Annotated in this window: 93 protein-coding genes and 4 pseudogenes (1 of these 97 running past the window's edge); 40 read left to right on the top strand and 57 right to left on the bottom strand. The window is 62.5% G+C overall.

Going from position 1 to position 115343, the window contains the following annotated elements; genetic code table 11:
* The 6 genes in view from J6497_RS06010 to J6497_RS05985 are tightly spaced (at most 23 nt apart) and all read left to right on the top strand, a layout consistent with a single transcriptional unit that may run on beyond the window.
* A protein-coding gene (locus J6497_RS06010; protein ID WP_225703326.1) for a BMP family ABC transporter substrate-binding protein crosses the window boundary here: on the top strand, window positions 1–213 show its 3' end. 897 nt of this gene lie to the left of the window's left edge; only the last 213 of its 1110 coding nucleotides appear in the window; its start codon lies beyond the left edge, outside the window; its stop codon occupies window positions 211–213.
* Window positions 210–1328 carry an ABC transporter permease gene (locus J6497_RS06005; protein ID WP_225703325.1) on the top strand — a complete coding sequence of 373 codons (1119 nt, stop codon included), beginning with the start codon at window positions 210–212 and terminating at the stop codon, window positions 1326–1328. Before J6497_RS06010 ends, J6497_RS06005 begins: the two co-directional genes overlap by 4 nt.
* Before the next feature lies 1 nt (window position 1329).
* Window positions 1330–2256 carry an ABC transporter permease gene (locus J6497_RS06000; protein WP_225703324.1) on the top strand — a complete coding sequence of 309 codons (927 nt, stop codon included), beginning with the start codon at window positions 1330–1332 and terminating at the stop codon, window positions 2254–2256.
* A gap of 23 nt (window positions 2257–2279) precedes the next feature.
* Complete coding sequence (gene biuH / locus J6497_RS05995; RefSeq protein WP_225703323.1) at window positions 2280–2963, top strand: biuret amidohydrolase; 684 nt, start codon at window positions 2280–2282, stop codon at window positions 2961–2963.
* Window positions 2960–4492 carry an ABC transporter ATP-binding protein gene (locus tag J6497_RS05990; RefSeq protein ID WP_225703322.1) on the top strand — a complete coding sequence of 511 codons (1533 nt, stop codon included), beginning with the start codon at window positions 2960–2962 and terminating at the stop codon, window positions 4490–4492. Before biuH ends, J6497_RS05990 begins: the two co-directional genes overlap by 4 nt.
* Window positions 4492–4992 carry a nucleoside deaminase gene (locus tag J6497_RS05985; RefSeq protein WP_225703321.1) on the top strand — a complete coding sequence of 167 codons (501 nt, stop codon included), beginning with the start codon at window positions 4492–4494 and terminating at the stop codon, window positions 4990–4992. Before J6497_RS05990 ends, J6497_RS05985 begins: the two co-directional genes overlap by 1 nt.
* Window positions 4993–5084: 92 nt before the next feature.
* Here J6497_RS05985 and J6497_RS05980 read toward each other — a convergent pair.
* Together J6497_RS05980 and J6497_RS05975 are read right to left on the bottom strand one after the other, a co-directional pair.
* Window positions 5085–5845, bottom strand: a pseudogene (locus tag J6497_RS05980) (hypothetical protein).
* A gap of 342 nt (window positions 5846–6187) precedes the next feature.
* Window positions 6188–7537, bottom strand: a complete 1350-nt coding sequence (locus J6497_RS05975; RefSeq protein WP_225703320.1) for an 8-oxoguanine deaminase — start codon at window positions 7535–7537, stop codon at window positions 6188–6190.
* Window positions 7538–7674: 137 nt separating this feature from the next.
* On the opposite strand from J6497_RS05975, the gene J6497_RS05970 reads away from it, so the two are divergent.
* Together J6497_RS05970 and J6497_RS05965 are read left to right on the top strand one after the other, a co-directional pair.
* On the top strand, window positions 7675–8496 hold the full coding sequence (locus J6497_RS05970) for an FAD binding domain-containing protein (RefSeq protein ID WP_225703319.1): 822 nt from the start codon (window positions 7675–7677) through the stop codon (window positions 8494–8496).
* Complete coding sequence (locus J6497_RS05965; RefSeq protein WP_225703318.1) at window positions 8493–11219, top strand: molybdopterin-dependent oxidoreductase; 2727 nt, start codon at window positions 8493–8495, stop codon at window positions 11217–11219. Before J6497_RS05970 ends, J6497_RS05965 begins: the two co-directional genes overlap by 4 nt.
* Window positions 11220–11528: 309 nt before the next feature.
* Here the strand turns inward: J6497_RS05965 and pucL are convergent, their stop codons facing one another.
* The 5 genes from pucL to J6497_RS05940 all read right to left on the bottom strand — a co-directional run bounded on the left by pucL (window position 11529) and on the right by J6497_RS05940 (window position 15348).
* A complete protein-coding gene (gene pucL, locus J6497_RS05960; RefSeq protein ID WP_225703317.1) occupies window positions 11529–12371 on the bottom strand; it encodes a factor-independent urate hydroxylase in 843 nt (280 codons plus the stop codon).
* 326 nt (window positions 12372–12697) lie between these two features.
* On the bottom strand, window positions 12698–13582 hold the full coding sequence (uraD, locus tag J6497_RS05955) for a 2-oxo-4-hydroxy-4-carboxy-5-ureidoimidazoline decarboxylase (protein WP_225703316.1): 885 nt from the start codon (window positions 13580–13582) through the stop codon (window positions 12698–12700).
* Window positions 13583–13586: 4 nt separating this feature from the next.
* Window positions 13587–14525, bottom strand: a complete 939-nt coding sequence (gene puuE / locus J6497_RS05950; protein WP_225703315.1) for an allantoinase PuuE — start codon at window positions 14523–14525, stop codon at window positions 13587–13589.
* Window positions 14522–14938, bottom strand: a complete 417-nt coding sequence (locus tag J6497_RS05945; RefSeq protein ID WP_225703314.1) for a DUF3830 family protein — start codon at window positions 14936–14938, stop codon at window positions 14522–14524. Before J6497_RS05945 ends, puuE begins: the two co-directional genes overlap by 4 nt.
* Before the next feature lie 107 nt (window positions 14939–15045).
* Window positions 15046–15348 (bottom strand): hypothetical protein, encoded by a 303-nt coding sequence (locus tag J6497_RS05940; RefSeq protein ID WP_225703313.1) that lies wholly within the window; start codon window positions 15346–15348, stop codon window positions 15046–15048.
* 234 nt (window positions 15349–15582) lie between these two features.
* Between J6497_RS05940 and J6497_RS05935 the strand changes: the two genes are divergently transcribed.
* Together J6497_RS05935 and J6497_RS05930 are read left to right on the top strand one after the other, a co-directional pair.
* Window positions 15583–15816 carry a hypothetical protein gene (locus J6497_RS05935; RefSeq protein WP_225703312.1) on the top strand — a complete coding sequence of 78 codons (234 nt, stop codon included), beginning with the start codon at window positions 15583–15585 and terminating at the stop codon, window positions 15814–15816.
* Between the two features lie 95 nt (window positions 15817–15911).
* Window positions 15912–16646, top strand: a complete 735-nt coding sequence (locus tag J6497_RS05930) for an SDR family NAD(P)-dependent oxidoreductase (protein ID WP_225703311.1) — start codon at window positions 15912–15914, stop codon at window positions 16644–16646.
* On the opposite strand, the gene J6497_RS05925 is transcribed toward J6497_RS05930, so the two are convergent.
* On the bottom strand, window positions 16639–17514 hold the full coding sequence (locus J6497_RS05925) for an aldose 1-epimerase family protein (RefSeq protein ID WP_225703310.1): 876 nt from the start codon (window positions 17512–17514) through the stop codon (window positions 16639–16641). The two genes, J6497_RS05930 and J6497_RS05925, sit on opposite strands and share 8 nt — an antisense overlap.
* A 160-nt stretch (window positions 17515–17674) precedes the next feature.
* Between J6497_RS05925 and J6497_RS05920 the strand changes: the two genes are divergently transcribed.
* The 4 genes and pseudogenes from J6497_RS05920 (at window position 17675) to J6497_RS05905 (ending at window position 22763) form a co-directional block, all read left to right on the top strand.
* A complete protein-coding gene (locus J6497_RS05920) occupies window positions 17675–19228 on the top strand; it encodes an ABC transporter substrate-binding protein (protein ID WP_225703309.1) in 1554 nt (517 codons plus the stop codon).
* A 323-nt stretch (window positions 19229–19551) separates the two neighbouring features.
* Window positions 19552–20373 (top strand): CHAD domain-containing protein, encoded by an 822-nt coding sequence (locus J6497_RS05915; RefSeq protein ID WP_225703308.1) that lies wholly within the window; start codon window positions 19552–19554, stop codon window positions 20371–20373.
* A 123-nt stretch (window positions 20374–20496) separates the two neighbouring features.
* Window positions 20497–21738, top strand: a pseudogene (locus J6497_RS05910) (SulP family inorganic anion transporter); the annotation flags it as partial.
* A gap of 263 nt (window positions 21739–22001) precedes the next feature.
* On the top strand, window positions 22002–22763 hold the full coding sequence (locus J6497_RS05905) for an SDR family NAD(P)-dependent oxidoreductase (protein ID WP_225703307.1): 762 nt from the start codon (window positions 22002–22004) through the stop codon (window positions 22761–22763).
* Window positions 22764–22896: 133 nt separating this feature from the next.
* Here the strand turns inward: J6497_RS05905 and J6497_RS05900 are convergent, their stop codons facing one another.
* Both J6497_RS05900 and J6497_RS05895 read right to left on the bottom strand, forming a co-directional pair.
* On the bottom strand, window positions 22897–23256 hold the full coding sequence (locus J6497_RS05900; RefSeq protein ID WP_376708167.1) for a hypothetical protein: 360 nt from the start codon (window positions 23254–23256) through the stop codon (window positions 22897–22899).
* Window positions 23257–23354: 98 nt separating this feature from the next.
* Window positions 23355–23939 carry a TetR/AcrR family transcriptional regulator gene (locus J6497_RS05895; RefSeq protein WP_225703305.1) on the bottom strand — a complete coding sequence of 195 codons (585 nt, stop codon included), beginning with the start codon at window positions 23937–23939 and terminating at the stop codon, window positions 23355–23357.
* A 261-nt stretch (window positions 23940–24200) separates the two neighbouring features.
* On the opposite strand from J6497_RS05895, the gene J6497_RS05890 reads away from it, so the two are divergent.
* Both J6497_RS05890 and J6497_RS05885 read left to right on the top strand, forming a co-directional pair.
* Window positions 24201–25403 (top strand): HlyD family secretion protein, encoded by a 1203-nt coding sequence (locus tag J6497_RS05890; protein WP_225703304.1) that lies wholly within the window; start codon window positions 24201–24203, stop codon window positions 25401–25403.
* Between the two features lie 4 nt (window positions 25404–25407).
* Window positions 25408–27012 (top strand): DHA2 family efflux MFS transporter permease subunit, encoded by a 1605-nt coding sequence (locus J6497_RS05885; protein WP_225703303.1) that lies wholly within the window; start codon window positions 25408–25410, stop codon window positions 27010–27012.
* Window positions 27013–27066: 54 nt separating this feature from the next.
* Here the strand turns inward: J6497_RS05885 and J6497_RS05880 are convergent, their stop codons facing one another.
* Both J6497_RS05880 and J6497_RS05875 read right to left on the bottom strand, forming a co-directional pair.
* Window positions 27067–27750, bottom strand: coding sequence for an endonuclease/exonuclease/phosphatase family protein (locus J6497_RS05880; RefSeq protein WP_225703302.1), 684 nt, complete (start codon window positions 27748–27750; stop codon window positions 27067–27069).
* Window positions 27747–29882 carry a VTT domain-containing protein gene (locus J6497_RS05875; RefSeq protein ID WP_225703301.1) on the bottom strand — a complete coding sequence of 712 codons (2136 nt, stop codon included), beginning with the start codon at window positions 29880–29882 and terminating at the stop codon, window positions 27747–27749. The genes J6497_RS05880 and J6497_RS05875 overlap by 4 nt, the downstream gene beginning before the upstream one ends.
* Window positions 29883–30155: 273 nt before the next feature.
* Here J6497_RS05875 and J6497_RS05870 point away from each other — a divergent pair, with 273 nt between their 5' ends.
* On the top strand, window positions 30156–31187 hold the full coding sequence (locus J6497_RS05870) for an LLM class flavin-dependent oxidoreductase (RefSeq protein WP_225703300.1): 1032 nt from the start codon (window positions 30156–30158) through the stop codon (window positions 31185–31187).
* On the opposite strand, the gene J6497_RS05865 is transcribed toward J6497_RS05870, so the two are convergent.
* From J6497_RS05865 to J6497_RS05850, 4 genes are all read right to left on the bottom strand, one after another.
* Window positions 31184–33757 (bottom strand): two-component system VirA-like sensor kinase, encoded by a 2574-nt coding sequence (locus tag J6497_RS05865; RefSeq protein WP_225703299.1) that lies wholly within the window; start codon window positions 33755–33757, stop codon window positions 31184–31186. The two genes, J6497_RS05870 and J6497_RS05865, sit on opposite strands and share 4 nt — an antisense overlap.
* Window positions 33754–34578 carry a cytochrome-c peroxidase gene (locus J6497_RS05860; RefSeq protein ID WP_225703516.1) on the bottom strand — a complete coding sequence of 275 codons (825 nt, stop codon included), beginning with the start codon at window positions 34576–34578 and terminating at the stop codon, window positions 33754–33756. The genes J6497_RS05865 and J6497_RS05860 overlap by 4 nt, the downstream gene beginning before the upstream one ends.
* A 215-nt stretch (window positions 34579–34793) precedes the next feature.
* Window positions 34794–35048 (bottom strand): hypothetical protein, encoded by a 255-nt coding sequence (locus tag J6497_RS05855; RefSeq protein WP_225703298.1) that lies wholly within the window; start codon window positions 35046–35048, stop codon window positions 34794–34796.
* Between the two features lie 350 nt (window positions 35049–35398).
* Window positions 35399–36241: a response regulator gene (locus J6497_RS05850; RefSeq protein WP_376708168.1), complete on the bottom strand. Its 843-nt coding sequence runs from the start codon at window positions 36239–36241 to the stop codon at window positions 35399–35401.
* Between the two features lie 673 nt (window positions 36242–36914).
* On the opposite strand from J6497_RS05850, the gene J6497_RS05845 reads away from it, so the two are divergent.
* Window positions 36915–37763, top strand: coding sequence for a helix-turn-helix domain-containing protein (locus tag J6497_RS05845; RefSeq protein WP_225703297.1), 849 nt, complete (start codon window positions 36915–36917; stop codon window positions 37761–37763).
* A 559-nt stretch (window positions 37764–38322) separates the two neighbouring features.
* On the opposite strand, the gene J6497_RS05840 is transcribed toward J6497_RS05845, so the two are convergent.
* From J6497_RS05840 to J6497_RS05830, 3 genes are all read right to left on the bottom strand, one after another.
* A complete protein-coding gene (locus J6497_RS05840) occupies window positions 38323–38988 on the bottom strand; it encodes a response regulator transcription factor (RefSeq protein WP_225703514.1) in 666 nt (221 codons plus the stop codon).
* A 16-nt stretch (window positions 38989–39004) separates the two neighbouring features.
* Entirely contained in the window at window positions 39005–39406 is a 402-nt protein-coding gene (locus J6497_RS05835) for a response regulator transcription factor (protein ID WP_225703296.1), read from the bottom strand.
* Window positions 39407–39475: 69 nt separating this feature from the next.
* Entirely contained in the window at window positions 39476–41428 is a 1953-nt protein-coding gene (locus tag J6497_RS05830; protein WP_225703295.1) for a PAS domain-containing sensor histidine kinase, read from the bottom strand.
* A gap of 191 nt (window positions 41429–41619) precedes the next feature.
* On the opposite strand from J6497_RS05830, the pseudogene J6497_RS05825 reads away from it, so the two are divergent.
* From J6497_RS05825 to J6497_RS05815, 3 genes and pseudogenes are all read left to right on the top strand, one after another.
* Window positions 41620–42032: pseudogene (locus tag J6497_RS05825) on the top strand (MMPL family transporter); the annotation flags it as partial.
* Between the two features lie 417 nt (window positions 42033–42449).
* Complete coding sequence (locus tag J6497_RS05820) at window positions 42450–43469, top strand: patatin-like phospholipase family protein (protein ID WP_225703294.1); 1020 nt, start codon at window positions 42450–42452, stop codon at window positions 43467–43469.
* Between the two features lie 4 nt (window positions 43470–43473).
* The gene (locus tag J6497_RS05815; RefSeq protein WP_225703293.1) at window positions 43474–44928 is read left to right on the top strand and encodes a GntP family permease; all 1455 of its coding nucleotides are present in this window, start codon (window positions 43474–43476) and stop codon (window positions 44926–44928) included.
* A 39-nt stretch (window positions 44929–44967) separates the two neighbouring features.
* On the opposite strand, the gene J6497_RS05810 is transcribed toward J6497_RS05815, so the two are convergent.
* The gene (locus J6497_RS05810; protein ID WP_225703292.1) at window positions 44968–45903 is read right to left on the bottom strand and encodes an AEC family transporter; all 936 of its coding nucleotides are present in this window, start codon (window positions 45901–45903) and stop codon (window positions 44968–44970) included.
* A gap of 97 nt (window positions 45904–46000) precedes the next feature.
* Here J6497_RS05810 and J6497_RS05805 point away from each other — a divergent pair, with 97 nt between their 5' ends.
* The 5 genes from J6497_RS05805 (at window position 46001) to blaBJP (ending at window position 51636) form a co-directional block, all read left to right on the top strand.
* Window positions 46001–46882: a LysR family transcriptional regulator gene (locus tag J6497_RS05805; protein WP_225703291.1), complete on the top strand. Its 882-nt coding sequence runs from the start codon at window positions 46001–46003 to the stop codon at window positions 46880–46882.
* Window positions 46883–47094: 212 nt separating this feature from the next.
* Window positions 47095–48246, top strand: coding sequence for a M15 family metallopeptidase domain-containing protein (locus tag J6497_RS05800; RefSeq protein ID WP_225703290.1), 1152 nt, complete (start codon window positions 47095–47097; stop codon window positions 48244–48246).
* A 126-nt stretch (window positions 48247–48372) separates the two neighbouring features.
* Window positions 48373–49881 carry a L,D-transpeptidase family protein gene (locus J6497_RS05795; protein WP_225703289.1) on the top strand — a complete coding sequence of 503 codons (1509 nt, stop codon included), beginning with the start codon at window positions 48373–48375 and terminating at the stop codon, window positions 49879–49881.
* A gap of 226 nt (window positions 49882–50107) precedes the next feature.
* On the top strand, window positions 50108–50635 hold the full coding sequence (locus tag J6497_RS05790; protein ID WP_312010228.1) for a hypothetical protein: 528 nt from the start codon (window positions 50108–50110) through the stop codon (window positions 50633–50635).
* A 113-nt stretch (window positions 50636–50748) separates the two neighbouring features.
* Complete coding sequence (blaBJP, locus tag J6497_RS05785) at window positions 50749–51636, top strand: BJP family subclass B3 metallo-beta-lactamase (RefSeq protein WP_225703287.1); 888 nt, start codon at window positions 50749–50751, stop codon at window positions 51634–51636.
* Window positions 51637–51658: 22 nt separating this feature from the next.
* Here blaBJP and J6497_RS05780 read toward each other — a convergent pair whose 3' ends face one another.
* The gene (locus J6497_RS05780; RefSeq protein WP_225703286.1) at window positions 51659–51880 is read right to left on the bottom strand and encodes a hypothetical protein; all 222 of its coding nucleotides are present in this window, start codon (window positions 51878–51880) and stop codon (window positions 51659–51661) included.
* A 155-nt stretch (window positions 51881–52035) separates the two neighbouring features.
* Window positions 52036–52524: a CDP-archaeol synthase gene (locus J6497_RS05775; protein WP_225703285.1), complete on the bottom strand. Its 489-nt coding sequence runs from the start codon at window positions 52522–52524 to the stop codon at window positions 52036–52038.
* A 449-nt stretch (window positions 52525–52973) separates the two neighbouring features.
* On the opposite strand from J6497_RS05775, the gene J6497_RS41880 reads away from it, so the two are divergent.
* Entirely contained in the window at window positions 52974–53186 is a 213-nt protein-coding gene (locus tag J6497_RS41880) for a DUF3775 domain-containing protein (protein ID WP_376708166.1), read from the top strand.
* A gap of 50 nt (window positions 53187–53236) precedes the next feature.
* Here the strand turns inward: J6497_RS41880 and J6497_RS05765 are convergent, their stop codons facing one another.
* From J6497_RS05765 to J6497_RS05750, 4 genes are all read right to left on the bottom strand, one after another.
* Window positions 53237–53458, bottom strand: a complete 222-nt coding sequence (locus tag J6497_RS05765) for a hypothetical protein (RefSeq protein WP_225703284.1) — start codon at window positions 53456–53458, stop codon at window positions 53237–53239.
* 294 nt (window positions 53459–53752) lie between these two features.
* Window positions 53753–55792, bottom strand: a complete 2040-nt coding sequence (locus tag J6497_RS05760) for an NAD(+) synthase (protein ID WP_225703283.1) — start codon at window positions 55790–55792, stop codon at window positions 53753–53755.
* A gap of 149 nt (window positions 55793–55941) precedes the next feature.
* Window positions 55942–57597, bottom strand: coding sequence for a CopD family protein (locus tag J6497_RS05755; protein ID WP_225703282.1), 1656 nt, complete (start codon window positions 57595–57597; stop codon window positions 55942–55944).
* A 2-nt stretch (window positions 57598–57599) separates the two neighbouring features.
* The gene (locus tag J6497_RS05750; RefSeq protein ID WP_225703281.1) at window positions 57600–57959 is read right to left on the bottom strand and encodes a copper resistance CopC family protein; all 360 of its coding nucleotides are present in this window, start codon (window positions 57957–57959) and stop codon (window positions 57600–57602) included.
* 340 nt (window positions 57960–58299) lie between these two features.
* Here J6497_RS05750 and J6497_RS05745 point away from each other — a divergent pair, with 340 nt between their 5' ends.
* On the top strand, window positions 58300–58608 hold the full coding sequence (locus J6497_RS05745) for a PQ-loop domain-containing transporter (protein WP_225703280.1): 309 nt from the start codon (window positions 58300–58302) through the stop codon (window positions 58606–58608).
* A gap of 69 nt (window positions 58609–58677) precedes the next feature.
* On the opposite strand, the gene J6497_RS05740 is transcribed toward J6497_RS05745, so the two are convergent.
* From J6497_RS05740 to J6497_RS05710, 7 genes are all read right to left on the bottom strand, one after another.
* Entirely contained in the window at window positions 58678–59154 is a 477-nt protein-coding gene (locus J6497_RS05740; RefSeq protein ID WP_225703279.1) for a metallophosphoesterase family protein, read from the bottom strand.
* Between the two features lie 35 nt (window positions 59155–59189).
* Window positions 59190–59699, bottom strand: coding sequence for a hypothetical protein (locus tag J6497_RS05735; RefSeq protein ID WP_225703278.1), 510 nt, complete (start codon window positions 59697–59699; stop codon window positions 59190–59192).
* Between the two features lie 593 nt (window positions 59700–60292).
* Complete coding sequence (locus J6497_RS05730; protein WP_225703277.1) at window positions 60293–61438, bottom strand: acyl-CoA dehydrogenase family protein; 1146 nt, start codon at window positions 61436–61438, stop codon at window positions 60293–60295.
* Window positions 61439–61451: 13 nt separating this feature from the next.
* Window positions 61452–62279: an SDR family NAD(P)-dependent oxidoreductase gene (locus J6497_RS05725; protein ID WP_225703276.1), complete on the bottom strand. Its 828-nt coding sequence runs from the start codon at window positions 62277–62279 to the stop codon at window positions 61452–61454.
* 14 nt (window positions 62280–62293) lie between these two features.
* Entirely contained in the window at window positions 62294–62704 is a 411-nt protein-coding gene (locus tag J6497_RS05720; RefSeq protein WP_225703275.1) for a MaoC family dehydratase, read from the bottom strand.
* On the bottom strand, window positions 62701–63156 hold the full coding sequence (locus J6497_RS05715; protein WP_225703274.1) for a MaoC family dehydratase N-terminal domain-containing protein: 456 nt from the start codon (window positions 63154–63156) through the stop codon (window positions 62701–62703). Before J6497_RS05715 ends, J6497_RS05720 begins: the two co-directional genes overlap by 4 nt.
* A 7-nt stretch (window positions 63157–63163) precedes the next feature.
* Entirely contained in the window at window positions 63164–64348 is a 1185-nt protein-coding gene (locus tag J6497_RS05710; RefSeq protein WP_225703273.1) for a lipid-transfer protein, read from the bottom strand.
* A gap of 87 nt (window positions 64349–64435) precedes the next feature.
* Here J6497_RS05710 and J6497_RS05705 point away from each other — a divergent pair, with 87 nt between their 5' ends.
* Both J6497_RS05705 and J6497_RS05700 read left to right on the top strand, forming a co-directional pair.
* A complete protein-coding gene (locus tag J6497_RS05705; protein WP_225703272.1) occupies window positions 64436–65173 on the top strand; it encodes a TetR/AcrR family transcriptional regulator in 738 nt (245 codons plus the stop codon).
* Complete coding sequence (locus tag J6497_RS05700; RefSeq protein ID WP_225703271.1) at window positions 65170–66726, top strand: acyl-CoA synthetase; 1557 nt, start codon at window positions 65170–65172, stop codon at window positions 66724–66726. The genes J6497_RS05705 and J6497_RS05700 overlap by 4 nt, the downstream gene beginning before the upstream one ends.
* A gap of 166 nt (window positions 66727–66892) precedes the next feature.
* Here the strand turns inward: J6497_RS05700 and J6497_RS05695 are convergent, their stop codons facing one another.
* The gene (locus J6497_RS05695; RefSeq protein ID WP_225703270.1) at window positions 66893–68143 is read right to left on the bottom strand and encodes an MFS transporter; all 1251 of its coding nucleotides are present in this window, start codon (window positions 68141–68143) and stop codon (window positions 66893–66895) included.
* Between the two features lie 6 nt (window positions 68144–68149).
* Window positions 68150–69469, bottom strand: coding sequence for a tetratricopeptide repeat protein (locus tag J6497_RS05690; protein ID WP_225703269.1), 1320 nt, complete (start codon window positions 69467–69469; stop codon window positions 68150–68152).
* Between the two features lie 148 nt (window positions 69470–69617).
* Here J6497_RS05690 and J6497_RS05685 point away from each other — a divergent pair, with 148 nt between their 5' ends.
* Window positions 69618–70454, top strand: coding sequence for an AraC family transcriptional regulator (locus J6497_RS05685; protein ID WP_225703268.1), 837 nt, complete (start codon window positions 69618–69620; stop codon window positions 70452–70454).
* 61 nt (window positions 70455–70515) lie between these two features.
* On the opposite strand, the gene J6497_RS05680 is transcribed toward J6497_RS05685, so the two are convergent.
* The 7 genes from J6497_RS05680 to J6497_RS05650 all read right to left on the bottom strand — a co-directional run bounded on the left by J6497_RS05680 (window position 70516) and on the right by J6497_RS05650 (window position 87749).
* Entirely contained in the window at window positions 70516–82014 is an 11499-nt protein-coding gene (locus tag J6497_RS05680; RefSeq protein ID WP_225703267.1) for a filamentous hemagglutinin family protein, read from the bottom strand.
* Between the two features lie 169 nt (window positions 82015–82183).
* A complete protein-coding gene (locus J6497_RS05675; protein ID WP_225703266.1) occupies window positions 82184–83254 on the bottom strand; it encodes a FecR family protein in 1071 nt (356 codons plus the stop codon).
* A gap of 9 nt (window positions 83255–83263) precedes the next feature.
* Window positions 83264–83818 (bottom strand): RNA polymerase sigma factor, encoded by a 555-nt coding sequence (locus tag J6497_RS05670; protein ID WP_225703265.1) that lies wholly within the window; start codon window positions 83816–83818, stop codon window positions 83264–83266.
* A gap of 224 nt (window positions 83819–84042) precedes the next feature.
* Window positions 84043–84699 carry an STN domain-containing protein gene (locus tag J6497_RS05665; protein WP_225703264.1) on the bottom strand — a complete coding sequence of 219 codons (657 nt, stop codon included), beginning with the start codon at window positions 84697–84699 and terminating at the stop codon, window positions 84043–84045.
* 374 nt (window positions 84700–85073) lie between these two features.
* Window positions 85074–86168 carry an ABC transporter substrate-binding protein gene (locus J6497_RS05660; RefSeq protein ID WP_225703263.1) on the bottom strand — a complete coding sequence of 365 codons (1095 nt, stop codon included), beginning with the start codon at window positions 86166–86168 and terminating at the stop codon, window positions 85074–85076.
* 19 nt (window positions 86169–86187) lie between these two features.
* Window positions 86188–86979 (bottom strand): ABC transporter permease, encoded by a 792-nt coding sequence (locus J6497_RS05655; protein ID WP_225703262.1) that lies wholly within the window; start codon window positions 86977–86979, stop codon window positions 86188–86190.
* Window positions 86976–87749: an ABC transporter ATP-binding protein gene (locus J6497_RS05650; protein ID WP_225703261.1), complete on the bottom strand. Its 774-nt coding sequence runs from the start codon at window positions 87747–87749 to the stop codon at window positions 86976–86978. The genes J6497_RS05655 and J6497_RS05650 overlap by 4 nt, the downstream gene beginning before the upstream one ends.
* Before the next feature lie 502 nt (window positions 87750–88251).
* On the opposite strand from J6497_RS05650, the gene J6497_RS05645 reads away from it, so the two are divergent.
* Window positions 88252–89664, top strand: coding sequence for an MFS transporter (locus tag J6497_RS05645; protein WP_225703260.1), 1413 nt, complete (start codon window positions 88252–88254; stop codon window positions 89662–89664).
* Between the two features lies 1 nt (window position 89665).
* Here the strand turns inward: J6497_RS05645 and J6497_RS05640 are convergent, their stop codons facing one another.
* The 4 genes from J6497_RS05640 to J6497_RS05625 form a co-directional block, all read right to left on the bottom strand.
* Window positions 89666–90346, bottom strand: a complete 681-nt coding sequence (locus tag J6497_RS05640; protein WP_225703259.1) for a TetR/AcrR family transcriptional regulator — start codon at window positions 90344–90346, stop codon at window positions 89666–89668.
* 278 nt (window positions 90347–90624) lie between these two features.
* A complete protein-coding gene (locus J6497_RS05635) occupies window positions 90625–92916 on the bottom strand; it encodes a xanthine dehydrogenase family protein molybdopterin-binding subunit (RefSeq protein WP_225703258.1) in 2292 nt (763 codons plus the stop codon).
* Window positions 92916–93389, bottom strand: a complete 474-nt coding sequence (locus J6497_RS05630; RefSeq protein ID WP_225703257.1) for a (2Fe-2S)-binding protein — start codon at window positions 93387–93389, stop codon at window positions 92916–92918. Before J6497_RS05630 ends, J6497_RS05635 begins: the two co-directional genes overlap by 1 nt.
* Window positions 93390–93398: 9 nt before the next feature.
* Complete coding sequence (locus J6497_RS05625; RefSeq protein WP_225703256.1) at window positions 93399–94256, bottom strand: FAD binding domain-containing protein; 858 nt, start codon at window positions 94254–94256, stop codon at window positions 93399–93401.
* 251 nt (window positions 94257–94507) lie between these two features.
* Between J6497_RS05625 and J6497_RS05620 the strand changes: the two genes are divergently transcribed.
* Together J6497_RS05620 and J6497_RS05615 are read left to right on the top strand one after the other, a co-directional pair.
* Window positions 94508–95461 (top strand): amidohydrolase family protein, encoded by a 954-nt coding sequence (locus J6497_RS05620; protein ID WP_225703255.1) that lies wholly within the window; start codon window positions 94508–94510, stop codon window positions 95459–95461.
* 48 nt (window positions 95462–95509) lie between these two features.
* Window positions 95510–96427 carry an alpha/beta hydrolase gene (locus tag J6497_RS05615; protein WP_225703254.1) on the top strand — a complete coding sequence of 306 codons (918 nt, stop codon included), beginning with the start codon at window positions 95510–95512 and terminating at the stop codon, window positions 96425–96427.
* A 23-nt stretch (window positions 96428–96450) separates the two neighbouring features.
* On the opposite strand, the gene J6497_RS05610 is transcribed toward J6497_RS05615, so the two are convergent.
* Window positions 96451–97875 carry an aldehyde dehydrogenase family protein gene (locus J6497_RS05610; protein WP_225703253.1) on the bottom strand — a complete coding sequence of 475 codons (1425 nt, stop codon included), beginning with the start codon at window positions 97873–97875 and terminating at the stop codon, window positions 96451–96453.
* Window positions 97876–97983: 108 nt separating this feature from the next.
* Between J6497_RS05610 and J6497_RS05605 the strand changes: the two genes are divergently transcribed.
* Window positions 97984–98757, top strand: coding sequence for an aspartate dehydrogenase (locus J6497_RS05605; RefSeq protein WP_225703252.1), 774 nt, complete (start codon window positions 97984–97986; stop codon window positions 98755–98757).
* A gap of 116 nt (window positions 98758–98873) precedes the next feature.
* Here the strand turns inward: J6497_RS05605 and J6497_RS05600 are convergent, their stop codons facing one another.
* Window positions 98874–99401 (bottom strand): cupin domain-containing protein, encoded by a 528-nt coding sequence (locus tag J6497_RS05600; protein WP_225703251.1) that lies wholly within the window; start codon window positions 99399–99401, stop codon window positions 98874–98876.
* Window positions 99402–100011: 610 nt separating this feature from the next.
* On the opposite strand from J6497_RS05600, the gene J6497_RS05595 reads away from it, so the two are divergent.
* On the top strand, window positions 100012–100203 hold the full coding sequence (locus tag J6497_RS05595; RefSeq protein WP_225703250.1) for a hypothetical protein: 192 nt from the start codon (window positions 100012–100014) through the stop codon (window positions 100201–100203).
* Window positions 100204–100866: 663 nt separating this feature from the next.
* Here the strand turns inward: J6497_RS05595 and J6497_RS05590 are convergent.
* The 8 genes and pseudogenes from J6497_RS05590 to J6497_RS05555 all read right to left on the bottom strand — a co-directional run bounded on the left by J6497_RS05590 (window position 100867) and on the right by J6497_RS05555 (window position 108355).
* Window positions 100867–101478, bottom strand: coding sequence for a sulfatase/phosphatase domain-containing protein (locus J6497_RS05590; RefSeq protein ID WP_225703249.1), 612 nt, complete (start codon window positions 101476–101478; stop codon window positions 100867–100869).
* Window positions 101429–101839, bottom strand: a pseudogene (locus J6497_RS05585) (sulfatase-like hydrolase/transferase); the annotation flags it as partial. The gene J6497_RS05590 and the pseudogene J6497_RS05585, both read right to left, overlap by 50 nt.
* Before the next feature lie 24 nt (window positions 101840–101863).
* The gene (locus J6497_RS05580) at window positions 101864–102880 is read right to left on the bottom strand and encodes an integrase core domain-containing protein (protein ID WP_225703248.1); all 1017 of its coding nucleotides are present in this window, start codon (window positions 102878–102880) and stop codon (window positions 101864–101866) included.
* Between the two features lie 131 nt (window positions 102881–103011).
* Entirely contained in the window at window positions 103012–103236 is a 225-nt protein-coding gene (locus J6497_RS05575) for a hypothetical protein (RefSeq protein WP_225703247.1), read from the bottom strand.
* Between the two features lie 55 nt (window positions 103237–103291).
* Complete coding sequence (locus J6497_RS05570; RefSeq protein WP_225703246.1) at window positions 103292–104986, bottom strand: methyl-accepting chemotaxis protein; 1695 nt, start codon at window positions 104984–104986, stop codon at window positions 103292–103294.
* 444 nt (window positions 104987–105430) lie between these two features.
* Entirely contained in the window at window positions 105431–105814 is a 384-nt protein-coding gene (locus J6497_RS05565) for a cupin domain-containing protein (protein ID WP_225703245.1), read from the bottom strand.
* A gap of 17 nt (window positions 105815–105831) precedes the next feature.
* Complete coding sequence (locus J6497_RS05560) at window positions 105832–106536, bottom strand: SDR family oxidoreductase (RefSeq protein ID WP_225703244.1); 705 nt, start codon at window positions 106534–106536, stop codon at window positions 105832–105834.
* Window positions 106537–106555: 19 nt separating this feature from the next.
* On the bottom strand, window positions 106556–108355 hold the full coding sequence (locus J6497_RS05555; protein WP_225703243.1) for a thiamine pyrophosphate-binding protein: 1800 nt from the start codon (window positions 108353–108355) through the stop codon (window positions 106556–106558).
* A 208-nt stretch (window positions 108356–108563) separates the two neighbouring features.
* Between J6497_RS05555 and J6497_RS05550 the strand changes: the two genes are divergently transcribed.
* The 4 genes from J6497_RS05550 (at window position 108564) to J6497_RS05535 (ending at window position 114392) form a co-directional block, all read left to right on the top strand.
* Entirely contained in the window at window positions 108564–109472 is a 909-nt protein-coding gene (locus J6497_RS05550; protein WP_225703242.1) for an IclR family transcriptional regulator, read from the top strand.
* A 177-nt stretch (window positions 109473–109649) separates the two neighbouring features.
* On the top strand, window positions 109650–110894 hold the full coding sequence (locus J6497_RS05545; RefSeq protein ID WP_225703241.1) for an ABC transporter substrate-binding protein: 1245 nt from the start codon (window positions 109650–109652) through the stop codon (window positions 110892–110894).
* 88 nt (window positions 110895–110982) lie between these two features.
* The gene (locus J6497_RS05540) at window positions 110983–111858 is read left to right on the top strand and encodes a branched-chain amino acid ABC transporter permease (protein WP_225703240.1); all 876 of its coding nucleotides are present in this window, start codon (window positions 110983–110985) and stop codon (window positions 111856–111858) included.
* Complete coding sequence (locus J6497_RS05535; protein WP_225703239.1) at window positions 111855–114392, top strand: branched-chain amino acid ABC transporter ATP-binding protein/permease; 2538 nt, start codon at window positions 111855–111857, stop codon at window positions 114390–114392. Before J6497_RS05540 ends, J6497_RS05535 begins: the two co-directional genes overlap by 4 nt.
* 701 nt (window positions 114393–115093) lie before the next feature.
* Here the strand turns inward: J6497_RS05535 and J6497_RS05530 are convergent.
* Window positions 115094–115342, bottom strand: coding sequence for a LexA family protein (locus J6497_RS05530; protein WP_225703238.1), 249 nt, complete (start codon window positions 115340–115342; stop codon window positions 115094–115096).
* Window position 115343 lies beyond the last annotated feature (1 nt).

The following is a 115343-nucleotide window of genomic DNA, read 5'->3' as shown; positions in this document are numbered from 1 at the left end:
CCCTACGGCGGAGCGGTCTCGGCCGAAGCGCGCAAGCATGCGGACGACATGAAGGCGAAGCTCGTTGCCGGCGAATACACCATCTTCAAGGGGCCGATCCTCGACAACAAGGGCAAGACTGTGATCGCATCCGGCGTCGAGCGCGGCCAGAAGGATCCCGAGCTGGAGAAGATGGACTATCTGATCGAAGGCGTGCTCGGAGCGACTTCGTGACGACTGACACGGCTGACTCGGCCGAGGCCATCGAGGCGGTCGGGATCGCCCCGGCCGCCGATCCCGGTTTCCTCCAGCGCTACGGCGCCACTGTTGAATACGTCCTGATCCCGGGCGCAGCGCTGGTCGGCGCACTCGCGACCTTTGGCGTGTTCGTCACGCTGTATGGCAAAAATCCGCTCGATCTTTATTTCTACATGTACCAGGGCGCGTTCGGCACTTGGTTCTCCTGGCAGAACACGCTGACCCGTGCAGCTCCCTTGATCCTGACCGCGCTGTGCACGGCGCTACCCGCGCAGCTCGGCATGGTCATCATCGGCGGCGAAGGCGCGCTCCTGATCGGCGCGCTCACGGCGACCAGCGCCGCGCTTGCGATGCAATGGGCGCCGCCGCTGGTGGTGCAGATCGCGATGGTGATTGCCGGCGTGATCGGCGGCGGATTGTGGATCACACTGTCCGGCGCGCTGCGGCAATATCGCGGCGTCAACGAGACGATCTCAAGCCTGCTGCTGGTCTATATCGCGCTTGCGATCCTCAACCATCTCGTCGAAGGCGTGATGCGCGATCCCGCCAGCCTCAACAAGCCCTCGACGCGGGAGATCGGCGCCGCCAACATGATCGGCACCATCCCCGGCACCGACGTGCATTGGGGCCTAGTGTTCGGACTCGTCGCCGCAATCGCCTCCTACATCCTGATCTATCACACCACCTTCGGCTTCGCCGCGCGGATGGCCGGCGGCAATATCCGCGCGGCGAAGATCGTGGGCTTAAGCGTCGGCAAATTGATCATGACGATCTGCTTTCTCGCCGGCGCCTGCGCAGGCCTTGCCGGCATGATCGAGGTCGCGGCCGTCCAAGGCCGCACCAACGCCAATCTTGCCGCGGGCTACGGCTTCACCGGCATCCTGGTCGCGTTCCTGTCGCGGCAGAATCCGCTCGCGGTCATTCCGGTCGCGATCCTGCTCGGCGGCATCAGCGCGAGCGGCGGCCTCCTGCAGCGCCGGCTCGGATTGCCCGATGCTTCCGTGCTGGTGCTACAGGGCATCATCTTCGTGTTCGTGCTGGCGAGCGACGCGCTCTACGGACGCATCGGCTTCCTGAAAGGAAAATCTTGACATGGCAGACGCATCGATCGGACTGTGGACCGTCCCGCTTGCTGTGCTCGGCGGCGCCATCCGCGTCTCGACGCCGTTCCTGTTCGTCAGCTTGGGCGAATGCATCACCGAGCGCAGCGGCCGCATCAATCTCGGCCTCGAGGGCACGCTGGTGATGGGTGCGATGAGCGCCTACGGCATCTCCTATCTCACCGGTTCGCCCTGGCTCGGCGTGCTCGCCGCCGGCGTCACCGGGTCGCTGCTCGGCGCCCTGCACGCTGGCATCTGCTCATTGCCGCGGGTCAACGACATCGCGGTCGGCATCGCGCTGATGCTGTTCGGCATCGGGCTCGCCTTCTTCCTCGGCAAGCCCCTGATCGAGCCGACCGCGCCGCGGCTGCCCGCAATCGATTTCGGCTGGTGGAGCGACATTCCGCAGGTCCGCGCCGCGCTCCGCATCAATGTTCTGTTCCTGATCGGGGTTGCGATCGCGCCGATTCTCTATTGGGCCTTCAAGACCACGCGCTGGGGCCTTTTGATCCGCACCGCCGGCGAGAGCTCGGACGCGGCGCGTGCGATGGGCCATTCGGTGCTCTTGATCCGGCTGCGCGCCACCATGGTCGGCGGCTTCCTCGCCGGGATCGGCGGCTCGTTCCTCTCGCTGTTCTATCCCGGAAGCTGGAACGAAGGCCTCTCCTCTGGACAGGGCATCACCGCAGTCGCGCTCGTGATCTTCGCACGCTGGGATCCCCTGCTCTGCCTGTGGGCCTCGCTTGCCTTCGGCGGCGCTGCCGCTCTGGGACCGGCGCTGCAATCGGTCGGCGTCACCTCAGGCTATCACCTGTTCAATGCTGCGCCGTACATCCTGACGCTCGCGATCATGATCATCACCTGCTCGCCGAAGCGCACGCTGACCGGCGCGCCGGCCGAACTTTCCATCACCCGATAACACGCGCAGGAACGAGGTCGTCGATGCCCGAGCGCTATATCAAGTCCGAGCCTTACGCCTGGCCCTATAACGGCGATCTGCGCCCGGAAAACACGGCACTGATCGTCATCGACATGCAGACCGATTTCTGCGGCATCGGCGGCTATGTCGACAAGATGGGCTACGACCTCTCACTGACGCGGGCGCCGATCGAGCCGATCAAGCGCCTGCTCGCGGTGATGCGGAGCCAAGGCTATCACATCATCCACACGCGCGAGGGCCACCGCCCCGATCTCGCCGATCTGCCGGCTAACAAGCGCTGGCGCTCGCGCCAGATCGGCGCTGGCATCGGCGATCCCGGTCCCTGCGGCCGCATCCTGGTGCGCGGCGAGCCCGGGTGGGAGATCGTCCCGGATCTTAGCCCCCTGCCGGGCGAGCCGATCATCGACAAGCCCGGCAAGGGCTCGTTCTGTGCGACCGACCTGGAGTTGATGCTGCGCCTGCGCGGTATCGAGAACATCGTGCTGACCGGCATCACCACCGATGTCTGCGTCCACACCACCATGCGCGAAGCCAACGACCGCGGCTTCGAATGCGTGTTGATTGAGGATTGCTGCGGCGCGATCGACAAGAGCAATCACGATCATGCGCTGAAGATGATCAAGATGCAGGGCGGCGTGTTTGGCGCGGTGGCGAAATCCGCCGACCTGATTGGAGCGATCTCGTGATTATCGGCGAGACGCCAACCCCGACCGGCGCCTTCGGCGCCGACGCCATCGCCATGACCATGCGCTTCGGCGATTTCCTGGCGCTCGACAATGTTGAATTAAAGGTACGTCCCGGCTCCTTCCATGCGCTGCTCGGCGAGAATGGCGCGGGCAAGAGCACGCTGGTGAAATGCATCATGGGCTATTACCACGCGACCGAAGGCGACATCCTGATCGGCGGGCGCGAGCAGAAGATCAGCAACCCGAAGGACGCGCACGCGCTTGGGCTTGGCATGGTCTACCAACATTTTACCCTGGTGCCGGCGATGACGGTTGCGGAGAACCTGGTGCTGGCGCGCGATGACGTGCCGGCGGTGGTGGACTGGGGGAAAGAGAAGAAGGAACTCGAAGCGTTTCTGGCGCAAATGCCGTTCAAGGTGTCGCTGGATGCCAAGGTCTCCGACATCTCCGCCGGCGAGCGGCAGAAGTGCGAGATCCTCAAGCAGCTCTATCTCAAGCGTCGTTTCCTGATCCTGGACGAGCCGACTTCGGTGCTGACGCCGGGGGAAGCCGACGAAGTCCTGGGCATGCTGCGCGCAATGGTCGTATCAGGCGAATTGACCATCCTAATGATCACCCACAAGTTCCGCGAGGTGATGGCCTTTGCCGATGAGGTCACCATCCTGCGCCGCGGAAAGCTCGCCGGCCAAGGCCGCGTCGCCGACCTCACGCCGGATGACATGGCGCGCACCATGATCGGCGCCGAGCAATTGACCGTGCAGCCGCCGCGCGCCGGAGAGGTTGGCGAGGCGCGCCTCGAACTCGACAAGCTCACCGCGCTCGACGATGCAGGCGCGGTCGCCGTCCGCAACGTCTCGCTCACGGTCCGCGGCGGCGAAATCGTGGGGATCGCCGGCGTTTCCGGCAATGGCCAGCGGCAGCTCGTGGAGGTCCTCGCCGGCCAGCGCGAAGCCGAAGGCGGCGAAATCCGCATCCGCGGCGAGCGCTATTCGGCGACGCGCGAGGAGATGCGGCGGCATAAGATGTCACTCTTGCCCGAAGAGCCGCTGAGGAACGCCTGCGTCGGCGGCATGAGCGTCGCCGATAACATCGCCTTCCGCGACTTCGACCGCGCGCCTTTCGCCAAGGGCGGCTGGTGGCTCAACGGTGCCGCCTTTCGCAAGAACGCCGAACGGAAGATCAGCCGCTACAAGATCAAGACCCGTACGCCCGACACGCCGATTGCATCGCTCTCGGGCGGCAACGTGCAGCGCGTGGTGCTGGCGCGCGAGCTCGGCGGCGAGGTCGAGCTCCTGATCGCGGCCAATCCGTGTTTCGGGCTCGATTTCGCGGCAGTGGCGCAAATCCACGCCGAAATCATGGCGGCACGAAACCGCGGCGCGGCGGTGCTTCTCGTCAGCGAAGACCTTGACGAGCTGCTCGAACTCTCAGACCGTCTGGTCGTGATGTTCCACGGTGAGTTCGTCCACGAGGCCCGCGCCAGTGAGGCCGATCTCACCGAGATCGGGCGGCATATGGCGGGACATTGATGACGGATGTTTCTGCACTCACCCAGGAAGAGGCGGACCTGCATTTCCTGCGGCGGTCCTTCGAGGTCGCCCGCCGATCCGTCACCCACAGCAACCATCCATTTGGCTCGGTTCTGGTCGACCGGAGCCGCAACGTGCTGATGGAGATGGAGAACGGCTACATGCCGTCGCGCGACGGCACCGCGCATGCCGAGCGCCTGCTCGCGAGCAAGGCCTGCACGATGCTGGCGCCTGACGTCCTCAAGCACGCAACGCTCTATTCGTCCGCCGAGCCCTGCGCGATGTGCTCGGGCGCGATCTACTGGGCCGGCATCGGGCGCCTGGTCTACGCGTTAAGCGAGCATCGCCTGCGCGAGATCACCGGCAATCATCCGGAAAATCCGACGCTCGACCTGCCCTGCCGTGAGGTGTTCCGGACCGGACGGCGACCGACGGAGGTCGTCGGTCCGCTGATCGAGGACGAAGCGGCGGAGCTTCACGCCGGCCTCTGGCAGGAATAGCGCCTGAAGATTGTCACGGCGACTTGCCGCAAAAAAAGTGGCGCCACGAGGTTCACCGAGGCGCCTAGTTCACCTGGAGAACGGATAGGTGCTTAGAACTTCACGGTGATACCGCTGTAGACCGTCGACTCGATGCAGCTATTGGTGCTGACCGTCACGCCGGCCGCATTGGTGAGGGTGCAGACGCCAGGCGCTGCGTTGTGGTCGAGGCCGAACTTGTTCTGCCAATAGCGATAGGCGACCCAGAGATCGACGAAGTGCGTGTACTTCGGTCCCCAGACCGCCTTGCTGGCATCGACTGCAAACCGGCGACGACCTGTCGCTTGGCCGACGCCAGAAAGTTGTCCTCGCTGTTGGCGTCCATACCGACCTCCAAGGAGACGTTGGTGAGCGGTCCGACGCTGAAGGCCTTGGTGTTGAAGATCTGGTTGAAGCCAAAGGTCGAGCGGAACAGGCCGTAGATTTCGGTGGCGCCGGCGCAGTCGGCGGGTGCGCCGAAGATTGTGCCGGCGTTGGTGCAGGGCGAGGCCGGATCGTTGTGATCCGACTTGAACATCGAGATCGTGAAAAAGTTGGTGCCGTAGGTCCAGATGTCAAAGTGAGTGAACGAGTAGACCTGCTTCGCCGTCTTGCCATTGATCGAGCCGTCTGGCCGAACGGAGAATACGCCGGGATCGGTGCCATCAGGCATCCAGGAGAAAGTCACGCGGTTATCGACCAGCAGGAAGAACGGCAAATCGGCGACAGGCTTCGGCGCTTTGACCGGCAGGTCGGCCGCGCTGGCGAAGCCGGCGGGCGCAAGAGTGGCAAGTGACAGTGCCGCGGCTGCCAGCTTTCGGCGAAGACTGAACATATTGGTATGTACCCCCAAGTTGACGTGCGAAAGTTCGAGGCCCTTCGCAACGAGCCTTGCGCCGTTCCCCTGAAGTGAGAAGCCTCAAGTTTTTCCGTGGCGTGCTGCAAGTTTCGGCACGTAAGCATTGCAGCGTCAGCGTCTTGGTGAGTGACCGGCGGCGCGGCGCAAACGCATAAGCAAACTCCGCGCGCAGCGCGCACTTTCCGCTTTTGCCTATTCCTATTGGTCTTCCGCGGTGCGCTTAGGGCAGAGCCTTGCGACGCAGTGCGATTACCACGCGTGAGCGTATACGATCGAAACTTGGCTGCTCAACTTTTTGTCAGCGCTGCTTGCACAGTCTCAGCCCGCCTGCATCGCGCGCGCGGCGGCGGCGTGGCGGCGGATGAGGTCGGCGGCATCGAGCCCAGGGATGGCGCCGTCGATCACGGCCCAGTTGCCGCTGACCATCACGCGGTCGGCGCGGTGGGCGCCGCACAGCACCAGCGCGGCGAGCGGGTCGCCATGGCCGGAGAAGCGCAGCTCGTCAAGCTTGAAGAGCGCGAGATCGGCGGCCTTTCCGACCGCGATCTCACCGAGCTCGGGGCGGCCGACGCAGGCGGCGGAGCCCTTGGTGGCCCAGCGCAGCGCATCCTTGTGGCTGACGCGGCCAACGCCGTAGCGCGCCCGTTGTACCAGGAAGGCGGCGCGCACCTCCTGCATCAAGTTGGATTCGTCGTTGGACGCCGAGCCGTCGACGCCAAGGCCGATGCCGACGCCGGCCTCCTCCATCTCGCACACCGGGCAGCAGCCCGACGCCAACACCTGGTTGCTGCAGGCGCAGTGGCTGATGCTGAGCCCGGCCTTGCCGAGCCGCTTCATTTCATCGGCGTTGAAGTGGATGCCGTGTGCGAGCCAGGTGCGCCTATTGAGCCAGCCGCATTGCTCGAGATAATCCAGCGGCCGGCAGCGGTACATCTCCTCACAAAACCTGTTTTCGTCCTCGGTCTCGGCGAGATGGGTGTGCAGGCGAACATCTAGCTTGCCGGCAAGCTCGGCGGTCTTTTGCATCAGCGAGGTCGTCACCGAGAACGGCGAGCATGGCGCGAGCCCGATCTGCACCATCGCATCCTCGCCGCACTGGTGATGTTTGGCGACGACGCGCGCGCTGTCGGCCAGAATCGTATCCTCATCCTGCACGACGCTATCCGGCGGCAGTCCGCCGTCGCGCACGGACAGATTCATCGAGCCGCGCGTGAGCAGCACCCGCAAACCGAGGCGTTTTGCGATGGCCACCTCGATATCGACGGCTTCCTCGAGCCCGGCGGGAAACACATAGTGGTGATCGGTCGTCGTAGTGCAGCCCGACAGCAGCAATTCCGACATGGCAACTGTAACGCCGAGTTCAAGCGATTCCGGCGTCAGCCGCGCCCATACCGGATAGAGTGCCTTCAGCCACGGGAACAGCTCGCGATCGAGGGCGGCCGGGAGTGCCCGCGTGAGCGTCTGATAGAAGTGATGATGGGTGTTGATCAATCCTGGCAGTACAACGTGTTCGCCTGCGTGGAACACCACCGCCGAGGCGGCCGTTGGCTCCTTGCCGCGGCCAACCAATTCGACGATCCTGCCGCCCTGCACCACGACGCCGCGTTCGGCGTCTTCGGCCAGAATGGAGAGCGGATCTTTGATCCAGATCGGTTGCGTTTGGTCCATGATCCCCACCATCTATCGAGAGGCACCGGTGTTTGGTTTCCAATGCAAGGACCGTCCCAATTATGGCCAACAATTGGCGCCGGTCTTGCAAGACTTCTTAAGTGAGGATGCATCCTGTTGAAAGCGATAGCCTATCGATGGACTTGAACACGATTACAGAGGTCGCCCATCCGAAATCCCGGGCGCATCTGCCTGCTTGGACGGCAGGCGATGCTTGGCTCGCGGGAGGCACATGGCTGTTCTCGGAGCCGCAGGCGCACTTGAGGCGGCTGATCGATCTCACCGATCTGAAATGGCCGGCGCTGACGATCGGCGACGACAACCTCACGATCGCCGCTACCTGCACCGTGGCGCAGCTCGACGGCTTCGCCTGCCCGCCCGACTGGATCGCCTCGCCGCTGATCAACCAGTGTTGCCGCTCGTTCCTCGCCTCCTTCAAGATCTGGAAGACCGCAACCGTCGGTGGCAACATCTGCATGTCACTGCCGGCGGGGCCGATGATCTCTCTCACCTCGGCACTCGACGGCATCGGCACGATCTGGCAGGCCGATGGCGGCGAGCGCAAGATCCCCATCATCGAGTTCGTCACCGGCAATCAGCAGAACGTGCTTAAGCCCGGCGATCTGCTGCGGCAGATCGATGTCCCGCTCGCGGCGTTGAAGCGTCGTTCTGCGTTTCGCCAGATCTCGCTGACGCCGGTCGGCCGCTCGGCGGCGCTCCTGATCGGAACCGTCGACAACGACGGTGACTTTGCGTTGACCGTGACGGCCTCGACGACACGGCCACTCAAGCTCTTCTTTGCCACGATTCCCGAGCAGGAGGAATTGCGCGAGACGATCATGCGGCGCATCCCGGACAATCTCTATCACACCGACATCCACGGCAAACCCACCTGGCGCAAGCACATGACGCTGCGGCTCGCGGAGGAGATCCGCGCTGAACTCAGGGCGCAGCCATGACGTTCGACATCAACGGCAGGACATTCTCGGAAACGCCGCGGGCCGGACAATGCCTGCGCACCTTCCTGCGCGAGCTCGGGCATTTCGGCGTCAAGAAAGGCTGCGACGCCGGCGATTGCGGCGCCTGCACCGTGCTGCTCGATGGCGAGCCGGTGCATAGCTGCCTGATTCCGGCGTTCCGCGCCGAAGGGCATTCGGTCACCACCATCGAAGGCTTTGCACCTGACGGCGGCACCCATCCGCTGCAGCAGGCCTTCCTCGACGCGCAGGGATTCCAGTGCGGGTTCTGCACCGCCGGAATGATCCTGACCTGTGCATCGCTGAACCAGGCGCAGCAGCAGGATCTCGGCGTCGCGCTGAAAGGCAATATCTGCCGTTGCACCGGCTATCGCTCGATCAAGGACGCGCTCGACGGCAAGAGCAATATCGAGGACGCTGACGCAGGCACCGCCTTCGGCCGCAGCCTGCCAGCGCCTGCGGGACCGCTCGTGGTGCGCGGAGCAGCGCGCTACACGTTCGACACCGAGTTGGAAGGCCTGCTGCACATCAAGCTGCTGCGCTCGCCGCATCCGCACGCGAAGATCGTCTCGATCGACAAGAGCGCGGCGCTCGCGGTGCCCGGCGTGCACGCTGTGCTGACCCATGAAGACGCGCCAAGACTCCTGTTCTCGACCGCGCGGCATGAGAAGGACTGGATGGACCCGGACGACAGCCGCGTCCTCGACGACGTCGTCCGCTTCATCGGGCAGAAGGTCGCCGCCGTCGTGGCGGAGACCGAGGCCGCCGCGGAAGAAGGCTGCCGCCGCCTCAAGGTCGACTATCAGATATCGCCCGCGGTGTTCGACCCGGCGGAGGCGATCGCGCCGGGCGCGCCGGCTCTTCACGGCGACAAGACGGTCGAACATCGCATCACCAACCCCGCGCGCAACCTCGTCGCGGAGACCCATGGCGAATATGGCGACGTCGCGAAAGGTCTCGCCGAGGCCGCCGTCACCTACGAGGGGACGTTCACGACGCAGCGGGTCCAGCATGCAGCGCTGGAGACCCATGGCGGGCTTGCCTGGATCGACGGCGATGGCATCCTCAACGTCCGCTCCAGCACGCAGGTGCCGTTCCTGACCCGGCGCGGGCTGTCGCAGATCTTCGATCTGCCACCCGACAAGGTCAGGGTGTTCTGCGAGCGGGTCGGCGGCGGCTTCGGCGGCAAGCAGGAGATGTTCGTCGAGGATATTCTTGCATTGGCCGCGCTCAAGACCGGACGCCCGGTCAAGCTCGAATTCACCCGCGAGGAGCAGTTCATCGGAACGTCGACGCGGCATCCGATGCATGTTACGGTCAAGGCCGGTGCCGACAAGGACGGCAAACTCACCGCGCTACAGCTCAACGTGCTCTCCAACACCGGCGCCTACGGCAACCATGCCGGCCCGGTGCTGTTCCACGCGGTGGCGGAGTCGCTCAGCGTCTACAACTGCCTGAACAAGAAGGTCGACGCCGCTGTCGCCTACACCAACACACTGCCAGCCGGCGCCTTCCGCGGCTACGGCCTGCCGCAAGGCCTGTTCGCCGTGGAAGCGGCGATCGACGAACTGGCAAAGCAGCTTGGTATCAATCCGTTCGACTTCCGCCGCCGCAATGTCGTCAAGCCCGGCGATCCCATGCTGTCGCCGCCGCCTTCGCCATATCACGACGTGCTCTATGGCTCTTACGGGCTCGACCAGTGTCTCGATCTGGTCGAGCGTGCGCTGGCCGAGGAAACGCCGCGCCACGAACTGTCGCCGGAGTGGCTGGTCGGCGACGGCATGGCGCTGACGATGATCGACACCGTCCCGCCGGCCGGACATCTCTCCGATTCCAAAATCGCGCTGCGCGAGGATGGCGGCTTCGAGCTGACGATCGGCACCGCCGAATTCGGCAATGGCACCAGCACGGTGCACCGCCAGATCGCGGCGAGCGCGCTCGCGACGACGGTCGATCGCATCGTGCTGAAGCAATCCGACATCGCGCATGGCGGCCACGATACCGGCGCCTATGGCAGCGCCGGCATTTTTGTGGCCGGGCGCGCGACGCAGCATGCAGCGGAGAATCTTGCTGCCGCGATCAAGGCATTTGTAGCAGAATTAACCAAGAGCGATGCCGGCTCATGCCTGCTGGACAATGAAACCGCCATCTGCGGCAAGCAGCGACTGTCCTTCGCCGAGCTGGCGAAAGCGGCGAAAGCGCGCGGCAGCGCACTGGAGGCCAGCGGCGGCGCGGGCGGCACACCGCGCTCAGTTGCTTTCAACGTGCAGGGCTTCCGCGTCGCCGTGAACAAAGGCACCGGCGAAATCAGGATCTTGAAAAGCGTGCAGGCAGCCGACGCCGGCCGCGTCGCCAACCCAATGCAATGCCGCGGCCAGATCGAAGGCGGCGTCGCGCAAGCGCTCGGGGCCGCGCTTTACGAGGAACTCGTCATCGACGATGGCGGACGGGTGCTCAATCCGAGGTTCCGCGACTACCACCTGCCCTCTTATGCCGACGTGCCGCGCACGGACGTGTTCTTCGCGGAGACGTCGGATGCGGTTGGACCCATGGGCGCGAAGTCGATGAGCGAAAGTCCGTACAACCCGGTCGCCGCCGCGCTCGGCAACGCGATAGCCAACGCCACCGGCCTCCGCTTCACCAGCATGCCGTTCAAGCCGGACCGGCTATTCCCGGCGCTGCATGAGAAGTATGGGATTGCGTAAGGTGGGCAAAGCGAAGCGTGCCCACCATCAAGCGTACCGCTCGCAATGGTGGGCACGCTTACGCCGTCGCCTGTGGACAGGTCACGGCGAGTGAGTCGCTTTGCCCACCCTCCTGAATCGGCGGCGGTTCACTTCACCTCCCCCGTTTGCGGGAAAGGTCGCTGCGCCCTTGGCGCAGCGGGTGAGCGGGCTCTCTCCACACGATGACTCGTGGAGAGAGCCCCCACCCCAGCCCTCCCCCGCAAGCGGGAGAGGGAGCGCAGCGTCCATCGCGGATACGTCTTCGCTCGCAATGACGGAAGTGAGACCTCACCCCCGTCCCACCGTGCACTCGATCTGGCCGTGCGGCTCGTCGGTCGGCAGGAACACCTGGTTGTTGTTGTCGAGCCCGAAGGCGGAGAGATTCATCGGGATGAAATGCATGTTCGGGCAGGCCATGCTGATCTCGGAAATCTCTGGCACCGCGGCAAGCGCGGCCTCGCCCATCCGGTAGAGGCTGTCCTGCACGCTCGAGCTATAGGTGGTCGAGAACACTTCGAGCACGGTGTCGAGGATCTTCGCGTTCGTCGCCGGATAGCTCGCAGGCTTGCCCGACCATTTCCATGACGCCACCATGCTGGTCGCGCAGATGCGGTCGTGGGTCTCGGGAAGCGTGGTGTAGCGGTCCTTGACGTAATTCTCCCAGCCCGACTGCGTCGACTTCATGAAGGCGAAGCCGTCAACGCCCGAGGCGAGCGCCATCGGTCCGCCGCGCGTCGCGGTGAGTTCGACGGTCGGCTTGCCGTTGCCGTCGAGCACGAAACTGTGCGGGTGCGGCTTGCCACCAAAGCTCAACCTGTTCCACCTGGTCTCGTGCGACGTAATCGACACCGACGACACCTGCGGATAGGTGTCGAAATATTTCCGGGCCAAGACCCGACAGAACTCTTCCGCAGAGAGCCCGGTATTCTCGCGGGCGACGACGTTGACGACATTCTTGATGGTGTCGGTCGACACCGTGTTGGAATTGTCCGCATGCGTATAAGTGCGGGCGAAATCGCCTTCAAGCATTGCCTTGATGTTGAGCTGGCTGACCTCGTGCCGATCGCCGTCGCGATGAATGCGCATCACGCGGACGCGGCCCTTGCCGTAGCGGTTCTTGATCAGCGGCACGTGAAAGCCTCCCGTTGAGCCGGTAAAATCCGGACCGAGCGTTGCGCCCCATCCATCAATAATGAGCAACGTTTGTGCCACCGGGCAAGCTTCCGGCACGGCAAAGTGAATTGGCGTGATCCGACGCTGCCGCAATCTTCGCCATTCTTGCCGCGGGTTTCATCAACCGCGTCGCCAGGACCATGGACCGTCGCGCAATTCGTAAGGTGGGCAAAGGCGCAACTGCGCCGTGCCCACCGTCCGCTCTCAGCAAGGAATGGTGGGCACGCGGAGCCTGTCATCGGGCGCGCGTTCGCGCGACCCGTTGGCTTTGCCCACCCTACGACCTAGCTTCCGCGATAAGTCGCATAACTCCAGGGCGTGACGAGCAATGGCACGTGGAGATGGCCTTCGGGCTCGCTCACGGCAAAGCGCAACGGGATGCGGTCGAGGAACGGTGGGTCGGAGAGCGGCACCTGCCGGCCGGCAAAATAGTCGCCAACGCTGAACAGGAGCTCGTACTTTCCAATCGGCACCGGGCGGCCACCGATCAACGGCTGGTTGGTGCGGCCATCGGCATTGGTTACGGCACGCGCTACTACGCGGCTCAAGCCGAGATCGGACAGCTCGATCAATTCGACCGCGATCCCGGCGGCCGGTTTGCCACTATGCGTGTCCAGCACATGCGTGGAAAGGCGGCCCTGCACGGAAAGACGATCCTCCGCCGTCACGAGCTGATCGAGCCGGAGCGCGGCGATGCGGCAGATCTCCTCGATCGATCGCTGCATCTCGGCCGCCACGTCGTTCGGCAGCCGCCGCTCGAAATCGCGCAGGATCGAATCCCTGGTGTGGCGACGCACGCAGACGATATAGGGGAAGCCGAATTTCGAACGATAGGCATTGTTGACGCGCTCGAACGCGTCGTACTCGGCATCCGACAGGCGGTCGAGGCCAGCGGTGTTCTGCTCGGCATTGGAGTCCGCGGTGAGGCTTGCGGCGCGCTGCGTCCTGTCGGCGAGATCGGGATGCGCCTTGATCAGACCCAGCCGTAGCTCGACCGGCGCGCGATCGACCGCAGCTTTCATCGTCGTGAACAACACGTTGATGCCGGCGAACGGCCGCTGCGGCGCCGCCTGCTCAGCGATCCACGGCGAATGCTCGAAGACGTTGGCGAGCGCTGTGACGAATTCGTCACGGCTCTTGCTGTTGAGATCGGCGATTGTGATCGACATCGGCCTATCCGATGCTGAAGGCCTGTTCGGCGAGCTGTTTGTGGTTGGCGTGCCAATGCTCGGCGATCTGCAGCCGCGTCGGCACCCAGACGCGGTCGTGCTTTCCGATGTAGTCGAGGAAGCGCATCAACGCCGCGGTCCGCCCGGGACGGCCGACCAGCCGGCAATGCAGTCCAATCGACATCATCTTCGGCGAAGTTTCGCCTTCTGCATAGAGAACATCGAAGCTGTCCTTCAGATAGGTGAAGAACTGATCGCCGCCGCCAAATCCCTGCGGGTTGACGAAGCGCATGTCGTTGGCATCGAGCGTGTAGGGGATGACGAGATGCGGCTCCACGCCAGGGGCCTTGATCCAGTAAGGGAGATCGTCGGCATAGGCATCGCAGAGATACGAAAGGCCGCCCGCCTCCATCAAAAGCCTGAGCGTATTGATCGAGGACCGGCCGGTGTACCAGCCGAGCGGCCGCGCGCCGGTCGCCTCGGTGTGCACGCGGATTGCTTCCGCGATCTCGGCGCGCTCCTCGGTCTCCGACATGTCCTTGTGCTCGACCCATCTGAGACTGTGGCTCGCGATATCCCAGCCCGCCTCCTTCATCGCGGCGACGATCTCGGGGTTGCGCTTCAAGGCCATCGCAACGCCGAACACGGTGGTCGGCAATTTGCGCTCGCCGAATATGCGCCACAACCGCCAGAAACCGGCGCGCGAGCCATATTCGAACATCGATTCGATATTGGCATGGCGCTGGCCCGGCCAGGGCTGCGCCCCGAGCACATCCGACAGGAACGCCTCGGAAGCGTCATCGCCATGCAGGATGTTGTTCTCGCCGCCCTCTTCGAAATTCACCACGAACTGCACGGCGATGCGGGCATTGCCCGGCCATTTCGGATCGGGCGGGTGGCGGCCATAGCCGCGGAGATCGCGCGGATATCCTGCTTCAGTCACGATACTTCCTCGAAACGAATCTTCTGCGCGCCCTTCCAGAGCACGGTCTTGCCGAAGGCGGTGAGGTTCTCGAGCCCTGACGTCAGCGTAATGAAATGGTTGCCGGCGAGCTGGCCGACTTTGCTCGAGAAGTGCACGCCGCCATAGGCGAGCAGGATCTCGGTCTCGCTGATGCCGCCGGGATAGAGGATGATCTGGCCAGGCGCGGGATAGCTGGTGTGGTTCTCATAGGAGACGCCGAAGTCGAGATCGCCGAGCGGCATCCAGACCCCCTCGCCGCTCCAGCGGACATGGATCGCCTGGCTCTCGAACGGCATCGCCTTGCGAAACGCCGCAACCGTCTTCGGCGCCAGCGCCTCCTCAAAGCGTGCGTCGAACTTGAAGTCGCCGGCATGGACTATCAGTTTGCTCATCGATCTCTTCTCTCGAATCTCTGCTCTTGCATGGCTGAGAACGGCTCCTTGCTACCGCATTGCAGCGCGCCTCGAAAGCAAGGACCATTCCAGCGGGGAATGTCCGCTTAGTTCCTGCGATCATACGACCAGCCGAACAGGCCGCTGCGCTGCACCTCGGCCTCGGGCGGCGGCGCCTCCTTAACCTCGGCCTGCGGCGACGGTGAAGGCGGCGCCGGCAGGTTCTCGCATTTCAAGGAGTAGACCAGTTCACCTTTCGCAGTGCGGCCGATAGGTGCGCAATCGTCTGCCCGCGCGACCGAGCCTTTTGTCGCACCCTTGATCTCCTTCGGGACCAGTTGGGTCTGGGCCAGGGCCAGCGAAGAGACCGGTGATGCGACCAACAGCAGAACTGGTAAGAACTTCTTCATCGGCCTCACTCGTTGGTAATGATTTGCCTTATTGAACCGGAGGCGCACCGGCAGTCCCATGATAGCCCGAACCGCCTGTAAAGCCTGCTGAATATTTAGCCGTGACCAAGAAACGTGCTCGCCGCTTCGTGATGGGCACAACCGTTATAACCGTCAGCGCACATCGCTATCTCCCCAATTGCGCTGAGCCGCGCAGCCTCGCCGACAAGGCGTGATAAAGTCGGGAGAACCACAATGAAGACATTCCTCACCATCCTTGGGTCAGCTTTGATCATTGCATCATCGGTGCAGTTCTCTGCGGCAGCGCAGCGGCATCACCACAACAAGTCGGACCGCGTCGTGGTGCGCCAGCAGCCGCGACCCTTCAATGCCTATGCGGCCTGGCCGTCACCCGCTCCGGCACCCGAGTACTACGGCTATGCGCCGACCTACTTCACTGGTGGCTGGTCGGCGCCCGCCGGCCGCTGAGCCGATCGAGGTCGAACGTAACGAAGGCCGGCCGCGCATTGCGGCCGGCTTTTTTCGTGTAACGTTGCCCTGCAACCTTCCGAACGGAGAGAATGATGACGACAGCAACATTGCGCGGCCATGTAGCGCTCGTGACCGGAGGTTCGCGCGGCATTGGCGCGGCGATCGTGTACGCGCTGGCGGACCAAGGCGCGGCCGTGGCGATCAACTATCGCGAGCGTGCGGGCGATGCGGATGCGCTGGCGAAGGAGATCACGGCCGCGGGCGGAAAGGCGATCGCGATCGGCGCGGATGTTTCGCAGAGCACCGAGGTTGCGCGCTTGGTGCAACGCGCGACCGCCGGGCTCGGCCCGATCGACATCCTCGTCAACAATGCTGGCATCGCGATCACGCGTGGCGTCGACGATCTCATCGAAGCCGATTTCGATCAGACTATCGCCGTGAACCTGAAATCGGCGTTCCTCTGCACGCAGGCGGTGCTGACGGCGATGCGGACAAAGCAATGGGGCCGTATCGTCAACATTTCTTCGGGCGCAGCAAGAGGCGCCGGCGCGATCGGGCCGCATTATAATGCATCGAAAGCCGGCATCGAGGGATTGACGCGCGGCTATGCCGCCCGTCTCGTCAAGGAAGGCATCACGGTCAACGCGGTCGCGCCCTCCCTGATCGAGACCGACATGATGAAGGGCCAGCCTAGTCTGGTCAGCCGGATTCCGCTCGGCCGTTTCGGCACGGCCGATGAGGTCGCGCAGGCTGTCATGATGCTGATCGGCAACGCCTACATGACCGGCCAGACGGTCGCGATGAGCGGCGGCATGGCGTTCAACTAGCCACACGAATGCGATAGCTGAGCGAGCGGCTCGCGCCGGGCGCGATCTGCATCAGGCCGGGCTTGTCTGTGAACTCGCCGTCGAAATCCACCGGGCTGGCAAAGCCGTGCCACGGCTCGATGCACAGGAACGACGCGCCGCCGGGCTTTGACCAGATGCCAAGTTCGCGGAAGCCGTCCCAGGAAAATTCGATCGACGGCCCGCGATCGGCGGCATAGCGCACCGAAGTGCTCGCGAGCTGGTCAATGATCACAGCGTCATCTTCGAACAGCCGCTCCGAAAGCGCGAGCGTCCTGTCCTTGATGGGAGATGGCTGCGCATCCGGCCGCGTCAGGCCGCCCTCGGGCCGCCGGATCGGCGCGGGCTCGTCATGCGAGAAGCTCAGCTTATAGGCTTCCTTCGCGAGCCCCGGCAGGAGCGGCCACCCGAAGGCGGGATGTCCGCCGAGCGAGGCCGGCAGCGTCTCGGTGCCAGGGTTGGCGATCTCGAACGTCACTTCCAGATCGGCGCCTTGCACGGCATAGGTCACCTCCAGGCGGAAGGCGAAGGGATAGCGGGCGCGGGTCGCCTCGCTATCCACCAGCACCAGCTTGCAGGAAGCGGCCTCGCGCGAGACCCATTCAAACCGCTGATCGCGCGCGAAGCCGTGTTGCGTCATCGGATAGGTCTTCCCCTTGTGGCGAAGCTCATCATTCTTCAGCCGCCCGACGATCGGAAACAACAGCGGCGCATGCCGCGGCCATTCCGGCCCGGCCTGCCACAACAGTTCGAGCCCCTCTGCATTCTTCAGGGAACAGAGTTCGGCGCCGGCGACCTTGATCCTCGCAGTGATATCGCGGCTCGCGATGATGTGGGTGTCCGTGCTCATGTCTGGCCTCGCGGGAAAGGGCGCCTCACCCTGTATATTTTTTGGGCTGACGGTGTCGAGACTTTCATCTTGCCGCGGCAATCGCGGTTATGTGAGCCTCCCCGGAGAGCCGCTGTTCGGGGGCGAATTTGCGGCTGTTCCGATACGAGAAAGACAGGTCATGTTCAAACGGCTATTGGTTGCGTTCCTCCTCACCACCGCCAGCGTCGGTACCGCGCTGGCGCAGGAATCGCCAAGAATGGGAGGCGTGATCAACACCGTGATCCAGCCTGAACCGCCTGGCCTGATGCTGGCAATGATCCAGAACGGCCCGACGCAGATGGTGGCCGGCAACATCTTCGAGGGGCTGCTCCGCTACAGTCCGAAACTGGAGCCGCTGCCCGGCCTCGCCGAAAGCTGGACCGTCAGCCCGGACGCCAAGGTCTACACCTTCAAGCTCAAGCCGGGCGTGACCTGGCATGACGGCAAGCCGTTCACCTCCGCCGACGTGCTGTTCTCGATCGACATGTTGAAACAGACCCATGCGCGCGCTCGCAACAATTTGTTGCATGTCGAGAAGGTCGAGGCGCCCGACGACCTCACTGTCGTGTTCACGCTCAAGGAGCCGTTCGGTCCGTTCCTCGGCATTTTCGAGGTCGGCTCGATGCCGATGGTTCCGAAGCACCTCTATGCGGGCACCGACTTCAAGACCAACGCTTACAACAATGCACCGGTCGGCACCGGCCCCTTCATGTTCAAGGAGTGGAAGAAGGGCTCGTACATTCGCCTCGTCAAGAATCCGAACTACCACGAGAAGGGCAAGCCCTATCTCGATGAGATCTACTGGCAGATCATTCCCGACGCCGCGGCGCGTTCTGTGGCGTATGAGACCGGCAAAGTCGACGTGCTGCCCGGCGGCTCCGTGGAGAATTTCGACGTGCCGCGCCTGTCGAAGCTCAAGGATACCTGCGTGACCGGAGCCGGCTGGGAATTCTTCAGCCCGCTCGCCTGGCTGTGGCTCAACAACCGCCAGGGTCCGACGGCGAACAAGAAGGTGCGTCAGGCGATCATGGACGCGATCGACCGCAACTTCGCCAAGGATGTGATCTGGAACGGGCTCGGTAAGGTTGCAACCGGCCCGTCGTCCTCGGCCATCAAGTTCTATACTGACGACGTGCCGAAATATGACTTCAACCCGGCCAGGGCCAAGGCCTTGTTGAAAGAGGCCGGCTACAATGGCGAGAAGGTCCGCTTGCTGCCGCTTGCCTATGGCGAGACCTGGCAGCGCTGGGGCGAAGCGGTGAAGCAGAACCTGCAGGACGTCGGCATGAACATCGAGATGATCGCGACCGACGTGCCCGGCGGCAACCAGAAGATCAGCGATTGGGACTACGACATCGCCTTCACCTATCTCTATCAGTATGGCGATCCGGCGCTCGGCGTCGGCCGCAACTACGTCTCCACCGCCATCGCCAAAGGCCAGATGTTCAACAATGTCGAGGGATATTCCAACCCCGAAATCGACAAACTGTTCGCTGAAGGCGCGGTCGCCACGCCCGACTCCAAGCGCAAGGAGATCTACGAGAAGGCGCAGAAGATCCTGGTCGAGGACGTGCCGGTCGCCTGGATGCTGGAATTGCAGTTTCCGACCATCACGCGCTGCAAGGTGAAAAACCTCATCACCACAGCGATCGGCGTCAATGACGGCTTCCGCGACGCCTGGATTGAAAAATAACGGCTCAGTTCTACTTGCCTCACTGAGTATGACGACTTTATTCAAGCCGTCATACTCCTGTCGTCTCGCGCCCATGTGATTAGATCCGCGCCCGGCTAACGCGCCGCACGACGATCTTCGCGGGTGCGACGCGTGCTGCTTGATCTGGCGCAATGCCTGTTTGACAGCCTGCCGCCAAAAACCATTTGATCGAGGCAGGAACCGGCGGACAAGGATTCGCGGATCCCAATCGGGGACGTGAGCCACTTATGAAGCGATCGAAAAGGTCCGCGAAGGAGCGCATATTTCGCCCCAAGCGGGCTCGCCCGCAGTTGAGCGGCGAAATGCCCTGCGCGACCGTATTTCGTCTCGTTGCTTCCGCCTGTCTCGAAGACGTCAAGGCTCACCATCGCGGCGTCCGTAACGGCGATACCGTTGCGGTGCATCAAACGCGCGTGGCGCTGACCCGCCTGCGCGCGGCGATCGCCTTCTTCGAGCCGATGGTGGAGGATTCCGAATGGACGCGCCTGAAGTCCGAGCTGAAATGGCTGAACGGATATCTTGGCGCGACGCGCGACCTCGACGTGGCGATCGAGAACGCCCCGCGCGAACGGCTGTTCAGGACGGCCCGGGTCGAGAGCCAGCGACAACTACGGCGGGTACTGATGTCAGATCGCTATCGCCTCTGGTTCGAGGACATGGTCAACTGGGTCAATCATGGCCCATGGTCCGATATGAGCGGCCATCGCCTGGTGAGACTCCGGGCATCGCCAGCCTTCAAGTACCACGCACGCCGGCTCGCCGGCTGGCATGAAAAGCTCGTCAACAAGAGTCGCGGCCTGCAGGGAATGGGCAAGCGCAAACAGCACCGGGTCCGCTTGGCCAGCAAATGGCTGCGCTATGCAATCGAGTTCTCTGAAGACGTGCTGCCGAAAAACGATTTTGCGCGGTGGCGGGCAATCCTGAAGCAACTGCGCAAGGCGCAGCAGATCCTCGGCGAACTTCACGATGCCGAGGCTGCGCGGGCGCTCGTGGCAGAGCTGCAACAACGCGCCGGGACGAGCCGCGCGGGCCGCCAGCGCAAACCGCTCGAGCTGCTCGATCGCAAGGAAAAAAGCCGGCTGCTCCGGCGCGCAACGGCGGCATATCGAAAGATTGCATCCTAGGCGGGAGAAATGCGGTCAACCCCGTATTTGTCCGGGCAGGTTTGTTGATCGTGCGCATTTTCTTGCACTGCACGATTCGGCTAGTTTCCAATCAAGAAACTTCCACTCCTCCTGGTTGACAGCATGCCTGACGGTACTTCGACGGCCCACCTCTATCGCCCAAAACTCGTTACCACCCTGGGCGAAGGCTACAATCTCGATAAGCTCCGCCAGGATGCCGTTGCGGGCCTCACCGTGGCCGTGGTCGCGCTGCCGCTCTCGATGGCGATCGCGGTGGCCTCCGGGGTGACGCCGGAACGAGGGCTTTTCACCGCCATCATCGGCGGTTTCCTGGTATCCGCGCTCGGTGGAAGCCGGTTTCAGATCGGCGGACCGGCCGGCGCCTTCATCGTGCTGGTGGCGGCAACCGTCGCCCAGCTCGGCCTGAATGGTCTGTTGCTGACGGTGCTGGTGTCCGGCGTGATGCTGACCGTGGTCGGCGCGACGGGTCTCGGATCGCTGATCCGCTACATGCCGCATCCTGTGACCGTCGGCTTCACTTGCGGCATCGCGGTGACCATCTTTGCGAGCCAGATCACGGATTTGTTTGGCCTGACGCTCGCCGGTCCCGAACCGGGGCCCCTGCTTGCCAAGCTGATCGTACTCGGCCAGGCGCTTCCAACCCTGAACTGGTCCGCACTTGGCATTGGCGCAGGCACCGCCGCGGTGATCTTCGTGTTGCGGCAGTGGCGGCCGACCTGGCCGGGCATGCTGATTGCCATTGCGATCGCCTCGGTCGTAGCGCTGGTGCTGCAACTGCCGATCGAGACCATCGGCACCCGTTTCGGTGAAATCCCCCAGAGCCTGTCGGCGCCGCATGTGCCGGAGTTCTCATACGATCTCCTGCTGCAGGTCTTGCCAGCGGCGTTCTCGTTCACGCTGCTCGGCGGCGTCGAAAGCCTGCTGTCGGCAAAAGTCGCCGACAGCATGACCGGTCGTAAACACCGCTCGAACATGGAGCTGGTCGCACAAGGCATTGCCAACATTGCCTCCGCTTTGTTCGGCGGCGTCAGCGTCACCGGCACCATCGCGCGCACGGCGACCAATATCCGCGCCGGCGGCCGCAGCCCGCTGTCCGGCATGCTGCATTCCGTCTATCTCCTCCTGTTCATGCTCGTCGCAGCGCCCTTGGCGCGCTACATCCCGCTCGGGGCGCTCGCCGGCGTCCTGGTCGTGGTTTGCTGGTACATGGCGGAGAAGGAGGAGTTCGTCCGCCTGGTGAAGGACTGGCGCAGCGGCGTGGTGCTGGTGCCGACCTTCGCACTGACGATCTTCAAGGATCTCACTTTCGGCATCGTCGCAGGCTGTGTCCTCGCCGTGCTGTTCGCGAAGCTTGGGAACCCGCAAAAGGCGGAAGACGCCTAAAGCGCAATGAGATGAGGATGAATCATCATCGCGCTTTAGGTTATTGTTTGAGCATGATCTTTTCGGAAAACCGGTTTCCACTTTTCCGGATCATGCTCTAGAGGGGCCCTGAGGACCTAATCCAGACTTCAAGAGCACGTCAGTGTGTCTCGCATTGACGTGAGGTCACGTCTATATCCTCCCGCTAGTATTATCTCCGTCATTCAAAGCCAGGAGGATGAATCATGGCCAGCCCATCCGTTCTCGAACCGAGGGCCCCGCAAGGCAGCGTGTTGATCGCGGGCGTCGGCGCGTCGCAGGGGGTGGGCGCTGCGATCGCTCGCCGGTTCGCCGCGGGCGGATATCCAGTCGCAATCGCCGGCCGCAATGCCGAGAAGCTTACGGCGACCGCCGCGGAGCTTGCGGCCGCCGGCGCCAAGGTCGCCCATGTCGTCGGCGACGTCTCCAAGCCCGCCGATGTCGCGCGCTTCGTCGAGGCGGCGCAACAACAGCTCGCGCCGCTTGCGATGGCGGTGCACAATGCCGGCTCGAACCGGTGGGCGCCTTTCCTGAAGGTGACCGAGGAGCAGTTCGAGTCACATTGGCGCGAGCACGCGCTCGGCGGCTTTCACCTGGCACAGGCCGCAATCCCCGCGCTGCTTTCGCGTGGCGGCGGCACGCTGGTGTTCACAGGCGCAAGCGGCTCGCTGCGCGGCAAGGCCCATTTCGCGCCGTTTGCCGCCGCCAAGGCTGCACTGCGTGCGATGGCACAGAGCATCGCACGGGAATTCGGCCCCCAAGGCATCCATGTCGGCCATGTCGTGATCGACGGCGGCATCGAAGGTGATCGCCTCCTGACTTTTCGCCCACAATTGAAGGAGGAGCGCGGACCCGACGGCCTCCTCAACATCGCCGCGATCGCCGAGGCCTACTGGGTGCTGCATCATCAGCACCGCAGCGCCTGGACCCTTGAGCTCGACCTGCGCCCCTGGGCGGAGTCGTTTTAGCGGCCATTCGCGCTTGCAATGATCGAGGGCCGTAGCCCGGGTGAAGCGCCAGCGCAACCCCGGGCCTGGCGACGGCGCATGCAGGCGTCCCGGGTTACGCGTTCGCTCCACCCGGGCTACGCGCACAAAACCTCTACGTCATGCTGCCCGGGAGGAAGCAGCGGATCGTGATTCCCGTGCTGCCTTTCATCGGCCACACCATGGTCCGGCCGGCGCGGTTCGGCTCGGTGATCACGGCGTCGTCGGGCACCATGATCCATTGTCCCTCCAGCCGGACCCGGTAGTGCCCATCCTTCGAGTCCCAATCCGGATCAGCCACCGCGACGCCGTCGGCATCCGAGCAGCAAGGCCCGAGCCTGCTCTTCAGGCTGTCGAACCAGGGTTTGAGTGGCGAATTGGAATAACGTCCATCGTCACGGGCCATCAGGGTTCCCGTTGGAACGACGAGGAGAATTGTCAGGACCGAGATCCGAACCAGATTTATGCGCGCCATGTCTGTGCCGTGACGAGACGCCCGAGCCCGACTTTGACAAGCCGGGAACCCCGGATGAAGTTCCACCCATGGACCCAATTGAGACAGGTCTCCACAGGTCAGCCACGGACGGCGCATCCCTCGAGGAACAGAGATGCACAGGCCTCGGCGCGACGCTCGAGTTGGGCGCGATCAGGCGACGCCTGACGACCGAACACCACCGCGCGTTGTGGCTCGAAGACGAGCATGCCAAGCAGCATACCAGCTGCCGTCTCCGGATCGATCTGCCGAAGCGTGATCAGACCGCGCTCGTGTTGCGTCCGCAGCCAATTTGCCAGCGTGGACACCGTTCGCCGCATCGCAATCTTGTAAAAAGTCTCGGCGATATCGGGAAATCTATCGCTGTCGGCGAGGATGAGACGCTGCAGTGCAATCACCTCGCTATCCAGGATTAGCTCGGCGCAGGCAACGCAAGCCTCACGTAGCGCGCCTTTGATGTTGCTGCCGTCGCAGGCGCGCAGCCGCACGCCCGAAACGAACCGGTCCATCCGGTCCGCGACCATTCCCTCGAACAGGGCCTGCTTGCCGGGAACGAGCCGGTAGAGCGTTTTCGTGGAGATGCCGGCGCGGCGCGCCACGTCGTCCATGTTGGTCGCGGCGAAACCGCTGGCGGCAAATTCGCGCCGCGCCGCCTCGTAGATCATGGTACGCGTCTCGTCATCGGAGCGTAACGGCGGCCTGCCCCGGCTGCGCCGTTCGGGTGCCGCACCGCTTTTGTCCGCTCTGCCCTGCTTTGTCGTAACCATCATGCCGCTGAGCCATGCTTTAATATGACGACTGTCATTCCATTGACAGACCCAATATGGCGCCTATTTTGGAAAACATCAAGTTTCCTAATTATCCCACGCCCGTCTGACGGAAATTGTCCAGTCTTGGCAGGGGGATAAAAAATCTGGAGGGCCGTCATGAACCAGCATTCCCCGATTCTGGAGATCGAGCGCCCGATATCGGCTGCCGAGGTGCAGCGGCTGGCACCGACGCCCGAGCCAGTCATCCCCGCCCCGAGTGCGTCGGCCTCGATCAAGGGCAAGCTGCGGCTGGTCGCTTTTGCCGGCCTCGCCATCGCCGCGCTATCGGGCGCCGCCTGGTATGGCTGGGATTACTGGACTGTCGGCCGTTTCCTCGTCTCCACCGACGACGCGTATGTCAAAGCCGATAACACCACGATCGCGCCGAAGGTCTCGGGCTATCTCAGCGCGGTGCTGGTCGGCGACAATGAGCGCGTGAAGGCCGGCCAGGTGCTGGCGCGGATCGACGAGCGCGATTTCAAAGTGGCGCTGAACCAGGCCAAGGCCGACGTCGAAGCAGCCCGTGCTGCGGTTGCCGGCAAGCGCGCGCAGCTCGATGTTCAGCAGGCGGTGATCGAGGCTGCGAAGGCGACGCTCGACGTCGACACTGCAACGCAGACCTTCGCTGCGCAGGAGAACAAGCGCTACACCGACCTCGCCACCACGGGCTATGGCAGCGTGCAGAACGCGCAACAGGCGCAATCGCGCCACACCAGCGCGCAAGCCGCGGTGCAGCGCGACATCGCCAACCTCGCTTCTTCGCGAAAACAGGTCGAACTACTGAAAGCGGAGATCGCGCAAGCCGTGGCGGCGACCGCACGTGCCGAGGCGATCGAACAACAGGCCGAGCTGAACCTCGGCTACACCACGATTACAGCGCCGATCGACGGCGTGGTCGGCAACCGCACGCTGCGCGTCGGGCAATTCGTGCAGGCCGGCACGCAATTGATGTCGCTGGTGCCCGCGACCGGCGCCTATGTGGTGGCGAATTTCAAGGAGACCCAGCTGACCTTCGTCCGCAAGGGGCAGAAGGCCGATATCTCCGTCGACATGTTCCCCGGCCAAATCGTGCACGGCCACGTCGATTCACTCGCGCCGGCCAGCGGCCAGGAATTCGCCTTGCTGCCGCCCGATAACGCCACCGGCAATTTCACCAAGGTGGTGCAGCGCATCCCCGTGAAGATCGTCCTCGACCAGACCACCGTCGCACTGCGCCCGGGCATGTCGGTGATCCCGACGATCGACACGCAGTCGCGCGGCGACGCCGTCCAGCAGCCGGTCGCAACACCGAAGCCCGCGACTTCGATTGCCCGGAGGTGACGCCATGTCGGACCTTACACTATCGGCTACAGCACCCCTGCCGCGTGCGGCCCCTGTCAATGCGGATCGCGCCAGCGCCACCGTCTGGGTCTCCGTGTTCGCCGCCATGATCGGTGCCTTCATGGCGATCCTCAACATCCAGATCACCAACGCCTCGCTGCTCAACATCGAGGGCGGCATCGGCACCGGGGTCGACAACGGCTCCTGGATCTCGACGTCGTACCTGATCGGCGAGATCGTGGTGATTCCGCTCACCGACTATCTCAGCCGCGTGTTCTCGTTCCGCAACATCATGATCGGCCATGCGACGCTGTTTGCGATCTTCTCGATCGCCTGCGCCTTCACCCATGACCTGCCGTCGATGATCGCGATGCGCGCGTTGCAGGGCTTTTTCGGCGGCGTCCTGATCCCGATGGCGTTCACGCTGGTGTTCACCAAGCTGCCCAAGGTGCAACAGCCGATCGGGCTCGCGATGTTCTCGATCGCCGTCACCTTTGCGCCGGCGATCGGACCGACCATCGGCGGCTATCTCACCGAGAACTACGGCTGGCAGACCATCTTTTTCGTCAATGTGGTGCCGACCGCAATCATGGTGACCATGCTCTATTTCACGCTGGAGCGGCAGCCGATGCAGCTCGGGCTGCTGCGCGAGGGCGACTGGCTCGGGATCGCGACCATGGCGATCGGCCTCTCGGCACTGCAGACGGTGCTGGAGGAAGGCAACAAGGACGACTGGTTCGGCTCGCCCTGCATCGTGAAGCTTGCTATTGTCGCCGCCATCAGCCTGTCGCTGTTCGTGATCATCGAACTCGTGGTGGAGAAGCCGCTGATCCGGCTGCGGCTGCTCGCCCAGCGCAGCTTCGGCTTCGGCACGATATCAGCGGTATTCGTCGGCTTTGCGCTGTTCGGCTCCGTCTATCTGCTGCCGGCCTATCTCGGCCAGGTCCAACTCTACAACGCCGAGCAGATCGGCCAGGTGCTGGCGTGGACCGGCCTGCCGCAGCTGATCCTGATCCCGCTGGTGCCGAAACTGATGCAGCGCTTCGACGCCCGTTATATCGCCTTCGTCGGGATGGCGCTGTTCGCGGCAAGCTGCTTCATGAACACCCAGATGTCGCTCAACTATGCCGGCGACCAGCTCTTCGTTCCCAACATCGTGCGCGCCATCGGCCAGGCTTTGATGCTGGCGCCGCTCAGCGCTGTAAGCCTCGGCAGCGTGGCGCCGCAGGATGCCGCGGCGGCCTCCGGCATCTCCAACATGATGCGCAATCTCGGCGGCGCGATCGGCACCGCGCTGCTTGCGACCATCGCCACCAAGCGCGAGCAGTTCCACTCCAACATCATCGGCCAGTCGGTTGATCTCGGCCGCGACGTGGTGCGCGAGCGCATCGCCGAGATGACGAACTACTTCATGGCCCATGGCATGGCCGATCCAGCCGCCGCGCGACACCAGGCCATCATCGCGCTCGGCAACATCGTCAAGCGCCAGGCGCTGGTGTTGGGATATAGCGATACATTCGCCGTGCTGGGCTTCATTCTCGTGCTCGCCGGCATCGCGATCCTCTTGACCGGCAAGCCAAAGGGCGCCACCGCCGGCGGCGCTCACTGACAGTGCATTCTCGCCCACAAGCGGGAGCGGTAAAGGGAACCCGGAATCACGCGCCTACCCACCGAATACGATGTCCGCCACGACGGGAAGATGATCCGAGTAAAGCCTCGCTTCGCGATCGGTCCAGGATTTGAGGATATCGCCGCCACGATCGACATAGATGCGATCGAGACGAAGGATCGGCAGGCGCGACGGAAAGGTTCGCAGCCGTGTCCGCACCGGACAGCATCGGACCAGCACGCGCCGCACCGACTTCACCCAGAACCAGTCATTGAAATCGCCGAGCACGATGGTTCGCGGGCCCCTGGCGAGATCAGCCAGTGCCAGCGCCTGGGCATGCCTCTCATGAATGCTCAGTCCAAGATGCGTCGCAACGACCGACACGTGACCGAGAGGCGTGTCGACCATCGCAGAGATCGCACGCCGCGGCTCGCGCTCCTGGTAGGATACGTCGGTGATGATGGGGGCGCCGATGAAGGGATAGCGGCTCAGCAGGACCTGGCCATAGTCGCCATCCTCGGTGACGATCGAACGCGCTTCCACGCGATGCGCGCCGATGACGCCGACGAGCCGCTGAAAGGGATCCTCGGTCGCACCGCGCGAATCGATCTCCTGCAGGGCCACGATATCGGGCGACCATTTTCGCAAGATCGAGCAGACGCCATCCAGATCGAACCTGCTGTTCAGGTTGAACGTGCCATGCACGTTCCACGTCATCACCCGGATCACGTCAGTCATCTGCGTCGTCCGGCGAACCAAGTGACGACGAACTGCGCCCCCAGGCAGAGCGGAATCCAGATCGCGATGATCAATCCAAGCTGCAGCGCGCTCCACCAGGAGGCATGCCTCGCAAAGTCGGCAATCTGTGCACCGAGCGCGGCCATCGCGATGATTCCCGGCGCCATCCCGAGCGCGGTTCCGATCAGGAAATCGGTCAACCTGAGACGGCTGGCGCCCGCCAGCATATTAACCACGGAGAATGGCGCCACCGGCACCATGCGGATCATCGCGATCGCGAGCACGCCCTTGCCGATGATGCGTTCCTGGACGCGCAGGGCGCGGCGTCCCAGCATCGATTGCAGGCGGTCTTGACCGAGAAAGCGCCCGATGAAGAACAGCAACGTGGCGCTCGACAGCACGCCGACGGAAGCCGCGATAAATCCCTTTATGGGCCCAAACGCGGCGGCGGTCGCGGCGATCAAGACGACGACGGGAAAGATCACGAGACCACCGACGACAAACGCAAGAACGGCCGCCGGAGGGCCGAGCGGCGACTGCGCGTATTTTCCGATCAAGCCCGCTACGTAGCCAACATCCGTATAGCTGCTGAGGAACGTGTAACGCCAGGCCAGCGTCAGCAGCGCAAGCGACGCGATGATCCCCAGGACGACTGCCATGGTCCTTGCCGTCCACGTTCGGTCCGCCGCGCGCCGCAGATCGAGTGGCTCCTTCGGATCGGCGATCGGCTGCAGGATTTCGGTGAAGGGACCGAACCGGGCATCCTCCAGATCCACTGGAAGCAGCACCTTCTCGGCGCGAGATGCCGCATGCGCATCGAGGAATTCAAGCAGGCATTCTTCGGTAACTTCGATCGTGCCTTCGCTTAACCCGCAGTGATGTGCCAACAGGCGATGACGGACACCGCGAATGAACCGGCGATGCTCGTCATTGGCGGCCTCGAAGCACACGTCGCATTCGGTATCCGCTCCCATCGAGCGATTGTTGATGTTGGACGAGCCGATCCGCAGCAATTCGTCATCGATCGTCATGAGCTTGCTGTGAACCATGACGGGAACAGCATCGTCGCCGTCTCGTGTCAGCGGGTAGAGCATGCGAAGGCGCGAGGCGACTTCGGCGCGATGAAACGGACCGACAAAGTCTCCGCGACCGCTTTGCATGGTCCGCGACTCCAGCCATGATGCGTGTCGCTTGGGAGTGACGACCAAGACGCGCAGGTCCGGTACCTCGCGCATGCGGCTCGCGAGCGCCTCGGCGATCTCGGCGGAGCTGGTGAACTGGTTCTCGATGTAGATCAGCTTCCTTGCCGCGGCGATCGACGCGTAAAACAGCCGCTCGACCTCGTGCACGGGAGGCGCAAATCTTGTTCCGAGCTCTGTCCGCGCGATGCCGAGCGGAATATTTTTGGCTTGCGGCGCGACCGAGCCCGGCCATCGCTCCGCATCGCTGACCGTGATCGGCATCGCGTGGCGGCCCGCCGCCTCCCAGCGCCTGATCGCAAGCTCGCCAAGCGCTCTTGCCGCGTCGCCATCGACCATGCACTGCACGTCGTGAAAGGGGGGATAGGCAACACCGGCGGGATCCTTGCGAAAGGAATGATGCAGCGCATGTTCGGATGTGTCCCAGCGCCTGATCGTGAGGTCGAGCCCACCGACGAAAGCAACCGAATTGTCGATCACGACGAATTTCTGGTGCTGCGCCGAGCCGAGCGGCAGGCTGGAATCCAGGCAGACGCGGATGCGGTCGGTGGGGCTGGCCAATTTCCTGGCCGAATGGCGCTCCCGCTCGCGCGCATAAAGCGCCGCAAAATCCCAGACCAGGACGTTGATATCGAGGGTGTCCCTCCGCTCGACCAGAGCCTTGAGGAATGGACCAAGCGCATCGGGCAAGCCATCGTCGGCCATGCCGGATGGCCCGACAAGCGGGGTCTCGGAGTGAATGTCCCATCCGACGATGAAGACCTGTCGCTCAGCGAGCACCAGCGCCTCGCGCAGGGCGCCAAAATACTCCGCTGCGTCGTTCAAGACGGCGACACGACCGGCGTTGCATTTTCTCCAGATGGTGTCGCCTGGAACGAGCACGGCTGGGCTGCGGAGCAGCAATATCGTTTCGGCCGATTGCACCTTTTCCATCCGAACGTTCGTCGACTCCCACCGGTCGGTTGAAACGCTCCGGCGCAAATCGGGTTCCTGCCCAGGGGAGCCTTCGGACGGTGAGCGCTGAAATTAAATTGGGCAAAATGCAGGAAACCAATCGTTTCGTGACCTGACCTTGCCAGACACTGACTAGTCATTATGTCGCGGTGTATCCAGCCGATGCCTGCCTGTCCGGGCCGGCCCTCCCCCCGCTAAAGCTTGGAAGCTCTCAAGGCGCTGCGCTAAGCCGTGCCAGACCGGAAATGACAAATGACTACATCGCTGGAATTTGGGCTCGATACCTTTGGCGACGTCACCCGTGACGCCGCCGGCGCACCGCTGCCGCATGCTCAGGTGATTCGCAACGTCATTGATGAAGCGGTCCTGGCCGACGAAATCGGGATCGATTTCATCGGCCTCGGCGAGCACCATCGCGCCGATTTCGCGATCTCCGCGCCCGAAGTGGTGCTGGCGGCGATCGCGGCGCGCACCAGGCAAATCCGGCTTGGCTCCTCCGTGACGGTGTTGAGCTCGGACGATCCGATCCGCGTCTTCCAGCGCTTCGCCACCGTCGATGCGGCCTCGAACGGCCGGGCCGAGGTGATCCTCGGCCGCGGCTCGTTCACCGAATCCTTTCCCCTGTTCGGCTTCGACCTCAACCAGTACGAAGCACTGTTCGAGGAGAAGCTCGGCCTGTTCGCCGAACTGTTGAAGCAGGAGCCGGTGACCTGGCAGGGCAAGCTGCGCGCGCCGCTGAACAGCCAGCCGGTGTTTCCGCCGATCGAGCACGGCCGGCTCAAAACCTGGATCGGCGTCGGCGGCAGCCCCGAGTCCGTGGTGCGCGCCGCGCGTTATGACCTGCCGCTGATGCTCGCGATCATCGGCGGCGATCCGAAGCGGTTCGCGCCCTCTGTCGAACTTTACCATCGCGCCTTCAAGCAGCTCGGCCGCCCGGTCAAGGCGATCGGCGTGCATTCGCCAGGCTATGTCGCTGATAGCGATGAGCAGGCGCGCGAGGAACTGTTCGCCGACTACAAGGCCATGCGCGACCGCATTGGCAGGGAGCGCGGCTGGCCACCGATGGGCCGCGACGAGTTCGTGCGCGAGGCCGAGCATGGGTCGCTCTATGTCGGTTCGCCGGAGACGGTCGCACGAAAGATCGCCGCGACCGTCAAGGCACTGGGCATCGCGCGCTTCCAGCTCAAATACTCGGCCGGCCCATTGCCGCACGAAAGGCTGATGCGCAGCATCGAGCTCTACGGCCGCAAGGTGGTGCCGCTGGTCCGCGATATGCTGGTCTAAGGCTTGGCATGAGGCTGCTGCCGCCGCGGGCCGATTGGACGCCGTAGCCGCGAGGACAGAGATGGCGGATCCGTTGGTTCGGCACGCAACGAGCGGACCTGCGGTTTTGCTTCCGGCTCCTTGCGTGCTGAGCAGTTGCTGAGCGCAGCCGCGACTTCCGAGGTGACAAGCGGCCAATGCACGACGTCGCTGATGCCGGCGGTCACCAGAGTGTCGGCTCCGATTTCTTCGGTCGATCTCGCCGCCAATACGATCGGAAGATGTGGCGCCGCCGCGTGCAGCGCCGCCGCCGCTTCCACCGATGCCGCCGCCGATCCGAAATAGCCGACGATCGCCGCATCGAACCTGTCGGGCTTGGCGCTGCATGCGGCGCAGGCTGCGGCGGCGGTACCGAATCCAACCGGTTCGTAGCCAATCGCCGCCAGCATTTCCTCGTCTCGCAGCAATCGCGCCTGATCGCTGGTGACCATCAGCACGGTCTCGCCCTTTCCCACCGGCAGCATCGCTGGCTTGACGTCCGAGATCGGCGCGGCCATCGCCACGCAGGGCAGCCAGACCTCGAAGCGGCTGCCCTTGCTGGGCACACTCTGCACGTTCATCACCCCGCCATGCTCATGCACGATCTCGCGCACAGTCGCCAGCCCCAAGCCGTTTCCGGAGGAACGCGTGGTGAAGAACGGCTCGAAGATCCGCGCCAGCGTCGCCTCGTCCATGCCGCGGCCGGTATCCGTGACCACGATGCAAACATAGCGACCAGGCGGAAGCGTGTCGTGGCTGAGGGAACGGACTTCGGTGACTTCGCGGGTATCCATCGCTATTTCAATACGGCCGTGATCGCCGATCGCCTGGGCGGCATTGTTGCAGAGGTTGAGGATCACCTGCTGCAACTGCGCGGGCTCGCCGGACACGATGGCGGTTGCGAGCGGCTCGCGGATCGCAAGATCGACGTTGGCAGGCAGCGAGACGTTCAAAAGCGAAACCGCCTCCGTCACGAGGCTATGCGCGCTGAGCGGCCGGCGGCGCGCGTCGCGGTGGCGTCCGAACAGCAGGATCTGCTCGACCAGATCGCGCGCCCGCTCAGCGCCGCGGCGAATCGCTCGGAGGTTTTGCGCGAAGCGGTTGTTTTGGCCGAGATGCTCCTCGATCACCTCGGAGTGGCCGAGGATCCCGCCCAGGATGTTGTTGAAGTTATGGGCGATGCCGCTGGTGAACGTACCGATCCGCTCCATGCGGCGCGCCTGCTGCAGGCGCTCCTCAAGACGCCAGCGTTCGCGTTCCATCGCGTGCCGCCCGACGGCGTACATGATGATATCGAGCGCCATGCGCAGGAGACTGAGTTCGACGGCATCCGTGACCCGGCTCGAGCGACCGATGGTATCGAAACCGAGCCCAACGGTGGTGCCCTCCTGGTCGACGCCCGTCACGCAGGCCCATGCCCCGAGGCCCACATCCGCCAATGCTTTTTTGTCTTGGCCGATCGGCAACGAATTGACGTTTGGGATGTGCACCACGCCGTCCACGACGGGTGTGAACCGAGCCGCAAGTGCCGGCGCGGCTTCCGGCCAGCCGGGTGGAAAGTCCTTGCCCGCCCTCGACCAGCCATACAGCCGCGAGGCAGCTCCGGACCACACCACATAGGTACGGTCGCACCCGGTGCACAGCATCAAGTCGGCGAGCGCCCGTTCGATCTCGCCATCAAGATTTTCCGGCAGCACGTCGATGAAGCGCATCGAAATGCCCGCGATCACATGCTCAAACGTGGCGCGGCGCTCAAGCGCCTTGGCATGCGAACGTACGCGAAGACCGAGGTGGACCAGGAACGCGACAAGGACCAGCGACGTCACGTAGAGCAGCCAGCGAAACTCACGCGCCATCGTTCTGGACTCGTTTTGCCGCACAAGGAGCAGGCTGCGGAGCTGCTCCTGCTCCAGCCGCGGCTGGATCGCCCGCATCTCCTTCAGCACGCCATCGACCGCCGGCAACAGGCCCTGGAGCAACCGTCCATGCGCCAGCAATGGTCCGATGACATCGCCGTCGAACGGGCGCGCCTGGTCGGCGAGGCTGTCCAGTCGTTCCTTGACCTCGCGCACCGCGCTGTCCGACGTGTCGAGGGTCAACTGCAGCATCGCCGCCGCGGCAGCGCTGATCGAAGGCCCGAGATCGGCCGCCGTCGCGTGAAGGCTGAAGCGCTCGAAGAACGTCAGCGAATTGTGCAGGAGCGCATTGTCGCTCTTGAATCGTTCGACGAGTTCCTCCTGCCGCGCAAGCGATGCCTCGAGGCGGCCTACCGCCTCGCTCGTGTCGGCGGCGATCACCGCCGACTGTCGCAAGCGGTCCAGCGATTTGTGCAGGGCGTTGACCTCGCGGACCAGCGGATCATAGTTGCGCAACGCGCCGGTGCGCGCAGTGAAGACATCGCGATAGAGCGCGCTATCCAGCATCGCAAAACGATCAAGCTCGGCAAGCGCGCGATCGAACCTCTCGGCCTCCGGATTAATGGCGCGCAGCGACAGCCAGGTCAGCAGCAGGACAAGCGCGAATACGATCGTCAGGGCGCGAATCGGCGTCATGGCGGCGCTGCCTTGACGGGTATGCCGCGGTAGTTTCCGGTCAGCGTCTGCAGGAACGCGACAAGCGCGGAGACCTGGTCATCCGTCAAACTGCGGTCGAGCTGCGCTGCCGCCATCTTGCGCACCGTCTCCTGGAGCGTGGCGGCGCTGCCGTCATGGAAATAGGGCGCCGTCGTCGCCACATTGCGCAGGCTCGGCACGCGGACGACATCAGGCTTCGCGTGGACGAGCGGACGGAATATCCCCTGGCGCTGGAACAGATTGCCGCCGACATTGACTCCCTGGTGGCAGGAGACGCAGCCAAACGACTTGAATATTTCGTAACCGTGAAGCTCCGCGGCCGACAATGCGGACGTCTCTCCCGCAAGCCAGCGATCAAAGCGGCTTCCCGGCGTGATCAGTGATTTTTCAAAGGTCGCCAGTGCATCGAGGAGGCTCGACCGGTCCGGCGCGCGGCCGTAGGCGGCGCGAAACTGTCGCACGATCTCGGGATCGGCGTTCAGCCTGCCGACGACGTCCTCCACGCTGGTGGCCATATTGGCCGGATTTTCCAGGGACGATTCGGCCTGCGCCTCGAGCGTGCGGAAATTGCCTTCCCAGTTCAGGCGGAAGCTGAGCGGCGCGTTGAAGATCGTCAGCGTATCAAATGGAGCTTTTGAACCGTCATGTCTCGCCATCGCGTACTCGCGGCCGGTGCCATTGGTATTAATGTCATGACAAGAGGAGCACGCCAGCTTCCCGTCATTTGACAGGCGGGTGTCCGCAAACAGCCGCTCTCCGAGGGCAAGCTTGAGCGGATCGGCCGCGGGGGGCTCCGGGATGGGCGTGATCGGTTCTTGATCTGCGATGGGAATTGGGCGCGAAGCTGGAGCAGTCGGAATAGTTTGTGTGGCTGCGCCGGTGGCAATCAGCAGGAGCGCTGCGCAAGCCCATGGCGGCCAGCGGCGAGCGCGCAACGTTCCCGCCACGGCAGGCCCATGCGCAGCCGCAAGATTCACTCGGCTTCGCCGAAATCCGGCCAACGACCATAACCGCATCATCCCGGACGACTCCCGCGTCTTTCCAGATATGCGATGTTGCTATTATCGGCATCGCCTCGGCCTTCGAGGCTTCGCAACTCGATGGCGGAAGATGAATCGTGGCCACGCGGCTCGTCGGGCTCCAGCAGGTAAGGATACATGCCTTGCGCATAGGCGGCGCAACCCTCCAACACCTGGGCTACCGTCCAGGACAGCACCGAGAGAATGACGCTGTGGAATGCGACGTCGCTGCAGACGGCGAAGGTTCCCACGACTCTCAACATCAGCCTCGAGGGCCACCACAATGCATCATTCACGGACGGCCGCTCGCTGACCGGACTCGCGTGCGTCGTCACTGGACGCATCGGGTATCGGCGGGCCGTGCTCGCGCGGCGTTCGGTCGGCCACCGGCTGGCCGGCAATTTTTTCCTGTCCAACTTCATTGACATCTCCCGAGGATTTTTCACCCTCGAGAGATTGCCGCTTGCATGTTGCGACAGCATTCCAGCCCCGGAATTAAGGGCTACCGTTGTAATGGAACCCGCCGTCCCTCCGGGCCCGGATCTCAGGGGTGTCGAGGCAACGCTTGCGGCTATCCGCCGCATGGCGCGGCTCTCCATCGTCAGAGCCGTTCGACCGACAGCGCGAAGACATAGCCGACGCCGCGCTCGGTCAGGATGACCTTCGGCGTGCTCGGATCGCCCTCCAGCTTGCGGCGCAGACGCAAGACCTGCACGTCGATGCTGCGGTCGAAGACATCCTCGTGCACGCGGGTGGCCTGCAGAAGCTGCTCGCGCGAGAGCGGCCGTTGCGGCGCGTCGAGGAAAGCGACCAGCAGAGCATATTCGCCCTTCGTCAACGCGACCTGCGTGCCGTTCGGATCGGAAAGACGCCGGCTGCGCCGATCGAGTTGCCAGCCGCCGAACCGATAACGGCCTTTCTCTGGATCGCGCGGCGCGGTCTGACCGGTTTCGCGCCGCCGCAGCACCGCGCGGATCCGCGCCAATAGCTCTCTCAGGCCGAACGGCTTGGTGATGTAATCGTCGGCGCCGAGTTCCAGGCCGACCACGCGATCGATCTCGTCGCGGCGGTGGCCGGTGGTGATGATCACCGGCACGTCCGAGTGGGAACGGATTTCGCGCAGCAGATCGAGACCATCTTCCTGGCCAAGCCGCAGATCGAGGATGACGAGATTCGGTTCGCGCGTGACCAGCAGGCCGTTCACCTCGTCCCGCCCCGACGCGGACAGCGCACGAATGTCGTGCTCCTCGAGATAGTTCATCACGAGGTGCCGCATGGTACGGTCGTCCTCGACCACAAGGCAGGTCGGTTGGCCGCGCTCCGCACTCAGGTTTTGATCGGACCGTGTGTGTTGGTCGGACCCGTTTCCGCTGGCTCCGCCTCCTTCACTACGTTCAGGCCGACCGTTGCGGTTAGCCGCGGCAATTGCGGCATTCAAACTCATTGCGTCTCTCCCGACGCCCCCTGGCCGCGCGGTATAGAGCACAGTATTGCACGCTACAGCACACATTTCAGCGAGCGCATCCAGCATCAAATATCGTTGAACGTGCCTGGGATAAGCACGGTTCATCACAAGGTAGTGGCCGCGTTGAACCAAGGCACGATTCGCGCGGAAGACACGCACTCCTTTCGGCGAGCTCAGGCGCCTATGGCGTCTTCGGCCGCTGTACCCTACGATCTTAGAATCGTTCAAAGCGGAAATCCCTAACCTGGTTTGGTTTCATTCCCGTTGAGCAAAGCTATGTCTCTCTGAGCCAAGCTCTCTGAAGCCCAGCTCTCTCCGCTGTCCGATAAGTCCAATGATGCGCGGGTGATTGCGGCATCGGTCGATGAGCGTTTTGCTAAAATGCTTCTATACGACATCACCGCTCAATTTTTTTTCAATGACTGTATTGCGCTTGATCGCCGCGACACCATCGTTATCAGGTCTTCGTGAACATCTCGCCAACGACCTGTTCGTTACTTCTCGCGATCCATACCAATGTATGACACCACCGTGAGGCAAAGCGGTCCATATTGTTAGCCATCCGATAGTCGACGCCAGTCGAGCTTGAGATTTCAGGAGGCCAGATATGTCGTGCCATCCCGCGCAATTCCTCAGAGAGCGATCCGTATCGATGTCTGCAGCCGAGCTTTTGGACAAGCGCTTAGCGACCGCAGTCCAGCAATCATCAGAGCAGGCAGCGCGGCCGGATAGCACGGTCATTGGCGTCGATCTCAAGCATCTTGGCGTTTCTGTGCGCGTTGTGCCGGCCAACGGAAGACATACGGCGAACGCCGGAGCACCTGAGACCGAGCGCGCTCTTCATATCGCAGAAGTAGGAAGGGATGTGGAGGTATCGCTGAGCTTTGACGGCCTCGTGAGCAGGGCAATCCGGGACATGTCGAAAGCGCGGATGGAGCAGGATCCGGTGGTGCGGCGGCTGTCCGAAGCGCTCGCCGCAGCGGAGAGAGATCAGTCGGAGTTTGGAGGAATCTACGCGGATGCCATCAGGCTGGTCACGGTAGCGAGGATGATCAGCGCCGACACGACGCCGGCGTCGCCTGTGCAGGCCAGTCGGGACGGCGGGCTGTCAAAGTGGCGTCTCAAGCGCGTCGTGGAGTACGTGGCCGAGCATCTCGACGAGAAGGTGACGTTGGCAGACATGGCCGCTGCTGCCCGCCTGAGTCGGATGCATTTTGCCGCGCTGTTTTTCCGCGCAACCGGGCTGACGCCGCATCAGTATCTGCTGAAGCAGCGCGTCTCGACGGCGCAGGAAATGCTGCGGACGACCGACAAATCGATCGTCGACATCGCGCTGAGTGTTGGGTTCAGCACCCAGGCGCACTTCACCACCGTCTTCAAGCGTATCGTCGGACAGACGCCATTGAAGTGGAGGGAAGGCAGGTCGGCAGAGCCGCGGCTGCCGTCATACAGGCGATTTGGCGCTGACGAACGAACCGCTGAGGGACCTCAGCTGGTCTGACGGATCCATGGCGATGGTGCCTGCCTGTAGCCCACCCTACGCATTTTCGGTGCCGGCTCCTCGATTGCATGACCCCACGCCAAGCAGCCACACCTTACATCTGGACATTAAACCTTGGTGTTAGCCGCGAATACCGCGACAACTGCGCGACCTAACCAACCAGTATAATCGACGATACCTCGCGCCCTTCGTAAAACACCGCATCAAAACATCGCAGTGACCCGGCGATCGGGAGCGTGGAAATCATGAACCGTCGATTGAAAAACTTCATTATCAGACGCCTCGCGGTTCTCCTGGTCTCGTGGCTGCCGACGTCGTCTCATTCGTTTGGAGTCGAGAGCACGAACGACGCTGCGCTACGCCACGTGCGCCAACCTTCCCTGAATTCGCAGGTAAGCCGAAGCAGCTTGGTTTCCCTGGATTCGGGATGCTGCTCGAAGGTGGTCCTGCAGCGGCGATATGATCGCGTTGTCAGCAGAGGACTGGACGCAACTCAGGTTCGCATCGACCTTTAGCGCAGTGAAGGAGCCTTGCTGATCGAAGACCGCTGACGCCGAGGTCAGCTATCCCGGGCTGGCTGCTGATCCGCCGACGCCTGCCGAACACCAAGCGAATCGGCCATTCGCACGAGGTCGGCGAGAGATTTGGCCCGCATCTTGCGCATCATGTTGCCACGATGAATTTTCACCGTGATCTCGCTCAGTGACAGGCGCCAGGCGACCTGCTTGTTCATCAGACCTGCCGTGACAAGACCCATGACTTCCCGTTCCCGGGGCGTAAGCGAATCGTAGCGCAGCCGGATGCTTTCGTCGCGCCGGGCCTCCGCGCGTCGCCGCTGATCGCGGGAAACGGCCTCTTCGACGGCCGCGAGAAGCGCTTCCTCCTCGAACGGCTTTGGAAGGAAATTGATCGCGCCCGCCTTCATGGCGCGGACGGTCATTGGTATGTCGCCGTATCCGCTGATCAGGATTACCGGAAGGGAGGCATCGCTCTCGACCAGTTCCTGCTGAAATTCGAGCCCGTCGGCCTCTCCCAGGCGAATATCCAGAATCAGGCATGACGCGGAGTTGATGGCCTCGGATGCCAGGAACTCGCCGGGCCCTGCGAAGGTGTCGACCGAGTAGCCGACCGCACGCAGCAGGCTGCTGAGCGAATTGCGCACGTCGGTGTCGTCGTCGACGACGCAGATGAGAGCAGTACCGATCGAACTCTGTGACGCACTCATGCTGTGTAGGACCGGGTCATTGGAATGTCGGGGGAGGTCCTGATTGCGAAGGGTCGCCCAGGATTGCTTCCACGTCGTGGAGCAGAATCTCGGGATCGACGGGTTTGTCAACAAAAGCCGCGGCTCCAAGGCTTTTTGCCTCGGCGCGCGCCTCTGGCGTCGAATAGGCCGTCATGACGATCACGGGGACGCCGACCCCCCGGCGTCGTAATTCTCTGTGTAGGCCGAGGCCATCCATGCCCGGCATGTGCAAATCGGTGATGACGCAGTCGACATTCGCGACGGAGGACGACTCCAGGAAGTTCTCGGCCGCGCCAAAACTCTCCACACGCAGACCTACCGAGCGAAAGAAGCTCGATATGCTTTCTCGCACGTCATCGTCATCGTCAACGATGCAGATCGTGGATCCCTGTGGCACTAGACAGCTCCTTCCGAGCAGATCGCCCGGTATTTCCGTCGGTATGACCGGATTCTGTCCATTTTCCCATCATATCAAGATATTAGGTTTCGACCAGCGCGCCTCCGTCGGGATGTTTAACGGGAGCGTGAACCCCACGGTTGCTCCCCATCCATCATTGTTGGACGCCGAAACACGCCCTCCCTGCCCTTCTATGATTGTCCTGCAAATGGATAGTCCAAGACCCATGCCATCGGACTTGGTAGTAAAGAATGGTTCAAAGATACGTTCGGGGTTGCCCTCGATCCCGGTGCCGCTGTCCTCGACCGCCACTTTGATGAAATTCTCGGCATTGCCATCAATCTTCACGCGGATCTCGTGCGGGCGGTCGGTGACTTCCCGCGTCGCATGGAGCGCGTTCATCAAGAGGTTCACGATGACCTGCTGCACCTGCACGCGGTCGCATACAATGGGGCCCCGGATGTTGGCCTCCTCGATGCGGATGGTCGCCGCCGCAGCGCGCGCTTCCCGCGCCAGCAGGGAAACGGCGTCCTGTACCAAGGCGCCCATGTCGACGGAGCTTGCCTGCGGCGCGGTTTTCTTGGCGAGCGCGCGCACCCTTCCGACCACCTCCGCGGCCCGGTTGCCGTTTGAGACGATCTTGTCCAGACAGTCGGCCACTTCCGTGAGGTCGGGATCCGGCCGAGTAAGCCAGCGCTTGCCCGACTTTCCATAGTTGATGATGGCCGCAAGCGGCTGATTGACCTCATGCACGATCGAACCCGCAAGCTGACCCAGGAGAGCCACGCGCCCGGCGTGAGCGAGTTCGACCGAGGTCTGCTCGATCTTCGCCCGAGCTTCATTTCGCTCGGTGACATCGAAGGCCATGAGGAGCACCCTGGACCAGTCCTCTCCGTCTGGCAGAACGGATACACGCAGCACGGCATCGATGATGCGCCCATGCAGCGTGGCACACCGCGTCTCGATCTCTGCGAGCGAAGAACCGGCGGCTAGCGAAGCAAAGACATGCGCGATGGCCGGTTCGGAATCCGGCAATTGTCCGAGAACCACGTTGCCGTCGGTCAGATCGGCGACCGTATCGGCTTCAAACATCGCGAGCGCGGCGCTGTTGGCGTTGTAAATCCCAATCCCGTTTGCCGCCGCGCGCAAAATCCGCGGATTCGACAATAGCCACGATCTCCACTCTTGGCGTTGCCCGTTGCTATCCAGAATTAGCCGCATGGCCTTGCTCAGGTCGCATTCCAAGGCGGCAAAACCCGCCGAATTGAAGATAGTGCTGTAACGTTGCTCAGAGCTCCGTCTCTCCGCCAGGGCGCGACGGCTCTCGGTCAGATCGGCGCTGGTTTCGATGATGCCGACAGCCTGACCGTCCGGATCTCGTCGCTCGAGCCAGCGGCTGGCAAGAATGAGCCGTGTGCCATCTCGTCGCGTTCGGATGATTTCTCCCGACCAGGTTCCATTTTTTGCAAGAGACGCGCTTATTTCCTCTGTCGGGACGACCGACGCGAGGAGGTCGCCACAGCGCTTGCCCAGCGCCTCGCCACGTGTCCAGCCATAGAGCCTCTCTGCCCCTTCATTCCAGTACCGGATAATGTCCGATCGATCTCGAACGACGACGGTGTCGTGCGAGAGTTCGAGGATCCTTGCCTGCTCGGCCAAGGTAGTTCTCGCGGACCTGTCCCTGAGCGACAGCAGCACCGTGATCGCGACCGCGACGAGACTTACGATATAGCGCAGCAGGGCCCCGCCCAAGGGATCGCTACCGTGACCCGCGAGGAATGCAATCGTCGTGAGCACGGCCGCGACACAGCCGCTGGCAATCACGAACCTGCGGCCGAGCGGCGCAAGCGTCAGCACCACGCCCGTGTACAGCACCGCGACAGCGCCATCGATCGGGCTCAGCGCATCCACCATAAAGATCAGCGCCGACGCAACGACCGCCACAAGGAGCACGAATTGCCCTCTCCGGGTGCTGATCGTCTTGAGACTACCTTGCTTTGGACCACCGCTGTTGGCCGCCATGTCAATCCTCATCAAGCCCGTGCGGGGGCCGACTTTTATCGTTTCCGGTCGAGAGAATGATCATACCTAGGTTTGAATTCTCGTTCCCCTGTTTTGTCTGTACCTGGGAGCCTGAACCACATCCGCGAGTACCGTGCGAATTTGAAACGCTCATGCGAACCTCGGAAGACAGGATTTCAGTGCGTCGCGCAACCTTCGGTCCATTGTTGCTGGCCGGCGCGGTCACGCTGGAGATATGCACGCTGACCGGCACGGCGATGAACTTTGCAAACATCATCGCCTTGCCGCTGCTGCTTGGGGTCGGCGTCGCCTTCAAGATCTACTACATCATGGCCTGGCGCGAAGGGCAGACAGGGCTGCTGCAGTCCAGCCTCACACGCGCCGTGATCTTCAGCGCCATGACCACCGGGGTGGCGTTCGGAAGCATGTGGTCATCGAACTACCGGGCATGTCGAGCATGGGCAGGATGATGGCGCTTGCACTGGTGCGCACAATGGCCGCCGCCGTGCTGTTCCAACCGGTCTTGATGGGACCACCGCGCCAGGTCAGAGCGGCGGCTCCAGCTCAGCGGTCGGCCGCCCCATTGCCGCGCGCGGCCGAATAAACATTGAGTCGAATGTCGGCCAGCCCTGGTCGCTTGCGAGGATCATGGAACCCGGCGACGATCTTCCTGAAGGCCTCGCAGCCCCGGTTTGGTTGCATTCATGCGAGCCGGTTCACATTCGACGCCGGCCCTTTCGTGCTATCTTTGTCCATCGCAGCCGGACGGAGGACCGACCATGCGTTCCGTTTCAGCCGAGTGGCAATCTGCTTCGATAGCTCCCTCTGACGAAGATCTCGAAATCTGCGCACTGAACTATGATGGCATCGTCCATGCGCTTCCTTTCCCTTGCCGCAGGGACGGATTCAACTGGGTCGATCGCTCGGGCGGAGCGCACGTTGATATTCATCCAACCCATTGGCGCAAATGGACTGAACCGAACTAACCCATCGTCAGGGTCGAGGCGGTCAGCATGAACGCATGAACCGAAGCCCGGTGCTCATAGACCTGGCGCTCCAGGGCGGAGGCTCGCATGGTGCGTTCACCTGGGGCGTCCTCGAGCGGCTGCTTGAAGAGCCGTGGCTTCAGATTGCGGGGATATCCGGCACATCGGCCGGGGCGATGAATGCCGCTGTGCTGGCGGATGGCTGGACCGAGGGCGGCGCCGCCGGAGCACACGAGGCCATGGACAAATATTGGCGTAGCGTCTCGCGCGCTGCTGAATTCAGCCCGCTGCAACGGTCGCCGCTCGACCACCTCATGGGACGATGGTCGCTCGACACCTCTCCCGCCTATGTCTTCACCGACTTGATGTCGCGTGTGCTGTCGCCCTACGATCTCAATCCGCTCGGCTTCAATCCGCTGCGAGAGATACTGGCCCGGGCGATCGATTTCGAACGTCTCCCCGGCTCGCCGATCAAGCTCTTCATCACCGCCACGCGGGTGCGGACGGGTCGCGGACGGATCTTCCGCAACGCGGAGATAAATGCGGATGTCTTGCTGGCGTCGGCTTGCCTGCCAACCATGTTCCGCGCCATCGAGATCGATGGCGAGCCCTATTGGGACGGCGGTTACGCGGGCAATCCGACGATCACGCCGCTTGTTCGCGAGACAGATGCGCACGATACCATCATCGTGCAGATCAACCCGACCGAGCGGGCGGAGCAACCACGCACCGCCGCGGAAATCCTCAACCGCCTCAACGAGATTTCATTCAATTCGCCGCTCGCGAAGGAGCTGCGGATGATCGCGCTGCTTCGTCAGGTTGCCGACCCCGGCACCGGCGAAGGCGCGCGTTGGGCACGAATGAAGACGCACCGGATCAAGAGCGACATGCTTGCGACGTTCGGCGCGTCATCCAAGCTCAACGCCGAATGGGCGTTCGTATCCAAGCTGCGCGAGGAAGGACGGCGGGCTGCCAATGAATTCCTCGATACGCACGGCGCCGATCTCGGCGTGCGCTCGACCGCCGATCTCGACATCCTGCTGGCGGAGTGTTGAAGCCATGGGACTTCTCGGCATTCTTGTCGGGCTTGGCCTGTTGATCTGGCTTGCTTTCCGCGGCTGGAGCGTCCTGTTGCTCGCGCCGGTCGCCGCACTGATGGCCGCAGCCTTCGGTCGTCAGCCGCTGCTCGCCAACTGGACGCAGACGTTCATGAGCAGTGCGGCGGAGTTTCTCGCCCAATTCTTTCCCATCTTTCTGCTTGGCGCCATCTTCGGGAAGCTGATGGATGACAGCGGAGCGGTCGTCGCAGTCGCGAACTTCATCACCCGCAGTCTGGGCGAGCGCCGGGTCATCCTGGCCGTCGTGTTCGCGGGTGCACTGGTCACCTACGGCGGCGTCAGCCTCTTCGTCGCATTCTTCGTGATCGTTCCGATGGCCGAGTCGCTTTTTCGCAAAGCGGCGATTCCGCATCGCCTCGTGCCTGCGTCGGTCATTCTCGGCACCTCGACTTTCACCATGTCGGCCATGCCCGGCACGCCGTCGATTCAGAACGCCATACCCATGCCCTTCTTCGGTACGACGTCCTTCGCGGCGCCGGGCCTTGGCCTTATCGCGTCGATTATCATGCTGGGCATCGGGCTATGGTGGCTTCATCGCGCCGAGCAAGCGGCGCGACGCGCAAATGAGGGCTACGGCGACACGCCACCGCCAACTCCCGAATATGTAGCCGATGATGAACGATTGCGCGGGCGGGCTGCAACCGCGCGGGAATTCGATCCGGCGGAGATCCGCCACGGGCACCACAGCGAAGTGGCAGCGCCGGCCTTCAACGCCATCCTTCCCTTGGTCGTGGTTGTCGCCGTCAATCTCGTGATGTCGCTCGTTGTCCTGCCGCGGCTCGACTTCTCATTCCTGGCCGAACAACGTTGGGGGAGCACGTCGCTATCAGCCGTTGCCGGTGTCTGGTCGGTCATCGTCGCATTATCGGTAGCGATCACGACAGTCATCCTCTGCAACTGGACGCGACTGCCTGCACTGCGGCAAACCATGGATGCCGGGGCCAATGCGTCCGTGCTGCCCGCCTTGAGCGTCGCGAGCCTCGTCGGTTTCGGCGCCGTTGTTGCCTCCCTCCCCGCCTTCGACGTGGTGCGGGACTGGGTGTTAGGCATTGAGGGCGGTCCGCTGGTGTCGCTTGCCGTCGCCACAAACATTCTTGCGGCGTTGACAGGGTCCGCCTCGGGCGGCTTGACGATTGCGCTCGATGCGCTGGGTCAGACCTACATGAGCATTGCCGCGCAGGCGGGGATTGATCCCGCGATTTTGCATCGCGTCGCAGTGATCGGCTCGGGGACGCTGGACATTCTGCCCCACAACGGCGCCGTCGTGAGCTTGCTCGCGATCTGCGGCCTGACACATCGTGAAAGCTACCTCGAGATTGTGATGGTCGGAATCGTGAGTTCCATGATCGCTCTTGCTGCTGTGATCGCAATCGGCACCGTGTTCGGCTCGTTCTGAAGCCGCAACGCGGCGACCAGCTACATCGACCACAAGAAGCTATCCGGCCAAAGCGAGATACCCGCTTACGGTCAGAATGGATGCAGCAGTGGAAGCAAGGATAACGTTGGAAGTAATATCAGCCTCACGCTGATAGAACTCCGCCAGCATGAAGGGACCTGTCCCGGTCGGGAGAGCAGCCAGCAGAACGGCAACGTGAGTGAGCAACGGTGAGAGGCCGAACACCGCGGTCGCCATGACCCAGGTGACGGCCGGCTGCAGGACAAGCTTGAAGCTGACGAGGAGAGCTGCCGATCCGATGTCCTGCTCGGTGGTCTCCCGCTTCGCTGCGAGGAACAGTCCGAGCGCGACGAGCGCGCAGGGCGAGGCCGCACCGCCCAATAGTTTCAGGAAGCTCTCTGCTGGGCCGGGAACACTGAGCCCGGCGAGCGGAATGATCGCGCCCAGAACAGGCGCGACAAGCAAGGGATTGCGAAGCAGCGAACCGCCTACCTTGATAAAAAGGTGTCTGCGTCGCTTTTCAGTCTGCAGGCCAGTTTCGATCAGCACGATGGCAATCGCAAAGAGGATGCAGACCGTGATGATCGTCGCAATGAGGGTCGGCGCCAATGCCTCGCGGCCAAGCGCCACGAGCGCCAGCGGGAAGCCGACAAAGCCTGTATTCGCGTAGCCCGCATTCAGGCCGTCGATCGCGGCATCGGCCAGGTGCCGCGGGCGACGCAGGCGAACGGCGATCGTCAGGCCGAAGACAAGCGCCACGCCGATGCCGAACGCCGCGATAAAGCCCGGCTGCCAGACATCGCTCCATTGTGCGTGGGCGATGACGTCGAAAAGCAGGGCCGGAAGCGCAAGGTACACCACGAAGCGATTCAGCTCCGTCGTCGCGTGGGGGCCAAGGACGCCGATCCGGCGGGCGAGCCAGCCCGCGAAGATCAGCGCGAAAATGGGCAGCACGGTGGTGAGGGTCGAGAGCATCGGAAAGCCTGGCTTTGAAATTGCCGGTTAGCTCTATCCGGCAGCTCTGATATCATCCAATACCGATTGACACCCCTATCCATACCTTATCGGTATCATGATCGACATCAGGCAGATGCGCTATTTCGTGGCCTTGGCCGAGACGCTCCACTTCGGGCGCGCGGCCGAGCGCCTCCACATTAGCCAGCCGCCGCTGAGCCGACAGATCGCAGCGCTGGAAAAAGAGCTTGGCGTCCGTCTGTTCGAACGTCACTCACGGCGGGCGACGCTCACCCACGCCGGTCGGCGCTTTCTGGAAGACGCACGAGCGGTGCTGATCGGCTTCGACCAGGCCTGTCGCAACGCGCGCCTGGCCGAGCGCGGCGAGTTGGGCGAGCTTTCCGTCGGCTTCATGATGCACGCGGCCTACACCGTTCTGCCGGGCCTGGCGCGGCGTTACATGGCCAAGCACCCCAAGGTGCGCGTCGAATTGCGGGAGATCATCCCCGCCACCCTGGCCGATGCTGTGCTGGCCGGGCAATTCGATGCAGCCATCATGTTCAACCCTGGCCCCATTCGCGGACTGGAGACGCACACGATTTATCGCGAGCGGTTGTGCCTGGCAGTGCACTCAAGCCACCCTCTCGCCCACCATACGGTGATCCGCGCCAAGCAGCTCAATGGCGAGCCTCTGATCGCTACCCCCACCGAGGTGGCACCGATGCTGCGCGAGGCGATTGTCGGGTACTGTCGCTCCGGCGGGTTCGAGCCGACGTTCAGGCTCGAAGTCGCACTTCAGCAGACAATCGTGAACCTCGTCGCGGAGAACCTTGGCATTGCCCTGGTGCCGCAATCCATGGGGCAGCTCGGCATTGCGAATCTGGTGCACCATAAGCTCGAAAAAGCTCCGACCATCGAGCACGTGATCGCCTGGCGGCCGGGCAACCTTAATCCAGCGCTCCAGCCATTCCTTGCAGAAGCGCGGACCATAGCCTCGTAACAGGTGAGTGCGTTGCCGTTTCTCGTGCGCTTATGACTAAAATCTAATTTGCATTTGTCTGAAAGACAGCGTTGCGCTCGGGCAACAGTTCCCGGAAAAAATCACAACCTGCGATTTCTGCCATTGTACATCCACATCTTGATCCAAAAGATCAGCACTGTCGCTTGGCTGGGCAGCTTGGCTCAAGTGGAGCCCTTTGGAGGCTACGGGACATGACCCCGCGGCAATTTGCGACGGTGGCGCCGGCGCTATGCGGAACGATCGTTCTCGCAGGTTGGGTTGTCGCATCGCTTGGTGGCTTAGGTTCTGCCAGTATCGAGAGCGCTGGCGCAGTGCCGATCGAGGACCACCGCGCACCATCTCTCACCGCCAACGCCGAACCGGCCGACGCACCGCCGGCAACCGCAATGGGCAACGTCGCTGCCGCCGACGTGGCGGCGGCCGTGGAGTCGGTGAAGGGGATCGTCACCGATGCGACGCCGGCGTCGGACGAACCGGAACCCATCGTCGAAGCCGCGCTGCCCGATGCGTCGCAGACGCTGGCGCCGGATGCCGGGCCCATGCAGGCCGCGACAGCGAACACGCCTGACTCGGTGCCAAACGACGCGGGGGCGGCTGTGAGCCGCATCGAAATTCTCGACGAGTGCCTGGTCGTCGACATCTGCGTCGACCGGTACCTGTGGGCACTGTACCAACGGACGCCCAAGGAAGACACCAACAAGGTGTATGAGAAGAGGAAAGTGACGGTCAGGAAGAAGGGCAAGACGGTGACTGTCACCAGAACCTTTACCAGGCTAGTCGATGCGGACTTCACATGGAAGGATCCGAAGGCGGCGGAAAGAGCCGGCATGCCGATGATGGACTACGTGATCGGAGGCATGGATCGAAAATTCAAGCTGAAGCTCTTTCATACGCTTCACGCGGCGGAGCAAGCCGGGCTTTCACCGGGCATCACCAGTGCGTTCCGCGATGACTATCGTCAAGCGATCGCAAGCGGGCTGAAGGCGGCGAGTAACAGGTCGTACCATGGCGGAAGCTTGCGCGGCGGCTATGGCCACGGGCTTGCGGCCGATATCGTGAGCGTCAAAGGTACGACACGGGCGCAGCGATGGATTGCCAGTGAGACCCTCTGGAAATGGGTCGATGCGCACGGGAAGGAGTTTGGCATCGGGCGACCGTATCTCGATAGAGATCCGCCGCATGTGGCTCCCATCGACGGCAAGGAATATATTGCTCGCCGCGGAACGAACGTTCGCCACGCGGAAGCGGACGTGAAAAAGCGCGCCAAACCGGTGATGCGCGCCGATCGCAGCGTGACGAAACGCACAAAAAACGCAAAAGCGTCGAAGGGGAGAACGATCTAACCCCATTCAAGCATGCGCTCTAACGACGCGGGCAGGCTCTGCCGAATTCCTCAATTGTGCCGCTCGAATGTTCCAAGGACCATACGAGTTCGGACCGAGCCGATTGGCGCCGCAGATGGGACGCGCATGATTTCTCGCTTCGTGAAACGTAAGCGCAACCAGCCGTTGCGGCCGGCGTATCTCCTCATCGCCGCTCTGGCCGCGCTGATCGCGGCTGGAGACCATGCAGGGGCCAGGGGCGGCCGGAGTGAACGCCGGGTCGAATCCGTCGAGTCGCGCATCGCCGGCGACCCGCTCATGGCCATCGTTTCGCTCCAGGACCAGCGGATCACCGTTTACGATTCCAATGGTTGGATACTGCGTGCACCGGTGTCGAGCGGTCAGAAGGGACGCGAAACGCCCGCCGGGATCTTCAGCATCATCCAAAAGGAAGCGGAGCACTATTCGAACCTCTATGACGATGCCTACATGCCGCACATGCAACGCATCACCTGGTCGGGGATCGCGCTCCATGGCGGTCCCCTGCCCGGCTATGCCGCCTCCCATGGTTGCGTGCGGATGCCCTTCGATTTCGCCGAGCGTCTGTTCGAGAACACCCGGCTCGGCTTGCGGGTGATCGTGGCGCCAACCGATGTGGCGCCGGTTGAGATCGCCCATCCGGCTCTGCTCAAGCCGAAGCCTGATGTCGTCGCTTTGGCCGCAGCCCGTCGCGCAGAGGCCGATGAGGCGGCCGTAAAGGCGGATCAGGCGAGGCTCGCCTCCGCAAAGGCTTACCGGGAATCCACGCAGGCCATGATGCCGGTGCGCGTTGCAGAAAATCTGAAGCGCAGAGCCGAGACGCAATTGGCCGCAGCCGAGGCTGCGCTTGGCTCCGCCACCTCGCCCGAGTCAAAAGAACAGGCTGAGCGCGCCAAGGCGCAGGCGGCCACCAGGATCGCCGAGCTGCAGGAGCAATGGGCCGCGGCAAAGGCGGAGCTGCAACCGAAGCTCGATGCCGTCACGACTGCGCGTGAAGCCGCCCTCGCCGCGGAGAATGCACGGATTGCGGCGGCCGAGGCAGCACGCCAGGCGGCACGCGAGCTCGAGCCGGTATCGGTGCTGATCAGCCGCAAAACCCAACGGCTTTATGTCCGGCGGGCATTTGAACCGATCCTCGAGAGTCCTGTCACCATCCAGGATCCCGATCGTCCGATTGGCACGCATGTGTTCACCGCCACGGAGCAAACCGACGGCGGCACCGGAATTCGATGGAGTGTTGTTTCATTCGAAAGCAGCCGACCGAACGTCGGCATCGCTGAAGCTCACGATCCGGCGCGCGGGCACAGACGTCACGAGGTTGAGCCAAAGAAGACGGAACCCAGCGCAATAGCCGCACTCGACCGTGTCGCCATTCCGCAGGACGTATTGGATCGCATAGCCGGCGCAACGCCACGCTCGTCCTTGGTCATCACCGACGAGGCGTTGAGCTCCGAAACGGGGAAAGGAACGGACTTCGTGGTCGTCATGAGCGGCGAACCGCAAGGAGGAATCAAGATGCGACGGCGCGCGCCACCGAGCGAATTTCCCTATGCGCGCGCACGCGATCGCCGCCCATTTTGGAGCCCGCCATTCGCCGGTCCGTTCTCCACGTGGTGAGGCCGTGCTTTTCACACCGGTAACGGTACAACGCGACGCGTATCGCAAAAACGTGGTGATGCGACGGCAAGTAGCGCCGCGCTGGCATTCTTGATATCCGGAGCGTATAACTTACGGACACTTGGCGGTAGTGCGGATGTCGGCTTTCTCAGGCGGGCGAGGTCTCGCGGTCATTTTGGCGACGCTCTGTCTGGGCGGGCGAGCGGCGCACGCCCAAGTTGCCCCCATGACATATTGGACTCCTGGCTGGCCCCTCGGCTTTGACAATGTGACGGTCGACCAGAGTGCGAGCACTTATGGCAACTTTCCGAGCTTCGACGCTCGCCGCAGCGGCTTTTCCTATACGCGCTATAATTTCCCCAACGGCTGGTTTGTAGGCAGCGAACGCGGCGGCACGGGTTTCAGCGGCCTCAACCAGAACGCAATCTTTGGCAATTTCGGCTCGCTCTATACTGAAGGCGTGCAGTTCGGCTACAGCTTCAAGAATGCGGGCGGATTGCCGCTCACGGTCTATGCCGGTTTTGACACCTTGAAATACCATACTGGCATCGGCAGCCCCTTCGCTCCCTTCGACTCCGTGTCCGGCACGTTGCCCGGCTATAGCGCGCATGCGGGCATCGAAATCCAGCCGGCGTCAAATCTCAGCCTGTCATTGGGCGTCGGCTACACCCAGCAGTCGGGGCGCATCGACAGCGACATCAATTCGTCCTTGTTGCCCGGCGCTTCTCCGTTTGCGCTCGGCGGTCGCCGCTAACGCACGCGGGCTTCAGGGAACCCAGCTCCAGCGAGATCATGCTTGAGCCGGCCGCTCAAATCGCGCATCAATGTCCCTTGCCGCGCAACAAGAGAAACAAAAGGGAGGCAATCATGAGGACGCTCACAGCCGCGCTGTGCGCCCTGGCGCTGTTCGCATCCGGCGCGCAGGCGCAAACCGTCAAGGATTTTATGGCGCAGGTCACCAAGAAATGGACCACGCCGTTCGAGCCGTTTCAACTGATCGGCAACATCTACTATGTCGGCACCGACGGCATCGCCGTCTACATTATCAAGACGTCGCAGGGCCTGATCCTCATGGACACGGCACTTCCGCAGTCCACCGGCATGATCAAGGACAACATCGCCAAGCTCGGCTTCAAGCTCGGCGACATCAAGTACATCCTGAACACGCACGCACATTTCGATCACACCGGCGGCTTTGCCGACATCAAGAAGGAGACCGGCGCGCAGCTCGTTGCGGGAGAACGCGACAGGCCCCTGCTCGAAGGCGGATACTATCCCGGCGATGAGAAGAACGCCGACCTCGGCTTCCCGCCCGTGAAAGTCGACCGCGCGGTCAAGGAAGGCGACAAGGTCACGCTCGGCGATACAACGCTGATGGCGCACGCCACCCCTGGCCACTCACCCGGCTGCACGAGCTGGGAAATGACCGTCAAGGACGGCAACCAGGACCGGGAGGTACTGTTTTTCTGCAGCGGAACAGTCGCGCTCAACAGGCTAGTCGGCAATCCAACCTATGCCGGTATTGCCGATGACTACCGATCGACGTTCACCAAGGCCAAGGCGATGAAGATCGACGTGCTGCTCGGCCCGCATCCGGAAGTATACGGCATGCAGGCGAAGCGCGCGCAAATGAAGGACAGCGCGCCGAACCCGTTCGTCAAGCCTGGCGAGCTTGCAACCTATGTGGCAGGCCTCGAACAGGATTTCGACAAGCAGTTCGCGAAGCAGACGGCTGCACTCCGGAAGAGCAACTAGACGCGTCGACCTGCCGGACTATTTACAGAGCCGTGCCGCCGCCAAATTTGGACGGATCGTTGTAGCTCGGGGTGTCGTCATAGTGGACCGGCGGCCGAGGCGCTGCGAACTCCCACCCCGGAGCGGCGTAGAACGGAGCGGGCCGAACGATGACATGTCGCGGTTCGTGGTGATGATGCACCGTCTTCGCATTGGCAGATGCAGACAGCGCGATCAACAGGCCGAAGGCCAAGAAAGTACGCATTAGGTTTACTCCAATGAACCCGTCGCCGCTCTCATCCGACGAAGTGCGTTCGGGCCGCGTTCGTCCCAAGGGATCGCGGCATCACGATCGCTCACATCGACGGCATCGTCGGGGATCACGTCCAGCCGCTGGTCTCTCGCCGGTCGGCGGCGGCCTCAATAAGGCTGATCGCGGATGTGCAGCACGTACAACACGCGGGAGATCAGCAGCTCCCCTACCAGAAAAATGCCGACACCGAGGATGATGTCGACCCATGTCAGCGCTAGCGCGTTCTGACAGGCCACCAGGGGCAACAGCGATTCCGGAATCTGGTCCAGCCCAATCGCCTGGGCGCTGGAGGGCAGTTTGAGACGACGCTTGATGAAGCTCGAGATGATATCCCCGAGCATGGCAAGGCATGCCACCAGAGCGCCCGTGGCGACGCTCACTCCAAATGCCGGCGCGGCCGCTGCGGTGACAGCCACGGCAAGGACCACACCTCTGATCGTCTTCGATGGCCCCAGGAGCGGGCGGCCATCAACGAAATCCACTCCGGCATCCAGAGGGAACGCCAAATGGGACCCAAACAGTCTCTTCGCGATGACCGGCGTACCGTTCGCGAAAGTCAAGAGCACGAGCGATTGCAGGATTGGCCAAAGGTCCATCTCAGTATCTTGCGCCACCACACGGCAGGTCGGGTACGGAGGATAGACGCGCTGCAACCGGCAATTCAACCTTCGCCGCTGCCACGATCGACTTGCGAACGGGGCCGGGTGTCGGAGCAGCTGACGACACTCTGATAGCCTCTCGCGAAACTTGCGCCCACGGCTCGCCGCCGGGTTTGACGCGCATCAATGGCATACCATCACAGAGTGGCTAGTCATTGACGGTCCCAGCGAGGAGTCTGCCATGAGCCCAATACCGCAACTTACCATTTCCTCCGCGAAGGTGGCAGCGATCCTCGCGAAGGCACGGCAGTTCGACGTCAAGGATGCGGTGACCGACCCGGCGCCCGCCTCCAACCCGAGCGACGACGCCATGCTCTCGGTCCCTCGAGGATCATCGCGACGATCCCGTCCGCGGCGAACTGACCGCAATCATCCGCGGCCTGAACGTGGACGAGCAGATCGACCTCGTGGCCCTCGCGTGGCTCGGTCGCGGCGATGGCGAACTCGACGAGTGGGACGACCTTCGCGCCGAGGCGACTCACGCGCACAACAAGCGTACGGCGGAATATCTCCTGGGAATGCCGTTGCTCGGCGACTATCTGGAAGAAGCCCTGTCGCAGTTCGGGCATTCCGTGGCGGAATTTGAACAGCCGCTCTAGACCGACGCCTCAGACCGGCAACCGCGCAATGGCAATGGAGGCGCCACCCGTCAGTGGTGGCGTCCAGTCGCGACGGCCTTGCGCGGCGTTGGCGCATTACCCTGTCCGTTGTGATTGGGGCCATGCTGGGGATTGGCGGCCGTCGGCAGCTCGACAAGCGTGTGACGCTGCGCCTTGGCGTCGAACACGGTCACATAAAGCTTCGGATGTCGCTTCTTGATCGCGATCGCGGCCTTCTCGGCGGCCTCGTAGCTCTCGTGCTCGGACTTCAATTGCCGATCGACGGCAACATGAAAAGGCTTGGTGAGCTGTGGCTTGATCGATTTTCGGGCCGAACTTGCGACGTCATTGGTGATCGGCGTTCTTACCGGCCCGACTCGAGTCGAAAAACCTGTTTTCCGTGAGGAACCGCGTTGCTTGCTCCTGGGCATTGGTTGACCTTCTCAAAAACGTGCCGGCATCTACGATGCGGAAACCTTCGTACAGCGCATTTCCGCTATCAGGATGTTGAGCTCGGCCAATAACAACGCAGATCAGCCCCGGCGGTGCCTATCGATCTACCGTCATCAGGCGGGCGGAACGTTTCGTTCCAGATCCTCCAGCCATGCCGCGGCGCTGGCATCGGAGGGCGCGCGCCAATCGCCGCGAGGCGACAGGGAGCCCCCCGCCGAGACCTTGGGACCGTTTGGCATCGCGGAGCGCTTGAACTGGCTGAAAGCGAAAAATCGTCGCAGGAACACCTCGAGCCAGCGCCTGATCTCGGCAAGCTGATAGGCTTTGCGCCTGTCGGCTGGAAACGCGGCTGGCCATTCGCCCTTGGTGACATCGTTCCAGGCATGCCAGGCGAGGAACGCGATCTTCGACGGCCGGAAACCGAATCGCAGCGTATAGAAGAGATTGAAGTCCTGCAGTTCGTAAGGTCCCACGGCCGCTTCCGTGCTCTGCGGAGTTTCGCCGGCCTGGACAGGCACCAGCTCGGGCGAGATCTCTGAGGCGAGGATGGCGCTCAGCGTGTTAGCGACTTCATCGTCGAATTGTCCTGTCGCGATCACCCAGCGGATCAGATGCTGGATCAACGTCTTCGGCACGCCGGCGTTGACGTTATAATGCGCCATCTGGTCGCCGACACCATAGGTGCACCATCCGAGCGCCAGCTCGGAGAGATCGCCGGTGCCGATCACGATTCCTCCGCGATAATTGGCAAGGCGGAAGAGATAGTCGGTCCGCAACCCCGCCTGCACATTCTCGAAGGTGATGTCATAGACCGGTTCGCCCCGCCCTGCGGGATGATCGATGTCGCGGAGCATCTGTGTAGCCGCCGGGCGAATATCGAGCTCGCCGGCGCTCACCTGCAGCGCCTGCATCAAGGCCATTGCATTGGCCTTGCTCGCGCTCCCGGTCGCAAAGCCAGGCAGCGTGTATGCAAGAATGTTCGATCGCGGCAGTCCGAGAAGATCGATTGCCTTGGCGGCAACAATCAGGGCATGCGTGGAATCGAGTCCACCCGAGACGCCGATCACCACCCGCTTCGAGCCGATGGCCCGCAGCCGCTGCACCAGGCCGGCGACCTGAATGTTGTAGGCCTCGTAGCAATCCTGGTTCAGGCGGCCCTGGTCGCTGGGCACGAACGGAAAACGCTCCACCTTCCTCGCAAATCCGATGTCCGTCATCGGAGGCCGCAGCGAGTAAGTTATCTTGCGATACGCGCCGGCGCTCTTCTGCCTTCGATTGTCGTCGAAGGTGCTCATCAGGGAGCGTTCCTGACGCAGCAGGTCAAGATCGATGTCGGCGATCGTGATCTGCCCGTGCTGCCGAAAGCGCTCACCCTCCGCCAGCAGCACGCCATTCTCGAAAATGGAGGTCTGGCCATCCCAAGCCAGATCAGTGGTCGATTCCCCGATTCCCGCTGCAGCGTAGACATAGGCGGCAAGACAGCGCGCCGAGCAGGATCGCGACAAAAGATCACGCGAAAGCGCCCGACCGATCGTGATCGGACTGCCGGAGAGATTTGCGAGCACGGTCGCCCCGGCCAATGCGAGTTCCGCCCCCGGCGTCACGGGAATCCACATGTCCTCGCAGATCTCGATTCCGATGGTCAGTCCCGGAACGTCATCCGCCTCGAAGAGCAGATCGACGCCGAAGGGAACGCGAACGTCGCCAATCGTGATCTCCAGCCCGGTCAATCCAGCGCCGGAGGCAAAGTGACGGGTTTCGTAGAACTCCCGGTAGGTCGGCAGGTACGTCTTGGGAACGACGCCGAGAATGCGGCCACGATGAATGACGACCGCGCAGTTGTAGATCCGTGCCCCATGGCGCAGTGGCGCGCCGACGATCAGGACGGTCATCAGTTCGGCCGACGCTGCCCGAACATTCGCCAGCCCCCGCTCCGCCGCATCGAGCAGCGGATCCTGCATGACCAGATCTTCGATCGCATAGCCGGACAGACACAGTTCGGGAAATACCGCGGCTGCCACCGACTGCCTGTGACAGGCGTTCGCAGCCTCGATGATCGCGGCTGCATTGGCCGTCGGATCTGCCACGCGGGACACCGTGACGCAGGCGGCGACCCGGGCGAAGCCGTGGCGGTAGATCGAATGGAAACTCATGTGGCTTGGCTCCGTCTCGCGAGATCCAATTGCAAGACAACTTCCTGGTCGATGCGGCGAGGTCAAGTCATCTCAATTAGTCCAGTCTATTCAAACCCAGCGCCGTGCCAAGCAACCGATCGCCGCGAACGTTGAATTGCCGTTTTAGGTCAAGCCTCCCGATAATCGAGCAGGATCAGCCCGACGAGGACGAATGCCACTGGCCAGATCCAGGAGGCGATCCGGCTTGCCTTGCCATCGAGACGCAGCTCCAGCCAGCGTGCCCATCCGGCGAGGATGCCGCATAGCGCTAGCGGCGTGTGGCTCATCTCGATCAAGAGCTGGTCCTTGATGTTGGCGATGGCGTGGGAATGGGTGAGCAGCAATGCCCCGCCGATCGCGGTGGTCAGCGGAAACACCAGGGCCGCCCTGCTGTTCTTGAGCCCGCCGACCTGCACCCGCCACTCGAACAGACCAAATATGACGATCAGCATCACGAAGATGCGATGCTGCGCGATCTCCGGATCGCGCAGCGATTCGAAAAAGCCGAACTGCCCCAGCGGCCACGCCGCTTCGTCGGCACGGAAAAACAGGAACATTGCCATGGCAAGGAAGAGCAGCGGCCAGTGCCTCGCCCATCGGGCCCAACGAAAATGGGCGATCAGAGCGAGAAGGCCGATGAGGGCCACGAAGATCCCCGCCCAATGGTGATTGAATTCCGACCAGGCAACATCCGCTGCGTTGCGAGGCAGGATCGTGCCCTCGCCCGGGACATAGGCCAGCGGCGCCGTCGTCCGCTCTGCATCAGCCGCAGCGATTTTCGCCTGCAATTCTGCGACGGTGAGCTTGTCGTAGCTCGGGCTTGATAGGCGGATCGGAAATTGCGGCGTGAACCGCTCGACGATCTCGGACCAGCTCACCCGGTCCTGCGCGAGATCAACGCCCGGCGGCAGCGACGTCAGCGAAGCCGCGGCAAAGATCACAGCCGCGCCGATCCCGATCTCCACCTCGGCGAACCGCTTCAACCGTATGATCGGAGTTGAAGCATCGCGGCGCAACCGGTCGACGGTAAAGAAGTTGAAGGCGCCGAGCCCGAGCAGCATCAGCAGTAGGCAGACCTTCGCGCTCACCATGACCCCGTAGGCGGTGCCGTAGATCGCCTGGAAGGAGCCGACATAGCCGATCGACATCACGATGCCGCCGACAAGGATGGCGGCCACCGAAGCCATCGACATCGCGGAATAGCGCCGTGCGATCAGCTTCCAGTGAGCCGGATCGTGACAGCGGTTAAGCGCTATCAGGAAGCAGGGCAGACCCCCGATCCAGACTGCGGCACCGAGCATATGGAGCCCGCCACAGACGAGGTAGGGCCATCGCAGTTCGAGACGGCTCGCTGCGTGAGTGACCGAAAGCTGTGCGATCAAGATCAAGGCCGCGAGGCCAACAAGAAGGAGAAGACGTGATGTTTTCCACGACGTTCTTGCGAGAAGGCCGATGAGGAAGGCACAGGCGGCGATCACCAGGTCCGCTCGCACGAAACCAGCTCCGGCGGCCTCCGCCCACGAGAGCTCGAGCGTGCCGACAAGTGCGAAGGCATTGAGTACGAGAGAGCAAAGCGTGAAGATCCCCAAGAGGAAGGAGCTGATGAGGAGAAATGTCCGACAAAGGTTGCCAATCTCGGCGCTCTCGGGGGACAGCCAGGTGTCGAGCGGTCGCAGCAGCACAAGCAGGAACGCAAGCGTGCCGAGCGCGAAAGTCTGGCTCATGAGAATCAGACCGCGCAGAACGACGGACAGGAAGCCGAAAATATCGACAAACAGCGACAAGGCTACCGCACGGTGAACGGAATATCGCCGCGTGTGATGTGCCCGTCGACGCTCAGCACCTGCCAGCGCAGACGCCAGACGCCGGGACTGAGACCTTCCGCCTTCGCATCCAGGACATCGGCCGCCGAGTCGGCTGCCGGTGTGAGCCGCTGCTGTATCCCGCTCGGGCCGACCAGCATCACTTTTGAACGATCGTGGTCAATCCGGCTATTGAACTGCAGATGGATCGGCACATTGCCCGCAGGCATGACCGCATCGGCCGCGGGCGACGACTTGATCACGATGGCGTGTGCGGTGGCTTCTTGGAAGGAAAGCAAGAGCAGGATCAGTGCCGAAAACGGTAGTGGAATTCTGTGTCTCATGCGCCGCGATTGTCCGTGAGGAGAAGGCATGTATTCATTCGACGATTCTCACGAGTTGGCTGGTAACGGTGTGTGCGAACCGGCTCACAATATCGCGACTGTTTCGTTGTCAAGCGCATTCCACCGGTGCGTCTGCGGTGCACTCCGCTGGTGAGCCGTCGCCGGCGGCAAGCCGCACTTCATTACGGATGTAGTCGCTCAGTCCGCGCACGTCATGATCCGGTAGCAGCGCTAGCCAACATTTCCGAAAGCACAGGGATCGACAAGCGGCGCACCGCAAAGCCGACGGAGCGCCTTATGAAGAGCTCTATTTGAGATCGGACAACAGCTAGGTGCACGAATGACGCCTTCGGACATAGCGTACTACCTGTTCACGATCTTCAACGCTCTGCGGCTCATTTCCTATCTGCCGCAGATCTACAAGATCGCGCATGATACCAATGGCGCCTCAGCCATTTCCTATTCGACCTGGTTTCTCTGGATTGCTGCGAACGGATCAACAGCCGTCTACTCCTTCTCCAATCTCGGTGACATCACCATGGGTTTGACCAACGGCTTCAACGCACTGTGCTGTGTGATCGTAGTCGCGCTGACGGCGTTCAAGCACCGCCAGTCTCATTCGCAGGTCAGGCCGAACTGCAAGAGTTGACCGCATGCGCGGCACGCCTGGCGTCCGCGCGTCCCAAGCGCGCCTCAATGCCGCAGGCCGTGTCGGCTGTCACTCCGTGCGACCAAGGTGGTGAATGAATGGCCGAAGGCGGCTTGCCGTCAGCTCTAAAGTCGCCAGAGTGATAGGCAGCCTGAAACGCCGCGGCCCAGCACTTCCAGGATTGAGATAAAGCACCCCATCAACCGTCTCGATGCGGGGTTGATGCGAGTGGCCCGAAATGACCACCTCAATTCCGCGCGAACCGGGATCGAGCCGCAGTTCGTGCACATCGTGCAGGATGTAGATGGACCGCCCGCCGAGCCTTACCGTCCGGGTGCCCGGATAGTGCTCCGCCCAGTCGCCGGTATCGACGTTTCCTCGGATCGCAGTCACAGGCGCAATCCGACGAAGGCCGGCAATCACGTCTGGGCTACCGATATCGCCGGCGTGGATGATATGCGCGACACCGTCGAGTTGCGCGTCAATCTCGGGACGCAGCAGGCCGTGGGTATCCGAGATGACCCCAATCTTGACCACTGCGTCCATCTCTCTCGGTGGGATGCCGGCCATTCAAGTGGGGCTCACTGATGAGGAGAGCTGTCCTCAGACTTGGAGATGAGAGCCGGTTCATCCAGAAGAGCCGGCTGTGGCTCCGGCCGCATAGATTTGAGCAGTGCCCTTCTCTGCTCGCTCGCATCCGGATTCTCGCGCAGAGCGGCCACGGCGACGTCGATACGGCGGCCCAGGTCGACCTCCGCGGTCTGCGGACGGAATGCGCTGCCAGCCCTCTCGCGCTGCGCATGGGCAATCTCGTTCCGAACCGTCCATGGCAGCGCCAAGAGACAGGCAAACGATGTGCCGAGCAGGAGCGTGCCGACCAGGGTGGCGGCAAACGCGATGAACAGGCGCCGTCGGCTTGGCGCCAGCGAGATGGCATCGTCATCGAAACGCGGCGGCAGTGGCGGTACATCCTCGTCGTCCCAATCGATTGGAGGCTGCTGCCACAATGGGCGTGGAATCTCGGCGACCGGGATCGGAGGGTAGGACTGAGGATACCCGCGAAATCGCTTGATCGATTTTTCGACGGACATTGTCTTTGACCTGCGGTCGATAGCCGGAATCCAGCCCTGGGAAATCGCCGGCCACTCTTAGAACCCGGCAGAGAACCCATCATAACGTGGACGCCCCATTCTTGTTCCTAATTGAATCCGGGAAGGCCAGCCGTTCGCCTTTAGCACCATCCGACACACCGTCCGTCGCATGCGCGCGAAGCTGGATCTTCCGAAGACCTTCACATTCGACGCCCGCCCTCATGATGGAAAGCGGAGCTTGAGGAGGCCGAGCGGGCGGCCAGGGGCGCGCATTATCGGCTGACCGAACACGGCGGAGCTACGCCGGCTGCGCGAAACGCACCGAGAAGCACATCGCCGACACCACCGATTTAGGTGAGCAATATCAACTGGCTGGGCCAGGAGGGATCGAACCTCCGAATGGCGGACCCAAGATCAGCTTGACTACTCAACGACCTCAGCCGCTCGAACTTCCGAACCGTGTCTTGAGCCGCGCGTCAGGTGCGCCGGACACGCGCTCGCGCTGGACCATGAAAGGACGACCTTCCATCCCGTTCTCCGGACAGACTACGCCCTCGTCATAACACGTGCCGTTTGCACCGGTGATCTAGCTACTACAGTGACCGCGCAATCAAGAGCTTCATGATCTCGTTGGTGCCGCCGTAGATCTTCTGGATGCGGGAATCGATAAAGATGCGCGAGATCGGGTATTCCTCCATGTAGCCGTAGCCGCCGTGGAGCTGCAGGCATTCGTCCGCCGTCTCGACCTGTTTCTGCGAGCACCACCATTTCGCCATCGACGCGGTGACGGTGTCGAGGTCCTTGGCAATCAGGCGTTCGACGCACCAGTCGACGAACACGCGCGCGATCATCGCTTCCGTCTTGCGCTCGGCGAGCTTGAAGGCGGTGTTCTGGAATTCGAGCAGCGGCTTGCCGAACGCGCTGCGCTCCTTGGTGTATTGCGAGGTCAGCTTGATCGCGCGTTCCATCGAGGCGACCGCGCCGATCGCCAGCGCCAGCCGCTCCTGCGGCAATTGCTGCATCAATTGCACAAAGCCTTGACCTTCCTCACTGCCGAGCAGGTTCTCCGGCGGCACAACAACGTTGTCGAAGAAGAGCTCCGAGGTGTCGGAGGCATGCAGGCCGATCTTGTCGAGGTTGCGCCCGCGCCGGTAGCCTTCGGCGCCCGCAGTCTCGACCGCGATCAGCGAAATTCCCTTGGCGCCAACCTCTCCGGAGCGCGCGACCACGATGACGAGGTCCGCTGCCTGGCCGTTGGTGATGAAGGTCTTCTGGCCATTGATGACGTAAGAATTGCCCTGCTTTTTCGCTGTGGTCTTGACGCTCTGCAGGTCGGATCCGGTGCCGGGCTCGGTCATGGCGATCGCACCCACCATCTCGCCGCTCGCCATCTTCGGCAGCCAGCGCTTCTTCTGCTCCTCCGAGCCGTAGTTGAGGACGTAGTGGGCGACAATGGCACTGTGCACGGAGATGCCCGTCGTGACCTCCGGTACCGTGCTCTCGATGTCATCGAGCACCGCGGCATCATAGGCGAAGGTAGTCCCTAACCCGCCGTAAGCCTCCGGCACACTGGGCAAGAGCGCGCCCATCTCACCGAGCGCACGCCAGGCGAAGCGGTCGACCATTTTCTGCTCGCGCCACTTCTCGGCGTGCGGTGCCAGGTCCTTGGTCAGGAATTTCCGGAACTGGTCGCGGAACGTATCCAGTTCCTCGGTCATCCAGGACGATCGGTATTTCATGAAGCCCCCGCTGTCAGACGATGAGGCCGCCGCCGGCAACGACGACCTGGCCGCTGATATAATTGGATTCCGGACTGCAGAACAGATAGACGGCATCGGCTGCCTCTTCCGGCGTGCCGCCGCGGCCGAGCGGGATCATCCTTGCCATCATCTCGAGCATCTGCGGCTGCACGCCGACCTTGATGTCGCGTCCCGCGACGTCGATCGTCTTCTGCTGCGCCTCGATCGGCTGCGTCAGGCGGGTGTTGATCAGGCCGAAGGCAACGCAATTGACATTGACCTTGTAGCGGCCCCATTCCTTGCACAGCGTTCGAGTCAGGCCGGCCAGCGAGGCCTTGGCCGAGGAGTAGCTCGCCTGTCCGGCATTGCCGTAGAGGCCAGCGATGGAGGAGATGTTCACGACCTTGCGGAACACCTCGCGCCCCTGTTCCGCTTCCTTCTTGGCAAACACCCGGATCGGTTCGGCAGCGGCACGCAGGATGCGGAACGGTGCCACGAGGTGCACGTCCAGCATCGCCTGGAACTGCTCGTCCGTCATCTTCTGGATCGTGGAGTCCCAAGTGTAGCCGGCATTGTTGACGATGATGTCGAGCCCGCCGAATCTTTCCAGCGCAGCGCCAATGAAGCGGTCGGCAAAGCCCGCCTCCGAAACGCTGCCGTTCACCGCGACCGCGTCGCTGCCAAGCCCCTTGATCTCGGTGGCCACGGCATCGCCCGGCTCGGCATCGAGATCGTTGACGACGACTTTCGCGCCCTCGCGCGCGAGCTTGAGCGCAATCGAACGCCCGATGCCGCGGCCGGAGCCGGTGACGAGCGCGACCTTGCCTTGCAGCCTTGCCATGTGCATGTCCTTCATTAGAGCGCGACGACGGCGCTGCCTTCGAGTTTGACCTCGCCGCGCTCGTCTTTGGTGGTCAATGCGAGCTTCGCGCGGCGCTCGCCGTTCTCCTCGAACAACTCGGCCACAGTGCCCTCGCAGGTGAGCCGCGCACCGAGCTGGGTGATGGCCACGAACCGCGTCGCGAACGCGCGCAGCCGCGCCGGCGGCACCGCATCCGTCAGCGCCTGGCCGAGACAGGCCATCACCAGCATGCCGTGGGCGAACACGTCAGGGAATCCGGCGTTCCTGGCGAAGTCGATATCGACATGGATCGGATTGTGATCGCCTGAGGCGCCACAATAGAGCGCAAGCGTATGGCGGGTGATCGGCGGGAACGTCTTGTCGACGAGGCGGTCGCCGACCTTGATCGCACTGATTTCCGTCATGACGCCACCTGATTGCGCACCACGACCGTGCGCGAGGTGTCGGCGACATGCACGCCGTTCTGGTTGGTCACCTCGCATTCGATGACCATCACTGTCAGCGCGCCACCCTTCTTCTCCGTGACGGCGGCAACCCGCGGGCGGAAGGTCAGGACGTCACCGACCGCGACCGGCGCGCGATAGACGAAGCTCTGTTCGCCATGCAGCACGCGGGCGAGATCAATGCCGAGCGCCGTCAGCATTTCGAACGGCTCCTCGGCATCCATCATTTCCAGGCAGAACAGGTAAGTCGGCGGCACCGGCGTTGCTGCGAACCCGGCCGCGCGCGCGGCCGCCTCATCGCGGTAGACCGGGTTGGTCTCGCCAAGCGTGTTGAGGAAGTAGCGCAGCCGACCCGGCTCCACACGCGCAGTGACGGGCGTGAAGCGATGGCCTACGGCGGATTGATCGACCATGGCCGGATCAATGACGCTGGTAGAGCGTGACGACGCAGGCGCCGCCGAGGCCGAGATTGTGCTGCAGCGCGAGCTCCGCGCCCTCGACCTGCGTCGGGCCGGCCGTGCCGCGCAGCTGCCGCGTCAGCTCGTAGCACTGCGCAAGACCCGTAGCGCCGAGTGGATGGCCCTTGGACAACAGCCCGCCGGAGGGATTGGTCACGATCCGGCCGCCATAGGTGTTGTCGCCGTCGTCGATGAACTTCGCCGCCTCGCCTTCGCCGCAGAGCCCCAGCGCCTCATAGGTGATGAGCTCATTATGGGCAAAGCAGTCGTGCAGTTCGACCACGTCGAGATCTTCAGGCCCGATGCCTGCGCTTTCGTAGACGCGCTTTGCCCCGGCCCGCGCCATGTCATAGCCGACCAGGCGCATCATGTCGCCGGCTCCGAAGGTCGAGGGCGTATCGGTGGTCATGGCCTGCGCCGCGATCCGCACCGTCTTGGCAATGCCGTGCTTGTCGGCGAAACGGTCCGACACCAGCACCGCCGCGGCGCCACCGCAGGTCGGGGGACAGGCCATCAGGCGCGTCATCACCCCGGGCCAGATCACCTGATCGTTCATCACGGCATCAGCGGTGACTTCCTTGCGGAAGATCGCCAGCGGGTTGTTTGCGGCATGGCGGCTCGCTTTCGCGCGCACCTTGGCGAAAGCGTCGAGCGGCGTGCCGTATTTCTGCATGTGGGCGAGGCCCGCCCCGCCGAAATAGCGCAGCGCAAGCGGAATGCCGGGCGCGTCGATCAGCCGGTCCGCCGCCGCGTCGAATTCCTCGAACGCGCTCGGGCGGTCGGTGTAGACGCTGCCGAGCGCGCCGGGCTTCATCTGCTCGAAACCAACCGCCAGCACGCAATCCGCCGCGCCGCTTTCGATCATCTGCCGCGCCATGAACAGAGCGGTCGAGCCAGTCGAGCAGTTATTGTTGACGTTGAAGATCGGAATGCCGGTCATTCCGACCTGGTAGAGCGCGCGCTGCCCGCAGGTCGAATCGCCATAGACGTAGCCGACATAGGCCTGCTGGATCACGTTGTAGTCGAGCCCCGCATCGGCCAACGCCAGTTTCGTCGCTTCGGCACCCATCGCGTGGTAGGGCGCGCTGGCGCCCGGCTTGGCGAAGGGGATCATGCCGACGCCGGCCACGATTACCTCGGACATCACTTCCTCCGAATAAATTACCCATTGGACTTTTTGTTACCCATGGGTAACATTACAGTCCATCGTCACTTCGAGTCAACGCGCCCGAGCATGGATTCAGGATCCCCCGCCCTGCCGTCTTCTCCCTGGCTGCCGTTCGAAAGCCGGCGCCGCGCCCGCGACGAGAAGCGCGAGGCGGTGCTGCGCACGGCGGTGCAGCTTTTCCTGGAACAGGGCTACCACCGCGCGACGTTGAATGACGTCGCCGAGCGGCTGAACATCACCAAGCCCGCGCTGTACAATTACTTCCGCGGCAAGCACGAGATCCTGTTTGAATGCTGGTCGATGGGCGCAGAGCTCGTCGACAGCGTCATCACCGAGATCAATGCCGGCGGCGGTTCAGGCCTCACCAAGCTACGCAAGCTGGTGCATGCCTATGCGGAATTGATGGCGACCGATTTCGGCGCGAGCCTGGTCCGCTTTGACCTGCGCGACCTTGCCGAGAAGGACGCCGGCATCGCGCGGGCTGCCAAGAAACGGATTGACGCGACGTTCCGCAAGTATATTTCGAGCGGCATCGTCGACGGCTCGATCAAGCCCTGCGATCCGAAGCTTGCCGCTTTCGCGATCGCAGGCGCGCTGAACTGGATCGGGCACTGGTACCGGCGCGACGGCGCGTCGTCGCCGACCGAGATCGCCGACGAATTCACGGCCCGGCTGACGGAGGGCCTGGCCGCGGCCGCAGTCCCCAATCGCATTCCAAGAGAGAAGACGCCGAGCGCGCCCTTATCGCGCGAAACAAGGCGCAAGGCCCCAGGGAAGAAACGCACAGGAGGAGCATCCCGATGAACATTACCCACGGATTACGGCGGGCGCTGCAGATCAGCCCGAATGGACTGGCCACCGTGTGCGGCGAGCGGCGCCGCACCTGGCGCGACGTGGGAGAACGGGTCGCACGGCTCGCCGGCGGCTTGCGGGCGCGCGGCGTCGCCGATGGCGACCGCGTCGCGGTGCTGTCGCTCAATTCCGACCGCTATCTCGAGCTCTATCTCGCGGTTGGCTGGGCCGGCGCGGTGATCGTGCCCCTCAACATCCGCTGGAGCGTGCTGGAGAACGAGGATGCGCTCCGCGACTGCCGCGCCGGTGTCCTGTTCGTCGACAAGGCGTTTGCTCCAACGGGCGCGCAGCTCGCGAAGGCGATCCCGGGACTAAAGCTGATCTTCGCCGATGACGGCGAGACGCCATCAGGCACTGAGAGCTATGAGGCCCTCATCGCGAGATGCGAGCCGGTCGCCGACGCCATGCGCACGAGCAAGGATCTCGCCGGCATCTTCTACACCGGCGGCACCACGGGGCGTTCCAAGGGAGTGATGCTCAGCCACCACAATCTGATGGCGAATGCCCTTAATGCGGTCGGCGAAGGGCTGTTTCCGTCAAGCTCGATCTATCTGCATGCCGCGCCGATGTTCCACCTCGCCAACGGGGCGGCGATGTATTCGCTGCTGCTCTCCGGCGGCTCCAATGTGATCATCCAGGGCTTTACGCCTGACGCCGTTGCGGCCGCGATCCAGAACCATCGGGTTACCGATGTGCTGCTGGTGCCGACCATGATCCAGATGCTGGTCGATCACCCGGCGATCGGAAGCTATGACCTGTCCTCGCTGAAGAACATCATCTATGGCGCATCGCCGATCAGCGAGGCCGTGCTCGACCGCGCTGCGCAGACGCTGCCGGGCGTCCAGTTTACCCAGGCATATGGCATGACCGAATTGTCGCCGATCGCGACGCTTCTGCACTGGAAGGAGCACATCGGCGGGGGACGCAACAAGGGCCGCCATCGCGGCGCTGGTCGCGCCACGCTCGGCTGCGAGGTGCGCATCGTCGACGAGAACGACCAGCCGGTGCCCTTTGGCAAGGTCGGCGAGATCGTCGCGCGCGGCGACAACGTGATGATCGGCTATTGGGAACGGCCCGAGGAGACCGCGCGCGCCATCGTCGACGGCTGGATGCATACCGGCGATGGCGGCTATATGGACCAGGACGGGTTCATCTATGTCGTCGACCGGGTCAAGGACATGATCATCTCCGGCGGCGAGAACGTCTATTCGGTCGAGGTCGAGAACGCGCTGGCGCAGCATCCCTCGGTGCTGCAATGCGCGGTCATCGGCATCCCCAGCGAGCAGTGGGGTGAGCAGGTCCATGCCGTCGTGGTCAAGCGCAGCGGCGTCGAAGTCTCCGCCGACGAGCTTATCGAGTTCAGCAAGACACTGATCGCAGGCTACAAATGCCCCCGAAGCATCGAGATCACCGAGGCGCCTCTGCCGCTTTCCGGCGCCGGCAAGGTGCTGAAGCGCGAGCTGCGCAGGCCGTTCTGGGAGAATCGCGAGCGTCGCGTAAACTGATTCTCGGTTCATCGGGATCTGCTTGGCCACTTCCCACGGGAGAGATGCTGCGAATTGCGGGACGTCTCGGCGAGTTCGGTCCTGATCTGCTCTCACGTCCATAGTCGCGTTGGTGCGCTGCGCCCGGCGAGCGATACGCAGCCGCCGGGTATCCTTTTCAACGCCACTATTTTCTTTCCCGCCTGTCCGCGTTGACGTCGTCGACATCGCGACGCGGTCGGGGAGACGCCACCACCAGCGCGGCGACAGCGAAGACGAGAGGCAGGAACGAGAGCCACAAGACCGCGTTCCAGCCATATGCGGAGAGGAGACCTCCCGACAGGAACGAGCCGAAGGTCATCGTGCCGAACACGACGAAGTCGTTCAGCGACTGAACGCGCGCCTTCTCTTCCGGCCGGTGGCATTCGAGGACCATCGCGGAAGCTCCGACGAAGCCGAAATTCCAACCGACGCCCAGCAGGATCAGCGTCGCCCAGAAGTGCGCCACTTCGATGCCGAGGAGACCTACCGCCGAAGAGGCGGCCGTGAGCAGCAGACCCGTGGCTACCACCTTCGATGCGCCGAACCGAGTGATCAGCCCGCCTGTCCAGAAACTCGGTCCGTACATGGCAATCACGTGCCATTGCAGACCGAGGTTGGCGGACTGCTGCGAAAGGTTGCAGAACTTCATCGCGAGCGGCGCCGCCGTCATGAGGAAATTCATCAGCAGATAGGAGACGACGCCGCAGACAACCGCGCCAATGAAACGCGGCTGGCGCACGATAACGGAGAGCGGACGGCCGCCGTCGGTCTCGGCCCTGGTGGGCAACGGCAGACGGATTCCGACGAGGACCAGCAACGAGAGCGCAGCGACCGCCGCCTGTGCGAGATAGGTGGCGGCAAAGAGATACGGTTGCCACAGATCCATCGTGTACGTGACGAGCTGCGGCCCGATTATGCCTGCGAAGACCCCGCCGGCCATCACCGCCGACAGCGCGCGTGGGCGCCGCTCCGGTGCGGCACAATCGGCGGCAGCAAAGCGAAAGGACAGCACCACCGCGGCGTAGACGCCGCCGAAGAACGACGCCGCGCAGAACAGCAAGAACGAGGCTTGCAGAACCGCCAAGGATCCGATCAGGCCGGCGAGGACGCCGCAGCCCGTCCCGATCATAAAAGTCGCGCGTCGGCCGTAACGTTGCGCGACCGCGCCGGCGGGCAAGGTGCAAGCGGCCATTCCGACCACGAAGATGGAGATCGGAAGCCTCGCCAGCGCTGTGGTAGGCGCCAGCATATCCCCGATCACAGCGCCGGTGGCGTAGATGACAGTCGAATTCGCGCCGGCCAACGCCTGCGCGATAGCGAGCCTCACAACGTTGCTGCGCTCGAAACGAAACGCCGGCGCGGTGTCCACCGCCCCCTGCACGACGACTTGTGACATGGCTATTCAGATCTCGATGTGGCGACGCCAGCGCGCATCGCGCTGTGACGGACGGCGGTGAAGGCGGCGATCGAGCAGGTCTCGGGCCTTGGTGGATTCACCGCTTCGCATCAAGGCAAGCAGCAGCATGTCTTCGATGATTTGCCTCTGCGCGCCGCTACCGCCAATGCGAGGAACGTCTGCAGCCGCTGGCTCCAGAACCCGGACGCATTCCGCATAATCGGCCGTCGCGAATGCGATCGCTGCGCGGCAGATCGACGGTGCGACGGGACCGGCCGGGAGCGTGCCATCCGCGACGCGTCGCATATTCGCTGCGATGCGATCGCTGGCTGCAGCGCCGCTTCCGGTCGCCGCGGCCAGCAGGCCCATATGGACTTCTATGAAGGCGAGTCCAGGTTTCGGAAACCGGGACTCAGCGTACCTTTCGACGTCCTCCCATAAGCCGGACGGCACTGCGTGGCCCGCAGCCTGAAGTCTCCAGAGCAGCGAGACGGTATCGCTCACGACGTTGATCGGTAGACCGAGGGAGACCGAAGGCTGGACGTGTTCGGAATAGACCGCCAAGGCGCGCTGCGGATCGTCGCGCTCCAGTGCGGAGAGAGCCGCGTGCCACGCGAGGTGGCCGTGAAGCATCCCTGCCCGATCGTAACCCGGCAGCCAGTCGTCGACCAGCGCTTCGGCTTCCCGCGTCGCTCCCTGTTCGAACATGGCGTGCGCGACCGCGTGCGCAGCGTTCGCGTTGGCGCAGCGCAGTTCGAGGCCGCGCAGCGCGAGGTCGCGACCTCGGTTTACCGAGCCGTTCTCGGCGTGGGACCAGCCGCGGTAGGTCAAAAACCACCAATCGTCCGCATCGTATCGATCAGCCACGCGTTCGCAGAGGTCGACGCGTGCCCGATCATGGTCGGCCATTCCCGAAAAGGCGAACAGGCCGAAGGCTCCCAACGGCAGAGAGAGGATCAGGACGTCGCGTGGCCACTCGTCCAGATGGGCGAGAGCGCTCTCCAACGCTTTGGCTGAGTGGCCGTTCACCGCGAGCGAGAGGATCGACACATGACTGACCTCCCGTGGCAAGCCGTTTCGCGCGACGATGTCCTGCGCAGTCGCGATCCTCACGCGAGCTTCTGCCGGTTCGGCCCTGATCGCGTGCAAACGCGCGAGCGCGGCGTGGGCGAGCGCGAATTGATGATCGTGATCGATGGCCTGCCGCAGCGTGTCCTCTGCCCCCGGCCAAGCCGAGAGAAGGAGGTCGATCCCCGCGCGGTAGCTGGACGCCGCTTGTGGCGAGTCTGTCGAAATCGCGAGGCCGCGGCTGTCGAACTCGGCCATGCTCCGCTCCTGACACGGGGGTGAGGCGAACCGGCCGGCGAAGTCTTGCTTGCCGCCGGCCCTGGATTTCGACCGCTATCAGAGCGACATTAGGCTGTCTTTCGACGTTTTGCCAATTTATATAGAGTAATGGCCAATTAGAGATAACATGACCTGGACCCCCATATCGGCTCCGCCGGGCGTTTTGCCCCCGCGCCCGATCACGATGCGCGCTCAATCGATCCCGGCACGGCATGAATTTCCGGAGCACGCGCATGATTGGCACCAGGTGGTCTACGCCATCGATGGCGTACTGATGGTGACCGCGGACAATCGTTCGTTCGTCATCTCGCCCGACCAAGCGGTCTGGCTTCCGAGCCGAGTTCCTCATCGGGTGGGCTCGCTGCTGGGTGCCGAGTTTCGCAGCCTTTGGATCGCCGTCAATGCCGGGCGGAATCTGCCGGCGGTCCCGACGGTGCTGTCCGTCTCTCCTCTGCTCAAGGAGTTGATCGTGGAGGCCGCTGCGATCGAAGGCAGCCAAGACGGCGACGGTTACCCCGACCGCGTCGCGACGCTCATCCTCGATCAACTCCGCAGGGCTCGAACGCTAACGGCGGGACTGCCTTGGCCGCGCGGTGAGCGCCTGCTGCGTCTTTGCGAAGCGCTGTACGTCGATCCTGCCGATACTCGCAGTTCGGACGATTGGGCCAAGGCGCTGGGCATGTCTTCGCGCACGCTCACGCGCCAGTTCGAAGCGGAAATGGGTTCGAGCCTCCGATCGTGGCGCCGAAGGCTTCGGCTGCTACGTGCAATCGAACTCTTGAGCAGCGGTACGGGAGTGACCGAGACGGCGATGCAACTGGGCTACGGCTCCGCGTCGGCGTTCGTCTTCGCGTTCCGGACGGAGATGGGATCCAGTCCTCACGCCTACATGCGAAAAGCGACAGCCGGACACCGCGCCTCATCCCCGATGCCGCCGAGACCACGCCAACGTTCGCAACACTGACGTTGCGATCGCCACATGGTTTGCCGCACGGCTGCGCGTCAGCAGATCCCGGTTCGGCCTATCATGGTCGCGTCAACTTCTGCCGTTCTTCCGGTGTGAGAAGCTGCGCTCCAGCCTCGGTCAGCGCGCCATAACCTGCGATCTGGACCGCGCTCCTGTCGTTGTAGTCCTGCTCGCGGCGGTCGTTGAACCCCCGTCGGTCTTCATCCCGGCGCCGCTTGTCATTATCCGAGCCCGGTTCGGAGTCGCCACCGCCAAAGCCGAGGAATTCGACGATGATGATCGAGGGTTGTTCATTGCCGCTCTGTTTCGGCGCAACCGTCTGCTGTGACGCTCCCGCAGTATTGCTGGCAGACGTCAATGCGCCGACATTTGGCGTGTTCGTGGGTATGCCGAGCGACGCACCGCTGACCTGAATATTGTCGGCGTTGCGGATGAATTGTGCCGCGATGACGATGTTGCCTGAGACGCGGATACCTGCGTCGCCCGCGTCCACGGTGCCGTGCGGCGCCATCAGAACGACGTCACCGTCCGGCACACCGGGCAGGCCGATCAGCGTACCGATGCCGCTACCGGTCGCCACGCCCGACAGCTCGGTGGTGAAGCTGCCGGTGGCCGAGTTGTAGACGATCTGCGGCGGCGGGGCACTGAGGGCTGTCTTTGCACCTTTGCCAGCATCAAGGTCGCCATCCGACGACCACATGACAATGTCGCCGCCGCCGAGGGTGAACACGCGGCTCTGGTTCACCAGCACCGAGCCGGAACTGAATGTGTTGATGGTCCCGCCCTTCAGCGTCAGCAGGCCGAGGTCGCCGGGCTTTCTCGCCTTGTTCGGTTGGTCGGGCGTGCCGGCCATATCGGCCGTGACGAAGGTGGGCCCGACCTTGATGTCGCCGCCAGGGACCAGCAGGTTGATGCCGCCGCCGTCGATCGTCTTGATCTGGCTGTACAGCATATTGAGGCTGCCGGAATAGGCCTTGCCGGGAAACAGGGTGGCGACCGCATCGTAGCCGGCATTATAGTTGTCGAGGGTCGAGCTTCCAGGCGTCTTCGCCGCTATGCCGGTGGTCTTGAGCTCCTTGAAGAAGATGTCCCTGACGAACTTCTCGCGTTGACTCGCGGGCAGCGCCTGGAACAGCGCCCAAGCGTCATCGACCGTGAGATTGCCCTTCCCGGTGAACCCACTGACGAAGGTCACGAGGTCGGCACCATAATTGCTCGGAACGCTGCCAGCATTGGCCGGATTCAGATACTTGTTCGCGAAGGCATCGTAGGCGACGCCGCCGGCAAGCCCGGTCATGACCGTGATCGCGGCGCCCTGGCCGTCCGGCAGATAGACGTTCTTCTGGTTGCCGATGGAATAGATGCCGTCGCTGATCGAAAGGTCGATGCTGTTGCCGGCCAGTACGACCAACTCGCCCGGCCCGGCGATCTGGATCGAGTTGCCCATGTTGCTGTTGAGCCTGTAGGTGCCGAACACGATGTTGTGGCCGGCCTCGATGATCGTTACGTCGTCGGGCTTGAGATTCTGGCCGAGGAACAGGATGTTCTCGATGTCGTAGCCGGCCTTGATGATGGTCGGCTTCGGCGTGACGATCTGGACGCTGCTGTCGGTGTTCTTGGCGATCGAGTCGCCGCCGAGGATGCTGCCTTCGAGTGCATAGATGCGCACCGGCTCGGTGTCGTCCTTGTGATAGAGCGAAGCAGCGTGGATCTTGGCCGAATCCTTGGCCGGTTCGCTCCTCAGAGAGTTGTCCGAAACAGAGAAGACACCGTCCCCCAAATAGTCGAGGACGTCGTCGAAGAGCTTGTTGCCCGGATTGAAGACGCCGGGCAACAGCGCCGGATCGGCATCGGACACGACGATGTGGTTGCCGGCCGCCGTGTTTTGCTGGCCGGAGCCCGGGTTGGCGCTGAGGTCGATCGACTGGCCGGCCAGCAGCGTCAGGTTGCCGTTAGCCGCGGGATAAAGGATCAACCGACCGGTGTCTGCCTTCTTGGGCACGCCGACGGTGATATCGGCCTGCAGCGACGTGGCCTTCACCTGCGGCGGATAGTAGGTCGGCAATAGCTGCAGATATGAACCGTTACTGCCATTGCCCTGCGCATTGAGCTCCGGCATCACGTTCCCAAGGTCCATCGGCGTCATTGACGACAGCACCACATCCCCGCTGGTCGAGAGCACGTTGAGGAAGCTATCTGCGGCATAGGTTGAGAAGAAGGCGCCGTTGACCGTGCCGGGTTCGGCGAAGTAGCCGGCGCTGTTGTTAACGCCCTGCTTGCCCTGCACACCGACCAACGTTGGGTTGTACATGGCGCCGATGTCGATGTCGCCGGCCGCGGTGATGGTGAAGCCGCCGGCCCCCAATGCCAGGATGGTGGATAGATTGAATGTCGAGCCGCTGACGGTCGCCTGGACAGTCCCGAGCGAGCCGCCGACATCGATCCTGCCCCGGCCGTCGGCGACGTAGAAGAAGTTTCCATTGGCGTCGCCGCCGGCGTGCACCGCGAGGTCGCCGCCGCCGTAGGCGTTCAGCGTGGTGCCGTTCACCACCTTGCCGCTGTTAGCGACGACGACACTGAGCTGGCTGATTTTGCCGCCGGCGTCGATCGCGACATCGCCGCCGCCGATCGTGCCGATGCCCCAGGTGAACTTGTTGACGTCCGGTCCCCATGCAGTCAGCGGCTGGCCGTTGGCGTCGTAGCCGCCCTGGCGCAGCATCCAGTCGTAGAGCGAGTGCGCGCCGACCGGCGCGCCAACAATGTCGCCGCCAACAGCGATGGTGAGGTCACCGCCGTTCTGCGCGAAGTTGATCGTGCCCGTGCCAGCCGTCGCATTTGCGACCGCGGGCGTGACCTTCAGCGTATCCGTGGGCAAAGCGAGCTGACCGGCCGTGTAGATCTGCCCATCAAAGGTTCCCTGGAAAGAGCCGCCGCTATAGGTGAGCGTCGCCCTGGCGTTGCCATAGGTCCAATAGGCGAAAAGGGTGCTCCCTGTGTTTGATATCCATTTGCCGGTCGCTTGGTCGACCAGCGTATAGATGTTCACAGTACCGAAGGTTGGCTGGCTGGCAGGCTTCAGGACCTGGTAAACCATATCAGTCGTTCCCGGGGCGACGGCAAAGCCGAGCACCTTCAGATCGAGTGTGAGCGTGCTGTCTGGGTGGACGATAAACGCATCCATGAGATCGGTGTAAGCTGGCATCACGATCGATCTCGCGTCCTGATTGTAGTTCGCGTTGGTCGTCGGAATGAGGCTGAATGATCCCGCCTTGAAGCTCTGCGAGAACATGCCGCCGTCGGCGAACTTCCAGCCGGCATAGAGCGGGTCAAGCGTGCCGTCGGCCTTGAACGCGTCGAGGAAGTGCACCGGAGTGTCCGACGGATTATTGGGATTGTAGATAATGTCCATGCCGGTGGCGCTTATCCAGCCGGCGTAGGTAGTATTCAGTTTGCCATCGAGCCGGAACACGCCGGCACCATTGACGGTCGACGCGGCATAGATATTTTGGGTCGTCTGGGAGGGATTGTTCGGGTTGTAGAGCAGCGCTGCGGCAGCCGAGGTGAGTTGCGTCCAGCCAGTCGTGTTAGCGAGCTCGAAGGCGTACTTCATCAACGCCGGGTTGGCGTTATTGTAGTAGATTACACCGGATTTATTGCCGAAGCTGAGATCGCCACCGACGCCGAGTTGAATGTCGCCGGTCCCGGTGCGCACGAGTGCGGCACCCTCAACTGTAAGGTTACCCTTGCCCGCAGGCTTCAGCACCGATGCCGGCTGCACTGCCATCACGTCGGCGGCGGCGAGGTCGGCGCCGGCGACGAGATTATACGACCACGACTGGCCCGTGAGCAGGCTCCCGCCCAGGCCGACATCGTTGAAGCCGTCGCTCAGCGTCTCCTTGAGCGTGAGATTGCCGGCCGCACGCATGGTCAGGTAACCGGGGTTGCCGCCCGGGCGCAGCAGGTGCAGGTCCCAATCGGTAGCGAGCGTCATGTCGCCTGTCGAGGTGAGCTCGATGCCGGCTACGAGGTCGAAATTGCCGACCTTTGATGGGGCTTGCGCCATGAAGCTGTTCGCCGCGTTCGACACCTGCGTGATGATGGTCTGGTCGATGGTCGAGATGCCGTTATAGACCCAGAAAGCTTCGGCATCGGCAACTTGGGCCCCGATGATCGTGCTGTTGAGCTGGACGGCCTTGATGGTGCCCGTGGTCTCATCAGTCCGGCCGGCGCGCACATGCACCTTGCCGCCGTAGGTCGTGCCGCTGACATTCATGATCGATCCCGCGGCGAGGTCGAGATAGCCGGCCGAGGTCTCAAGATCGATATGGCCACCCTTGCCATTGCTGCCTTGCGCGGAGAGCGTCGCGCCTGCTGCGACGACGAGGTCGCCAGACGACACAAGCCGAATGTTGCCCCCTTTTTCACCGTCGGCATTCAATACCGTACCCGATGCGACCGTGATCTTGCCGGTATCGGCAACGACCTCGAGATCATCGACCTGGGTCATGCCGGCGAGCACAACATCGCCGCTGCCGAGATGGAAATGGCGTTTGGTGAAGAAGCTGCCGGCGTTGAGCTTCGCCGACAGCGCAGCGAAATCGGCAATGCTTCCGGCATCGAGCTCGAACGAGCCTTGCACGGCGCCCGCCGTCGCGGCAGCGTAGACCTGCCCGTCAAGCGTGAACGCGCCATGCGGCACTTCGACCGACAGCGTTCCGGCATTCCCGCCCAGCGGCGCCGAGAGATCGACCACCGCGCCCTGCGCGATCACCGCGCCGCCGGCGGCCGCGACGAGCTCGACCGTTCCGGCGTTCGCATATTCGGCAACGTCGAAGAATTGTTTGTTCTGCGCCTTGACGTCGATCAGCGAGCCGCCGGCCAGCACGACGCCGTCCGACGCCGACGGTCCGGTGGCTTCGACCCGCACGGTGCCGGCCGGCATGACGATGACACCGCCATGGACAACCTGCGCGCCGGTGAGGACGAGCTTGCCGCCGAACGTGGTAATAGGAGCGAGATCCGCCGGCGCGCTAACGTACATCGTGGTCAGCTGGCCGGTCGCGGTCGCGGCCTGCTGGGCGCCACCGGTCGCCGTGATGCGCGGTGCCGAGAGCGTGAGGTTGGCGACGTTCGCCGTGGTGCCGGCGGTGAAGCCGCCCGTCCCGGTGAACACGATGTCGTGGCTGGCCGCGAAATTCACTTGGCCGAAGCCACGGCTCGCACTCTGTCCCGCTCCGACCGTGAGCGTACCGGCTGCGAGCGTCAGCGTGCCGGCATTGGCGACATCGTCGCCCGGCGCGAGAACGCCGCTCGTGTTGCTCAGACTGAGATTCTGGGCGGTGATGCTGACATCGCCGGAGCTCTTCTGCACCAGCGAGGCTGCGTCGAGGGTGAGCTGGTCAAGCCCCAACCCGCCGACCGCGACCGGCCCCCAGAAATCGACCGTGCTGTAGCTCTTCAGCGTCAGGTCCTTAACGCTGGCGAGATTGGCAAGGGTCTCGGGCGAGAGAACAAGGCCACCCGTGCCGGCAGGCGTCGCCCCGAAACTGACTTTGCTCGATGCGGCCTGCAGCGCCTTCGCCTTCAGGACTGCCTTGGAAGAGACAAGCGTATCGCCTGTCGAATCCAGGACGATCAGGCTGTCAGATTCGAGATGCGCTCCGTCCTTGACATCAAGCGTTCCCTTGGCTGGGCCGCTCTTGGCTGCGATATCGTAGCGCGTCACGCTGGTATGATCGGCGGTGGTGGCGATGAAGAGCGCGCCCATTCCGGTGCCGCCTGGCGTGGCCGCATTGGCGGTGCCGATGAACAAGGCGTCACTGCCCGCGACGGCTCCAGTCGCCTTGATCACGCTGCCGCTGTCGAGCGTGACCACGCCGGTGCCATCGACCGCCGCGCCAGCGCTCGTGAACGTGGACTTGGCGACCAACATGATTTCCGGGCCGACCAGTGCGGTCTCCTCGTCATTGGAGACGAGCACCTTGCTGGACACGGGGTTGATCTGCATGCCCGTGCTGGTTTGGGTGCGCGTGCCGCCGATCAGCAAGCTCTCGGCGCCAAGGCTCGACAGGACGTCGCCCTGCAAGGTCAGGGTGTAGCCGCTGACGGCTCCCTCGCTTTTGCCGACCACCGCGATCGACTCCGAAGCGATGTCGAGCAGCCCGCCCCTTCCGTCCTTTCCGGCCGCGAAATTCATGACGCCGCTCAGAACGAGCTGCTGCGCCGCGTTCAGCACCACCTGCCCGGCATCGACTGCGAGCCGCGGCACGGCAAGATCGTTGTCGGCGGCATACTGCTTGAAGAAGCTGCTCGCCGTATATTGATCATACTCGGAATAGGTTTTGGCGACATCGCCCGACATGACTTGAAAGAGCGACGTCTGGGAATCGGCGATGTTCGTGCCGGCCACGCCGTACTTGCCGGCCACCAGATAGGATCCATCCGGCTGCTTGACCGACAGATTCGAGGCGACATTGGCATCGGCAGTAGCCAAGGTGACGCGGTAGGCTCCCGGCATTAACGCGTATTGGCCCGGCAGCAGGGTGTACCAGCCGGCCGGCAGGCCGGGAACGCCTGCGAGGTAGACGCTGTCGCCCACCTGCAGATTGGTGTTCTTCTCCGCGTAGACATCGTGCGGTGCAGGACCGGTGAAACCGGGGACCACGGCATAGACCGGCGCGCCGGATTTCGAGGCGAGCACGTCGCGCGAGCCGCCAGTGCCGGGTGTCCATTCGAAGGCGGTGGCGTCGCCCCCGCCCGACACGTCGATTTGCGAGCCCTTCTGCAGATCGACGTTCTTCCCGGCGATCGTGATCTTCTTCTCGGGCGGAGCGGTGAGATCGTAGAGGGCCGCGCCGCCAGTGACATCGCCGAAATACCAGATGGCGCCATTGCGCACATAGCCCATGGGAATGAGCTTCCCTTCGGCCGACACCGAGGTGAGGCTCCCCGGGGCAAGCGTGACCGAGCCGGTGGTCCCGGTATCGAAGGTGATCGCTCCGAGCGGCGCGCGCACCACACCCGCCTGGAGGATCGAGGTGGCCGAAATGGTGAGATTGCTGCCCGCCGACAGCGGCACCGGCGCCGCACTACCGTTCGAATAGATCGCCACCGATTTCGTGGTCTTGACCGTGAACGCGCTCAGCGTTGCCGCATAGACCTGCGCGGCGACGAAGTCGAGATCGCCCGCGGCGGCGAGCGTGCCGGTGATGTTCGGAATCTGGACGCTGTCGGTCGTCATATAGCCGGGAACGCCAACCAGTCGCAGATCGCCCTCGCTAATGAACGATGCATGGTCGATGTTTTGCAACGCGACATTGCCTGCGATGTCGATCACATCGCCCTTCACCTCCAGCTTCCCCGTCCCCGATGTAGCCACCGTGGGGAATGTCTTATTAATCAGGCTGCGCGTATCGCCGATCACCACCTCGTCAGCCACGATCTGCGCAAGCGTGCCCCCCGCACCGGCTGTCACGCCGAGCTTGGGAGCCTGGATGGCGACCTTGCGCCCCGCAGTCAGCACCGCCCCACCGTCGAGCATGACGGTGCCGGGCGTTGTCAGGTTCACATTTTCAAATCCGCCTGCGGCGACGTCCGCTGCCGAGAACGTGGTGACGGTGTTGCTGGCCGCGCTGGCTACCCCGGAGCCGAAATTGACCGCATCGCCAGGCTTCATGTTCAGGGCCGACATCGCGCCGCCGACGACGTTGATCCTGTCGCTGCTGGCGTAGAAGTTGGCCGACGACTGATTGCCGCCCAAGATCGCGAACGTGCCGCCATGGGCGGTGTCGTCGCCGCCCAACGCCTTGTACGAACCGCCAAGCCACGCGCCATTGAACGTCGTGAAGCTGACCGAGCCGGCATCGCTCGCCACCTTGGTCGGGACGTATGGTTGCTTCGGACCGCTTGCCATCGTCCCACCCGCAGTGTTCGGCAGATCGAGCACGCCGACGGCACCGGAAACATCGATCAGCGAGCCGGCCTCGGTCACGATGCTGCCGCGCAGGCCGTCGTTGAACGTTACGGTACCGCCATCGAGCACCTCGCCGACATGCAATCCATATAGATTGAAGTCGAGTACGGTGGTGCCACTGACGTCGAGCTTGCCACTCGATGTGAGCCAGATCGCCTGGGTCTTGTCCGCGTTCTTTCCGACGCTGGCATCCGTTGTGAGACTGAGCGAAATGTCACCACCATGCGCTTCCAGCGTGCCGGAAACCGTGAGCAGATGCCCGGCCTCGAGCGCGATCGAAGCGCCGGGATCGACATGCAGCACCGCGCCCTGCTGGATCGTCAGGTCGCCGCCGATTTTGTTGAAGGCGGGTGGCGTACTAGGTTTGAACGGAGCGAGGTCCGAGGGACCGGTAGAGGAAAGGGAAAGATCCACCGCCTGGCGCTGGCCGGCCGGAAACTCCGGATGCCAATCTATGATCGACGAGATCGGCGTTCCTGTCGGCTTCTGGGCATAGTCCGCCGCGGCGAAGGGGACGGCGCGGGACGCCTCGACCACCGTGCCCTCCGCGACGACGAGGCTCTTGTAGCCGTTGAGCGCATAGCTGCCGAAGCCTTGCTGGAAGAATTTCGGATCGATGAGCAGCGTTCCCGTGGTCGCGGCGCCGCCGATCTGAATATAGGGCGCCGTCAACGACAGGGTCCCGCCGCTGCCCAGGGCATCGCCAGTGAACGTCCCGCCGAGATTGAGCGCACCGCCATCCAGCGTAATCGAACCGCCATTTCCGGCGGTCAACTTGCCGGTCGTGGCGACATGACCGCCGCCCGAGGCGTTCAGCAAACTGCCTTCAGCCAGCGTCACGGCGCCAATATCGGCTGCTACGTGATCGATGGTCTCGCCGTTCGCATCCTTCACCGCCACCGCCCCCGGACCCGGTGTCTGCAGCGAAATCGAACCGCCGTGGATCGGAAGCGCCGACGTTGTCTGGCGGTCAAGGAGATCGTTGATCCATTTGCCGCTGACATCGAGAACGACGCCGGTGCCGATCGTGATGCTCCGCGCCGGATCCGAGAGCGCGGTGCTGACCGGCACGGTCGTCATTTCGATCGTGCCGCCGTGAGCGACAATATTTCCATTCACCGTCACCGACTTGCCGTAGAGCTTGACGCCACCGCCATCGGGCATGACGAGGCTGGCGTCTTTGGTGACTTCTATGTCGCCATTGCTATAGACCTCGAGCTTGCCAAACCCGCCTTCCGACAGGAGATCAGCCGACAACGTCACTGACGCGGCAGCAAGCGGAGGAGCCTCGAACGCGAATTGCGCGCCTGTCACGGCCGGATTGGACGTAACCAGCACGTCCGGGAGCGCGTATTGGAGTTCGTGGTCGTTGTTTGAAACATAGCCGAGCACCAGCGTGCCATCCAGCCCGATGTCTTTCTGGTTTTCGCCGGGCGTCGCTATGGCCGAGATCTTCCCGCCAAGCACCATCCCCTGCTGGGCGGCGAGTTGAATCGTGCCGCCTGCCTTCCCTTCGGTATGACCGGGATCGTAGTATCCGCCCTTCACCAGCGGCGACACCCAGGTCTCGCTCACGCCCCAATGCGCGTGGTCGTGCGTGAACTGGCCGGCAAAGTCGACATAGACCTGCGACGGATCGGCATCGTCGATGCTCACAATCCGGCCCGTCGCGCTGATCAGTCTCGTCGTGCTGACATAGCCCGGCAAATACTTGATCGAGCCGCCATTGGCTGCAAGCGACGAGCCGTCATTGAGAACGAGATCGCCGGTCGATTTGAGCGCGATCTTGCCGGCAGTCGTCGACAGCTCACCGATGCCGTGCTTGATCAAGCCGATATAGCCGGACATGTCGGCGAGCGGCGTCCCGTACCATTTGCCCGGCTCGCCCTCGAACCACTCCACGTCCTTCATCATCGGGTCGGTGAAATAGCCGCTCTTGGTCGCGTCGATGACGATCTTCTTGCCGTAGAGGAAAGAGTTCTTCTGCACCGGCGAATCTTTCAACTCGTCGCCGCGCAACTCCACTTCGATGATGTTCTGCGAGATCGGGATCTCGACACCGGTGAGGCCCGATACATCGACCACACTGCCCGCGTCCATGAAGATTCGGGCTTGGGGGTTTTCCACGCTGATTGTGCCGCCCTCGATCGTGTAGTTGGCCGTCAGCGCAACATCGCCTGCCGGCGCGAGGACCAGCGAGCCGCCCTTCAGGTAGATTTTCCAACCCTGGACGTCGATCGTCGACTTGTCGGTCAGTTCCTTGGCGGTGATGGTGCCGGTATCCGCAAGATCGGGCAGAACGGCGGTGACGCTTCCTTCGCCGAAGGTAACCGCGCCACTGCGGGTGTAGATGGCACCGTTCTGGGTGTCATAGGTGAATTGATCGTGCGCCTTCAGCGTGATCGAGCCATTCGCGGTCACGGTCGTGCTAGTCAGCAGGATGCCGTTCTGTGTGACGTTGAGGCCGGCCATGGTGATGTTGCCGTGGTCCGCCGTGATCAAGCCGTCGTTGAGCGCGGTGCCGCCGCCTTGGTATGTGACCGCCGCAGTATTGCCCCTGATCTCGAATTCGAAGCCGCGCAGGCCGCTGTTGTCGCTGGCCTTCAGGTCCACGGCATGGCCGGCGACCAGCGCCACCTGGCCGTTCGGCGCGTTCAGGTAGCCGCTATTGGTCACGTTCGGCGCGAACATCATGATGCTGCCGCCGTCGGCTGTGATGCTCGCGCCCTTTTCCACCTTGACGTCGGCTGCAACTTCGTTCGGCGCGACGAGAAAGGGCGGTTCGACGTTGGCTTGGCTCCAATTCGTGGTCGCGAGCTGCTTGAGGAACCTGTCGTTGGTGATGTTGAGCGAGGACGCGGTGAGGCCGGCAACATTGATCTGGCTTGCGCCGGTGAAGATGATGCCATTCTGATTGATAATCCAAACTTGTCCGTTCGCCTTGATCGCCCCCATGATCTGGCTCGGAACTGGTTGATTGCCGTTATAAGCATCACCGATGACGCGATTGAGCGCGATCGACTCCGAGCTCAACTGCTGGAACTGAACGCTTTCACTCTTTCCGATCGAAAAGCTGCCCCAGTTGAGGATGGCTTTCGGCGCCGTCTGTTCGATGTTGGCCTGCGCGCCGCCTTTCTCGTTGGTGGAATTCGGCAATAGACGCGCATTCTGCCAGTCCGACGTGGCGGTGAGAGACGCGGCATCTTTCCCTTGGAGTTGTGCTGCCGCCGCGGCTGCCGCATCCATATTGGCGGGCCGCAGCCCGGTCAGCACGTTACCGGCAGATACAGCTCCCGATGCAGACGCAGCGCTGGCAGCCGCAGCCTGGGCTGCCTTCATCGCCTCCAGCGCCTGTGTGACCTGCTTCAGCGAATTTTTCACCTGTGTCGCAGCTTGCATGGCCGCCTGCGCGGCCGCGGCCTGCTGGGTCGCGACTGGCGAGGTCGTTGTGGTGCTCCCAAGCGGCCTCGCCACGCCGTCTGCACTCGCCGCCACAAGGACGATCATGCTGGCGCCCGTAAGAAGTGCCGAACGGACCAAGGCTTGCCGGCGGCGAAGACGAAGGGCTGCGATCTGGTCGGGCATGAATGCGCTTTCTGGGCGAATGGATTTGGCTGCGGCAGGATCCGCGGCGTGAACCGCGCTCCCCCTCATCCATTAGACCGCCACCCTCGAGCCAACCCCGAACAAGCCTTGGCCGATTTTTTGGCCGATTTTTTGAGACCGCCGATTATCACCTCAGCGCAAGAAGGAATCAGCTCAGCAGCACAATTCCTGCCGGCAGCGAGCGCACCCTTGCACCAAATGCGCGTGCCAGATGTTCCACCGCATCGTCGATCCTACTGAGATGGAACGTGGCGACGACGTCCCTTTCTGCGAGCTTTTCGTTGAGCAGAACGATCCTTCCAGGCCGGTATCGATTCACCTCTTCGATGACGCGGGCCAAAGATTCGTGGCGAAAGACCAATTGGCCGTGTTGCCATGCAGTTGCGACCGAGAGGTCGACGGGCGCAACTTGCTGCAGCCCATGTGCACCATAGAATACGCAATGGCCGGCGGGAACCGTCGCGAACCGGCCGTCGCGGCCAACGTCAACCGTGCCGTCGAGGCAAGTGACGCGGACAGTTGTTCCATCCCGGCGTATAACAAAGCGGGCGACGGTGGATGTTGCAAGCCCATCCGCAGCGTAAACCACGAACGGCCCTGCGCTCTTGGTGGTGATCACCGCCTCCCCGGCTATCAACTCCATCTCTCGGGAGCCCTCCGAGGCAGCACGGACGCCGACACTCGTTTGCGTATTCAGGATCAGCGACACATCATCCGACAGCGCAAGCTGCCGTTGCTCACCGGTGCCGGTCCGGTAGCTCGCCCGCATCTCCTCGATCGACGGCCACAATCGGAACGGCGGCCTCGATCCCAAATAGCCCACCGCTGCGACCGACGCGGCAAGCGCTCCGCCTATCAAGGCCCGGCGCCCGATATGCCCGGCGACTGTGCGCGTCGCGCCTCGAGCAGCGGACAAGTTGCCCGAATGGTCCATCCGCCGTGCAACATCGCCGGCTGCAGGGCCAAGCGCTTCCCACAGCAATTTGGCCTCGGCAAAGGCCCGGGCGTGCGCGGGGCTCTGCTGGCGCCAGCGCTGTAGTGCCTCGACATCATCGGTGGTGGCATTGCCCGACAAGAGGAGCATGACCCACGCCGTCGCCTGGTCCGTCAGCGCCTGCCCTCCGTCCGAAGGCGCTCCCTCCCTTTCCTCCGCCGCATGCAGGGGAGGATCAGGCACGGCGGACAGGCCGGGCAAAATCCTGTGAGACGGTTCTTTCACGGTCGCTCCTCACTCACTAGACGTCTCAGAGCGGCCGGGTCCGAACTTCCGTGACAACTTTATTTCAAGGCGATCGCGGCAATGGTCAAGCGCCTGCTTGAGCTCGCGCTCGATAAAGCGCGTTGAAACACTGAATTGGGCTGCAATCTGCGGGATCGACAGGCCATTGACCCGTGCCGCGACAAAAATGGCGCGACGCCGCGGCGGCAGATCCTCCAACGCCTCGACCAACGTGCGGACTGACGAACGTGCCTCCACGACACGCTCGGGATCAAGTTCGTCGTGTTCGAGCCGTAGCAGCAGCTCGATCTCTGACCGCGCCAGGCGCCGTTGCTCCGAACGTCGCCGGTCAGCAGCAATGTTGAGCGCAATGCGGAAAAGATAGGTTCGCGGATGCAGGACCGCTCCGATCGTCGGCGGCATACGCTCGACACGGAGGTAGGCTTCCTGCAGCACCTCGTCCGCAATGTCAGGAGAACCAAGCCGGCGCGCCAGCCGTCCCTTCAAGAGGCCGTAGTCGTCCGTCAGCACCTGAAGCAAGAGAGCGTGACTCGTATGGGTCATGACGACTTAACAGACGGACATCCGGCTCGGCGGTCTAAACTGCTGCGAGCAGCGGTGCTCACCTTTGGGGGTGCCGCGCCCCAAAGCCCAAACTCGGCTCTCGTGTCGTGTTTCAGAGCCCCCAAGGAATTGGGATACCCATGGAGTGTGACGGTTTTGTTTCATGCTTGCCGCGAGACGCCGGGCGTCGCGCAAGCCGTTCCCCTTCCCCACTTGGAAGAGGGCTAGCCACAATCGCCACTGTCCCGGGGTGACCGGGGCAAGATCACCATGATGACCGGCTGCGGCAGCATAGGCGGCGGCTTGCCTGCTGAAACGCCTTCCATGAGCTCGCGGAGCCGACGGTCGCGTGCCAAATCGCTGGTCGAGCTCAATAGCTCGATCCGCCGCACGCGGCCGATATCGTCGAGCCATAACTCCATCGCAAGCCGATATGAACCGGGACGCGTTTCCGTGTCGCTGCACAATCGACGAAGGGCGGCGTTCTGCAGAGCGGCCGAATAGCGCCGAGAGGCCAGCGCGTCGGAATGCGGCTGCGAGAGCGTGATGGCGCCGGCGCCCATTGGGCGGACATCGAGACCTGTGCCCGCCAACAGGATGCGCAGCGCTCGCGTGACCGTGAAGGCTCCTTCGACTGCGGTCGATCGACGGCCCGCCACCGCGCTACCGTCTACAAAAATCGATATCCCGGTAACATTCCCAAATGCATAAAGAGCATCTTCCAACGGCTGGGCCGGAATATCAAAATGCACCACGATTTCGCCAGCAGCTGCCGTCGCTGGATTCTCCGCTGCCGCCATGACCGGAGAAAACACCAGCGCGCAAAGCGCCCATAGGGCGAAGACATTGGCGATCGGCCTGATTGGTCGTTTCCAGATCATCGGTCGACTGTGAGCTAAAGCGGCGAATGCACGGCTGAGATGCCGATCTAGAGCAATCCTGCTTCAAATTGAAGTGCCGTGCCCGGTTTGTTCTCGCCGAAAAACAGGAGCTTTGATCCGCCGCTCATAACGGTCTGATCGCAGGTTCGAGTCCTGCCGGGCCACCGGTGATCTCAGCAATTTGCCGAGAGCTGTTTCGCGGCAACGGGATCACCACACCAAATAGGTGCGCCTTTCGTTCGCCGGACAGCTTGCGATTGGCGACCTTGTACGGCATCCGACGTGGTACAGAAATCGCTCTGTCGGTCTCCGGCTTGGTTTGTGTCACCTGCGATCCCAGGAGTTTCGAAGCTGGCGCAAGGATCACACCAGCCTCATTCCAGCTTCGAGATATTTTCCTTTCTGGCATCGGAGACGATGCTGGCGCGGTCATAGGCGTTGATGTCGTCGATAAACTTGCCGGTGATGACCCGATCGACGGGAACGGCGGCAGGCAGCACCTTCTGATCGACGAAAAATTGAATGAGGCGATTCCAATCGGCATCGACCAGCAGTCCATGCTTGTCGCCGATCTTCGCCGTGTTCCAGATGCCGAGCCGGGCCTGATTGACAGCCACGCCTTCCTTGAGCGCAGCCGCGGTGTCAGGATTCTTCGATCTGGCCTCAGGATATGCTTTCCAGGTGATCAGCACCGCGGCTTCGGGATTGGCCATCGAATAGTCATATCCCTTCGCGATTGCCCGCGCGATACCGGTCAGCATTTTGGGATTCTTGCCGATCGTATCATTGCGAGCCAGCAACGCGACATCCGGCAGCGTACGCAGATTCTCAGGCACCGGGATCGGGCGAAGATCGAGCCCGGAAAACTTGAATTTCGCCAGCGCCGCATCCCAGTAAACCACGCCGTCCACGAGCTTTTGGCGAACCGAAGTCACCGCCTGCGCGCCGACGCCGATGGGCAGGAAAGAGATATCCTTCTGGGGATCCAGGCCCGCGGCTTGCGCGAACGCACGTCCAAACGTCGTGCCGGCGCTCCCCATCGACTGGATACCGAGCTTCTTGCCCTTCAGCTCGGCAAGCGTCTTGATCGGGCTGTCGGGCAGCACCGCAACCGACCAGATGTTGGAGTAATAGAGACCGTAGAAATAGCGGATATCGAGCTTTCCGGACTGAATGCCGACCAGTGCTTCGCCCGGCGAGGCCGCGCCGACTTCGGCGTTGCCGGCCGAGACCTGGATCGCCGACTCGTTCGAGCCGCCGACGGCGATCAATGTGACATCGTAGCCCTCCGCGGCGAAATACCCCTTATCCCTGGCGACGACGAATGGGGAGAACGCTTCGTCGATGTTGCGAACGGGAATCAGCAGCCTCACCTTCTCAAGCGCATTCGCGCTTTCCGTACAGCCGACGGCCGCTATCACTACCGCGGCAGCCAACAACAGCCGGCGTCCCCAAGCTACGCTAGACATTCTCATCTCCAACAGGCTCTCAATGCATCATTGGCGCATCGCTGCGCCGGATCCAGAAAATGGAGCGACGCGCCGCATATCGCATCAGGCCGTGCATCGCCAGGCCAATAGCCGACAGCACGATCAAGACCGCGAAGACGCCTGACACGTCCATCCCGAAATTAAGGGTCACCACGAGATAGCCGAGACCGACCTGCGCGCCGACGAATTCACCGACAATCGCGCCGATGACTGCGAGCACGGCGGCAATCTCAAGCCCCGCGAAAATCAGGACCAGCGCGGATGGGATGCGGAGCCGCATCAAGGTCTGCCACTTGGTGGCGCCAAACGCCCTCATCATGTCAAGCTGATCCTTATCCGTTGCGTGGAAGCCGGCGATCACGCTCACCAGTACCGGAAAGAAGCAGACCAGCGCCGTGATCACGACCTTGGAGGTGAGACCATAGCCGAACCAGATGATGAAGAGCGGTGCGATGGCAACCTTCGGCAAGGTCTGCAACGCCACGAGATACGGATACACCAACCGTTCGAAGACGGGCACCAACGAGATGGTGGCGCCAATGACCAGACCGGCGATCCCGCCGAGCACGAAGCCGCTCAACACCTCGACCAGCGTCGCCCACAAATGCGGCCAGATCATCCCGCTCGAGACCAGGGCGTAGAGCCGAACCACGATCGAGCTCGGAGTCGGCAGCACGATCGGCGATACGTCGAACCCTCTACAGGTGCCCTCCCATACCGCAATCACGACTACCGCGACTGCAATCGATTGCAGCAGATGCGATCCCGCCGGTTTTGAAGCATCACTCATAGCGATGTCGCCGTTACCGATTGCGCGCCGAAGATAGTGCGGATGCGATCGCAGAGTTCACCGAACCGTGGCGTCGCCATGGTCTGCAGCGAACGCGGACGGCCGACATCGACATCGATGATTTCGGAGATGCGGCCCGGCCGCGGCGACATGACCACCACGCGATCACTCAAGAGAACGGCTTCCGGAATGCTGTGGGTAATGAAGATGACGGTCTTCCGCTCCTCGGACCACACCCGCATGAGCTCCATGTTCATGGCCTCGCGCGTCATCGCATCGAGCGCCCCGAACGGTTCATCCATCAACAGAATGCGCGGCTCGCGCATCAGTGCGCGGCAGATCGCCACGCGCTGCTGCATGCCGCCGGACAGCTCGAACGGATACTTCTGGGCGAAGTCCTTCAGCCCCATGAAGGCGAGCAGGCCTTCAGCGCGCTTGACCGTCGCCTCGGACTTGTCGTTCCTTAAATGGGCCGGCAGCAGCACGTTGGTCAGCACCGTGTTCCACGGCAACAACGTCGCCTGCTGAAAGACGACGCCTACATCCGGACGCGGACCGGAAATCTCGGCACCATCGCATTGGATGGTCCCCGACGACCTGCTTTCCAGGCCTGCAAGGATCCGGAGCAGCGTTGTTTTGCCGCAGCCACTGGGGCCCACGACCGAGATGAACTCGTTTTCCCGAATGTCGAGGTTTACGTTGGTCAGCGCGTTCACGGTCTCGCCGGAGCGGGTCTTGAACCGCTTCTCCAGGCCCGCGATGCGAATCATCGCCGATTTCGTCGAGTCCGAAGCGGAAATTGAAACGCCATAGGCGCTGCCCGCTGGCTGAACCTTCAAAGCGACCATTGTTCTCTCAATCAGGTGGCTGACAACCTTACCCGCGAGAGCAAGATTTGCGCCACGGCGCCATATGCGCCGTTCCTCCCTTGTTGACTATCTAGTTAACTGAGCTTTCTTGATGTTGTCTAGCGCGAATTTCGTCTTCTGCCGATAGGAGTCGATCAAAATGCGGAACGATCCGCTCTTCCCGCCTCGCTGCTCCGCAATATTGGAGGACTCTCCCTGCATCTTTCAGCAAAGAGACGGCTTGCGCGCAGAGCGCGCTAACCATGCATCAACCGAGACTTGGCGCTCAGATGCCTACTTATTAGGACGATGGCGCCCTTTTGCACTGCAGTCATCAGGCTTCAAGAAATAGGAAGAAATGATCACGTTGACTATTCGGTCAACTTAGACTTGGTTTGCTCCAAACGAGGCTGCGGGGGTGACGATGCGCGAGGTTGTTATCCGATCGAAGGACGACGTCGCCGAGTTCGTCGGCGATCAGCCGATGACCCGATCCGGCCTCGGCGTGGTTCTGATCGCGCTGGGGGGCGTGTTCGTCGATGCCTATGATTTTGCCAGTCTCGGCATCGGTGTTCCCGGGCTGCGTGCAGAATTCGATCTTGCGCCATCTCAGCTTGGAACGATTACCGCGATCATGGGCGTCGGCGCCGTCATCGGCGGCGTCGCCGGTGGTCACCTGACGGACAAGATCGGCCGCCTTCGAATGTTTGTGGTCGATCTCGTCTGCCTCGTCGTTGCAACGCTGGGCGCGGCGCTGTCGCCCAATATCTATGCGCTTTTGTTCTTCCGCTTCCTGATGGGCGTCGGCGTCGGGCTGGACTATCCGGTCGCGTTCAGCTTTCTCGCGGAATTCGTCAACAGGACGCGGCGTGCGGGAAGCATCGCGCTCTGGGTATTCCTGTGGCAGGTCGCCGTCGCCGTTTCAGTGTTCGTTGCGCTCGCCATCTATTGGCTCGGTCATGTCGAGCATCTCTGGTGCTTTGCGGTGGGCTTTGGCGCGCTGCCCGCTCTCGCCATCCTGCTGTTGCGCGGCAGGTACATGTCGGAGAGCCCCCTATGGGCGGCCAATCATGTCGGCCTTGCGGAAGCGGCACGGCTTCTGGAGAAAACCTATCAGGTCAAGGTCCGGGTCGAAGGCAATCTCGCAACCGCCACCAAGGTCGCGTCTGCGAGCTACGCGACGATCTTTGCGAAGCCGTATCTGGCGCGGACGATCCTGGTTTCGGTGGTTTCGATCACCCAGAGCCTGGAGTATTTTGCCGTCGGATTCTATCTGCCGTCGATCTCGACGGTGATCTTCGGCAGTGATTTCGTCTACGCCGCCATCGGAACGCTGCTTTCGACCATAGCCGGCGCGATCGGCGGCCTGCTTGCGGCGGCCTACGTCGACAGGCTGGGCGTCAGGCGGCTGATCATCACGGGCTACTGCATCGTGACGGTCAGCCTGTTGCTGTTCTGGTGGACCGCGGACCGCGTGTCGCCCTACTTCTCCATCGTGCTGATCTATGGCTTTATTCTGGGGCAGACCCTTGGCCCCGGTTCCGTTTCCGCATCGCTGGCGACACTGTCATATCCGACATTGCTCCGCGGAACGGGCGCCGGCTGGGCTCAGGGAATGGTGAGGATAGGCACCATCATCGGGCTGTTCTTCTTTCCGCTGCTATTGGCGAAAATCGGCCTGTCCAACCTGATGCTCGCGCTCGCACTGGTGCCGGTCGCCGGCCTGCTCTCGCTGTGGATGGTCAAATGGGAACCGGTCCGAAGCCGATCCGAAGACGATGTGATCGAGGGGCACATGATCTCCCCAAACGAACCCGCGATTGAGAGCCCCCGCTAACCTAATCCGCGGCTGCCAGGGTCTTCGCATTTGATTTCCGATCCAGCGTCTTGGCGGGGTCGGATACACAATATTGCAGAACAAGGTCGGTGACATGCTCTAGCCACTGCTTGCGCGCGATCGCCGAACTCAGCTCCTTGTTGAGCGCGATCTCCAGCGTGTACTGATTGGAGAGGTAATGATAGCACAGCGATGACAGCGTCAAATAAACCACCGCCGGATCAAGCCCCGCGCGGAAGACGCCATCCCTTCGGCCTCGCTCCAGGATAAAGCTGAGCGTTTCGACCAACGGGTTGTAGAGATCCCTGATCCGCTTCGATTTGCGAATATACTTGCCGCGGTGCTTGTTCTCCTCGTTCAGCAGGCGAATCGCGTTCGGATTGTTCTCCAGCGCCAGGAACGTGTGCGCGATGAGCTGTTGCAGAGCCACGATAGGATCGCTCGCGCGCACCGACAAGTCACGCTGCTGCTCTCGGAAACTCTCGTACATCCGTTCGAGCGCGGCGACAAACAGGCCTTCCTTGGACTTGAAATAGTAGTACAGCATGTTCTTGCTGAGGTGACAGCGCTCGGCGATGCGATCGACGCGCGCACCCTCAAAGCCAATGCGGCCGAATTCTTCCATGGCCAGTTTAAGTATCTTCTCGCGAACGCGAGCCGGATCGCTGCTACGACGCGCCAAGACGCGCTCCCTTCATCTATGGAGCGAGAGCGAAGCCTCAAATCGGATCTACGAGCGCCTTTCCGCGAATACGCCGTCCGGTCATCATCGCGAACCTGCAGCTCCCCTCGCTTCAATCCGAGAAGAAGCCCAACCGCCCGCGAAAATCAAACTGAAAAATGGTCAAGTGCGATGGAATCAGTTGAATCCCCGTCGCGTTCTTCAGTTCTTGAGCATGGTCTTCTTGGAAAGCTGTCCAATCCTTGCGCTAACGCAAATTCCTCCGTCCGGCTCATGCCCTACGTCGCGGAACGAGCAGCCTCTGCCCTTTCGACCAGTTGCCATATCCGCGGCGGCGAGAGCGGCAGCTCCATCGGCTGAACGTTGAGGTGCGACAAGGCATCGGCCACGGCATTGGCCATGACGCCTCCGACCGGAATGAGACCGCCCTCACCTGCGCCCTTTGCGCCCAGCGGATTGTTCGGACAGGGTTTCAGCTCGACAGTAATCGAACGGATATTGGGAAAGTCCGACGCCGTCGGCATCAGGTAATCGGCAAACGAGCCCGTCAGCAATTGGCCCTCGTCGTCGTAGACCAGATGCTCCAGGAACGCGCCGCCGAGGCCCTGCACGATCGAACCGATCGCCTGACCATGTAATGTCAACGGATTGATCATGCGGCCAACATCCTCGACCGAGATGAAATCAACGACTTTGACATGCCCCGTGCCGGGATCAACAGCCACATGCGCAGCCTGCGTCCCGTAAGCCCAGGTGTACTTCTTGTTGAAGAACTCGGCTTCGACTTCGAGTGGCTCGTCCGACAGCCCGGCAAACGCCAGATGCTCGCCGCCAAAGCCGGCCTGCTCGCCGTCAATCACGATCTGCTCCGCGGTGCAGCCGAGACGCGCCGCGGCTGTCTTGCGGATCAGGTCCTTCAACTTCTCAGCTGCCAGCAGGATCGCCGAGCCGCCCATCACCGTCGATCGCGAGTGATAGGCGCCATAGCCGTCCTTGACATAGCTGGTTGACCCGTGACGGATGGTGATCTTGTCGTAAGACATCTCCATGGCATCGGCCGCGATCTGCGCCATGATCGTTTCCAATCCCTGCCCGACCGACGACGATCCGATATAGACCGAGAGCGCCCCATCCGTCTCCAGAACCAGGCGTGCCTCCTCCTTGGGCCCCGCCGCGCCGCCTTCGATGAAACTGCCGATCGCAAGGCCGTGATAGTAGCCGTCGATCAGTTGGCCGCGAAGCTTGCTTCTTTCGTCCCAGCCGAACTCCCTCAAGCAGCGATCGAACACCGCGTGATAATCGCCGCTGTCGAGCTCCGTCGAACTGTCATAGGGCGTAATCGAGGCGAGCGGATATGGCATCTGCGCATCGGCCACGAGATTGCGACGGCGCAGTTCGACCCGATCGATCTTCAAATCCTGCGCCACGAGATCGATCATCCGCTCACGAATGAAGTCGGTCTCGTAGCGACCTGGTCCGCGATAGGTCCCGCAAGGCGTCTTGTTGGTGGTCAGCATCGAGCTCTTGAGGTCGATGTGCTCGATGCAATACGGCCCCGACATGAATTGCGCGACGTTGCGGGGGCCGACGGAGCCGTTGGTGCGAATATAGGCGCCGATATCGGCCCATATCTGGCCACGCAGCCCGATGAAGCGACCATCGCGCGAAACCGCGAATTCGACGTCGCACTCGATATCACGCGCGTGATTGGCGCTCATGATGTGCTCGCGACGGTCCTCGGTCCATTTCACCGGCCGCCCGACAATTCTTGCCGCGGCCGGAATGAGATAGTCCTCCGGATAGAACTCGCCGCGCGAACCAAACCCGCCGCCGACATCGACCTCGATCAGATCGACCGTTTCGAGCGCAAGTCCCAGCTGGGCGGCGAGCGTGCGGCGGTTGTGCCAGGCGGTCTTGGCGGCTCCCCAAACCGTCAATTTGCCGGCCACCTCGTCCCACTCGGCGACAAAGCCGCGCGGCTCCATGAACATCGCGGCGTGCCGCTGCACCTTGAACGTCTCGCGGCGGACATAGTCGGCCATCTTGAACGCCTCGTCCGCATTGCCGCGGAACGCGCTCCATGTGATGGCGACGTTGGACCCGTGCTCCTCGAACAGCACCGCCCTTTTTGCCTCGGCCTGCGACCGGCTGGCGATTGCCGGCAGCGGTTCGATATCGAGCGCGATACGCTCAAGGGCATCCTCGGCGATCGCCGCGCTGTCGGCGATGACGACCGCAACCGGTTCGCCGACATAGCGCACCTTCTTGTCGGCCAGGACCGGCTGATGGAACGACTCGAGCTGCGGCAGCGGCTGCAACCGCAACGGAATGACAGGGACCTTCGTCCCGAAATCCTTGGCGGTGAGGACGCGATGCACGCCCGGCAGCGCCAGCGCTTCACTACTGTCGATCGACCTGATGATCCCGTGCGCAACCGAGCTGCGCAGGATCACGGCGTAAAGCTGGTTCGGCCGGTTGACGTCGGCGACGTAAGTCCCCCTTCCCCGCACCATGCGCAGGTCCTCGACCCGCTCCATGGGGCGGCCGATATAGGAATTGAAGCTCTTCATCACTTGCTCCCCGAGCCCCGGTAGGACTCCCGCGCTTCAAGCACGGCTTCGACGATCGGAACGTATCCCGTGCAACGGCACAAATTGCCGGAGAGAACATCACGGATCCGCTCCTCGTCAGCGTCCGGCTCATGGCTGAGCAGAGCGTGCGCGGTGGTGATGAAGCCCGGTGTACAGAAGCCGCATTGCAGGGCGTGATGTTTCCGGAATGCGGCCTGCAGCGGCGTCAATTCGTCGCCGGAAAGGCCTTCGACCGTCACGACCTTGTCGCCCTGCACCTGCACCGCAAGCATAAGACAGGAACGAACGGCCTCGCCGTTGACCAATACGGTGCACGCGCCACAGACGCCGTGCTCGCACGCTAAGTGAGTGCCGGTCTGGCCAAAGTCATTCCGGATGCAATCCGCCAGCGTCGTGCGCGGCTCGACGTCGGAGGCGACCGGTCGGCCGTTGAGATCGAATTTGACGTGCATGAAAAACTCCTAGGCAGCGGACTTCTTCAGACCGCGCGCGAGCAGCGTTGCAACCAGCGCCGCACGATAAGCACCGGGCGCGTGAATATCGGACGGAGGATCGACGGATTCCCGCGCCTTTGCCGAAGCGGCTGCAATCAACTTGTCGTCCAACCGATTGGCGTTCAGCATTGTCTCGACGGCCGCCAGCCGGATCGGCCGATCCGCAACCCCGATCACACCCACATGCGCATCGACAATGCGGCCGGTGCCATCCAGGTCATAATGCAGGGCGACGCCCGCCATCGCGAAGTCGCCTTTCCGGCGCGCGAACTCCAGGAAGGCCCAGCGCCTCGCGGCCGGCCAAGGAGGCAGATGCACCTCGGTCAGGATTTCATCCGGCTGCAAGCTGGTCTGCAGCGGACCAGTGAAGAAATCAGCGGCCGCTTCGATCCGCGACCCGGCGCTTCCGACGATCGTCATCCGCGCCTCGCAGGTCATCGCAACGCCAGGCATCTCGGCGGACGGGTCGGCATGCGCCAGAGAGCCGCCGACCGTTCCACGGTTGCGGATCTGGTAGTGGGCGACGTGCCTGATGGCTTCAGCCAGCAATGGGTGGCTGACCGCGAGCCGCGCGTCACTTTCGATATCGCACCATCGCACTTTGGCGCCGAGGCGGACGCCATCTTCGCCGATGCTGATCGCATCGAGGTTCTTCAGGTGCTTGAGATCGACCAGCAGTTCGGGCGCCGCCAGGCGGAATGCGAGCATCGGCATCAGGCTCTGGCCGCCCGATATCACCTTTGCGCTTCCGTCTCTCGAGGCCAGCAGGGCGACCGCCTCGGCAACCGTCGAGGGCGACGCATACTCAAAGATCGGCGGCTTCATCCTGCCTCCCACCAACGCGCGATGCATCGACTTACGGTCTTCATCGCGCTATTGAAACCGGTGGCCGTGGTCTTGCAAGGCGAGCGGAGCGCACGCTCGACCTGGCCGACCAGCGACAGTATCGAACTATGTCCAATGTTGACTAGATAGTCAACAAGTGAATAAGCTCGAATCGAGGCTGCTTTTTGCACCACGTTGGCGCCGCTTGCAAAGCCGGCCGATACACAGGGACAAGGACGAGATCACTCATCATGTTCGACAATACGCGCGTCATCGCGATCGAGGAACATTATTGGGACCCGGAGATGGCGCGAGCTTTTCCAGCGGGCGAGAACAAATCTCCGATCGCTGACCTCTTGACCGAAATCGGAGACGTCAGGCTTCGCGCGATGGACGCCGCGGGAATCGACGTGCAGGTGCTGTCTCATGGCGCGCCGGCGGCGCAGAAATTGTCACCCGGCATCGCGGTTGAATTGACGCAGCGGGTCAATGACCGTCTCGCCGAGGCCTGCGCCAGGCATCCCGGCCGGTTTGCCGCATTCGCAGCACTTCCGACGCCCGTCCCTGATCAGGCCGCGCGAGAACTCGAGCGATGCATCAAGGACCTGAAATTCAAGGGCGCGATGATCCACGGCCTCACCAACGGCCTGTTCATCGACGACAAGCGCTTCTGGCCGATCTTCGAGGTGGCCGAGAAGCTCGATGTGCCGATCTACCTGCATCCGTCGGTGCCGCATGCGGAGGTCACCAAGCATTATTACGACGACTACGCCCGCGATTTCCCGACCGTGATCCGGCCGGCCTGGGGATTCACGGTCGAGACGGCAACGGCCGCGATTCGGCTGATCCTGAGTCGCGCGCTAGAAAAGTACCCTAGGCTTCAGATCATCCTCGGGCATCTCGGCGAGACCTTGCCATTCCTGCTGTGGCGCATCGATCAGGCGCTGTCCCGTCCCGGCCAGCAGAGCCTGAGCTTCCGCAAGCAATTTTGCGAGCACTTTCACGTCACCACCAGCGGCAATTTCTCGACGCCGGCGTTGATCTGCACCATGCTGGAGCTCGGCATCGACCGGATCATGTTTGCCGTCGACTATCCCTACGTGATGAACCAGGACGGCATGGACTGGATCAAGCAGCTCCAGCTCTCCCCTGACGACAAGGGCAAATTGATTAGCAACAACGCCGCTCGATTGCTCAAGCTGTGAACGCCCCCTCTGCGCAGAGAAGCACGCGAACCGAGGCGAGACCGATCCATGACAGAGCTTCCTGCGATTCCTGCCGATCTCCGCGCGTTGATGGCGGAGGTCGGCAGGAGATGGGCCACAGACACCAAGGGCCATGTTCGACTGATGATCGAGAAATTCAGCGAAGTGCTGAAGTCCTCGCCCAGAGAGGGAATCCGCGTTGAAGCCAATATTCACTATGGGCCGCATGAGCGGCAGGCGTTCGAGGTTTTCCATCCCGCCGCGGCAGATCCGTCACCGCGACCCGCGCTGATCTTTGTCCATGGCGGCGCCTTCACCGAGGGTAGCCGCCATCGCAGCGCAGAGATCTACGCCAACGTCCTGTATTACTTCGCAAGGCACGGCGTCGTCGGGGTCAATGCCGGCTACCGCCTTGCCCCTGAGGCGCGCTATCCGGAAGCCACCCGCGACATTGCAGCGGTCGTGCAATGGATGCACGACAACGCCGCCCGCCTGAATGTTGATCCCAATCGAATCTTTCTGATGGGACATTCCGCTGGCGGCGCACATGTCGGAACCTATGCCTACGACAAACGGCACCATCCCGCAGGCGGGCATGGGCTCGCAGGCGTCCTGATCATCAGCGGCCGGGTCCGCGCCGATGCCCGCGCGGACAACCCCAATGCCAAGCGGGTCGCCGAATATTATGGCCCTGAGAGCTCGATCTACGACGACGTGTCCCCTGTCTCCCACGTCGACGAACAGAGCCCACCGACGTTTGTGGCCTGCTCGGAGTTCGAGAATCCCCTGATCGACGTCTATTGCTTCGAGCTGGCTTATCGTCTCGCCGTCGCAAAGGGTCACGCGCCGCCGTTGGTCTGGCTGAAAGGCCACAATCACACGTCGATTATCGCGCATTTCAACACGGCCGAGGACGTCCTCGGCCGTGCCTGTCTCGCTTTCCTGGCCGAAACGCGCCGATCCTGAATCGGCTCGGACGAACGGGAGCTTCAGGGAAGGCGGATGCCGGTGAATTTCGGTTGGGTGTACTCCTCGAACGCATAGGGAAGTCCTTCGCGGCCAACGCCCGACCGGCCGACCCCACCAAAGGGATAGTTATCGAGCCGGAACCGGCTCGCCTCGTTGATCCAGAGCGAACCGACACGGATTTCTTCCGACATCCGCATCGCAGTCGCCAGGCTGGCAGTGAAGCAGGATCCCTGCAGGCCGAATTCGCAATCGTTTGCGATGCGAATGGCGTCATCGATATCCTTGGCCCGCATCACCACCACGACCGGCCCGAACACCTCCTCGCGGATCAGGCGCGTATCTGGCGGCGGGTCGACGACAACGGTGGGAGGAATGACGCAGCCCGTCACCTCGCCGCAGGTCACCACGCGGCAGCCGCGAGAGCTGGCGTCCTCGATCATTGCCTTGATCCGCTCGGCCGCGCGCGTGGAAACCACCGGACCAAGGTCCGTATCCGGCAGAGCCGGGTTCCCGACCTTGAGCCGCTTCGCCGCTTCGATGAAGCGCGCAAGGAACTCGTCGAACACCGGTGCTTCGACGATGATCCGCTGCGTCGAGATGCACTGCTGGCCGCTGGCCTCGAACGAGGATGGGACGATGCGCTTCACGGCGTCCTCGATGTTTGCGTCCGCCGCGACAATATTCGGCGAATTGCCACCGAGTTCCCCAATGAAGCGCTTTGCGCCCGCCGCACGTGCCAGCGCGTCACCCGCAGCGGTTCCGCCGGTCAGCGTGACGACATCGACATCCGGGTGCGCGGCAAGGTCCAGCGCCTCCTGGCGGTCACCGGGCACGACCTGCGCGAGGCCCTCGGGTACGCCGCCCACGCCAAAAGCCGCGGCGATCGATTGCGCGATCCGGGTGCCCTCCAGGCAGGGCTTGATGATAACCGCATTCCCCGTGATTAACGCCGGCGCGAGCTTCTGCACCAGCAGATTGGAGGGTGCGTTGAACGGCGTTACCGCCGCGACCACGCCGTAGGGCACGCGGCGCATGAATCCGAACAAACCCGCGCCGGCCGGGACCATGTCGATCGGCACGACCTCTCCGCCGAGACCGTGCAGGTGCATCGCGCAGGCTCTTATGAAGGCGATGCTGCGCCTGACCTCCATCTCGGCCGCCTTGCGCGGCTTGCCGATATGCTCGATCGTCATTTCGACGAGTTGCGGCGCCTCCTTCTCCATCGCGCTTGCGGCGCCGTTGAGCCAGGAAGCGCGCTGGTGCGCCGGCGTCTTGAGGAATTGCCGGAACGCCGCTTTGGCAGCTTGCACGCAGCGCTCGATCTGATCGGCGCCCGTTGGCCGGACCACAAAGGTGACGCGGCCAGTCCAGGGATTCCGGACCGAGAACTCGGCATCGTTCGGCACACCACTCGTCATCTGGCCCTTACCGTCATTCGTCGTCATTTCTTCCTGTCCCGCCTCGAAGGCCATCATGCATCGCCAAAGCTTGACATTATGTTGACTATACAGTCAACATCAGCGGGCTATAGCTCGCTGGATTGGGACAACTTCTTGAAAATCGCAGTCATCGGTTACGGAGCGATCGGACGTTTTGTCATCGAGCATTTGCACGCTGACCCTTCGATCGAAATCTGCGCGGTGTTCTCGGTTCCGCGGCCGGTGAGCTGCCCTGCGCCACTCGTCGACAGCATCGAAGCGCTGCTGTCGACGAAGCCTGAGTTGGTAGTTGAATGCGCGGGGCATCAGGCGCTCAGGGATTCCGGCGAAGCCGTGATCCGCAGCGGGACCGACCTTCTTGTTGCCTCGGTCGGAGCGCTCGCCGATCCAGCGCTCGAACAGGCGCTGCGGCGCGCCACGGCCGGCGGCGGCCGATTGTTGATCCCAGGCGGCGCGCTCGGTGGCATCGAGGCGCTCAGCGCCGCGCGCGAGGCCGGGCTCGATTCAGTAGAATATTCCGGTCGCAAAGCTCCGGCCGCTTGGAGAGGGACGCCCGCGGAGAACATGATTGCGCTCGCCTCGGTTACGTCGGCAGAGACATTTCTCGAGACCGATGCACGCACAACCGCTTTGCAGTTTCCGCAGAATGCCAACGTCGTCGCAGCGTTGGCGCTAGCGGGACTCGGCTTTGAGAAAACAAAAGTCCGCTTGATCGTCGATCCTGCAGCCGACGGAAATACCCACTCGTTCGTGGCGCGTGGAGCGTTCGGCGAAATCTCGACGACGATCCGCTCGACGACATTGCCGTCCAATCCGAAGACGTCAATGCTCGCGCCGTTCAGCCTGATACAGGCGATAAAGAAACGGGCCGGCCTGATACTGGTATGATCGCCGGCCCGCTCCGTACCACTCTAAGACACACCGGAGGCTACGCTTTTTAAAGCGAAGCCTTCGCGCTGGGTGACCGCCGAAGCCTTCGGCTCCCGAAAGGTGAGCGCAACCACTCAGGCCTTCAAATGATCATCACGGCGTTTGTAGAGTTCGTCGTCCGCATAGCCCATCGTTTCCGGCCTGGCACGGCCGAGCATCACCTGAAAATAGACCGGCTCCAGGCTGTTGTTCTCGTACCCGTGAATGACGCCCGCCGGGCACGAAATGCATTCCCAGGGTCCCAACCGCTTCGTGATCTTGCGGCCATCCTCGTCCTGCACGAAAACATCGAGATGGCCCTTCAGAACGAAGAAGACTTCCTCGACCTCATGGGTGTGCGCGGCATTGCCTTGGCCGGGCGGCACAAACATGATCGAGAGCGTGAAATTTCCCGGAGGGATCGCCGCGATGTCGTTGTGCTTACCGGAACCACCGGCTCCGATGAAGCGATGCTGCGCGCGCTTGAATCCCTCGACCTTTGCGTCCTCGAATGCCGCCCAATCAGCGCGCCTGTCGGCGAAACGCGCGACATAGCGATCCATGATCTGCTCCAGTGAAGCCGTTTCCAGCTCCTTTGGGCGAGCGTGCCTTGCCGTAGCCATGCAGTTCTCCTTTAGCCCTCAATTACAGCGCTGGCGAGCCTGAGCTCCGCGAAAGTTCGTTGTCCCCAAGCTCCGAAACGCCTAACCGCACATTCGTTACGTCGCGGGACCAATGCCCGCTCAGTGATGAGATCAGCCTATTTCCAGTTAACCATCTAGTCAACACGAAAGGATGGTGCTCGATCGACAAGGTCTATGTCGCATAGGCGTGACCGATCCGTTGTGCAGCAACACGTGCGCGGGATGACGTCCTCAGCTGCCCACGAATATGAGGCGCAGACAAATCAGGTGAGGACAGGACTGCAGAACTTCTTGACGCAGCCGACCCAATGGAGACCTGCTCCTATTCTTGTCGTCGCTGTTTGAGACGAAGCGAACCAGTTGTGGCGCCGCAACGTCCGCTGCTCGGCGACACCCTGAAGGTCGTCATGTGGGCGCGACGAGGAAGATCGGACCGCGGCATAGCGGCTCGGAAGCTTCTCAACGTCAATGCACAAGGTGAGTCGGGCCTGGAGCCCTCTACGGTCTGGGCAACTCGCGGCGCTCCCGTGGTCCTCTGAAGCTGGGATTGCCCTCGCACTTCACCTTCGATGCCTGCCGGCACGGCGGCATGACCGAGCTGGAGGAAGCAGAGCTGACCGACGGACAGGGTCGAGCGCTGTCAGCACACCGAAAACAGCAGAGCTATATCGGCCAGGCGAAGCGCGCCGAGAGGCGCGTGCTCACAGCAACCCGCAAGGGCAAGGGCACGCGCACAGGCTGGCGAACGGAATGGCGAGAGATGTTCAGGATACGCAGCTGAAACCGGTTTAGAATGAAGGCCCTGAACAAAGCGCGATTGCTGAGTGATATCAACTGGCTGGGGCGGGAGGGATCGAACCTCCGAATGGCGGAATCAAAATCAGCTTGATTATTCAATGATTTCAAAAGGCATTTGGAAAAAATGCTCCAGAAACCCTTCTAGCGATTTCAATAGCTTGGCGATAGTTTCCAAATGAGGGGCAAGCCGTCGGAGCGGATCGGCTGGGATATCCCGCTACGAGATACGTCGAGGAACTAAGACCTTTGGATGCACGACGGAATGTCGAGGCGTTTTCTCTGGCAAAACCGCCTTTTGTGCGCGATCCAACTACGCTTCGAGAGTTGCGCCATCAAACCGGCGTCGGTTGGAACGCCGCAGCCACCGGCGACCGGCCTGTAAGCGTCCATTTCTCGCACACTTTTCCTGTGGTTCGTAAACACGACCTGTCTGGGAGAACTGGAGGTTGGTAGTTCTCCGGGAGATCGAAGCATTTGATGTGGGCTGTGGTCGGCCACATGATCCGTCGTTGGCACTCCGGGCCTGTTTCTTAGATTTGGGGCCCACGCCTCGCATGTAATGCCTCTCAGGGCGGTAACCGTCGCCTCGAATCCACCTGATCAACCTGCGCCAAGCCGTCATCAATTGTATCGCCGGTTTCTTCAATTAGCCCCCACCCTGGCCGAGGTACTTAGTCCAAAGCTCCGCGGGAAGCTCGGTTTCGTCCCAAACACCTACGAGAATGCCTTTGCGCTGCCCTCGCCCGCGGGCCTCAATTATCTGCCGCTCCGAGCGCGTCGTCCGTTGAGATGGCCGAAGACCCCACTCGCCCAACGCAGCGACAAGCCGTCGTCGCTCGCTCTCGAAGGCAGGATCTTGGCCAAGGTCGAGAAACTCGTTGGGATCTGTTGCCAGATCATAGAGCAGCGGCCGGAAACCCACCGGTTGCACGCACTTCCAGCGCCCGTCGGTAACCATGAACAGTCGCGCGTTGCGCGGCGCAATGCCGAGCTTCGCCGCAACCGGCAGCATCGAATAGTCGTATTCACTGAATGCGTGGGAACGCCAAGATGCTGGCGTCTCGCCGCGTAGATGTGGAATCAACGAACAACCTTCGAGGCGATGCGACTGTTCCTGCGAATCGGCGCGCAATGCATCGAGGAACGTGGGCGCCAGGTCGATCGTTTCCACGAGAGCTTCGCACACCGATCCACGAGCTCTATCCGCATCAGGACACGGATCGTAGATGATCAACGGCACCTTCACCGATGGGGTCATGGAAGAGATCCTTCTCGCCCATCCAATGATCGCCAAGGCAATCACCGTGATCGGATGTGAACACGACCATGGTGTTGTCGAAAAGACTTTTCTCTTCCATAAACTCGAAGAGTCGGCCTAGCTGATCATCAATTTGTTTGATGAGCCCCATGTAGACGGGCACAACTTCGTTACGCACCTCATCACGCGAGAATGCCTTCGACGCGCGCAATTCCATGAAGGCGCCGAAGATCGGATGCGGATCGTGGCGCTCTGCCTCAGAGCGAACGGCCGGCAAGACATCATCTGAACCATACAGATTGTTGTACGGCGCAGGCGCAATGTAGGGCCAATGCGGCTTGATGTACGACAAATGCAGACACCAAGGGCTGTGGGTACCGAAAACCTAAACCCGCGCATAATGGTGATGTAGTCCGCCGAGTATGGGGAGCGATTTGATGCTTCCGGTCCGGTGAACCGGGCGCGAGACCGGCGCATCTTTGTCCAACGACCGATGTGTTCTGATGTCATTGTAATAGCGTGCGTAAGATCGCAAAATTTGGCGTAGATGCGTCTCACCAAAAACGATGATGTGATCCAAGCACTCGCGGCGAATCGATCCGATCAACCGTTCGGCAAAACCATTCTGCCAGGGCGAGGCTGGTGCGGTCGGCTTGTCCCGAATTCCCATGGCCCGCAATCGGCGTGTGACGATAGTGCCATAAATGCAATCCCGGTCTCGGATCATGTAGCCCGGCGCCTCGTCCCAAGGAAATGCCTCGGTGATTTGGCGGGCAACCCATTCGGCCGTCGGATTCCTTGTGACGTTGACCCAGACCAGGTTTCTGCGGTCCAGTCGGACGATGACGAAAGCATAGAGCAGATCGAAGCCTACGGTCGGAACAACGAACAAATCCATGGCGGCAATGTCCGGTGCGTGATTACGCAAGAAGATCCGCCATCCCTGATGGGACGGTGCTCGCCGCCTGACCATATATTTGGCAACGCTTGATTGAGCGACCTCAAACCCGAGTTTGAGAAGTTCGCTGTGGAGGCGCGGCGCGCCCCAAAGTGGGTTCTCGACGCTCATCTGCCGGATCAACGCGCGCAGCCCCACCGCGATCGGCGGCCGCCCTCCGAGTGAGCGCGATTTCCAACGCCAGTAGCGGCGAAACCCGGCCCGATGCCACCGCACGAGCGTCTCGGGCCGGATGATGGTAAGAACCTGAAGAATAGACGGGAACCAACGATACAGCCGGACAAAGAACCAGCGATCACTGTTCGCGAACTGGATACGGCCGGGCAACCTGCGCCGCAAGATAATCAACTGATGTCGAAGTGCCGCGTTCTCAGCCTCAAGCCTCATCTTTGACTTGAATGGCGAGACCAAGACGGCCAGGACGAAATACAGAAGCCCGATCATCCCGCCAGCTTAGGTGATTCCGTCACGTCATCAACTCGGACGAGGTTTTCGGTACACACACCGGCAAGGGCTTTGCCGGCAGCTAATTGTCTCGGCAAGTATCCCCGGCAAGCTAGGCAAAGGCTGGTGCTTTAGGAAATTGGGCCGCTCAAATCGGCCATAAGGCCGCTAACGCGTCCCCTATTCTGTTGACCGCCTGAAGGCGGCCCGAGCGCCACATGTTCAATTGGTGGAGAGAAGTATTCTTGGCCTTCTGCTTGCAGATACACCACCTGATTATGGTTTTCGGCGTTATCGGCGCAAGTGACGACCTTCGGGAGGCCGGCCAGCGCCTTCGTCGCAGATTTCATCAGCATGCGTGCGGCGCTCCGGAAGCGCGTGTCAAGAATTCGCGATGAGAGCTACGGGCCGTTAGGCGGCTCGAATTCGTCCGAGGAAGGCGTTGACCTCGCGACGCATGTCTTCGAACCTGCCGCGTATTGCAGTAGAATGTTGCTCTACTTCACGAGCCGAATGATCTGTGCCGTTCACTGAACAAGCCACGTCTGCAATCGTCCCCGTTATCGCAACGGTCTGCTCGGCAGTTACTGTGGTATTCCGACTGATTTCGGAGGTCGCGGCATTTTGCTCTTCGACGGCGGCAGCTATTGTGCTCGCGGACTCATCCAGTCCATTGATGGAAGCTGAAATTGCGCGAACCGCGTCCACTGCTTCAGTGGTAGCGGCGCGGACCTTTTCGATATTCTTACTGATGTCTTCTGTCGCCTTCGTGGTTTGAGTTGCCAGTGCCTTCACTTCGGAGGCAACCACCGAGAAACCTCGGCCTGCTTCTCCCGCGCGAGCGGCCTCAATGGTTGCGTTGAGAGCGAGAAGGTTAGTTTGTTCCGCGATTGAGTTGATGATCTCAATAATCGTCCCTATTGCTTGCACGCTGTCTGACAATGCCGCCACTCGCCGCTCCGTCTCAGAAGAGCGAGTTCTTGTTTCCTGCGCAATGTCACGGGTCAGGTGAATCTGGCGTCCGATTTCATTAATCGAGGCCGCAAGTTCTTGGGAGGCCGCCGCTACTGTCTGGATGTTTTCCGAGACCGATGAAGCCGCGCTGTTCATACGTTCTGTTCCCGCCGCCGAATCCCTGGCACTCTTCGAGAGCTGTGTCACAGTTTGAGACGTTTGCTCAATTTCTGTAAACAGGGCGTCGACGAGCGACCCCACAGCAGTTTCAAAGTCGTCAGCAAAGCGCAGCATTGCGTTACGGCGCTCTAGCTCAGCCAATTTTTCGGCGTTCGCTTGGCTCGCTCTCAGCGCTTCGGTTTCCTTCATCTTCTCACGAAACTGGACAAAGGCACGGTTGAGCCGCCCGATTTCCGTCTTGCTTCCGTCGCTCGACACTTCGGTGTCGAACTTTCCGGCGCTGAGCTCCTCAAGGGCCACTACGGTCCGGTTCAAAGGGCGCGTTATGGAGCGTCCCAACAGGATCGTTATGACCAGGCTCAGCGATAGACCTGCGCCGAGAGTGCCGAGAACCCAAAAGGCCCGGTTGAGGAATATGGCGTTGACATCGTCGATGAAGATGCCGGTGGTGACGACCCAGTCCCAATGCTTATCGACCGCGCTCAAGAAGAGCTTCGGAGTATCGTTCACCGTTGAGCCCGGCCGCCTTCCCAGAAACTGGGAGAATCCCTCCAGCGACGCAGATTTGTTGGCTGCTTCCAGGTAACCACTGTAGTTTGCCCGGGTCTGATCGTCGTTCATCTCAAGCATGTTCTGGCCGATGTTATCCTTTCGCGAAGGATGCATCTTCATGATGCCTTTGCGGTCGAACACGAAAAAATAGTTCTTGCCGTCGAAGTTCATGCCCGCGAGGACAGTCAATGCAGTTTTCTGCGCTTCTTCCAATGGCATCTTACCAGCGGCGGCAAGATCTCCGTAGCGATTGACAGTATTGACTGCTGTCTCGACCAGCGCGCGCAGCTTTGTCTTGCGATCTTCAAACATTCCCGACCGCATGTCCAAGAGCATATAGCTGGTCACGCACGCCAGCACGGTCGCGAAGATCAGGACAATGAGAAAAAGCTTTTTCCCGATAGTTAACTTATGCCGCATGATCAAACGTCAACCTTTCGAAATAATTGACCATGAGTCTGCCTGTTTGGACTTTAAGAAGCGTTAAGCTTGGCATTTCGGTCTTCCTTGAGTGCGATAAAGTGCCATCAGTATTTTCAATCCAGCCCAGCCGCATCAGCTCACGACCGAACGTGGATATCATTTCAGGCTCACGGTCCTGGCAGAAACCGTGGCTCAACCTGTGTTTAGCGTCTCAGCTTTGTTGCGGGGAGGCGCAACACTCGATTCGTACGGTTGGTTGGACGGAAAATCCCAAGACTTGCCGACATGCGGTAGGAACTCGCGACCGGCGGCGCTGCTTCCCTGCCGCAGTCAACATTTCTAAGTTGTTGTTATTCTGGTCATCGCGAGTGACCACGACATCGTATGTGTCGGAAACCGGCATGATGCTCCCGTCTACGCGGTTGGGGAGTACAGCAGAGATTAGACGATCTTGCCGTCGTCAGTGACCGGCGAGGTGATCACCAGAAACACCAGATCGACCAAACCTGAATTCGAGATCGCGTGTTCGACACCGGGCGGCAGGAAGATGAAGTCGTGCTTGCGCACCACATGATTCTTGCCTGATATCTCCATCAGTCCCTCGCCTTCGAGCACATGATAGATCTGCTCCTGCACGAGATGCTTGTGGCGCGCGACATGCGCCATCGGCTGGTACATCGAAATCCGGTAGTCGATGTGACGGGAGCCCGCGGTCTCCGGCATGACAAGCGGCTTTGACAGCGCGCCACCGAAATGATTGGGGAATTCCCGCCACGGCACTTCGGCGATGTTGCGGATGAACGCGCCGTTGTTTTCTGAAGCCATGATGCTTGCTCCGCCGATCAGATGACGAGCGCCCCGCCATCGATATAGACGGTCGATCCGGTCGCAAAACCGTTCGCCATGAAACCGAGGATTTGCCGCGCGATGTCCTCAGCCGCGCCGACGCGGCCGACCGGCAGCGAAGCCGCAGCTTTCGCCAGCATATCGCGCCGCGCCTCTTCCGGCATCGCGGCGCGGATCGGCGTGTCTATGATTCCGGGCGAGACCGCGTTGACGCGCACCGGCGCGAGTTCGAGCGCCAGCGCCCGGGCCAGCGATTCCAGCGCGCCATTGGCGGCGCTGACGATCGCCGAATTCGGCCGTGGCCGAACGCTGAGGAAACCGGACACCAGCGTCAGTGATCCGCCGGGGCGGATCTCCGCCTGCTGCGCGACCCGCCAGGCGCCCCAGAACTTGCCTTCCATGGTGGCGCGGACATCTTCCATCGCCACCGTCTTGAACGGGCCGGTGCGGAGCTGGGCCGCCGTGACCACGACGTGGTCGACCGGACCGCAACGCTGGAACAGTTTGGCGACGCTGTCATCGCTGGTGACGTCGGTGGGAATCGCGATCGCGTTCAGCTTCTCCGCCGCCTTGTCGAGCCGCTCCACGTTGCGCGACGCAAGGATGACGTCAGCGCCTTCGCGTTTCGCCATCTCGGCGGTCGCCAGACCAATGCCGGAGGAACCACCGACGACGACGACTTTCTTGCCTGCAAGCAACATGGGATTTCCTCGCGTGAGATCAGGCGGGCTGGTAGCGCGTGCCGATGCCGGCCTTGCTTTGTCCGAGTCCGGGCAATTCCCAGACGCCTGCGCCGACCGGATTGATATCGGCGGCGATATCGACATCGATTAGATAGGGCTCGTTCGCCGCGATTCCCTTGCGAATCGCCTCGCCGAGATCGCCGGCGCGATCGACGCGCACGCCTTCGACACCGCAGGAGCGCGCCATCGCGGCGAAATCCGGGTTGTAGCGCGCGCCGGTGTTGGGATCGTGGAAATCAGTCGCAAGCTCTCGGCCGCCGAGATAGCCGCGCTGCAGCCCGCGGATCGAGGCATAGGCGTAATTGTTCCAGACCACCCAGACCACGGGCAGATTATATTCGACCGCCGTTCCCAGCACGTTGGCGTGCATGAAGAACGCGCCGTCGCCGCAGACCGATACGCAGGGCCGGTGCGGAGCCGCAAACTTCGCGCCCATCACGCCGGCAACGCCAAAGCCCATCGGGCCGAATCCCATCGAGCCGATCAGCGAATCCGGCCGCTTCGGCTTGCAGAAACCGAGCAGCCAGTTGTGATGCACGCCGATATCGCTGACGAGGATGGCATCCTCCGGCAGCGCCTTGTCGATCTCGAGCGCGGCGCGCTGCGGATTGATCGGCGTGGTGTCGTCGGAAAATCCGGGCGCGACAAACTTGTCCCACTCTTTCCGATAGCCATCGATCTGCGAAAGCCATCTCTTGCGCGCATCGGCCTTTTTGGTGAGGTCGGCGCGGCGATCGAGTTCGGCGTGCACCTGCCGCAGAAAAGTGCGCACGTCGGCCATCAGCCCGAGCGCGACCGGATAATTGCGGCCGATCTCCTCGGGATCGATATCGACATGGATCAACCGCGTTGGCGGTATGGTGAAGGAATAGCCGGGGATCCACGAACTCGAGGTACGGTCGTCGAACCGCATCCCCATCGCCAGCAAGACATCCGCCTGACGCGTCGCGTGGTTGGCCTGATAATGCCCGGCGCGCGCGACCAGCCCCAGCGCCAGCGGATGGTTGCAATCGATGGCGCCGAGGCCGCTGGCAGACGCCGCGACCGGAATCTGCAAGCGCTCGGCAAGCCTCAAGAGTTCCTCCGCCGCGCCGCCGTAGCGCACGCCCTGGCCTACGATGATGGTCGGCCGCTCGGCGCCGAGCAGCATGTCGACGGTTTTCACCACGCCATCCGGATCGGCGCCGCAGCGGCTCGATATGTTGCCGTTCCAGGCGATCGCGTTCGGCGCCTCCTCGGCCGCCGACTCCATGAATACGTCGAAGGGCACGTCGAGCACGACAGGACCGGGCCGGCCCGTCGTCATGGTCTTCCAGGCCTGCCGCACCGCCAGCGGCACCATCTCGCCGCGCGTCGGCTGAAACACCTTCTTGCACATCGTGCGCACGGTGGAGGGAAAATCGGCCTGATAGTGCCGGTACATCTCCTGGAAGGCGCCGCGGTTGAACTGGCTGGTCGGCACGTTGCCGGTCACCGCCATGAACGGAACGGAGTCGAGGAATGCATTAGCGAGCGAGATCGGCAGGTTGGCCGAGCCGGGCCCGCAGGAGGTGAAGGTCGCCGTCGGCTGCCCCGACACGCGGTAGTACACGTCGGCCATGAAGCCGGCGACGCTCTCGTGGTGCACCGAGATGGTCTTGATGTCGGATGAGCGCTCGTAGAGCGCGTCGATGAACTGGATGTTGCCGTGGCCGCAGAGGCCGAACACCTGCGGCACCTTCTCCTGGATCAGATAGTCGACGATGACCTGGGCGCCGTTGAGCATGTTACGCGACATCGATTTAACTCTCTCCCTGAGCTCAACGAATTCGCCTCCGCGTCTTGGCTCGCGCGGCCGGCGACGGGCCCGAACCTATTTCTCATAATACTGTACGTCAATTGCTATTGTGGTATGGTGCCGATTGCGCCTCGCCCGATGCGCGGCGCTGTTGCCGGGCGAGGACGGCCTGATAGAGTTCGCCCCGCCCACCTGGAGAGCTGATTCCGTGAAACCGCGCACCAAGCCGAAGACGAGCGACAAGCAGGCAATATCGCGCAAGGTTTCGACTGGCAAAGTCTCGATCGCCCGGCTGGTGCCATCGAGCGAACCCAATATCGACGACGAGGCCGAGGAGCGCGCGCGCGGCGGTGTGCAGTCGCTGGGCCGCGCCTTTTCGATCATCGAGGAAGTCGCGCGTCACCGCGAAGGCATCGGGCTTGCCGACCTCAGCAAGCGGGTGGGCCTGCACAATTCCACCACCTTCCACCTCGCCAAGACGCTGGTCTCGCTCGGCTATCTCAGGCAGGAGCGCGATTCAAAACGCTACCGCGTCGGCCGGCCGCTGTTTGCGCTGGCGGCAAGCGCGCTCGACGAAATCGAGATGGTGAATCTGGCGACGCCGGTCCTTGAAGACCTGTCGCGCGAGACCGGCGAAAGCGGCCATTTTGCCGTGCGCATGGGCGACGCGGTGGTCGTAATTGCCCGTACCAGCGGGCTAGGGGCGTTCCAGTTGACCGACCGCGTCGGCGTGGTGCGGCCGGCGCACTGCACCGCGCTCGGCAAGATCATGCTGGCCTCGCTGCGCCCCGATCAGTTGAAGCGCTTTCTCGAACGGGTCGAGCTGAAGCCGTCGACGAAAAAGTCGATCACGGACCCCGCCGTGCTGCTGCGCGATATCGCCGAAATCCGCCGCAGTGCGATCGCCTTCGACGACGGCGAATTCAACGCGGAAGTCCGCTGCGTCGCGGTGCCGGTCTATAACTTCACCGGCGAAGTGATCGGCGCGCTCGGCATTTCCGGCCCGATCTGGCGCATGACCGACCAGGTGCTGCAGAGCCGCGCCAAGCTGGTGCAATCGGCCGCCGGCCGGCTGTCGGCCGAATTCGGCGCGCGGGATCTGGCGAAATCCTCCTGATCCGATCCAGCTAAAATCCTCTCCGAACGGGTTGAATGCGGCTGCGACGCATTTGGCGTTGACAGGAGCCATTGCGTCCGGAAATATCTTACAGCAATAAAAGAACGTCTCTCACATTGTCGCAAAAACCGGCAATCGGAGGGAGAACGTCGCGACGTATCTCGGGAGGAGAGCAGTGTGACCCGCTACAGCCGACGTACTCTGTTGAAGGTCGGCGCCGCCTTTGCCGGCGCCTCCGCGATCGGATCTCCGTCCATCCTCAGCGCACAGGCTGCGCGAATTAAGATCGGCCATCTGGTGCCGCTGACTGGCTTCCTCGGCGCGATCGGGAGCTACGCCCAGCTCGGCGTGAAGATGGCGGCGGAGGAAATCAACGCGTCCGGCGGCATCATAGGCAAACAGATCGACCTGATGTCGGAAGACTCGGTCAATCCCGCGACTGCGTCTACCAAGGCGCAGCGCATGATCGAGCAGGACGGCGCGGTGCTGCTGTTCGGCGAAATCTCTTCCGCCTCGTCGCTGACCATCATGCAGGTCGCCGAGCGCAACAAGAAGGTGTTCTTCTCGACCGGCGCGCGCTCCGACGCGCTGCGCGGCAAGGATTGCAACCGCTACTCCTTCCACTGCGACATCCCCAATACCGTGATGGTCAACGCCGTCGGCACCGCGCTCAAGCAAAAGGGCATGGTGAAGGGCAAGAAGTTCGTCACGCTGACGGCGGACTACATTTTCGGCCACGACCTCCTGAAGGCCGCGAAAGCCTTCTTCAGCGCCAACGACGCCACCCTGATCGGCGACGAGCTGATTGCGACCGACGTCACAGACTTCAGCCCGTATCTCCTAAAGGTCCGGCAGGCCAAGCCCGACGTCGTGTGCTGCAACCTCGCCGGCAACCAGGTCACCAACCTCGTCAAGCAATATGCCGAATTCGGCCTCCCCTACCCGCTGGTCGGTTTCAACCTCAACACCGGCGACGCCTGGGCGATGGGCGAAGGCAATCTCAGCGGCACCTGGCCGACGGTCTGGTATCACACGCTGGAAAATTCGGCCTCGAAGGCTTTCGTCGAGGCCTTCACCAAGAAATACGGCAAGCCGCCGGAGAACCACGCCTGGATCGAATACATCACGCTGAAAATGATCGCGCAGGCGATCACCGAGACCAAATCGACCGAGAGCGATGCGCTGATCGCCTATTTCGAGAAGCAGACGCAGTTCGACATCATGAAGGCGCGCAAGGCCTATTTCCGCTCCTGGGACCACCAACTCGTCCAGGAAGCCTATCCCTTCACAGTGAAGCCGAAGGGCGAGATGAAGGACAAGTGGGACATGCTCGTGCTCGGCGAGGCCGTGCCGGCCGCTGGCGCGAAGCTGGAATCGATCTACCCGACGAAGACGCAAAATCCCTGCAACATGAAGGCATAGGAGCCCGAATCCGGGCGTCGGGCACACTGGCGTTGCGGCGCCGGCACTGAAAGCCGGCGCCGTCCCTTTTTATCTTCGCGGATCGCACATGCAATTCGGATTTCTGCTGGAGCAGGTGGTGAATGGCCTGGTGCTCGGAGGCTATTACCTCCTGATTGCGCTTGGTCTCTCGCTGATCTTCAGCGTCGGCGGCATCGTCAATCTGGCGCACGGCGCGTTCTATGCGCTCGGCGCCTACATCTCCGTCGAGATTACGAAATATCTCGGCTTCGGTTCGGCGGTGGTGCTGTCGCCGATTGCGGTCGCGCTGTTCGGCATTCTGTTCGAGCGCTTCATCCTGCGCCGCTTCTACGACGCCGATCCGATCCTGAGCCTGCTGGTGACGTTCGGGCTCGCCATGGTCACCGAACAGGCGATCCGCATTATCTGGGGCGCGCCGCCGTTATCGGCCGCCATACCGCAGGCGCTTCGTGGGTCGGTCTTCCTCGGCGACTTCCTGTTCTCGCGCTATCGCCTCCTGATCCTCGCCGTCGTCGCCGCCGTCCTCGTCGGCGTCTGGCTGCTGCTGCACAAGACCTCGTTCGGCCGCGTGGTACGTGCCGGCATCCAGCGGCCGGACATGGTTGCCGCACTCGGCATCCGGCTACAGCCCTACATGACCGCGATCGTCATGCTCGGCGTCGGCATGGCAGCCCTCGGCGGCGCGTTCTTTGCGCCGATCACGATCGTGCATCCCGCCATGGGGGCCGAGATCATTACGGTCGCCTTTGTCGTCGTCGTCATCGGCGGCCTCGGCAGCTTTTGGGGGGTAGTGCTGGCGGCGATGCTGGTTGGCGTTGTCCGTGGCATCACCATCCATTTCGCGCCGGCTGCCGGTGAAGCATCGATCTACGTGCTGATGTTTTTGGTGCTGCTGGTGCGGCCGCGCGGACTGCTCGGCGAGCGTATCGAGAAGTTCGAATGACAAGCGCGTTCCTCACCAAATATCATCAGCTGCTATCAGCCACGCTCGCCGTCATCGCGCTACCGTTCGGCCTGTATCTGCTTGGCCTCTCGCTCAACACCGGCACCATGGTGGTGGCGCTCGCCATCGCCGCGATGGGGCTTAACCTCTGCATCGGCTATACTGGCCTCGTCTCGTTCGGCCACGGCGCCTGGTTCGGCATCGGCGCCTATGCGGCGGGACTGATCCAGCGCAACTGGTTCAACAACGATATCTTCCTGCCGCTCGCGCTGGCGGCCATCGTCGTCGCCGCCATCGCGACCTTCGTCGGCTTCATCATCCTGCGCCGGCGCGGCGTCTATTTCTCGCTGCTGACGCTGGCCTTGTCGGCGCTGACCTACACCATCGCCTTCCGCTGGACGGCCGTGACCGGCGGCGAGGACGGTCTCGGCGGGTTGAAGCGCGGCAGCATCGGCCCGTTCAGCCTCGATAATGCGTTGAACTATTACATCCTCGTCTCGGTGCTCTGCCTCGGCGTGCTCTATCTTTTGCTGCGGCTCGTGCGCTCGCCGTTCGGTCATGTGCTGATGGCGATCCGCGAGAACCAGTTGCGCGCCACTTTTCAGGGCTATCCGGTCGAGCGCTACAAGCTCGGCGTGTTCGTGATCTCGGCCGTGGTCACCGGTTTCGCCGGCGGCCTGATTGGATTCCAGAACTACCTTGTCTCCGCCGAGGCGGTCTCGGTGCCCTTCTCCGGCGAACTGCTCGCGATCGTCGTGATCGGCGGCATGCGCAGCATGCTGGGGCCGGCGATCGGCGCGCTGTTCTTCATCCTGTTCCGCGAGTTGTTTTCGATCTGGACGTCGAACTGGCTGTTGTGGTTCGGCCTCGTCTTCGTCGCCTTCGTGCTGTATTCGCCGGGCGGCCTCGTCGGCATCTGGGCGACGTTGGCAAAACGCTGGTGGCCGCCGCCGGAAGAAGCCGCTGCGATGAGCAGGCGCAAAATCTACGAAGGTCTGCCGTTGCCGGCCTTCCTGCTGCCGAAAGGGCTCGACGGCATTGTGCTCGACGTGCGCGGCGTCTCAAGAACCTTCGGCGGCATTCGCGCGGTGACCAATGCGAGCCTGCAAGTCAGCGCCGGCGAAATCCACGCCTTGATCGGGCCGAACGGCGCAGGAAAAACCACGCTGTTCAATCTCGTCTCCGGCCTCTATCCGCCCGACGGTGGCACCATCAAGCTGAACGGCCGCGAGATCCAGGGCGTGCCGTCGGAAGCGACCTGCCACCGGGGGCTGGCGCGCTCGTTCCAGATCACCAATTTGTTCAAGGGCCTGTCGATCTACGAAAACCTCCGCCTGTCGCTGCAGGCGCAGAACGCCGGGCGCTTCAATCTCTGGCGCGACATCGACCATTTCGGCCACATCCACGCCGAGACGGCGGAGCTCATAAAATTCCTCGGGCTGGAGGGTATCGAGACCATCGATGGTGGCGAGCTGTCCTATGGCGGGCAGCGGCTGGTCGATCTCGGCATCGCGCTCGGCTCCAAGCCGCAGGTGCTGCTGCTGGACGAACCGCTGGCGGGCCTTGCCGCTGCGGAGCGCGAGCGCGTCTCGAACCTCGTCAAAAACATCGCCGCCAATATTCCCGTCCTGATCGTCGAGCATGACATCGACCGCGTGTTCGGCTTCTCCCGCACGGTCACCGTGATGAACCAGGGCGAAGTGCTGATGACTGGCACGCCCGAGGCCGTGCGCGCCGACCGGAGAGTGCAGGAGATCTATACCGGCACCGGCGTACCCGAGGTCGAGCATCTCAGCAACGATTACGCGAAGACGAGTGCAGCGCCGATCCTGCGCTTCGAGCGCGTCAACACCTTCTACGGCAAGAGCCACATCCTGCACGACGCCACGCTCGACGTGCGCGAGGGCGAGATCGTAGCTCTCCTCGGCCGCAACGGCGCCGGCAAATCGACACTACTGAAGACGCTCGCTGGTCTCGTGCCGCTGTCATCGGGCGCCATCGAATATGCCGGCGCCGATATCTCCCGCCTGCCCGCGCCCGATATCGCGCGGGCCGGCATCGGCTACGTGCCGCAGGGCCGCGGCCTGTTCGCGGGCATGACGGTGCGGGAAAACCTCTCGCTCGGTCGTCTCGCCCGCAAGACCGACGGCAGCGACGGCGTAGTATGGGACGAGGCGCAGATCCTCGACTATTTCCCGCCCCTGCGCGAGCGCATGGACGTTGCGGCAGATTATCTCTCCGGCGGCGAACAGCAGATGGTGGCCGTCGCGCGCGCGATGTCGGGCAATGTCAAGCTGTTGCTGCTCGACGAACCCTTCGAGGGGCTGGCGCCGGTCGTGATCCTCGAACTGTTCAAGGTGTTCGAAAGGCTCCGGCAGCACATCTCCATCGTGATCGTCGAGCACAATCTCGATCTGGTGCTGGCGCTCGCCGACCGCGTCTTCGTGCTGGAGCGCGGCGCAGTGTTCCATCAGGGGCCGGCGAAGCCGCTGCTGACCGACCTGAAGTACCGCAAGAAGATTCTGTGGCTGTGAACCCCTGACGAGGCTGCGATGCGATATCTGTGGCGGCGATGCCGACCGGTTCGACGCCCTGTTCGCCGGTCACGGGCGCGAGCAGGATCGGCACCTTCATTGGCAAGGAAATGGAAGCAAGCCGGCATTCCGGCGCGAGCTACGGGCGCTTGAGGGTTTGACCACGTAGACGAGGAATTCAAGAAGCAGCGCGAGCGCTGTGTGTACCGAAAACCATATCCGAGTTGATGACGTGATGGAATCGCCTAAGCTGGCGGAATCGTCGGGCTCTTCTGTTTGCTCTGGCCGCCCTGGGCTTGCCACTCAAATCGAAGCTGCGGCTTGAGGCTGAGAACGCCGTGCTTCGACATCAGCTGATGGTCTTGAGACGCAAGCTGCATGGTCGCGTTCGGCTCACGAATCATGATCGCTGGTTTTTGATCCAGCTGTATCGCTGGTTTCCGTCGATTTTGGAGGTCCTCACGATCATCCGCCCCGAGACGCTCATACGTTGCCGGCTCGCAAGAGTTGCCGGAGCACGACATCTCCAATGCGAAATGACTACGACAACCGTCGATCGTGAAAGGCAGCTGATGTCAGGCGGAGCTATGGCTTCCGCCGGTCAGCATTGCGCTTGCTCAGATCATTGTGGGGCCATCTTGCGAGTGACACGGCGCTAGTGGCTCTGCACAGTGATTTTGACGGGTTGCGTGCAGCGGCAGTTAGATTAGCTCCGGCAGGGTTTTGGGATCAACGAGGACCTCGATGCTGCGAGGGGTCCTTGGCTGCCTTCTGATGAGGCCAGCTCGTTCCAGCGTTAGCACCATCTGGTGAACCGACGGCGGGCTGACGCGGAAATATTCCTGCATGTCGGTTTCGGCCGGGGGCCTGCGATGCAGGCGGGTATAGAGGTGGATAAAAGCCAGATACTGCCCCTGCTTGGGCGTGAAGGTTTTTGCCGTAAGACTCACG

It is taken from the genome of Bradyrhizobium cenepequi (assembly GCF_020329485.1).
GTDB lineage: Bacteria > Pseudomonadota > Alphaproteobacteria > Rhizobiales > Xanthobacteraceae > Bradyrhizobium > Bradyrhizobium cenepequi.
Note: the sequence above shows the minus strand (reverse complement) of the source record. Positions and strands in the feature narration are given on the sequence as shown.

What these genes read in the sequence shown, in the direction of transcription:
- J6497_RS05830 (WP_225703295.1), bottom strand. Translation starts at nt 41,428, where the DNA reads ATGGCGGCCAACAGCGGTGGTCCAAAGCAAGGTAGTCTCAAGACGATC.
- J6497_RS05745 (WP_225703280.1), top strand. Translation starts at nt 58,300, where the DNA reads ATGACGCCTTCGGACATAGCGTACTACCTGTTCACGATCTTCAACGCT.
- J6497_RS05930 (WP_225703311.1), top strand. Translation starts at nt 15,912, where the DNA reads ATGACGACAGCAACATTGCGCGGCCATGTAGCGCTCGTGACCGGAGGT.
- J6497_RS05940 (WP_225703313.1), bottom strand. Translation starts at nt 15,348, where the DNA reads ATGAAGAAGTTCTTACCAGTTCTGCTGTTGGTCGCATCACCGGTCTCT.
- J6497_RS05660 (WP_225703263.1), bottom strand. Translation starts at nt 86,168, where the DNA reads ATGTCTAGCGTAGCTTGGGGACGCCGGCTGTTGTTGGCTGCCGCGGTA.
- J6497_RS05540 (WP_225703240.1), top strand. Translation starts at nt 110,983, where the DNA reads ATGCAATTCGGATTTCTGCTGGAGCAGGTGGTGAATGGCCTGGTGCTC.
- J6497_RS05560 (WP_225703244.1), bottom strand. Translation starts at nt 106,536, where the DNA reads ATGTTGCTTGCAGGCAAGAAAGTCGTCGTCGTCGGTGGTTCCTCCGGC.
- J6497_RS05570 (WP_225703246.1), bottom strand. Translation starts at nt 104,986, where the DNA reads ATGCGGCATAAGTTAACTATCGGGAAAAAGCTTTTTCTCATTGTCCTG.
- J6497_RS05875 (WP_225703301.1), bottom strand. Translation starts at nt 29,882, where the DNA reads ATGGAAAAGGTGCAATCGGCCGAAACGATATTGCTGCTCCGCAGCCCA.
- J6497_RS05805 (WP_225703291.1), top strand. Translation starts at nt 46,001, where the DNA reads ATGATCGACATCAGGCAGATGCGCTATTTCGTGGCCTTGGCCGAGACG.
- J6497_RS05820 (WP_225703294.1), top strand. Translation starts at nt 42,450, where the DNA reads ATGAACCGAAGCCCGGTGCTCATAGACCTGGCGCTCCAGGGCGGAGGC.
- J6497_RS05580 (WP_225703248.1), bottom strand. Translation starts at nt 102,880, where the DNA reads ATGATCGGGCTTCTGTATTTCGTCCTGGCCGTCTTGGTCTCGCCATTC.
- J6497_RS05735 (WP_225703278.1), bottom strand. Translation starts at nt 59,699, where the DNA reads ATGTCCGTCGAAAAATCGATCAAGCGATTTCGCGGGTATCCTCAGTCC.
- J6497_RS05790 (WP_312010228.1), top strand. Translation starts at nt 50,108, where the DNA reads ATGACATATTGGACTCCTGGCTGGCCCCTCGGCTTTGACAATGTGACG.
- J6497_RS05575 (WP_225703247.1), bottom strand. Translation starts at nt 103,236, where the DNA reads ATGCTGATGAAATCTGCGACGAAGGCGCTGGCCGGCCTCCCGAAGGTC.
- J6497_RS05750 (WP_225703281.1), bottom strand. Translation starts at nt 57,959, where the DNA reads ATGAGACACAGAATTCCACTACCGTTTTCGGCACTGATCCTGCTCTTG.
- biuH (WP_225703323.1), top strand. Translation starts at nt 2,280, where the DNA reads ATGCCCGAGCGCTATATCAAGTCCGAGCCTTACGCCTGGCCCTATAAC.
- J6497_RS05810 (WP_225703292.1), bottom strand. Translation starts at nt 45,903, where the DNA reads ATGCTCTCGACCCTCACCACCGTGCTGCCCATTTTCGCGCTGATCTTC.
- J6497_RS05565 (WP_225703245.1), bottom strand. Translation starts at nt 105,814, where the DNA reads ATGGCTTCAGAAAACAACGGCGCGTTCATCCGCAACATCGCCGAAGTG.
- J6497_RS05610 (WP_225703253.1), bottom strand. Translation starts at nt 97,875, where the DNA reads ATGACGACGAATGACGGTAAGGGCCAGATGACGAGTGGTGTGCCGAAC.
- J6497_RS05845 (WP_225703297.1), top strand. Translation starts at nt 36,915, where the DNA reads ATGTCTGCAGCCGAGCTTTTGGACAAGCGCTTAGCGACCGCAGTCCAG.
- J6497_RS05775 (WP_225703285.1), bottom strand. Translation starts at nt 52,524, where the DNA reads ATGGACCTTTGGCCAATCCTGCAATCGCTCGTGCTCTTGACTTTCGCG.
- J6497_RS05680 (WP_225703267.1), bottom strand. Translation starts at nt 82,014, where the DNA reads ATGCCCGACCAGATCGCAGCCCTTCGTCTTCGCCGCCGGCAAGCCTTG.
- J6497_RS05890 (WP_225703304.1), top strand. Translation starts at nt 24,201, where the DNA reads ATGAACCAGCATTCCCCGATTCTGGAGATCGAGCGCCCGATATCGGCT.
- J6497_RS05895 (WP_225703305.1), bottom strand. Translation starts at nt 23,939, where the DNA reads ATGATCTACGAGGCGGCGCGGCGCGAATTTGCCGCCAGCGGTTTCGCC.
- J6497_RS05590 (WP_225703249.1), bottom strand. Translation starts at nt 101,478, where the DNA reads ATGACCCCATCGGTGAAGGTGCCGTTGATCATCTACGATCCGTGTCCT.
- uraD (WP_225703316.1), bottom strand. Translation starts at nt 13,582, where the DNA reads ATGTCGATCACAATCGCCGATCTCAACAGCAAGAGCCGTGACGAATTC.
- J6497_RS05600 (WP_225703251.1), bottom strand. Translation starts at nt 99,401, where the DNA reads ATGGCTACGGCAAGGCACGCTCGCCCAAAGGAGCTGGAAACGGCTTCA.
- J6497_RS05720 (WP_225703275.1), bottom strand. Translation starts at nt 62,704, where the DNA reads ATGACGGAAATCAGTGCGATCAAGGTCGGCGACCGCCTCGTCGACAAG.
- J6497_RS05690 (WP_225703269.1), bottom strand. Translation starts at nt 69,469, where the DNA reads ATGGCCGAGTTCGACAGCCGCGGCCTCGCGATTTCGACAGACTCGCCA.
- J6497_RS05840 (WP_225703514.1), bottom strand. Translation starts at nt 38,988, where the DNA reads ATGAGTGCGTCACAGAGTTCGATCGGTACTGCTCTCATCTGCGTCGTC.
- J6497_RS05695 (WP_225703270.1), bottom strand. Translation starts at nt 68,143, where the DNA reads ATGTCACAAGTCGTCGTGCAGGGGGCGGTGGACACCGCGCCGGCGTTT.
- J6497_RS05920 (WP_225703309.1), top strand. Translation starts at nt 17,675, where the DNA reads ATGTTCAAACGGCTATTGGTTGCGTTCCTCCTCACCACCGCCAGCGTC.
- J6497_RS05870 (WP_225703300.1), top strand. Translation starts at nt 30,156, where the DNA reads ATGACTACATCGCTGGAATTTGGGCTCGATACCTTTGGCGACGTCACC.
- J6497_RS05780 (WP_225703286.1), bottom strand. Translation starts at nt 51,880, where the DNA reads ATGCGTACTTTCTTGGCCTTCGGCCTGTTGATCGCGCTGTCTGCATCT.
- J6497_RS05915 (WP_225703308.1), top strand. Translation starts at nt 19,552, where the DNA reads ATGCCCTGCGCGACCGTATTTCGTCTCGTTGCTTCCGCCTGTCTCGAA.
- J6497_RS05740 (WP_225703279.1), bottom strand. Translation starts at nt 59,154, where the DNA reads ATGGACGCAGTGGTCAAGATTGGGGTCATCTCGGATACCCACGGCCTG.
- J6497_RS05975 (WP_225703320.1), bottom strand. Translation starts at nt 7,537, where the DNA reads ATGGACCAAACGCAACCGATCTGGATCAAAGATCCGCTCTCCATTCTG.
- J6497_RS05760 (WP_225703283.1), bottom strand. Translation starts at nt 55,792, where the DNA reads ATGAGTTTCCATTCGATCTACCGCCACGGCTTCGCCCGGGTCGCCGCC.
- J6497_RS05670 (WP_225703265.1), bottom strand. Translation starts at nt 83,818, where the DNA reads ATGACCCATACGAGTCACGCTCTCTTGCTTCAGGTGCTGACGGACGAC.
- J6497_RS05715 (WP_225703274.1), bottom strand. Translation starts at nt 63,156, where the DNA reads ATGGTCGATCAATCCGCCGTAGGCCATCGCTTCACGCCCGTCACTGCG.
- J6497_RS05815 (WP_225703293.1), top strand. Translation starts at nt 43,474, where the DNA reads ATGGGACTTCTCGGCATTCTTGTCGGGCTTGGCCTGTTGATCTGGCTT.
- J6497_RS05865 (WP_225703299.1), bottom strand. Translation starts at nt 33,757, where the DNA reads ATGACGCCGATTCGCGCCCTGACGATCGTATTCGCGCTTGTCCTGCTG.
- J6497_RS05630 (WP_225703257.1), bottom strand. Translation starts at nt 93,389, where the DNA reads ATGCACGTCAAATTCGATCTCAACGGCCGACCGGTCGCCTCCGACGTC.
- J6497_RS05650 (WP_225703261.1), bottom strand. Translation starts at nt 87,749, where the DNA reads ATGATTCGCATCGCGGGCCTGGAGAAGCGGTTCAAGACCCGCTCCGGC.
- J6497_RS05535 (WP_225703239.1), top strand. Translation starts at nt 111,855, where the DNA reads ATGACAAGCGCGTTCCTCACCAAATATCATCAGCTGCTATCAGCCACG.
- J6497_RS05725 (WP_225703276.1), bottom strand. Translation starts at nt 62,279, where the DNA reads ATGGCAAGGCTGCAAGGCAAGGTCGCGCTCGTCACCGGCTCCGGCCGC.
- J6497_RS05635 (WP_225703258.1), bottom strand. Translation starts at nt 92,916, where the DNA reads ATGAAGAGCTTCAATTCCTATATCGGCCGCCCCATGGAGCGGGTCGAG.
- blaBJP (WP_225703287.1), top strand. Translation starts at nt 50,749, where the DNA reads ATGAGGACGCTCACAGCCGCGCTGTGCGCCCTGGCGCTGTTCGCATCC.
- J6497_RS05800 (WP_225703290.1), top strand. Translation starts at nt 47,095, where the DNA reads ATGACCCCGCGGCAATTTGCGACGGTGGCGCCGGCGCTATGCGGAACG.
- J6497_RS05850 (WP_376708168.1), bottom strand. Translation starts at nt 36,241, where the DNA reads ATGAGTTTGAATGCCGCAATTGCCGCGGCTAACCGCAACGGTCGGCCT.
- J6497_RS05925 (WP_225703310.1), bottom strand. Translation starts at nt 17,514, where the DNA reads ATGAGCACGGACACCCACATCATCGCGAGCCGCGATATCACTGCGAGG.
- J6497_RS05900 (WP_376708167.1), bottom strand. Translation starts at nt 23,256, where the DNA reads ATGGCGCGCATAAATCTGGTTCGGATCTCGGTCCTGACAATTCTCCTC.
- J6497_RS05965 (WP_225703318.1), top strand. Translation starts at nt 8,493, where the DNA reads ATGACGTTCGACATCAACGGCAGGACATTCTCGGAAACGCCGCGGGCC.
- J6497_RS05880 (WP_225703302.1), bottom strand. Translation starts at nt 27,750, where the DNA reads ATGACTGACGTGATCCGGGTGATGACGTGGAACGTGCATGGCACGTTC.
- J6497_RS06000 (WP_225703324.1), top strand. Translation starts at nt 1,330, where the DNA reads ATGGCAGACGCATCGATCGGACTGTGGACCGTCCCGCTTGCTGTGCTC.
- J6497_RS05620 (WP_225703255.1), top strand. Translation starts at nt 94,508, where the DNA reads ATGTTCGACAATACGCGCGTCATCGCGATCGAGGAACATTATTGGGAC.
- J6497_RS05615 (WP_225703254.1), top strand. Translation starts at nt 95,510, where the DNA reads ATGACAGAGCTTCCTGCGATTCCTGCCGATCTCCGCGCGTTGATGGCG.
- J6497_RS05665 (WP_225703264.1), bottom strand. Translation starts at nt 84,699, where the DNA reads ATGATCTGGAAACGACCAATCAGGCCGATCGCCAATGTCTTCGCCCTA.
- J6497_RS05705 (WP_225703272.1), top strand. Translation starts at nt 64,436, where the DNA reads ATGGATTCAGGATCCCCCGCCCTGCCGTCTTCTCCCTGGCTGCCGTTC.
- J6497_RS05885 (WP_225703303.1), top strand. Translation starts at nt 25,408, where the DNA reads ATGTCGGACCTTACACTATCGGCTACAGCACCCCTGCCGCGTGCGGCC.
- J6497_RS05625 (WP_225703256.1), bottom strand. Translation starts at nt 94,256, where the DNA reads ATGAAGCCGCCGATCTTTGAGTATGCGTCGCCCTCGACGGTTGCCGAG.
- J6497_RS05595 (WP_225703250.1), top strand. Translation starts at nt 100,012, where the DNA reads ATGACCGAGCTGGAGGAAGCAGAGCTGACCGACGGACAGGGTCGAGCG.
- J6497_RS05985 (WP_225703321.1), top strand. Translation starts at nt 4,492, where the DNA reads ATGACGGATGTTTCTGCACTCACCCAGGAAGAGGCGGACCTGCATTTC.
- J6497_RS05555 (WP_225703243.1), bottom strand. Translation starts at nt 108,355, where the DNA reads ATGTCGCGTAACATGCTCAACGGCGCCCAGGTCATCGTCGACTATCTG.
- J6497_RS05645 (WP_225703260.1), top strand. Translation starts at nt 88,252, where the DNA reads ATGCGCGAGGTTGTTATCCGATCGAAGGACGACGTCGCCGAGTTCGTC.
- J6497_RS05935 (WP_225703312.1), top strand. Translation starts at nt 15,583, where the DNA reads ATGAAGACATTCCTCACCATCCTTGGGTCAGCTTTGATCATTGCATCA.
- J6497_RS05685 (WP_225703268.1), top strand. Translation starts at nt 69,618, where the DNA reads ATGACCTGGACCCCCATATCGGCTCCGCCGGGCGTTTTGCCCCCGCGC.
- J6497_RS05905 (WP_225703307.1), top strand. Translation starts at nt 22,002, where the DNA reads ATGGCCAGCCCATCCGTTCTCGAACCGAGGGCCCCGCAAGGCAGCGTG.
- J6497_RS05655 (WP_225703262.1), bottom strand. Translation starts at nt 86,979, where the DNA reads ATGAGTGATGCTTCAAAACCGGCGGGATCGCATCTGCTGCAATCGATT.
- J6497_RS05700 (WP_225703271.1), top strand. Translation starts at nt 65,170, where the DNA reads ATGAACATTACCCACGGATTACGGCGGGCGCTGCAGATCAGCCCGAAT.
- J6497_RS05795 (WP_225703289.1), top strand. Translation starts at nt 48,373, where the DNA reads ATGATTTCTCGCTTCGTGAAACGTAAGCGCAACCAGCCGTTGCGGCCG.
- J6497_RS05730 (WP_225703277.1), bottom strand. Translation starts at nt 61,438, where the DNA reads ATGAAATACCGATCGTCCTGGATGACCGAGGAACTGGATACGTTCCGC.
- J6497_RS05945 (WP_225703314.1), bottom strand. Translation starts at nt 14,938, where the DNA reads ATGAGCAAACTGATAGTCCATGCCGGCGACTTCAAGTTCGACGCACGC.
- J6497_RS05970 (WP_225703319.1), top strand. Translation starts at nt 7,675, where the DNA reads ATGGACTTGAACACGATTACAGAGGTCGCCCATCCGAAATCCCGGGCG.